Here is a 115,343-nt window from a genome sequence, read left to right as displayed (position 1 = left end):
TGATAAGCGGCTTGGCATTGGATTTTTTGCTCGGCATAAGGCAAACCGCGGAACGCTTTTGCCGCTTTATGGTTTTCCCTCAACTCGGCCTTGTTGCCCTTATAGCGATACCAAGCGGCACGACGCTCAAGGTATCTCTTGCAAGCAGGATGCAATTTGTTTTTCTTCGCTGGCTGGTGTTTATTCACATGAGGGCCATGCGGCTTGGCTGCCACCTCGGCAGAATAAGCACCCAAACCCAATACGGCAACTGCCGCCAGTGCGGAACCTAAATTTTTCAACATTAACATGATTCGCCTCCTAAATAGTTTTTCCATTATATGTTTCGCCAGGGCACCGGCAAAACGCCCATTTTTTACATGACAAAAATGTGGTTAATTACTACATCATACTACTTGCTTTGCAAAATTTAACACACCTTCCATTTAGACGAAACCTGAATATAAATTTCTTTATTTCATAAGCCTCTAGCCAATGTCTAGCCAAATGTGATGCAAACGCAAAATAATGCCAAATCGCCACAAAGCCACATAAAATCTAGTTTAAACCTCCCATCCTCTAATCCACACCCCGAAAAAAGCGCATTGTCAAGTCTAGTTAAACAAAGAAAAATACATTATATTGTGCCGTTCAAAGCAATCACATACCGTATCTTGTGTTTTTTAATGGGAAGACTGAACAATGAATGCAGCAACGAATATTAAAGTAACCAAACGCGACGGACGCTTGGAAGATATCAATTTAGACAAAATCCACCGCGTTGTTACTTGGGCGGCGGAAGGCTTACAAAACGTCTCCGTATCGCAAGTCGAGCTCAAATCACATATTCAGTTTTACAACGGTATCCGTACCGACGACATCCATGAAACCATCATCAAGGCCGCGGCCGACCTGATCTCACAAGATACGCCTGATTATCAATATCTGGCTGCCCGCCTCGCCATTTTCCATCTGCGCAAAATCGCTTATGGCGAATTCGAACCACCTCACCTCTACGATCACGTTAAAAAACTGACCGAAGCAGGCAAATACGACCGCCACATCATCGCAGATTACAGCCGCGAAGAATTCGACGAGCTGAATGCCTATATCGACCACAGCCGTGATATGACCTTCTCTTATGCTGCCGTAAAACAGCTGGAAGGCAAATATCTGGTTCAAAACCGCGTTACCCGCCAAATTTATGAAACGCCTCAGTTCTTATACATTTTGGTGGCCATGTGTCTCTTCAGCAAATATCCGAAAGAGACCCGTTTGGATTACGTCAAACGCTTTTACGATGCCGTTTCCACATTTAAAGTATCGCTGCCGACCCCGATTATGAGCGGCGTGCGCACGCCTACGCGCCAATTCTCAAGCTGCGTATTGATTGAATGCGACGATAGCCTTGACTCCATCAACGCCACCACCAGCGCGATTGTGAAATACGTTTCCCAACGAGCAGGCATCGGCATCAATGCCGGCCGTATCCGCGGCTTGGGCAGTGAAATCCGTGGCGGCGAAGCGCAACACACCGGCTGTATCCCATTCTTCAAAATGTTCCAAGCGGCCGTTAAATCCTGCTCGCAAGGCGGCGTACGCGGCGGTGCTGCAACCTTGTTCTACCCATTGTGGCACATCGAAGCCGAAAGCCTGTTGGTATTGAAAAACAACCGCGGCGTAGAAGACAACCGTATCCGCCAACTGGACTACGGCGTACAAATCAATCGCCTGCTGTACACCCGCTTGATCAAAGGCGGCAACATTACCCTGTTCTCGCCGAATGAAGTTCCGGGTTTGTATGATGCCTTCTTCGCCGATCAAGACGAATTCGAGCGCCTCTACACTCAATACGAGCAAGATCCAAACATCCGCAAACGTACTTTGCCGGCAACAGAATTGTTCTCTACCCTGATGCAGGAGCGCGCCGGTACCGGTCGTATCTACATCCAAAACGTTGACCACTGCAACACGCACAGCCCGTTTGATCCGCGTGTTGCGCCTGTTCATCAGTCCAACTTGTGCATGGAAATCGCCCTGCCGACCAAACCTTTGGACAACATCAACGATCCGAACGGCGAAATCGCCCTATGTACCTTGTCCGCCTTCAACTTGGGCGCATTGAACAACTTGGACGAACTGGAAGAGCTTGCCGATTTGACCGTACGCGCACTTGATGCCCTGTTGGATTATCAAGACTATCCGGTTGCAGCAGCGCGCACCGCAACCATGAACCGCCGCACACTCGGCATCGGCGTCATCAACTACGCCTACTATTTGGCGAAAAACGGCGTACGTTACAGCAACGACTCCGCCCTCGGCCTGACCCACCGCACCTTTGAAGCCATGCAGTATTACCTGCTCAAAGCATCGGTAAACCTTGCCAAAGAATACGGCGCATGCCCGCTCTTCAACCAAACCGTTTATTCGCAAGGCAAACTGCCCATCGACACCTACAAAAAAGACTTGGATGCCGTGTGCAACGAGCCTTTGCACTACGACTGGGAAAGCCTGCGCGCCGACATCGTCAAATACGGTCTGCGCAACTCTACCCTGACCGCACTCATGCCGTCTGAAACCAGCTCGCAAATCGCCAACGCCACCAACGGCATCGAGCCTCCACGCGGATTGGTAACGGTTAAAGCATCGAAAGACGGCATCCTGAAACAAGTCGTACCGGAGTTTGAAACCCTGAAAGACGCCTACGAAACCCTGTGGCAGCTTCCCGGCAACGAAGGCTACCTGAAACTCGTCGGCGTAATGCAAAAATTCGTCGATCAATCGATTTCCGCCAATACCGCCTACGACCCGAACAAATTTGAAGGCAGCAAAGTTTCCATGAAACAAATGCTGAAAGATCTGCTGACCGCCTATAAATACGGCGTCAAAACCCTGTACTACCATAACACCCGAGACGGCGCGGACGATACGCAGACCGATATTCAAGATGATGGCTGCGCAGGTGGGGCTTGTAAGATTTGAGCATATTAAAGATTGTTGAAGATTTGTAAGAAAATTTAATATGAGTATTATGGATACAACAGCTATAACTATTTTAACTGCAGGTGCTACAACATTATTGACAAAGGGAGCTGAGGCACCAGCTCATACATTAAATCTAGTGTGGAAACAAGTATTTGGACCTATTGATTTATGGATGGAAAAACAACAATTAAAAAGGAAAAAAGAGTTAGCTGATTTCAGTGATAGACTTAATAAAAATTTAGAAAAAATTCCTCAAGAAGAAATTCAAGAACCTAAATATAGTATTTTAGGACCTGCAATCGAGGCATCTCAATATTACCTTGAAGAAGAAGAGCTTAGGGAAATATTTGCAAAATTAGTATCTACCTCCTTTGATGCTAGAAATAATGGAAAGATCCACAATAGCTTTGTTGAAAAAGTTAAGTCTTTATCATCCCATGATGCAAAACTTCTTCAATTAATGAAAGACTTAAAAAGTATAGCAATTAGCAAATATTATATTAAAAAAAATAATGACGATGCATTAATTTTTTTTAATTTAATTGTTTGCCTTGCATTTGGAGAGCAAGACATTGAAAAAACGGCAATATCTATAGATAATTTAATCCAATTAGGTTTGGTACGTATTGATTTTGATAGATGTTTTCTAGATGATAAGCAATATGAAGATTTTTATTCTACTAGTTTACTTGAGTCTTTAAGCATATGTAATCCACTTACAGATTTAAGATTAAAAATTCAAAGTTTATTAGAAAAAAATTATTCTAAAAATGAAATTGCTTTAGATTTGAATATTTCTATTTTAGATATTGAGGATTGTTTAGAAGAAAAAAAAGTAGAGTTGAAAAAAGGTGTGTGTGAATTAACTTCATTAGGAAATATGTTTGTGAATATATGTTGTTGATTTATATAAATACGTACTCTTTAAATTTGTAAATTCTATCCCTAAGAGAAACAGCCATGTCCTGCGAACACTTAACTATGTCATACAGCACTTTTTCCAAAACCAAAAACGACGCGCTGAAAGAGCCGATGTTTTTTGGTCAACCGGTAAATGTCGCCCGTTATGACCAGCAGAAATACGAAGTATTTGAAAAACTGATCGAAAAACAATTGTCTTTCTTCTGGCGTCCCGAAGAAATCGACGTATCGCGCGACCGTATTGACTACGCCAATCTGCCCGAACACGAAAAACATATTTTCATCAGCAATCTGAAATACCAAACCCTACTCGATTCGATCCAAGGCCGCAGCCCGAATGTTGCGTTCTTACCTTTGGTGTCTATTCCTGAGCTGGAAACGTGGATTGAAACGTGGAGCTTCAGCGAAACCATCCACTCGCGCAGCTATACTCATATCATCCGTAATATCGTGAATGATCCGTCAGTCGTATTCGATGATATTGTGCAAAACAAATACATCATCGCTCGTGCCGAAGACATTGCCTGCTATTACGATGATTTGATTGAATACACCCAGTATTACAATCTGTTGGGCGAAGGTTCGCACAATATCGGTGGCAAGCTCGTTACCGTGTCTTTGCGCGAGTTGAAGAAAAAGCTCTATCTCTGCCTGATGTGCGTCAATGTATTGGAAGCCATCCGCTTCTACGTTTCATTCGCCTGCTCGTTCGCCTTTGCCGAGCGTGAATTGATGGAAGGCAACGCTAAAATCATCAAGCTGATTGCCCGCGACGAAGCCCTGCACCTGACCAGCACCCAGCATATGCTCAACCTGATGCGTGCCGGTGCCGATGATCCTGAAATGGCTGAAATTGCGAATGAATTGCAGGACGAGTGTTTCAACCTCTTCAAAAAAGCAGCCGAGCAGGAAAAAGAATGGGCGGCCTATCTGTTTAAAGACGGCTCAATGATTGGCCTGAACAAGGAAATTCTGGCTCAATACGTTGAATACATTACCAATCTGCGTATGCAGGCGGTTGGCCTTCCTGCCGGATTTGAAGGTGCGACCCAAAATCCGATTCCTTGGATCAACGCATGGCTGTCTTCTGACAATGTACAGGTTGCGCCGCAGGAAGTGGAAATTTCTTCTTACTTAATCGGTCAGATTGATTCGGAAGTCAGCGCGGACGATTTGGGCGATTTCGAGCTGTAAACCGCGTTTCAGACGGCCTTTGGGCGTAACCGGCCGTCTGAAAATCTCTTTTCAATCCTCAAGGTATAACCAAAAATGAAGATTTATGGCGACATTGCGGTAAAAGCAGCTGAATCATATTCTAAATATGAAGATATGGAACAAGCTTGGACAGAGATTGCGGCATCATTTCCCATCAAGGAGTCAATTAGAAAAAAAGGATGCCCAAAGAATGCATTTTTGGGATTGTGTCGTGCGGGGTTGGTTAAAGGAATCAACCCGGAAAAAGTCAAAACCAAACATTCCAAAAACGGAGAATATGCCGTTGCAGCGGTCAGCCTTTTAAAAAATGATCCCGAATGGGCAAATCAGAAAAAATCCGTTTTCTGGCGCGAAATTGTGGGTAATGAAAAAAAATATAACAGCCAGCTTCATGTCGTTTTGGCCTTGTGGGAAAAAGGCTTGATTATTTGAATTTATATATTTAAGGCCGTCTGAAACATTGTTCAGACGGCCTCTATGCCCTAAAACACACATGGCACTCATTAGCACACACGACAAAACCTTCCAACTCCAACAAGGCGAAACCTTATTGGAGGGCTTGGAGCGCACTGGACACGAAGTTGAATACCAATGTCGCAGCGGTTATTGCGGTTCATGCCGGGTAAAAATCTTGGATGGGAAAGTCTCTTATGATAATTTTCCACTCGCTTTTGTCGCGCCCGGAGAAATTTTGCCGTGCTGCTGCCGGGTTACTGAAGACATCAAGCTTGATTGTCGGGAGCGCATCAAAGAGCCGGATTTATTTGATGTCGATTTATTTGAAGACAAATAAAAATGCCGTCTGAACATTGTGGCCGAAATCTTTGATTTCATTTCCACCGTTCAGACGGCATTTTGTTTAAACAACCTTATTTACGTTCGCCAACCGGCAAAACAGTACGGCCGAAAGATTCGTTGATGACCTCTGCCGCTGCCAAGTAGAACGCACCAAGTGCAGTTACCAAGCCTAAGCAACCGCCGATATGGACGATGCTATGATTTTCCATGCCATCGCCAATACCCAGTGCAAAGAAAGTCAGTGTCAAGCAAAAGAAAATACCGCTCAATACTTTAGGCTTGGTCAAGGTAGCCACAAACATCATCAGCGAAAACATACCCCATGCGCAAAGATACCAGCCGATAAATGCCGGGGCTGTTTCACCTTTAAAAAAGATGGTAAACAAAGCCCATGTCCACCAGAAGGCGCCATAGCTGATAAAAGCGGTAAAACCAAACGTATTGCCTTTCTTGAACTCAAACATACCGGCAATAACTTGGGCGATACCACCAAAGGCGAGAGCCATGCCCAAAACTAAGCCGACACCCTCTTGAGCAGTAAAAAAGCCGCCGTTAATCAGACTAAGCAACCAAGTTGTCAATGCAAAGCCACACAGGCCTACTGGACCTGGATTCGCCAGGTTTTCTTTAGTAGTAGTCATTTTATTTCTCCTCTGGTTATTAAAATAGGAAGCCTATTGTTACCTATTTTATTTAAAATTAAAAGAAATAAATTTAAAAAAATCAGGCCGTCTGAAAAATATTTTTCAGACGGCCTTGAATATTAATAATTAAACTATCCCAAAATTGCCAAGATTTTCCTCAATTCATTGGCATCAATTTGACCGGGGGCCGACGTTTTTTGTGCCGCACCAAAGGTAATGGCCGAGCCGAAAGTCGAGCCAGCCAAGCGGCTGATGGCTCCGATTTTATTCATAGACATAGTAATAATCGGGCAGTTTATACTTTGTGAAACATCATATGTTGCCTGTAATAAGGTCAATACATCTTGCGGCGATTGCGGCATTACGGCAATTTTGCAGATATCCGCGCCCCACTCGGCCATTGTTTTCAGACGGCTTGTAATGTCTGCCAAAGACGGCGTGGCTTGGAAATCGTGATTGCAAAGCAAGGCGGCAGTTTGATACTCATGCGCCAAAGCTATGGCTTGTTTTACGCCGCTTTCCTCGGCAAAAAGCTCGATGTCGATAATATCAGCTTGTTTGGAACGGATGATTTTTTCCAATAATTCAAAATAATAGTCGTCAGAACAAGGCGCATTGCCACCCTCTTGCGCCCTTCTAAACGTAAACAGTAAAGGCTTGTCAGGAAAAGCCTGTCGGACAATGCCTAATTGTTCGGCAATAAAATCGGCATCAAGCGCCTCTTGGAAAAAATCCGCACGAAATTCAATAATGTCAAAAGCCGTCTCTTTCAATACGCGCAAAGCCTGCTCCAATTCCTGCGTATTGGCGGCCACCAGCGGCACGGCAATTTTAGGCAGGCCTTTGCCGATCTCGATATTCTTGATGATGACAGGTTTCATATTGTTCCTTTTTGCTGTTCAAGCCAATCAGTGCAGATGCTCATAAATGGTTTCCGCCAAGGCTTTGCTGATGCCTTCCACTTTTTCCAAGTCCTCGCGGCTGGCCGCAATCACGCCGCGCAGACCACCGAATCGAGTAAGCAATGCTTGACGGCGTTTGCTGCCGATACCGGGGATTTCGCTGAGTGAGGAAGTAACGCGTACTTTGTCGCGTTTTTTGCGATGGCCTGTAATCGCAAAGCGGTGCGATTCATCGCGTACGGTTTGCAATAAATGCAAGGCCGGGCTATTGGGTGGCAGGCGGAAGACTTCGCCGGTAAAAGGCAGTATGAGTTCTTCCATACCGGCTTTGCGCTCAGGGCCTTTGGCGATACCGACCAAAGGAATGTGCAGCCCGAGTTCTTCCCATACTGATACGGCTACGCCGATTTGCCCTTTGCCGCCGTCAATCAACACGACATCCGGCCATTTGACGCTTTCGCCGTTGGCTTCGGCTTCCTGCATTTTGCCGTAACGGCGCGTCAGGACTTCGCGCATAGCGGCGTAGTCGTCGCCAGGCTTGGCGGTCGTGATGTTGTAGCGGCGGTATTGCGAAGGCTGGATGTTTTGCTCATCGTACACAACGCAGGACGCAATAGTAGCCTCGCCTTGCGTGTGGCTGATATCGAAACACTCAAGGCGGTTGAGGCCGTCTGAATCCATGCCGAGGATTTTGGCCAGTTCATCAATACGGTGCTGCTGGCTGCTTTGTTGCAGGCGGCGTTGGGCAATCGCCATTTGTGCGTTTTGTTCCGCCATTTTCAACCAGACTTTGCGTTCGCCTATGGTCTTGGTGACAAATTGTATCTGCTTGCCGTGTTCGCCTTCCAAGGCCTCTTTCAGCGCATCGGGAACGGGAAAGTTGCTGATGATGATGTCGGGTTTGCTTTTGCCCAGATAGTGTTGGGCGACGAAGGCTTCGGCGTAATCTTGCCCGTTTGGCTCGGGATCGTTTTTGGTGTCAGGGAAAAAGCTTTTATCGCCGACATGCCGTCCGCCGCGTATGCTGACCCAGTGTACGCAGACCAGGCCGTCTGAAACGGCAAGCGCGAGCAGGTCGATATCGTTGGGATTGTTCGGATTTTTGCTGTCGATGAACTGGTTGCTCTGCATGATGCCGAGTGCTTGAATTTGATCGCGGTAACGGGCGGCTTCTTCAAATTGCAGATTAGCGGCGGCAGTTTGCATTTTGTGTTGCAAGGTGCGCGTCAATTCGTCGGTTTTGCCATTAAGGAAAGTCGCGGCTTCACGCACGCTGTCGCGATAATCTTCTTCGCTGATGTGGCCGACACAAGGCGCGGTGCAGCGTTTGATTTGGTAAAGCAGGCAAGGACGGTCGCGGTGCTCGAATACACTGTCTTCGCAGGTACGTAGCATAAAGACTTTTTGCAATACTTGAATGCTGTCACGCACGGCGTTGCTGTTGGGATACGGGCCGAAATATTGATTTGGCTTTTTCAGCGTGCCCCGGTAATACGCCATTTGCGGATATTGATGGCCGCTGAGCATCAAATAAGGATAGCTTTTGTCATCGCGGAAAAGGATATTGTATTTCGGCGACAAGGCTTTGATGAAGTTGTTTTCAAGAATCAGCGCTTCAGCTTCGGAACGTGTGATGGTGGTTTCGATGTGGTGAACCTGTTTTACCATCAATGCGATGCGCGGCGAATGATCGTTTTTTTGGAAATAGCTGGAAACGCGCCGCTTGAGATTGACCGCTTTGCCGACATACAAAACATTGTTGTCTTCGTCAAAAAAACGGTACACGCCAGGCAGGTTAGGCAGATTTTTCAGAAAAAGAGGTAAATCGAACGGTTCGGTTGCGCTCACGGGATTTTCTTTTGGAATAAGCAGGCCGTCTGAAAACTTTTCAGACGGCCTTGTTCATTGACGTTTAAGATTCTTGAGACGGAGTATCTTCAGCTTCTACCACTTGGTTTTCAGCTGCATCGCTTTCCAGAGCAGCTTCATCTTCAGCCTCTTCGGCCACGCGTTCCAAGCTGACTAAGGTTTCGCCTTCATCCAGATTAATCAGGCGGACACCTGCGGCAGCACGGCCGGTCTCGCGGATTTGCTCAACTTTGGTACGAATCAGGACGCCGCCGCTGGTAATCAGCATCAGGTCGTCGGTTTCGCTGACCAAAGTCGCGGCAACCAAATCGCCGTTGCGCTCACCGGTATTGATAGCGATATTGCCTTGGCCGCCTTTGTTTTTACGGCTGTAATCGGCAATCGGGGTGCGTTTGCCATAGCCGTTGGCGGTAGCGGTCAATACTTGCAAATCGCTTTGCTCGGCCTCGGGGGCGAAGGTAATCAGGCTGACAATCTTGCCATCGGCCGGCAGACGCATACCGCGCAAACCACCGCTACCGCGACCGGACGGACGGACACCGTGTTTGCCGCTTGGCAATGCGTTTTCGGCATTTTCATCATCTAGGCCGTCTGAATCTTCATTTTCGGTTTCAATATCTGCATCTTCTGCTTCATCGTTACCGGATTTTTCCCAATACTCGTTAAAACGGATGGCTTTGCCCAAGTTGGAGAACAACATAATGTCGTCCGCACCGCCGGTTTGCGCTGCACCGACCAAGTAGTCGCCTTCTTTAAGCGCGATGGCTTTGATGCCTTGGCTGCGGACGTTTTTAAACGCAGACAACTGGACTTTTTTCACCATGCCTTGTGCGGTGGCGAAGAAGACGTATTGGTCTTCCGGGAACTCGCGGACGGCCAAGATGGCGCTGACTTTTTCGCCTTCTTCCAATTGGATAACATTGTTAATCGGACGACCTCGGCTGTTGCGGCCGCCTTCCGGCAGTTTGTACACTTTAATCCAATGGCACTTACCAAAATTGGTGAAGCACATCAAATAATCATGCGTGTTGGCAACAAACAGAGTTTCGATAAAGTCTTCGTCTTTGGTTGCCGCTGCCTGCTTGCCGCGGCCGCCGCGACGTTGCGCCTGATAGTCGGTGGTCGGCTGGGTTTTGATGTAGCCGCCATGAGTCAGGGTAACGACCATTTCGCGTTGCGGAATCAGGTCTTCATCGGCAATATCGCCGCCAAACGGATTGATTTCGCTGCGGCGCTCATCGCCGAAGTTGGCTTTAATGTCTGCTAATTCTTCGCGGATGATTTGGGTAACGCGCTCTGGTTTGGAAAGAATATCCACGAAATCAATGATTTTGCTCATCAGATTTTTATATTCGCCGACAATTTCTTCCTGATCGAGGCCGGTCAGGTTACGCAGGCTCATGCGCAAAATGGCATCGGCTTGCAATTCGCTCAGGTAATAGCCTTGGCTGTGCAGACCCAAATTCTCTGGCAAACCTTCAGGGCGCATCATGTGCAGGTCCAAATCCGTACGGCTGAGCATGTCTTCAACCAAGCTGCTGCGCCATGGGCGGGACAGCAGTTTTTCTTTGGCTTCCGGCGCATTGGCAGATTCCTTAATCAGGCGGATAATTTCGTCGATATTAGACAAGGCAACTGCTTTACCTTCGGCAATATGGCCTTCATGACGCGCTTTTTTCAGGCGGAATAAAGTACGACGGGTAACGACTTCGCGACGGTGGCGCAGGAATTCGGACAGGATTTGTTTCAGGTTCAGCAAGCGCGGCTGGCCGTCAACCAAGGCCACCATGTTGATACCGAAGCTGTCTTGCAGCTGGGTCAGTTTGTAGAGTTGGTTCAAAACGACTTCGGCATTTTCATTGCGTTTCAATTCGATCACGACACGCATACCGGATTTATCGGACTCGTCGCGCAGGTCGGATACGCCTTCCAACGTTTTTTCGCGTACCAACTCGCCGATTTTCTCAACCAGCTTGGCTTTGTTTACTTGATATGGGATTTCATCGATAACGATGGCTTCGCGCTCGCCGTTTTTACCGATAGGCTCAATATGGGTTTTACCGCGCATCACTACACGGCCGCGGCCGGTTTTATAGCCTTCGCGCACGCCGCTCAAGCCATAAATAGTTGCGCCGGTTGGGAAATCGGGTGCTTGGATAATGTTGATCAGCTCGTCGATTTCAGTTTCAGGCTCATCCAACAAACGCAGGCAAGCATTGATGGTATCGCCCAAATTGTGCGGCGGGATATTGGTTGCCATACCGACGGCAATACCGGACGAACCGTTGACTAGCAGCGCAGGGAAACGGGTCGGCAACACCAGCGGCTCATGTTCGCTGCCGTCATAGTTGGGACCGAAATTGACGGTTTCTTCTTCGATATCTGCCAGCATTTCATGGGAAATTTTTTCCATGCGGATTTCGGTATAACGCATGGCTGCTGCGGCCAAGCCGTCAACGGAACCGAAGTTGCCCTGACCGTCGATCAGTACATAACGCATGGAGAAGTCTTGCGCCATACGGACGATGGTGTCGTAAACGGCTGTATCGCCGTGGGGGTGGTATTTACCGATAACGTCGCCGACGATACGCGCCGATTTTTTATAGGCGGAATTCCAGTTGTTTTTCAACTCGTGCATCGCGTACAACACGCGACGGTGTACCGGCTTGAGACCGTCGCGGACATCCGGCAGGGCTCGCCCCACAATCACGCTCATGGCGTAATCGAGGTAGCTCTTGCGCATTTCGTCTTCAAGGCTGACAGGCAGGGTTTCAAGTGCAAATTTATGGTCGTTGCGGATGGTTGCGTCGGTCATGATTATCTGTAATTTCGTATGGCAAATATCTTGTTGATTCTACCACAAAACAAGCGGTTTATGGCTTTTGCGTGAAGGCCGTCTGAAACAGGATTTCAGACGGCCTTCATTATTTAATAAATTCAATTTAGTTGCAGCCAGAATCTTTGTCCGCAGCCTGCAAACTCAACTCTTTGCGCTTTTTAGCCCTTTCATAACGGCAGCGTTGGCGCTGTGTATTGATTTCCAAAGGCGGTACAGGAACCGGCTTACCGTCTTCAACGGCAACCATGGTGAAGTAGCAGCTGTTGGTATGACGCACTTCGCCGGTGTGGATATTTTGCGCCTCAACCCGAATACCGACTTCCATAGAAGTGCGGCCGGTGTAGTTGATACTGGCGTAAAAGGTTACCAACTCACCAACATGAATAGGCTCTTTAAACAATACTTTATCAACAGACAGAGTAACGCAATAGGTACCGCTGTAACGGCAGGCGCAGGAATAAGCCACTTGGTCGAGCAGGCGCAGAAGATCGCCGCCGTGAACATTGCCGCTGAAGTTTGCCGTATAAGGCATCATCAGCTCGGACATGATCAGTTCATGGGAAGGTAGTTGGCGTTCCGGTTTCATCGTTTATTCTCCTTTTGATATTTATTTTAAAATTGTCTGAAAACTTCAGACTGCACGTGTGCAAAATTATTCTACCGTTTTTAAACGTTGACTTTCAACCCCTTGCCTACCCGTTTACAGCCATTTTCTACGCGAAAAGAAAATCAGCAGTCCGATGATGATGCACAGCATCACACCCAAAACCATGAAATAGCCGTAATGCCAATGCAGCTCGGGCATATTGTCGAAGTTCATGCCGTAGATGCCGGTAATGACGGTCAGCGGCATAAAGATGATGGTAATAACCGTCAATACGCGCATTTGCTGGTTCATGCGGTTGGATTGGAAGGAAAGATAAATGTCCATCATGCTCAACACCATATCACGCGAGGCATCAAGCGATTCGATAAGCTGCATATTGTGGTCGTACACATCGCGCAGATAGACGGTCGATTCGCCTTTGAAAATGGCAAAATCGCCGCGTACGGCCAGTTGGTAGAACACATCGCGCAATGGCAAAAGTGTGCGCCGCAGACGGACGGCATCGCGTTTGAGTCGGTGAATCTTACTGAGAATATCGCTGTTTTCATTTTTAAACAGCGACTTGTCTATTACTTCGACACGGTTGTTGTACGACTCCAAAACAATGAAATAGTCGTCCACAATACGGTCGAGCAGGCAATACGCCAGAAACGCTGTATTTTTGTTCAAAATATTGTGCGGATTCTCGTGCATCTGCCGGCGAAGATGGCTGAATAAGCCCAGCGGTTTTTGTTGGAAAGACAACACAAAATCTTTGCCGATAATTACATACACTTGATCGGAATAGAGCTTGCCCGTAGAGGTATAGTGGTATACCTGTGCGGCAGTAAATACATAGTTGCCGTAGTCTTCGATTTTCGGACGCTGCTTGCGGCTGAGAATATCTTCAATAACCAGCTCATGGATGCCGTAAGGCTCAAGCGCGTGTTTGAGCAAGGCAACATCATTGATGCCGACAAAATGCAGCCAGTTGATTTGACCTTCTTGCGGGCGGGCAATATCGGGCAAGTTTTTTCCGGCAAGATAATCATGCTGAACAAAGGTATCGGCGGAATATAAGGTTTGGTGGATGGCAGAACGCGGCGCATTGTCGGTATTGCTGCGCTGCATGGTTTGGTCTTGCAGATTGTCGGTTGTCTCAACTGGATTGGCTGGTTTGCTCATAAAAATAAATCATGTTTTTTTTAGTTAGAATGAATTGTACAGACAGAAAAGGCCGTCTGAAAACTAATTTTCAGACGGCCTGACAATATCGATCAACGTTTTATTAGGCTTGAGGCGCGGTTTTCTCCAGCTCCAATGCGGCAGCAAGCAAGGACAGGCGCGCCATTACGCCGTAAACGTAGAGGCGGTTGTGTTCGTTGTCCACGTCGCAGTCTTTTTCGGAGCGTGGCATGCCGAGCGAGTCCCATTGTTCAAATACGCGCTTGCAGGCTTCGGGCGCTTCTTGGGAATTGTCGCCACTGCCGGTGGGAATGCTGTTGGACAGTGGCACAAATACCATACCGCCGGCGTTGAGGTTTTCGTCTGCACCACGGCCTTCGTGTACACGGAAAAAACCACCGATTACGAAACGGTCCATCATATACACAACGGGTTCGCACACGGCACCATCCATGGTTTCGTAGGTATAAATACCTTCTTGGACAATGACTTCGCTGACTTCCAAACCTTCTTTGACTTTCGCCATTTTATTGCGGTTTTTACGGTTCAATCCGCGTACTTCATCTGCAGATTTAACGCTCATTACGCCCATGCCATAAGTACCTGCGTCGGCTTTCACAATAACGAAAGGCTGGTCGGTAATGCCCAACTCGTCGTATTTGGCTTGAATTTTCGCCAGCACACGTTCTACTGCTTCCGCTAACGCATCCTCGCCTTCACGCTCTTGGAAGTCCAAACCACTGATTTTTTCAAAATAAGGATTGATTTGCCATTCGTCGATGTCAATTAACTTGGCAAAGTCGGCTGCAACTTGGTTGTACGCGCCGAAATGTTCGGTTTTACGGCGAGTCGTCCAGCCGCCGTGCAAGGGAGGCAATACGGTTTGACTGATGTCTTTAAGGATTTTAGGAACACCCGCAGACAAGTCATTGTTCAACAAAACAACGCAAGGCGAGAAACCGTCTGCGAGATGTACACGCTCACGGGTACGCAATAAAGGCTCAAGTAAAATTTTGTCGCCTAATGCGGTTTCAAACTCGGTTGGCTCAGTCACTTCCGGATTCAGGCTGCCCAAGCGCACTTCGTATCCTGCCGAACGCAAAATCTCGCTGAGTGCGTAAACGTTTTGCAGATAGAATGTGTTGCGCGTGTGGTTTTCAGGAATAATCAATACGGATTTTGCCGTTTCACATGCGCGCTGTACCGCATCTTGCGCGGCAACCGCCGCCAGCGGGATAAAGTTGGGATTCAAATTATTGAAGCCGCCTGGAAACAGGTTCATATCGATAGATGAAATTTTGTAACCGGCATTACGGATGTCAACCGAACCATAAAATGGCGGACGGTGTTCGTTCCAATGCGAACGGAACCATGCTTCGATTTTGGCATGATTGGCAAGGACTTTTTTCTCAAATTCCCGTAATTGAGTCAGATGCTCAGGAGCCATTACCGGTAATTTCATTCTCTATACCTCTTGGTAAGTGTGGGTTGAGTGAGAATGATAGAACTTTTTAGTGCATTTCGACAAGCATTCTTTCAGATAAGATGAATCTTTTTGTCAACAATTCTACAATTTGTCTAATTTTTGACAAATGTTTTTGAAACTTTGCAACAAATTTTAAAAATTGGACAAATTTCTATTGCGCAGCCCCTATAAAAAGCCTAAAATCCGCCCATAAACGCAAACCATCATTCATACCTACCAATAGCAAAGAATACTCATCATGAGCGCACAAACCCTTTACGATAAACTTTGGAACAGCCACGTCGTCCGCGAAGAAGAAGACGGCACTGTCCTGCTTTACATCGACCGCCACCTGGTTCACGAAGTAACCAGCCCGCAAGCATTTGAAGGCTTGAAAATGGCCGGCCGCAAACTCTGGCGTATCGACAGCGTGGTCTCCACAGCCGACCACAACACCCCGACCGGCGACTGGGACAAAGGTATCCAAGACCCGATTTCCAAGCTGCAAGTCGATACTTTGGACAAAAACATTAAAGAGTTTGGCGCACTCGCCTACTTTCCGTTTATGGATAAAGGCCAAGGCATTGTGCACGTTATGGGCCCGGAGCAAGGTGCTACCCTGCCCGGCATGACCGTTGTCTGCGGCGACTCGCACACTTCTACCCACGGCGCATTCGGAGCATTGGCGCACGGTATCGGCACTTCCGAAGTCGAGCACACCATGGCGACCCAGTGTATTACCGCGAAAAAATCCAAATCCATGCTGATTGCCGTTGAAGGCCATCTGAAACCCGGTGTTACCGCTAAAGACGTAGCGCTTTATATCATCGGCCAAATCGGCACGGCAGGCGGTACGGGCTATGCTATCGAGTTTAGTGGCGAAGCCATCCGCAGCCTTTCTATGGAAGGCCGCATGACTCTGTGTAATATGGCGATCGAAGCCGGTGCGCGCTCAGGTATGGTTGCCGTCGACCAAACCACCATCGACTATGTAAAAGGCAAACCTTTCGCACCTAAAGGTGAAGCATGGGACAAAGCCGTCGAATACTGGCGCACGCTGGTGTCTGACGAAGGTGCCGTATTTGATAAAGAATACCACTTCAAAGCCGAAGACATCGAGCCTCAAGTAACTTGGGGCACCTCGCCTGAAATGGTTTTGGACATCAGCGGCAAAGTGCCTAATCCTGCCGAAGAAGCCGATCCGGTCAAACGCAGCGGCATGGAACGCGCCCTTGAATACATGGGCTTGGAAGCCGGTACGCCATTAAACGAAATTCCTGTCGATATCGTCTTTATCGGCTCTTGCACCAACAGCCGTATCGAAGACTTGCGCGAAGCCGCCGCTATCGCCAAAGGCCGTAAAAAAGCGGACAATGTACAACGCGTATTGATTGTCCCTGGCTCCGGTTTGGTTAAAGAGCAGGCAGAAAAAGAAGGCTTGCACGAAGTATTTATCGAAGCCGGTTTTGAATGGCGCGAGCCGGGCTGCTCTATGTGCCTCGCCATGAATGCCGACCGCCTGACCCCGGGACAACGTTGCGCCTCCACCTCCAACCGTAACTTTGAAGGCCGTCAAGGCAACGGTGGACGCACCCACCTCGTCAGCCCTGCCATGGCAGCTGCAGCCGCGGTTACCGGCCACTTTACCGACATCCGCACTATGGCTTAAAGTATTTTCAGACGGCCTTTATTGATCAGGCCGTCTGAAACAATACCTTGCTCAAGTAAGTTTTCCTATTGCGCAAAACGTCCGAAAACCTTCTTAATCATTGATAACTTGAAAGGAATCTAGTATGAAAAAACTGTTTGCATTAGCTGCCGCAGCCCTCATCCTGTCAGCTTGTTCCAGCACTTGGTCCGGCGCAAAAAACGATACCAACCGCAATTGGGACAAAACCAAAGAGACTGCCGAGCGCGTAGCCGATAAAACCAAAGAAACCGCGGAACACGTTGCCGAAAAAACCGGCGAAGCCGTTAAAAAAGGCGGCAATGCAGTAGGCCGCGGCATGAGCCATGTTGGAGAAAAAATCGAAGCCGCTACCGAATAATTCGGTAAATCAGGCCGTCTGAAGCTCCTGACTCCGTTTCAGACGGCCTGATACATTATTAATTTTTCAGACATTTTCACGATTCCAAGCAAAGGAAGAAACAATGAGTAATCCGTCAAGCTGGTTTGGTATTCACGCTCATGATTTGGATCGCGCCAAAGCCTTTTACGAATCCGTATTCGGTAAGCCCCTGCAAGACGTTGGCGGCAACGGATTCCGTTTCATCATTTTCCCAGCCGATTACACCCAACACGGTACGGCCGGCATGATTTGGCACGACAGCAATGCCCAGCCCGGCCACGGCGGTACAACCATTTTCTTCAATTGCCCGGATTGTGCCGAAACAGCAGAAAAAGCCGTTGCAGCAGGCGGCAAACTGTTACAAGAAAAATTCCGCATTGCCAACGGCTTTGCAGCATTTATCGAAGACACAGAAGGCAACCGAATCGGTTTGCACAGCACACGCTAACCCGAATAGCCATAAAATTTCCCATTATTACTATAAGAATCTGACATGAAAGCCTTTACCAAAATTACCGCCATCGTCGCCCCGCTCGACCGCAGCAACGTCGACACCGATGCCATCATCCCCAAACAATTTCTGAAATCCATCAAACGCAGCGGCTTCGGCCCCAATGCTTTTGATGAATGGCGTTACCTCGACCACGGCGAACCGGGCATGGACAACAGCAAACGCCCGTTGAATCCTGATTTCTCCCTGAACCAGCCACGCTATCAAGGCGCACAAATCCTGTTGACGCGTAAAAACTTCGGTTGCGGCTCTTCACGCGAACACGCCCCTTGGGCATTGGACGACTACGGCTTCCGCGCCGTCATCGCCCCCAGCTTCGCCGACATCTTCTTCAACAACTGCTACAAAAACGGCCTTTTGCCTATAGTTTTGACAGAAGAACAGGTTGACCAGCTTTTCAAAGAAGTTGAAGCCAACGAAGGCTATCAGCTCTCCATCGACCTTGCCGAGCAAACCCTGACCACCCCTAGCGGCGAAACATTCACATTCGACATTACCGAACACCGCAAACACTGCCTCTTAAACGGCTTGGACGAAATCGGCCTGACCCTGCAACACGCTGACGAAATTCACGCCTTCGAAGAAAAACGCCGCCAAAGCCAGCCTTGGCTGTTTAACGGTTGACATACAAAAGGCCGTCTGAAAAATTTAAGTGTTTCAGACGGCCTTTACTGAATGTTTTGGGATAGACCATGAGATCATTCGACGAATTAATCCAAACCCAAGACCCTGCGTGGCCATTGATTCAAGAGTGGCTTACAGAAGCGGTAAACAGCGTTGAAGTTCTGCCACGTACGCTTGAAAAGGCAAAGGAAGAACTTGTCAAAACCCAAGTAACGATACGTTCGTTTATGGGTGCTGTCGTTTATGAAACCGGCGGTATCCTTATCGATGACGGCTGGTTACGGATACTTGGTTCTAGCAGCGCGAAGCTACCTCGTGGTTTGGGAAGTTGGAATCTAAACCGTACACAATCCGAGCCAGCAGGCCCTGCTCCCTATTATCTGTTTGCCGATGATGTTGCTGGAGGCTATTTTGCGATTAATGGCGGAGGATTGAATGGCAAAGTAGGTAATGTTTTCTACCTACCACCGGATACACTGGAATGGGAAGATTGCGGTAAAGGTTATGGCGACTTCTTAAATTGGGCATTGACCGGCGATTTACAGTTGTTTTACGAAAACCTGCGTTGGGAAAATTGGCGCGAAGAAATCCATGATTTGAATGGCGACAGCGTTTACACGTTCTTTCCGTTTTTATGGGCTGAAGAAGGCAGCGATATAAACCAAGTCAGCCGCAAGCGTATTCCTATTGCTGAACATTATGCTTCCACTTTGAATCTGCAAAACACAACTCCATAAAAAGCCCTTTCAGACGGCCTTGTTGTCATAATCTCAATAAAGCGTCCTTAAAACGTATTCTTCACATCCTGAAGTTTAATTTCTACCTAACCACACCATGATTACCGACACCATAAGCAATGCCACCCGCTACGCTGCCTTGCATCCCGACTTTGCCGAAGCCTTCCATCTGTTGCAGACCCTAAATTTTGCCAAGCTGCCGGACGGCCAAGTACCATGCGAGAATCCCAATATCCGTATTTTTATCGGTAGCGAGCCGATGAGGACTAAGGGAGAAGCCCAGCCTGAAGCGCACTTAAAACATATTGATATTCAAACGCCGATTGATGGCAGCGAAACATATGGCTGGATAGACAGAGGCCGTCTGAAAAACGGTTTAGGCTACAACGAAAAGCGCGATATCGAATTTTTCGACTGCGAGCCGGAAACCTGGCTGACCTTGGAGCCAGGTGAATTTACGCTATTCTTCCCGAATGATGCGCATGCCCCATTGGTTGGCGACAGGCCGAACATACGCAAAGTCGTTTTTAAAATCCGTGTTGAAACCGAACGTCTATAATTTTTCAGACGGCCTTATCCCCTTATTCAGGACACAATATGTCTTTTTTCAGCAGGTTGTTCCGCTCCAAACCTAAATTAATGACTTGGCAGGAATTTGTCGAATACTTTGCCCGTCGCATCCAAGAAGAATTGGATCTTGAGGCGAAAATCGACTGGGGTGAAAATATTGCGTCTTCGCCCATCATTGTCCAGTTTTCCGAAGACGATGAAGCATCGTTCAGCACATATTTGAGCAACCATTACACAAGTTATCTGCAAAATCCCGAGGCCTTGGAGGCGATTGTTGCAGCCAATTTAGCAGTTATCGATAAGATTCAGGACGCTGATGCCAGTGTTTCAGCACAACAAATTCTTCCGACGATTAAAAATACGATTTATCTGGAAAATGCCAGACTGATTACAAATACGGACGAAGCCGAACCTGACGATTACCTGGTATACAAACCGATTGCCGGCGATATCATGTTGCTTTATATGGTGGATACGGAAGAATCCATGCATACGCTCAATCGTGAGCATATGAAAGAGGCCGGTATTGAAGATGAGGACGCCTTGTATCGTACCGCCATGGATAATCTGCGCCAACGAATGAATGGACGTGTTCAAATTCATCATGCCGAAGGTTGGTCATTGGCTCAAATCCATTTGGACAACGACTATGATGCTTCCCTGATTTTGCTTTTGGACGAAGTACTTAAAGACGATCCTATGCTGCCGGCCAACCCCGTTTTTGCAGTCCCGGCACGCAACGCCCTGCTCGTTTGCAGCCCGTCCGATGAAGAGGCTTTGCAGGCGATGGCAAATATTGCCCTGCAGGCATTTGAAGACTCTGCCTACGCGATTTCTACCCAGCTTTACCAGTACCATAATGGTACAATCAGCGTTTTCAGAGCAAATTGATTTAAGGCCGTCTGAAAAACAGACGACCTGCCCTTTACCTAAAACCTTCCCATAAGGAAACCCGAAATGACCAAACATATCGCTATCTTGCGCGGCGACGGCATCGGCCCTGAAATCGTTGCAGAAACCGTCCGCGTACTCGACAAACTTATCGAACAAGGTTTGGATGTCAGCTACGAATACGCGCCTTTGGGCGGCGAAGCCTATGACGAATACGGCCATCCTTATCCAGAATTCACGCAAAACCTTTGCCGTAAAGCCGATGCGGTACTGCTTGGTGCAGTCGGTTCTCCTCAATACGACAATCTCGACCGTCCATTGCGCCCTGAGCGCGGATTGTTGGCCATCCGTAAAGACTTGAATCTGTTTGCTAATTTGCGCCCTGCCATTTTGTATAAAGAGCTGGCCAATGCTTCCACTCTGAAACCGGAAATCGTAGCCGGCCTCGACATCCTTATCGTACGCGAACTGACCGGCGATATTTACTTTGGCGAGCCGCGCGGCATCCGTGTTTTGGAAAACGGCGAACGCGAAGGCTACAACACCATGAAATACAGCGAAAGCGAAATCCGCCGTATTGCCCACGTTGCCTTCCAATCCGCCCAAAAACGCAGCAAAAAAGTCTGCTCCGTAGGCAAAGCCAACGTTTTGGAAACCACCGAACTGTGGCGCGAAATCTTTGAAGAAATCGGCAAAGAATACCCTGATGTCGAGCTTTCCCATATGTACGTCGACAACGCCGCCATGCAGTTGGTACGCGCGCCCAAACAATTTGACGTGATTGCTACCGGCAACATCTTCGGCGATATCCTCTCTGACGAAGCCTCCATGCTGACCGGCTCCATCGGTATGCTGCCTTCCGCTTCTTTGGACGAAAACGGCAAAGGCCTGTACGAACCGTCTCACGGCTCTGCTCCTGACATTGCCGGTCAAAACAAAGCCAATCCGCTGGCAACCGTTTTGTCCCTCGCTATGTTGTTGCGCTACAGCCTGAACGACGAAGCACGCGCGCAACAAGTCGAAAACGCCGTACAAAAAGTACTGCAACAAGGCTTGCGTACCGGCGATATTTACGAAGAAGGTACCAAACTGGTTTCCTGCTCAGAAATGGGCGATGCCGTATTGGCTGCTTTGTAAGAGGCCGTCTGAAAAAGCGTGGGATCAATCCCGCGCTTTTTTATATGCGAAACTTGAAACCATAAAAAAGGGCGTGTTTTCACACGCCCTTATGTTTTTTCAGACGGCCTTAAGATTGAAAAAATTAACCTCTTTTATGTTTGCCGCCAAAGCTGTCGTTAGACTTGCGCTTGCCTTTAAAGCCTTCGCCGCCTTTTTTGAAACCGTCAGACTTCTTGAAACCGTCTTTCTTAAAGCCATCTTTCTTGAAACCGTCTTTTTTATGGCCTTCGCCGTGAGCTTTACCGCCGAAACCTTCTTTAGCCGGTTTCTTATCACCACGCCAGCCGCCGGATTTACGATCGCCCCAGCCGCCTTTACCTTTCGGTTTGCCACCGGCAGATTTGCGTTTACGTGTCGGCTCCATGCCTTCGATGGTCAGCTCAGGTAATTTGCGGCCGATGTATTTTTCAATTTTGTGTACTTTGACGTATTCGTTCACTTCGGCAAAAGTAATCGCAATACCGGTACGGCCAGCGCGGCCGGTACGGCCGATGCGGTGAACGTAGTCTTCAGCCTGTTTCGGCAAGTCGTAGTTGATAACGTGGGTAATGGTTGGTACGTCGATACCACGTGCGGCTACATCGGTGGCAACCAAAATTTTGCAGCGGCCTTTGCGCAAGTCCATCAGCGTACGGTTACGCCAGCCTTGCGGCATATCGCCGTGCAGGCAGTTGGCGGAAAAACCTTTTTCATACAATTCATCCGCGATGACTTCGGTCATGGCTTTGGTGGACGTGAAAATCACACATTGATCGATATTGGCATCGCGCAAGATGTGGTCGAGCAGGCGGTTTTTGTGGCGCATATCGTCGCAGTACAGCAGCTGCTCTTCGATTTTGCCTTGATCATCCACACGCTCAACTTCGATGGTTTCAGGGTCTTTGGTCAGTTTGCGCGCCAGTTTGCCCACTGCGCCGTCCCAAGTGGCAGAGAACAACAAAGTCTGACGGTCGCTCGGCGTTGCTTCAACGATGGTTTCGATGTCGTCGATAAAGCCCATGTCCAACATACGGTCGGCTTCGTCCAGAATCAGCACTTCCAAACGTTCAAAATCAACTTTGCCGCTCTGCATCAAGTCCATCAGACGACCCGGAGTAGCGACAATCAGGTCAACCGGTTTGCTCAAAGCACGGGTTTGGTAGCCGAAAGATGCGCCGCCTACAATGCTGACAGTACGGAACCAACGCATATTTTTAGCATACGCCAACGCGTTTTTTTCCACCTGAGCCGCTAGTTCGCGGGTCGGAGTCAACACCAAAGCGCGTGGGCCTTTGCCCGGTTTTTCGCTGCGCTTGGTCAGTTTTTGCAAAGTCGGCAGCAGGAAGGCTGCGGTTTTGCCTGAACCGGTTTGTGCCGAAGCCATAATGTCGCGGCCGTCCAAAGCAAACGGAATCGCTTGCGCCTGAATCGGGGTCGGGCTTTCATAACCCTCGCTGCTTACGGCAGACAAAATGTTTTTATCAAGGTTCAAATCGGCAAATTTAATAGACATATCTATCCTAAGAGACAACAACGCGCACGCCTGAACAATTTCAGACGACCTGAAGCAAAGGAAAGTAACGATACGGGAAATGTGAAGTTACAGGGTTGTCGCAAGCATCTTGCTTGTGGTTAACATCGACGACAACCTGCACAGAAAAGGCTTTGCAAATATGCAAGCAATAAAAGAAACGCGCCCGAAACGGCGGTTTAGGTTGGATGACGATGGCTTCGTATCAAAAGGCGAATGGCGGATAATATAGATTTTATGGATAACAGTCAAGCAAAAAGGCATCAAGTGCGTTAAAATCCAACCCCTTCCCAATACTTATTCAGGCCGTCTGAAACCATGACCGACATTACCCCCTTTGCCAACCGCTTAGGTAAAAACATCAAACATCTTATGAAATGGGCCAAACGCAACAATATCGAAGCCTGGCGCATTTACGACCGCGATATTCCCCAATTTCCCTTTGCCGTCGATGTTTACGGCGACCAAATCCATCTTCAGGAATACGATACCGGCTGGCTGATGCAGCCCGAAGAATACGAAGCATGGCTTGCCGATGTATTGGAAGCCATCGGTTTTGTGACCGGTTTTGCGCCCGAACAAATCCACCTCAAACGCCGAGAACGTCAAAAAGGTTTACAACAATACGAGAAAACCGGCAAAACCGGCGACGATTTCGTCATCACTGAAAACGGCCGCAAGTTTTGGGTCAACCTCGACAAATACCTCGATACCGGCCTTTTCCTCGACCACCGCAACACGCGCAAAAAAGTCGGCGAAACCGCAGCGGGTAAACGCTTCCTCAACCTGTTTTCCTACACAGGCAGCTTTACCGTCTATGCCGCAACCGGGGGCGCGGTATCCAGCGAAACCGTCGATTTATCCAACACTTATCTCGAGTGGGCAAAACGCAATTTCGAACTTAACGGCATCGACTCCGAACAACACAAAATCGTCCGCGCCGACGTGTTCCAATACCTGCAAAACGCCACCGCCGAAGGCAAACAGTTCGACCTTATCGTCATGGATCCGCCCAGCTTCTCCAACAGCAAAAAGATGCTCGACATCCTCGACATCCAGCGCGACCACAAAAAGTTGATTGACGGCGCGATGAACCTGCTCGCTTCAGACGGTCTTTTGTACTTCTCCAACAACTTGCGCAGCTTCGTCTTGGACGATTCGGTATCGGAACAATACGCCGTCAAAGACATTTCCAAACAATCCGTTCCCGACGATTTCCGCAACAAGAAAATCCATCAGTGTTGGGAAATCAAGCATAAATAAACATCAGGCCGTCTGAAAGCCAGTTTTCAGACGGCCTGATTGCCATATTGAATCTCTCAATCAATAAGCGCATAATTGAAGAAATTGTTGACAATATTAAAAGGAAAAGAACATGCAAAACTACCTGACGCCCAATTTCTCATTCGCCCCCATGATTCCGGAACGCGCGATCGGCAGCCGGGTTTGGGATACCGAAGGACGAGAGTACATTGACCTGTCAGGCGGTATTGCTGTGAACGCGCTGGGTCATTGCCATCCCGATTTGGTTGCGGCCTTGGCCGAACAATCGCAAAAACTCTGGCACATTTCTAATATCTACACCACCCAACCGGCGCAAGAATTGGCCCAAAAACTGGTCGAAAACACCTTTGCCGACAAAGTGTTTTTCTGCAACTCCGGCGCAGAAGCCAATGAAGCCGCGCTGAAACTGGCGCGCAAATACGGCCGCGATCATTTTGGCGAACACAAAACCGAAATCATCTCCTGCCTCAACAGCTTCCACGGCCGCACCCTGTTTACCGTATCCGTCGGCGGCCAGCCCAAATACAGCAAAGACTACGCACCGCTGCCGGCCGGCATTACCCACGTCCCCTTCAATGATGTTGCCGCATTGGAAGCAGCCGTCAGCGACAAAACCTGCGCCGTGATTATCGAGCCGATTCAAGGTGAAAGCGGCATTCTGCCTGCCACTCAAGAATACCTGCAAGCCGCACGCCGTTTATGTGACAAACACGGCGCCTTGCTGATTTTGGACGAAGTACAAACCGGCATGGGTCATACGGGCAAACTGTTTGCCTACGAGCATTACGGCGTAACACCCGATATTCTCAGCTCCGCCAAAGCCTTGGGCGGCGGCTTCCCGATTGGCGCGATTCTGACCACCGATAAAATCGCCCCAACCTTCGGCCCCGGAACGCATGGCTCGACCTTCGGCGGCAATCCGATGGCGTGCGCGGTCGGCAGCCGTGCGTTTGACACCATCAATGCGCCCGAAACATTGGCATACGTTCAGCAACAAGGCCAAAAACTTCAGACGGCCTTGCGTGAATTGGGCGTGAAAACCGGCGTATTTAAAGAAGTCCGCGGCATGGGCCTGCTGCTCGGCTGCGTATTGGCAGACGAATACGCAGGCAAGGCATCGGAAATTACCGCCGCCGCTTTGAAACACGGTTTGATGGTACTGGTTGCCGGCGCCAATGTCGTGCGCTTCGCCCCCAGCCTGCTGCTGAACGATGAAGACATGGCCGAAGGCTTGAAACGTTTTGAAGCGGCGTTAAAAGAGTGGACAGCCTAACCTAGCAAGATAATAAGCTAAGGTTATTGCACTTCAAATCCCAATCCGCTGACCTTTCTTATTCATAAAAGTGTTCAAACTCTTGGATTCTTGCCTGAGACCAGTATGAAAACAGGCATATAAAAGATTCAAAATAAAACTTATTATTAACTTCGAAAATATCAGCCATAATACAAAACTTATTAATTTTTCACACATTTTTTCTTTGTTTGTTATAATGTGAAATATATGCAATGTCGCATATTTTCAAAGTTAGGATTGATAAATGAAAATGAAATGGCTTGCCCTCGTAACCGCTGCTGCATTGAGTTTGACTGCTTGTGGTGATAAAAACAAACAGGCTTCCGATGAGCCTGTAAAAGCTGCTGCAGGTAATACGGCAGAAGCCCCTAAAGATGCTGAAAAACCTGCTGAAGAAGCAAAACCTGAGGTAAAACCTGTGGTTTCTTCAGGCAATTTCTTGGCGGATGCAACCGCTCTGCAAGCTGCTGAAGATGCGCTGAAAGCACTGCCGCAATTCGGTGGCAAACCACTCAATATTTTCCAAAACATCCATTTCTACGGCGGCAAACGTCCGCGCATTACCGTGGAAATTCAAGACCCTAACAAACCCGAAAATATCGACCACTACGAATTTGAAGACGGTAAATGGAGCGAGCCTCAACCTGTCCGCATTTCCGGCAACGGAAATATGAAAGACAACGTTTTCCCGTTGGATGAAATCAAATTTGCCGATATCGCGAAAATCGCTCAAACCTACGGCGAAAAAGCCAAAGAAGTAGAAGCCAAAGAAACAGACTTACCTCACGTGTATTACTCCTTGTTCGTATCGACCGGTAAGAAAGAGTGGATCACCGGTTTCCTCAAAACCGATCGTGCGGAATACGAATTTGAATTTAACAATGACGGTACTCTGAAAAGCTTCAAAAAACGTTGATAGCTTGGTCAGTTGGAAACTAATGGCCGACTGACTTTATTTGATTGAGACAGCCATGTTTGTCTTGATAGAGGTCGTCTGAAAAACATTTAGGTTTTAACTTTGTTGAAACCTTGCTTTCAGACGACCTTTTTACGTCTTTACTTTATTCTATAAAACAACATATTCCTACATTCCCTGTCATTTGATGTTTGTTAAAAATCGTGCTATCTCTTCGTGTTACGCTTGGCAAACAATTTGATTTTGCGAAGAAAAGGAGCAGGAGATGGTATCATTGGAAACCCAAATCGCTGGTTTTTCTTTTGACAACTGCCTGATGAACGCAGCAGGTGTGTCATGTATGACTGTTGAGGAATTGGAAGCAGTCAGACAGTCTTCGGCAGGCACTTTCATTACCAAGACCGCAACGCTTACCCCGCGTCAAGGCAACCCCGAGCCGCGTTATCGGGACGTGCCTATCGGCAGCATCAATTCGATGGGTTTGCCGAATCAAGGCATTGATTACTATCTGGATTACCTGCTTACCCTTCAAGAGTCTCAGCCGGAACGGACATTTTTCCTATCACTGGTCGGCCTGTCGCCCGGCGAAACACATATCCTGTTGGAAAAGGTGCAAAACAGCGGGTTTAACGGCATTACCGAACTCAACCTATCCTGTCCAAACGTCGCCGGCAAACCGCAAATCGCCTACGACTTTGAAACAACCGAGATGATTTTGGATAATGCCTTTACCTACTTCGACAAGCCCTTGGGTATCAAACTACCGCCGTATTTCGATATAGCCCATTTTGATCAAGCGGCGAAAGTGTTCAACCGCTATCCCCTAAAATTCGTCAACTGCGTCAACTCCATCGGCAACGGCATGTATATCGAAGACGAATCCGTCGTCATCCGCCCGAAAAACGGCTTCGGCGGCATAGGCGGCCAATACATCAAACCGACTGCGCTCGCCAATGTCCACGCGTTCTATCAAAGACTGGATCCATCTATCCAAGTCATCGGAACGGGCGGCGTTTATAGCGGCCGTGATGCGTTTGAACACATCTTATGCGGCGCAAGCATGGTGCAGATCGGCACGGCGCTACACCAGCAAGGCGTAGGTATTTTTGAACGGGTTTCCCTTGAATTAAAAGCCATCATGGCGCAAAAAGGCTACGAAAAACTGGAAGACTTCCAAGGCAAATTGAAATATTTTGAATAAGGTTTACTCTAAAAAACGCCCAAGGCCGTCTGAAAATTTCAGACGGCCTTGTTGTATAATTGCTCCCCACATTACCCGTCTTCCCCTTCAATGAAACTCAACCCCCAACAGCAAGCCGCAGTCAAATATCTAGGCGGCCCCCTGCTCGTCCTTGCCGGCGCAGGCAGCGGTAAAACCGGCGTGATTACGCAAAAAATCAAGCATTTGATTGTCAATGTCGGCTATCTGCCGCATACCGTCGCCGCGATTACCTTTACCAATAAAGCCGCCACGGAAATGCAGGAGCGCGTCTCCAAAATGCTGCCCAAGTCGCAAACGCGCGGGCTGACGATTTGCACCTTCCACTCTTTGGGTATGAAGATTTTGCGCGAAGAAGCCAATCAAATCAGTTACAAAAAAAACTTTTCCATCCTCGACTCTACCGACAGCGCTAAAATCATCGGCGAACTCTTGGGTGGTACGGGCAAAGAAGCCATATTCAAAGCGCAACATCAAATTTCCCTTTGGAAAAACGATTTAAAAACGCCTGAAGAGGCAGTTCAGACGGCCTCTAATGCGTGGGAACAACAAACAGCGCGCGTCTATGCGAGTTATCAGGAAACCCTGCAAAGCTATCAGGCGGTGGACTTCGACGACTTAATCCGTCTGCCTGCCGTGCTGTTGCAGCAAAATAGCGAAGTGCGCAACAAATGGCAGCGGCGGCTGCGTTATCTGCTGGTTGACGAATGTCAGGACACCAACACCTGCCAATTTACCCTGATGAAGCTCTTGACCGGCGCGGAAGGCATGTTTACCGCCGTCGGCGACGACGACCAATCCATCTACGCTTGGCGCGGCGCGAACATGGAGAACCTGCGCAAAATGCAGGAAGACTATCCGCAGATGAAGGTCATCAAGCTGGAGCAAAACTACCGCTCCACCGCGCGGATTCTTAAAATCGCCAACAAAGTGATTGAAAATAACCCCAAGCTGTTCACCAAAAAACTTTGGTCGCAGTTCGGCGAAGGCGAAATCGTCAAGGTCGTTGCCTGTCAAAGCGAGCAGCACGAAGCCGACTGGGTTGTCAGCCAAATCGTCAAGCAGAAGCTGGTCGGCGGCGACAAAACCCAATACGCCGATTTCGCCGTGTTATACCGCGGCAACCATCAGGCGCGGATTTTCGAAGAAGCCTTGCGCAGCGCGCGTGTTCCCTACCAACTCTCCGGCGGACAAAGCTTTTTCGACAAAGCCGAAATCAAAGACGTTTTGTCCTATTTGCGCCTGCTTGCCAATCCCAACGACGATCCCGCCTTCCTGCGCGCCGTCACCACGCCCAAACGCGGTATCGGCGATGTAACGTTGGGCAAACTCAACACCTACGCGCACGAACACGAATGCAGCCTGTATGAAGCCGCGCAAACCGAAGAAGCCCTTGCTTTGCTGAACAACACCAACCGCCAACACCTGCAAGCCTTCATGGATATGATTGAAAGCTACCGCGCTAAAGCCGAAACCAGCGAAGCAGGCGAGCTTATCCATAACCTGCTGAAAGAAATCGACTACGAAAACCACTTGCTGGTCAATGAGGAAGGCAAAGCAGGTGAAATCAAATGGCGTAACGTTACCGACCTGACAGGCTGGCTGGAACGCAAAGGCGAGCAAGACGGCAAAAACATCATCGAGCTTGCCCAAACCATCGCCCTGATGACACTTTTGGAAGGCAAAAGCGAAGAAGAAGTCGATGCCGTCAAACTCTCCACCCTGCACGCTTCCAAAGGTTTGGAATACCCCTACGTTTTCCTTGTCGGTTGCGAAGAGGGCATCCTGCCGCACAACGACAGCATCGAAGAAGACAATGTCGAAGAAGAACGCCGCCTGATGTACGTCGGTATTACCCGTGCCAAACGTCAACTTACGCTGACCCACTGCCTCAAACGCAAAAAGCAAGGCACATGGCAGTTCCCCGAGCCGAGCCGCTTCATAGACGAAATGCCGCAGGAAGACATCAAAATCCTAGGCCGCAAAGGCGGCGAGCCGATTGTGAGCAAGGAAGAAGGAAAAAGTAATCTGGCGGGTTTGCTGGATATGCTGGGAAATAAAAGAAAAGGCTAAGACAAGGCCGTCTGAAAGTAAGGTTTCAGACGGCCTTATTGTCAGTAAAATGTCAAAGACAACAATCAAATAATTTTTACTTTATACCTTTACGCCTATCCGTCCCCCTTCCTCCCGATTCTTCAAAAATAAACAAAAATAATCGAATAATCAGGTACAAAAATAAAAAATCAAGCGACACGATTGCTCCCATTCTCCTTCAATTTACAAGCAAAAATTGTCAACACTTGAAGTATAAATTCACAAGCAAAATTGCATTTTTCAGGTATAATAATGGATTCCCCAACTGCATTTTGTGAGCTGAATCCATGTCTGTTGTTCTGCCCTTGCGCGGTGTAACCGCCCTTTCCGATTTCCGTGTTGAAAAACTCTTCCAAAAAGCAGCCGCACTCGGCCTGCCCGAAGTCAAATTAAGCAGCGAATTTTGGTATTTTGTCGGTAGCGAAAAAGCACTTGATGCCGCGACAGTCGAAAAACTGCAAGCCTTACTGGCAGCGCAAAGCGTTGAACAAACGCCCAAAGCGCGCGAGGGCTTGCATTTATTTTTGGTAACGCCCCGTTTGGGTACGATTTCGCCGTGGGCTTCCAAGGCGACCAATATCGCCGAAAACTGCGGTTTGGAAGGCATTGAGCGTATTGAACGCGGCATGGCCGTATGGTTGGAAGGTGCGCTTACCGACGGGCAAAAACAACAATGGGCAGCCCTATTGCACGACCGCATGACCGAAAGCGTGTTGACCGACATCGATGCAGCGGCGCAACTGTTCCACCATATCCAATCGGAAACCTTCTCCAGCGTAGATGTATTGGGCGGCGGTAAAGAGGCATTGGTCAAAGCCAATACCGAAATGGGCTTGGCGCTTTCAGCCGACGAAATCGATTATCTGGTTGAAAACTATCAAGCTTTAAACCGCAATCCGACCGATGTTGAATTGATGATGTTCGCTCAGGCAAACAGCGAGCACTGCCGCCACAAAATCTTCAACGCTGACTTCATCCTCAACGGCGAAAAACAACCGAAATCCCTCTTCGGCATGATTCGCGATACACACAATGCGCATCCCGAAGGCACAGTCGTTGCCTATAAAGACAATTCGTCCGTGATTGAAGGCGCAAAAGTCGAGCGTTTCTATCCGAATGCGGCGGAAAACCAAGGCTACCGTTTCCACGAAGAAGACACCCATATCATCATGAAAGTGGAAACGCACAACCATCCGACCGCCATCGCGCCGTTTGCGGGCGCGGCAACAGGTGCGGGCGGTGAAATCCGCGATGAAGGCGCAACAGGCAAAGGCTCACGTCCGAAAGCGGGCTTAACCGGCTTTACCGTTTCCAACCTGAATATTCCAGGCTTGGAGCAGCCGTGGGAACAAGCCTACGGCAAACCCGGTCATATTGCTTCTCCACTAGACATCATGATTGAAGGCCCGATCGGCGGCGCAGCGTTCAACAACGAATTCGGCCGTCCGAACCTCTTGGGCTACTTCCGTACCTTTGAAGAAAAATTTGACGGTCAGGTCCGCGGCTACCACAAACCGATTATGATTGCCGGCGGCTTAGGCAGCATTCAGGCACAACAAACACACAAAGACGAAATCCCCGAAGGCGCATTGCTGATCCAACTGGGCGGCCCGGGCATGCTCATCGGCTTGGGCGGCGGCGCGGCTTCTTCCATGAACACCGGCACAAACGACGCATCTTTGGACTTCAACTCCGTACAACGCGGCAACCCCGAAATCGAACGCCGCGCGCAGGAAGTCATCGACCGCTGCTGGCAGCTTGGCGATAAAAACCCGATTATCTCCATCCACGACGTCGGCGCAGGCGGCTTGTCCAACGCCTTCCCTGAACTCGTCAACGATGCCGGACGCGGCGCGGTATTCAAACTGCGCGAAGTACCGCTGGAAGAACACGGCCTCAGCCCATTGCAAATTTGGTGTAACGAATCGCAAGAGCGTTATGTATTGTCGATTTTGGAAAAAGATTTGGAGACCTTCCGCGCCATCTGCGAACGCGAACGCTGCCCGTTTGCCGTAGTCGGTACGGCGACTGACGATGGTCATTTGAAAGTACGCGACGACTTATTCTCCAACAATCCCGTCGATTTGCCGTTGAACGTTTTGCTCGGCAAACCGCCCAAAACCACGCGCACCGACAAAACAGTTACGCCGTCTGAAAAACCGTTTAACGCTGGCGATATCGACATTACCGAAGCCGCCTACCGCGTTCTGCGCCTGCCTACCGTAGCGGCTAAAAACTTCCTGATTACCATCGGCGACCGCAGCGTCGGCGGCATGACCCACCGCGACCAAATGGTCGGCAAATACCAAACCCCCGTAGCTGACTGCGCCGTTACCATGATGGGTTTCAACACCTATCGCGGCGAAGCGATGTCTATGGGCGAAAAACCGACCGTCGCCCTGTTTGACGCGCCTGCTTCAGGCAGAATGTGCGTCGGCGAAGCCATCACCAACATCGCTGCGGTCAATATCGGCGACATCGGCAACATCAAGCTCTCCGCCAACTGGATGGCGGCGTGCGGCAACGAAGGCGAAGACGAAAAACTCTACCGCACCGTCGAAGCCGTTTCCAAAGCCTGTCAGGCATTGGATTTAAGCATCCCCGTGGGCAAAGACAGCCTGTCGATGAAAACCGTATGGCAGGATGGCGAAGAGAAAAAATCCGTTGTTTCGCCGTTGAGCCTGATTATCTCCGCGTTCGCGCCAGTTCAAGACGTGCGCAAAACCGTTACGCCCGTATTAAAAGACAATGCCAATTCGTTCACTATTCTGCTGATGATTGACTTAGGCAACAACAAGTGCCGTATGGGTGGGTCTGCACTGGCTCAAGTGTATAACCGAAGCGGCGGCGAAGCACCTGATATTGATGCAGGCCGTCTGAAAGCGTTTTATCAGTTAATTCAGCAACTCGTTCAAGAAGATAAGTTGCTGGCCTACCACGACCGCAGCGACGGCGGTTTGTTTGTGACTCTGGCAGAAATGGCATTTGCTTCTCGCCGTGGCATGAATCTCGACCTGCTGACAATGGTAAGTAAAAATATTAACGTTCAAAACGAGTATTACTCGTCTCAAGAATGGCAAAAATTTGTCCTAACTACCCTGTTTAACGAAGAATTAGGAGCCGTTATTGCTGTTCACGCTGCCGACCACGAATATATTTTCAATTTGTGCGAGAAACTGAATCTCACGCTGCACTATTTGGGAGAGTTTGCCGACAGCGGCCATATGGTCATCAATGCAGGAGAAGAAATTTTCAATCAATCCCTTACCGACCTGCAACGCGCATGGCAGGAAACCAGCCACGCCATTCAACGTCTGCGCGACAACCCTGCCTGCGCCGACAGTGAGTTTGCCCTGATTGACGACAACGACCGCAGCGCATTGTTTGCCGACGTGAAGTTCGACGTGAACGAAGACATCGCCGCGCCTTTCGTCAACAGCGGCGCGAAACCCAAAATCGCCATCCTGCGCGAACAGGGCGTGAACGGACAAATCGAAATGGCCGCCGCCTTCACCCGCGCCGGATTCGATGCTTACGACGTGCATATGTCCGACCTGATGGCAGGCCGCGTCCACCTTGCCGACTTCAAAATGCTGGCGGCGTGCGGCGGCTTCAGCTACGGCGACGTACTCGGCGCGGGCGAAGGCTGGGCGAAATCCATCCTGTTCCACCCCGCCTTGCGCGACCAGTTCGCCGCCTTCTTCGCCGACCCGAACACGCTGACATTGGGCGTGTGCAACGGCTGCCAAATGGTCAGCAACCTCGCCGAAATCATCCCCGGCACGGCAGGCTGGCCGAAGTTCAAACGCAACCTGAGCGAACAGTTCGAAGCGCGCCTGAGCATGGTTCATGTTCCGAAATCCGCGTCGCTGATTCTGAACGAAATGCAAGGTTCCAGCCTGCCTGTCGTGGTCAGCCACGGCGAAGGCCGCGCCGACTTCGCGCTTCACGGCGGCAACATTTCTGCTGATTTGGGCATTGCGTTGCAATATGTAGACGGTCAAAACCAAGTGACCCAAACTTATCCCCTCAACCCTAACGGCTCGCCTCAAGGTATTGCCGGTGTAACCAACGCCGATGGTCGCGTGACCATCATGATGCCGCATCCGGAACGCGTCTATCGTGCCGCACAAATGAGCTGGAAACCGGAAGACTGGACCGAACTCTCCGGCTGGTACCGCCTCTTCGCCGGAGCAAGGAAAGCTTTGGGTTAACCGGCAGGCTGATTTGATTCAGGTTTAAAGAAAAGGTCGTCTGAAAACGATTTAGCGGATTCTGTTATATCTGTTTTCAGACGACCTTTATATATTCTTTTACGTATAAGACCGAACCAATGCGTATGAAGACCGAACCAACCGCCGTCATTCCCGCGCAGGCGGGAATCCAGACCTCTGCATTTCAAAAATATTTAAAAATTACTGCAAATCCAAACTTCTGGATTCCCGCCTGCGCGGGAATGACGGCCTAGATTTTTTATCCCGAACCTATATACAAATAAACTTAATTGAATTTATAGAAAAATTTGGAGAAGCTTATGTCTAACATAGTAATTTTTAAAAACATGCCGAATGATGATGACTATATTAAATGGATTGATGAAAACCCAAATGGATTTGTATTAAATATAGATCAAACTAAAGACCCTTCTAAGATTTGGAAAGATTATCCCAAAATACATTTTGCTAATTGTAACCAACTAAATAAAAGGCCGGGGCGCACAACTGGAAAATATTTCAAAGTTTGCTCAAACTCAATTGAAGAACTTGAAAAATGGAGCCTGGATGAATACAGGAGAGAACTAACTCCATGCGGAACCTGTAAGAAAAACGGATTACCGGTAGGACGGCTCATGGGAATACCAAATTTTCAGGTAGCTTCTGCCCTGTCCTTAAAATCTGATATAGACGAACTCGAAGAATGTTTAGCCTCCGAGACTAATCCAGAAAAGCGAACCGAAATTGAAACTTTGATAAAAGCCCGTCAAGGGCAAGGCAGATTCCGGCAAAAACTACTCGAACTGTATCCGAACTGCCCGCTAACAGGTCTAGATGTTCGGTCTTTACTTATTGCCAGCCATATCAAACCTTGGAGCAAATGCAATAATGAAGAGAGGTTAGATCCCTTCAATGGACTGATGCTCGCACCCAATATTGACGCATTATTCGATAGCGGACTGATTACGTTTGATGCCGACGGTACGATAAAAATCAGTCCGAAAATCGATCTGGAAAATCAAAAGCGGCTTGGAATTTCTCCCGATATGAAATTAAAAATCGAACCTGAAAGCCAAAAATATTTCGAGTATCACCGCAACCACGTTTTCCAAAAAGAAGAATAGATAGTGTTGAACAGCCCGTTGATTTAAGGTCGTCTGAAAACGATTTAGCGAACCACGCTATATTTGTTTTCAGACGACCTTTTTGCGTCCTTTTGCGTATAAAGACCAAACCCGCCGCCATCATTCTGTATTTCCCTCTTTTAAACTATAATCGACATATTCAGACGGCCTTTCCCGACATTATGACTCGACAAGCCTTTATCCTCAGCGATTGCGAATTTTCCGAATGCGGCGAGAAGCCTTACGCCCTGTTGACCGCGAATCCGACGAAGGAACACCACTTCATCGCTCAAACCGAGCAGCGGCAGCATGCGCATAATCCGCAGGTCAGCCCGCAAAATCAAAACGTTTACCGCCTGCCCTTGTCAATGTTCCATACTGGCGAAAAAGCCCGCGGCAAAGAACAAAACCGCAGCGAAGCGATAAGCGTCAACATCATCGGCAACTTGGCGGCGAAAAACCTCTATACGCTGACCTTTGTCGAAGACTCCGCCAACCAATACAATCTGGAAAGCTGGTTCAACCGTCATGAAAGCGGCTACGAAGATGCCTGCAACCATCTACGCACCTTACCTGCAGGCTGTCTGAAAACAACTACGGCAAATGCCGATACCGTCAAAGTACCGGATGCCTTGTGGCGGATATTGCGGCTGAAATTCCTCGGTATTCTGCGCAATCCGCACAACCACAAAAACCTGTTTGCCCACCGCCTGCACCAAACACTTCGAGCGCAGCTGCCGGAAGTCGGTTTTGAATTTGTCCGCTTAATCAGCAAACGCGATCCCAAGCGCATCGAAGCCATTATGCAGGACTACCGTTTCACTTTTCTCGGCTATGTTGATTGGCTGGGCGGGCTTTACGGTATGTTGAGCGAAGGCGTGGCGCAACCGTCGTTGTTTGAACGGCTATTTTGCAATATCTTTGCCGAACCCGAAGCAGTGAAAATCGAATTGTTCCGCTATCCGGAAAACACGGGGCTGTGCCTGTTTGGCGACAGCAGTTTCTGCCTGCAAGCCTCGGCCAAACTATTCAGCGTCGGCGTTAATATCTCGCACGATATGTTTGCCATCATCCATCTGCAAACCGACCGTTGGCACGCGTTTAAAAACACCTTTCATCACGACGCGCCCAAACTGCAAGGCCAAGTGCGGATTATCGACGGCGACCAAACCCAAAGATTGCTGTTCAACCGACTGTGCATCCATCAAGCCCATGAAGCCGTGTTCGGCCAAAGCCCGAATATCAAAGATTATCTAGAGGCCGTCTGAAACCCCAAACCAGAAGAAAGCATATGAAAATCACGCCAATCCAAGCCCTAAACGACAACTACATCTGGATGATTCAAGAGGGCAACCATGCTGCCTGCGTCGATCCGTCCGATGCCACGCCCGTTTTGAAATTCCTCGTCCACAACCGCCTGATGCTGGCGCAAACATGGATTACCCATCCACACCCCGATCATACCGGCGGCGCAAAAAGCCTGTTCCACGGCTTTTTAGAATCCCCGATCTATGGCGAAAGCGACATCGACGTGGCAACGCATACCGTCACCGCAGGTACGCAGTTCCCGTTTGGCGAAGGCTTGGTTACCGTTTGGGCAACCCCCGGCCATACCGACCGCCACATCAGCTATCTGCTGGAAAATTCAGACGGCCTGCATGTTTTCTGCGGCGATACCTTGTTCTCCGCCGGTTGTGGACGCGTATTTACCGGAACAATTGAGCAGCTTTACGACAGCTTCCACCGATTCAACCAGCTACCCGAAGAAACGCTGTTTTATCCGGCACACGAATACACCGCCTCCAATCTGCGCTTTGCCCAGCATATCGAGCCAGACAATGCCGACATTCAGACAGCCTTGGCCGCAGCCGAACACACGCCGACACTGCCTGTCAGCCTGGCGCACGAACGCAAAGTCAATCCGTTTTTCCGCATACATCTGCCCCAAGTTCAGGCACGCGCCCAAGAATTGAGCGGACGAAAATTAAACAGCGAACTCGAAGTCTTCGCCGCTTTACGTGAATTGAAAAATCAATTTTAATTGGGCTTAGTCCCTAAAGAATAAAGGCCGTCTGAACAATATCTGTTCAGACGGCCTTTATTCTTTAGGGATTATTCCCATTCAATCGTGGCAGGCGGTTTGCCGCTGACATCATAAACCACGCGGTTGATGCCTTTGACTTCGTTGATGATGCGGTTGGACACGCGGCCAAGCAGCGAGTATGGCAGCTCAGCCCAGTGGGCAGTCATAAAGTCGCTGGTAATCACGGCACGCAAGGCTACGACGTAATCGTAAGTGCGGCCGTCACCCATTACGCCGACGGATTTCACAGGCAGGAATACGGCAAAGGCTTGGCTGGTCAGGTCATACCAAGATGTGCCGTTTTCATCGGTAGTATTGCGCAATTCTTGAATAAAAATATCGTCTGCCTGACGGAGCAAGTCGGCGTATTCTTTTTTCACTTCGCCCAAGATACGCACGCCCAAACCCGGGCCCGGGAACGGATGACGGTACACCATTTCGCGCGGCAGACCCAAAGCGACGCCCAGTTCGCGTACTTCGTCTTTGAACAAGTCGCGCAAAGGCTCAAGCAGCTTGAGCTTCATGTTTTCAGGCAGACCGCCGACATTGTGGTGGGATTTGATGGCGTGGGCTTTTTTGGTTTTCGCGCCTGCGGATTCGATTACGTCAGGGTAAATCGTACCTTGCGCCAACCATTTGGCGTTGGTGAGTTTTTTCTCTTCAGCGTCAAAGACTTCGATAAATTCCGCACCGATGATTTTGCGTTTTTTCTCCGGATCGGTCACGCCGGCAAGTTTCGCCAAAAACTGCTCTTCGGCATCAACGTGAATCACGCGCACACCCAAGTTGCGGGCAAACATGTCCATCACCATTTTGCCTTCATTCAAACGTAACAGACCGTGGTCAACAAACACGCAGGTCAGTTGGTCACCGATGGCGCGGTGAATCAGCGCGGCCGCTACGGAAGAGTCCACGCCGCCAGACAAACCCAAAATCACTTCGTCGCTGCCGACTTGTTCGCGGATTTTGGCAACAGCTTCTTCGATGTAGTTCGGCATGGTCCAGCTTGGTTGTGCGCCGCAAATATCCAAGACAAAGCGGTTTAACAACGCGCGGCCTTGTTTGGTGTGGGTCACTTCAGGGTGGAATTGGATGCCGTAGAATTGTTTCTCAGCGTTTTCCATCATGGCAATCGGGCAAGACGGGGTGTCGCCGATGACAGAGAAGCCGGTAGGCAGTTTGGAAACTTTATCGCCATGGCTCATCCAAACGTCGAGCGTATTAGGCGCATCGTCTTGAATGTCGCGTGTCAGCTCGCTGTCGATGGTTTTAACTTGTGCATAACCGAATTCGCGTTGGTTGCCGGGCTGTACTTCGCCGCCCAAGTGGTGCGCCATAAATTGCATACCGTAGCAGATGCCCAAAACCGGAATACCTAAATCGAAGATGCCAGTATCGGCTTGATAGTCGGATTCGTAAACGGAATTGGGGCCGCCGGAGAGGATAATACCTTTCGGATTGAAGGCTTTGATTTCGTCCAAAGGCATGTCGAAAGAATGCAGCTCGCAGTAAACATGGGCTTCGCGCACGCGGCGGGCGATCAGCTGGGTAACTTGCGAACCGAAGTCGAGGATGAGGATTTTGTCTTGGGTCATGGCGGAAACTTTGCAAAATGTAAGAAAACAGTGCGGCCGATAGGGAAAATTTCAAATTTAAACCACAATAAAAAAGGCCGTCTGAAACGGCGGATTATACCATTGTTCAGACGGCCTTTATAGGGCAAAACCCAAATCTCTCATCTTTCTATTTTGTGTGTTTTTCAGGAATCATATCGCTGCGCGAGAGCAACAGCAGGCAACCCAATACAACCATGCCGATGGCCAGCAACGGAGAGAGGTAAATCCAGTAGCTCATGTGCAGATAAATGGCTGTACCGATATAAACCAGCATCGGACCGGAAACGATGGACTGTTTGTTGATGCCGTCCATAATCAACACGGCAAAGCCCAAAATAATTAATGCGCCGGCAATCATTGTCGATGTCGCAGGCAAAATATCCGTAGCGCGCAAAAACCAAATCGCACCAAAGATAATCAAAAACAAAGGCAGAAAAAGTGAGGGGCGGGACATAACAACGCTCCGTAAAGGTTTCAGATGGCCTGTATTATTGGGTGCGTCGGCCATGCAGGCAAGATATAAAAATGCAATCTTGTGTGTAATTATGCAAAGGTTGGCACAACAAAAAGGCCGTCTGAACAACGGCAAACCGAAATCAAATATTTCAATTTTCCTCTTAACAGACGGCCTTTTAAATCATCAGGCTTTGCCGGTGCTGCCGAATCCGCCTTCGCCGCGCTCGCTGGCGGCAAACTCGTCCACAACCTTAAACGCGGCTTGGACAACCGGCACAATCACCATTTGCGCGATACGCTCCATCGGCTCGATGGTAAACGCTTCTTTACCACGGTTCCACAAAGAAACCTTCAATTCGCCTTGATAATCCGAGTCAATCAAACCAACCAAGTTACCCAAAACAATACCGTGTTTATGACCCAAGCCGGAACGCGGCAACAAAACAGCTGCATACGTGGGGTTGGCCAAATGCACCGCCAAACCGGTCGGAACGAGATATACATCGCCCGGCTGCAATACAATGGCTTCATCCAGGCAGGCACGCAAGTCCAAACCGGCAGAACCGGGCGTTGCATAAGCAGGCAGGGAATCGGCCATTTTCGGATTTAAGATTTTCAGTTCGACTTCGGTTTGCATGACAGGACTCCGTATTGTTCTATATTGGAAAGGGCTACGATTATACACAAATGCCCTTGAGGCCGTCTGAAAAAACGGAGTATGATTCAGTCAGACCTAAGGAGAAAAATCATGGATCTGCACAATATCCGCGAAGATTACAGCAAACGCGAGCTGTCGGAAGCCGAATGCCACGCCGACCCGATTGTCCAATTCGAGCAATGGCTGAACGAAGCGATTCACGCCGAAGTCAACGAGCCGACTGCGGTCAACGTTGCCGCCGTAGGCGAAGACGGCAGACCCAACAGCCGCATGGTGCTGCTGAAAGAAGTCAACCCCAAAGGCTTTGTTTTCTTTACCAATTACCACAGCCGCAAAGGCCGCTCCTATACTGCACACCCTTTTGCCGCCATGACTTTTTTCTGGCCGGAACTCGAGCGCCAAGTGCGCATTGAAGGACGCATCGAAAAACTCGACGCCGCCGCTTCGGACGAATATTTTGAAAGCCGCCCCTACACCAGCCGTATCGGCGCATGGGCAAGCGAACAAAGCGAAGTGATTTCCAGCAAAGCCGTTTTAGTGGCCAAAGCCGCAGCCGTCGGTGTCAAACATCCCCTGCATGTTCCCCGTCCTCCGCATTGGGGCGGATACCTCGTTATTCCCGACCGTATCGAATTTTGGCAAGGCCGCCCCAGCCGCCTGCACGACCGCATCCAATACCGCCTGGTTGACGGCAACTGGATACGCGAACGCCTTTCACCATAATTTTCGGATTTTCAAACAAAAAATTACTGGTTGAGTTACAATACAACCTTTCATCGGCAGGCCGTCTGAATCTGATTTTCAGACGGCCTTTTCCCCCAATCCAACCCCTGCCGCAAATGCCGCAGAAGAACCGCTTTTTCAAGCGAGTTAGGAAAAATCATGTCCAAACAGCCTTCCAGCAAACGCCAATGGCGCGACGGCGTATCATCTACCGCCAAAAAACCTTCTAAACCGGCCAAATCCTTTGCCAATAAAAAACGTCCCGACGACGAACGCAAAACATCAGGCAAACCTTACGGCCAAAAAGTTTCAGACGGCCCTAAAGCTCAAAATACCGCGCCCAAACAACGTGCTGCCAAAGCCAAAAAACTGGTTGTCCGCAACCCCAACCAAAAAATCATGGAACACGCCCGCGATTTGAAAGAACGCCGCAGCGACCTTTCACGCTTCGAACCCGAGCGACTGCAAAAAGTCCTGGCCGCTTCCGGCGTCGGCTCACGCCGCGAAATGGAAGAATGGATCAGCAACGGCTGGGTAACGGTCAACGGCCGCGTCGCCCAACTGGGCGAAAAAGTTACGCCCGACGACCACGTTACCGTCAAAGGCAGCATCATCAAACTCAAATGGGCCGACCGCCTGCCACGCATCATCCTCTACTACAAACAAGAAGGCGAAATCGTTTCCCGCGACGATCCGCAAGGCCGCGTCAGCATCTTCGACCGTCTGCCGCAAGCAGCCAGCAGCCGCTGGGTAGCCATCGGCCGATTGGACATCAATACCAGCGGCCTTTTGATCCTGACCACTTCAGGCGAACTTGTTCAACGCTTTGCCCACCCCAGCTTTGAAGTCGAACGCGAATACGCCGTGCGCGTATTGGGCGAGTTGACCACCGAACAAATGCGCGTCCTGACCGAAGAAGGCGTCATGCTCGAAGACGGTCTAGCAAAAGTGGAACGCATCTACGAACAAGGCGGCGAAGGCGCAAACAAATGGTACAACGTCGTCATCAAAGAAGGCCGCAACCGCGAAGTACGCCGCATTTTTGAAAGCCAAGGCCTCACCGTCAGCCGCCTCGTCCGCGTAGGCTTCGGCCCCATCGGCCTGCCAAACCGCCTCAAACGCGGCCAGTTCTACGAACTCAATCCGGCAGAAGTCGCCAACATCATCAAATGGGCGGACATGCTGCTGCCGGGCGAACGTCGCCGGAAGAAAAGTTAATGTAAGATAAATCGGGGCTGAGACTTTTGCAAAATCGTCTCAGCCTTATAACATCTTGCTTTAGTCATAAAAAGCAAAAGAATTAAAACACTTAATACTCAACTCTCTTAGCACAAAACATATCATTACAAATTTAATCCATTTATTTTAACTATTTGAACTATTTATATTTTTTCTACTTAATTATTAAATATAAGTAAAACCACTCCAACCTTCACAAGGCTGTACTCAATGATAGCCTATCCCTTAACCTCAACAAATCTGTATGGTCACTACTTCCCAATACATCTAAATTTCCAAATGCTTTGGCATAAATTTCTTATTTATAAGATAATGCTATTTCTTTAATCATTATAAAAAAGGGGAAACTATGTTTGATTTTATAAAGCGGAAATTTCGTGAAGCCATCATTGACCCGATTTCCGACAGTGTTCGAGAAAAACAGGAACAATTGGCAGAAACGGCTTCTGAATATGCGGCACCAAGCGTTTTCTACCTACTCTTCGCCATTACAGGAGCAGTAGCCGCCATTTTGGTTTTACTTAGCCTTTCACTCTATATAGGCCAGCTTTTGGGCAGCTACCTATACGGACTATTTATCTTTACCTCATTTTTTATCTTATTGTTTTTATTTGTATGGGCCATGCGTTCTCGTATTGAAACAGCCGTTAAAAAAACCGTATATGAGCTTTTAAAACCATCAACAGATGCCGATGTTACGATTCCTTTGGTGGAGGCGGAGGTCTTAGAAGAAACGGAAGTCAAACGTTTGGAAAAACATTAAAATTTTAAAAGGCCGTCTGGAAAACATTCAGACGGCCTTTTAATTAAACTTTTTATTTTTCCGATTTCAACACCCGCTGACGGCGGGTTTCACTCAATACCATGCCTGCGCTGACGGAAACGTTCATGCTTTCTACCGTGCCAAACATCGGAATCGATACCAGCATATCGCAATGCTCGCGCGTCAGGCGGCGCATACCTTCGCCTTCGTTGCCCATTACCCAGGCCACGCTGTCGGGCAAGTCGCAGTGGTAAAGGTCGGAGTCGCCGCCCATGTCTGTGCCGACAATCCAAATGCCGTACTCTTTCAATTCACGCAAAGTACGGGCAAGATTGGTTACGGTAATATACGGCACGGTTTCCGCCGCACCACAGGCAACTTTGCTGACGGTCGCATTCAAGCCGGCGCTTTTGTCTTTGGGTGCAATCACGGCATGCACGCCCATCGCATCGGCAGTACGCAGGCACGCGCCGAGGTTGTGCGGATCGGTAATGCCGTCCAATACCAGCAAAAACGGTGGTTCGCTCAGGTTTTCCAACACATCTTCCAAGTGAACATGGTTTTTGGAAGCATCGATAAACCCTACTACGCCCTGATGGCGAGCCCCTTTGCTGATGGCATTCAGGCGGTCGGCATCGGCAAAATGCACGCGTACGTTTTCAGAGGCCGCTTTATCCAATACATCGCGGGTGCGTGCATCGGATTTGCCCTCTTGGATATAGAGTTCGGTAATCGATTTCGGGTTTTGCCACAAACGGGCATTGACGGCGTGAAAGCCATAGATGAGTCGTTGGTTTGCCATGTTTTTGCTTTATCAAAAAATTCAGACGGCCATTATAACAAGTAAGGCCGTCTGAAAATTTTTTATTTCATCAAATAACCGAGTATGCCCGAAGTGCCAACGCCGATTAATACCGTCACCAACATCGAAAACCGGCTGGCCGCCAATACCGTCAAAGCAATGGCAATCAGCTCATGCGGTTTGTCCGACACAAAATAAGGCGCAATCACGGAAATCAACACACAGCCCGGCGCGGCCTCCATAACCACTTGCGCACGACGGCTCAAGGTACGATTGCGCAATGCAAAAAAGCCGATTAATCGGGTTGAATAAGTAACGGCCAGCATGCTTAAAAACAGCAGAAACGATTGCAGCGACAACAAATCCTTCATTTTTGCTCTCCACACAAATACGCCGCCAACAAACCCGATAACGTTCCGGCCGGAACATACCATGCGCCATCCACGGTCAAATAGGTTGCGCACGCCACAATCAGGCTGACAAACCAAGGGCGCGAAGCCGCAAAGCTCTTCCACATCCCGCGCAGCAACACCAAAAACACCGCAGGAAACGCCATGCCGAAGCCCCAAGCCGCCACATCGCCGAACATCGGACCGACTGCCGCGCCAAATGCTGCAAAACCAATCCAAGTTACATACAAAATAAAACACACGCCGGCATAAAACGGCATATTGAATGCAGGCAAACCTGCCGCCTTACGCTTTTGAATTTCAGCAAATGCCATTGCCCAGCTTTCATCACACATAAAAAACAGCGCGGGCATCGCCTTTTTCAGCGGCATATCCCTCATATACAGTGCAATCGCCGCCCCCATCAGGATATGGCGCGAATTGATCATAAACGTAACCGTTGCAATCAGCATAATCGGCAAAGGATTTGCCCACAAATTGACTGCGGCAAATTCCGAACCTCCGGCAAAGTTCATGCCCGTCATCAGCAGCATTTCCAGCCAACTCATGCCCTTTTGTCCGCCCTGCATGCCCAAAATCAGCGCCCACGGCAACAAGCCGATCAGCATGGGGGAACATTCTTTGATACCGCGCAGAAATTCCGATTGAGGAGAAGCAGTGTGATTCATTTTGATTGAAACGGTTTATTAAAAAGAAGCGGCGTATTATAAAGCAGGCCGTCTGAACAAGGGTATAATACGGAAAAATTAGATTTATTTACGGAAACCGATATGACCCACACCGTCCATCTGCAGTTTGAAGAAATTGACAATACCGTGTTGCAACGCCTGTGCGGCGCGCTCGACAGCAATCTCGAAGCCTTAGGCAAAGCCCTTGATATCCAAATCAGCCGCCGCTTTGAACATTTCACCTTCATGGGCGAACTGGCACACGCCGGCCGTCGTGCCTTGCTGTCACTGGCCGAAGCCGCAGAAAAAGGCGACTTGGACGACAACGCCATCAGCCTCGCGGCCGTTGAAGCAAAAACCGCAGATGAAAAACACGAAGAAAAACACCACGACCAACAATACTATTTCCGCACCAAACGCGGCAGCATCGGCGGCCGCACCCCGCGCCAAAACGGCTATATCCGCGCCTTGCTCAACCACGATGTCGTGTTCGGCTTAGGCCCTGCCGGTACGGGTAAAACCTATCTTGCCGTTGCTGCCGCAGTCGATGCCATGGAAAAACACCAAATCGAACGCATCGTTTTGGTGCGCCCTGCAGTCGAAGCCGGCGAAAAATTAGGCTTCCTGCCGGGCGATTTAGCGCAAAAAGTCGATCCCTACCTGCGACCGCTTTACGATGCGCTTTATGATTTGATGGGTTTCGACCGTGTAACCAAACTGATGGAAAAAGGTTTGATTGAAATTGCGCCGCTAGCCTATATGCGCGGCCGCACCTTAAATGGTGCGTATGTCATTTTGGATGAAGCGCAAAACACCACGCCCGAACAAATGAAAATGTTCCTAACCCGTATCGGCTTCGGTGCCAAAGCAGTCATTACCGGCGACATCAGCCAAATCGACCTGCCGCGCAACATCAAATCCGGCTTGAAAGATGCACGCGAAAAACTGCGCGATGTAGAAGGCCTGTATTTCCACACCTTCACCAGCGAAGACGTTGTCCGCCATCCTTTGGTGCAGAAAATTGTCGAAGCCTATGAAGCAGCAGAAGAACAAGCTGAAAAGAAAAACGGTGAATAATCTTTTCAAACACTTAAGGCCGTCTGAAAATCAAATTTCAGACGGCCTTTCTACATCATTTGCCTCATAATACTGCTATAATCCGAAAACCAAGTAAAACAACGACTTCAAAAGGAAAAATATGACCCTCAAGCCACCCGTCCGAATCGCCGTTACCGGCGCGGCAGGCCAAATCGCCTACGCCACCCTCTTCCGTATCGCCGGCGGCATTATGCTCGGACGCGACCAACCCGTTATCCTGCAGCTGCTCGACCTGCCGCAGGCACAACAGGCATTGCGCGGCGTGATCATGGAAATGCAGGATTGCGCCTTCCCGCTCCTTGCTGACATCTTCGCCACAGACGACCCCGAAGTCGCCTTCAAAGATGCCGACATCGCCCTCTTGATTGGAGCGCGCCCGCGTACGCAAGGCATGGAGCGCGCCGACTTGCTACACGCCAATGGCGAAATTTTCAAAGTACAAGGCGCGGCGTTGAACAAAGTTGCCAATCGCAACGTTAAAGTCCTCGTCGTCGGCAATCCGGCCAATACCAACGCCTACATCGCCATGAAATCCGCACCCGACATCCCGCCGGAAAATTTCACCGCCCTGATGCGTCTTGACCACCACCGCGCCGTCAGTCAAATTGCCGAAAAAATCAACCGCCCAATTACTTCCATCGAGCAAATGTGCGTCTGGGGAAACCATAGCCCGACCATGTACGCCGACTACCGCTACGCCACCAGCAACGGCGAGTCCGTTCAAGACATGATTACCGAACCCGACTGGAACACCGAAGTCTTCATGCCGAAAATCGCCGGACGCGGTGCCGCCATTATCGCCGCACGCGGCTCATCATCCGCAGCTTCCGCCGCCAATGCCGCCATCTACCACCTGCGCGACTGGTTGCTCGGCAGTAGTGGCAAATGGATAACCATGGGCGTTCCATCCGACGGCTCTTACGGCATTCCCGAAGGTTTGATTTTCGGCTTCCCCGTCATTTGCGACGAAGGCAGCTACCGCATCGTCCAAGGCTTGGATTTGTCGGACGAATTCAGCCAAAAACGTATTGCCGCCACGCTGGCCGAATTAGAAGAAGAGCGTTCAGCCATCCAAGATCTACTCTAAAACAAAGGCCGTCTGAAAACCAAATTTCAGACGGCCTAAATAATTAAATGCCCGTTCTACAATCATTTTTAAAAACTAGAATGGCACTCTTTGTCCTTGTTTATCTTTAAGATGCCATTGACCTGACGGTGTACAACCGCCGCCACTACCGCCGACAGCATAATGATCACAATTCGGGTCAAGCCGTTTCCCTTGAGAATATGAGCCATTTGTCAAATCGTCTCCATCAAAGGAACTGCATGCGCCGGTGAAAGCTACGCAAAACAAGATTAAAAATTTCTTCAACATTCACATCACCTTTTTTATAAAAATCATACCCAAAAATTGTAACCTAGATAAAGTTCCCACGCTATCGATATGAGCCACACCGTGTGAGCAAAAAGAACCAATCTCGCCTTGCCCACATTTGTGTATATAACTAATTGTGCCGCCGATATATGTGCCAAAATTTCTCTGCCATCACTCAAAGAAAAACTACTGCCAGAAATTTGGAATACACATCTAATGCAATTAAAAACATATAAAATAGTTATCAAACTAATTTTATAAACATGTGACAAATTTTTTGCAACTTTGTTTCTTATGGTTTTGCTTTTTTATAAAGCTCGTTCTAATAATATCAAAATTAACAAGTAGCTTTACTGTATTTGAAAAAGGCCGTCTGAAAACCAAATTTCAGACGGCCTTTACTGTGCAGCTTTATTCCGCTACATCAATGCACAAATATTTCAATTCCAAATACTCGTCCGCACCGTATTTACTGCCTTCACGTCCCAAACCGCTGCGTTTTACGCCGCCAAACGGTGCTACTTCATTACTGATTAAGCCCGTATTGATGCCGACCATGCCGTATTCCAAGGCTTCGCCGATGCGCCACTGACGGGCGGTATCAGCCGTATAAAGGTAAGCTGCCAGACCGTATTCCGTATTGTTCGCAGCCTCGATGACTTCGGCTTCGGTTTCAAAACGGAACACTGGACACAAAGGCCCGAAGGTTTCCTCGCGAGCTACCGCCATTTGCGCCGTAACGCCGCTTAAAACAGTCGGCTCAAAAAACGTTCCGCCCAACGCGCTGCGTTTACCGCCAGTCAGGCAGACCGCTCCTTTGGAGAGCGCGTCAGCGATGTGCTGCTCAACTTTCTCCACCGCTTTTTCCTCAATCAGCGGCCCTTGGTTCACTCCATCCTCCAAGCCGTTACCCAATTTGAGCGCAGCCACTTTTTCACTTAATTTGCGGCAAAATTCGTCGTAAATACCTGATTGAGCGTAAACGCGGTTGGTGCAGACGCAGGTCTGACCGCTATTACGGAACTTGCTAGCAAGCGCGCCTTCGACAGCTTTGTCCAAATCGGCATCGTCAAACACGATAAACGGCGCATTACCGCCCAGTTCCAAACTGAGTTTTTTAATGTCTGCCGCGCTGTCGGCAAAAATTTTCGCGCCGACTTCGGTCGAACCGGTGAAGCTGATTTTGCGCACGGTCGGGTTCGTGGCAAATTCATGGCTGATTTCCGAAGCACTACCGCTGACAACAGGCAACAAATCCTGCGGCACGCCCGCTTCATAAGCCAGCACGGCCAATGCATACGCACTCAAAGGCGTGAACGATGCAGGTTTGACTATCATCGCACAGCCCACCGCCAAAGCAGGTGCAGCCTTGCGCGCAATCATCGCAGACGGGAAGTTCCACGGCGTAATCGCAGCAGTAACGCCGACGGGCTGTTTCAACACGACCAGTTTTTGCGTCGCCTTTACGCTTGTCAGCACATCGCCGTCAATCCGCCTTGCCTCTTCGGCAAACCAGCGTACAAACGAAGCCGCATAATCAATCTCGCCGCGCGCCTCGGTCAGGCTTTTGCCCTGTTCCATCGTCATGATGCGCGCCAGTTCTTCTTTGTTTTCTTTAATCAGAAAATACCAGCGCCACAACACATCGGCCCGCTCCAACGCAGTTTTTGCAACCCACAATTTTTGTACCGCCTCTGCCTTTTGAATCAAAAGCTTCAGGCAGTCTGAATCAGTCTTACGGACAAACGCCAAAGCCTCACCTGTTGCAGGGTTATCAACTCTAATGGCATCTGGAATCGAAACAAAGGAAATATCGGGATGATTGAGCAAACGGGCAAAATCTTTCATGAGAAACGACCTTTCTAAAACCGAGGATATACGTTCATTATCATATTCATACCATGAAAGCGCAACTGAATCGCAAAATAAGCCGACAGCAAAGGCCGTCTGAATATCTTACAGCCGATCTTTGGTTTAGCGACATCATATTCATCTCAATAACGAATGAAATACGATGATTAATACTCTACCTCAAAAGGATAAGACACATGTATTACAACAATTTGCTATAATACAAAATTCATCTCGACCTTCATCCAAAATTCCATTTTCAGACGGCCTTTGTCTGTTTATAAGGCCGTCTGAAATGTTTTCCGTCCATCCTCTTCTGCCGAGCCATGATTCCATCTGATTTCATTGACGAGCTTTTGTCTAAAGTCGATATTGTCGATATTATCGACGAGCAGGTTCCTCTGAAGAAAGGCGGGGCGAACTATATGGCCTGCTGTCCGTTTCACAAGGAAAAGACGCCGTCGTTTTCAGTCAGCCCGACCAAGCAGTTTTACCATTGCTTCAGTTGCGGGGCTCATGGTTCGGCGATTGGTTTTGTGATGGAACATCAGGGGCTGTCGTTTCCGGAGGCGGTACAGTTTTTGGCTGATCGCGTCGGCATGACGGTGCCTAAAGTGCGCGGGCAGGAAGACAATCCCGAAATCCGTGCCGAACGTAAGAAAAAACAGCAGACTTTGGAAGAAACAACGACAGCGGCAGCGGATTTTTATGCGCAACAGTTGAAATTTAATCCGGCGGCGAAGGCTTATTTGGATAAGCGCGGCTTGAGTGCGGAAGTCATCGCGCATTATGGTTTGGGCTATGCACCTGACGGTTGGCAACCTTTGACGCAAGTGTTCCAACCCTATCCGAATACTGCGTTGGTGGATACGGGCATGGTCATCGACAACGAAGGCAAACATTACGACCGCTTTCGCCATCGGATTATGTTCCCTATCCGTAATCCGCGCGGGCAGGTCATCGGCTTTGGCGGTCGCGTGTTGGATGACTCAAAACCCAAATACCTAAACTCGCCCGATACTCCTTTGTTTGACAAAGGGAAAAACCTTTACGGGCTATATGAGGGACGTGCTGCCGTAAAAGAGGCAGGACGGATTTTGGTGGTCGAAGGCTACATGGACGTGGTCGCATTGGCGCAGTTCGGCGTCGGCTACGGCGTAGCGGCTTTGGGTACGGCAACTACGGCGGAACACGTCAAAATCCTGATGCGTCAGGCCGACAGTATTTATTTTTGTTTTGATGGCGACAGCGCGGGACGTAAAGCGGCTTGGCGCGCGCTGGAAAATGCGTTGCCGCAATTAAAAGACGATAAATCGCTGCATTTTCTCTTCCTGCCCGAAGAACACGACCCAGACAGCTACATCCGCGCCTACGGCAAGACTCAATTTGAAGATGCCTTGTTAAACCAAAGCAAGCCTCTATCCGAATACTTTTGGGAACATCTTTCAGACGGCCTCAACCTCAATACGCAAGAAGGCAAAGCAGAATTGGTCAAAACCAGTTCTCCGCTCTTGGCTCAGATTACCGCGCCGGCATTGGGCTATCTTCTGAAACAAAAACTCAGCGAGCTCGTAGGCATTGACCCGGACAACCTCGCCCAGTTACTCGGACAAGAAGCACCAAAGCAGCACGTCAAACAAAAAAGTTACAAACTGCCGCCTATTTCTGTCAAACAGCCAACCATGCTAACGCTGGTTCAAAGACAGATACGCAGCCTCTTGATAAATCCGGCTTGGGCTTCATATATAGACCTGCCCGATTATCTGGCTTTAAGCGGCGACTTCGCCTGCCTTGCCAATTTGGCCGAAACCATCAAGCATCACGATACGACTCCTGCAACTGCACAAGTGCTTGAATATATGCGCGGTTCGCCCTATGAGGAAACCGTCAATCAAATCTTTTTATCAACCCTTCACTCTGAAGAAATGGAAGGGGATGACGAAGAAGATTGCGAAAGTTTCCAAATCGGCATGAAAAAGTTGTTAAATGAATTAAAATACAGTCAAATCGAAACTTTAAAGCAAAAAAGTATTCAAACTGGTTTGACTGAAAATGAAAAAAGACTATTGCTGTCACTTTTGACGGCAAAGCAAAACTAACCCCTCAGGCCGTCTGAACAATCTAAACACACGCTGCGAAACATGACACGCAGAACACTCCATCTGTAATATTTTCAGACGACCTCAGAGTATTAAAGTGAAATCTGATTTCACAACAAAAAGCTCTGCTCCGCCTTCAGGTACGGCCACATCACCGTAAACCGTCGGCATCCTATCAACCTAGAGAGCAATCCATGTCTAAAAATCAAAACTACGAAGAATACCAAGACCAAGACGACAACCGTCCCTTAAGTATCGAAGAGCAACGCGCGCGTCTGCGCCAACTCATTATCATGGGTAAAGAACGCGGCTACATCACTTATTCCGAAATTAACGACGCCCTGCCCGACGATATGTCCGATGCCGAGCAAATCGACAACATCGTCAGCATGATTTCCGGCCTGGGTATCCAAGTAACCGAGCAAGCCCCCGATGCTGAAGACATCCTCTTGAGCGACAACGCCGCCGCCATGACCGACGACGATGCCGTTGAAGAAGCCGAAGCAGCACTCTCCAGTGCAGATTCAGAATTTGGCCGCACTACCGACCCTGTGCGTATGTATATGCGTGAAATGGGGCAAGTCGATCTGTTGACGCGTGAAGACGAAATCATCATCGCCAAAAAAATCGAAAATGCACTGAAAAACATGGTGCAGGCAATCTCCGCCTGCCCTGGCTCGATTGCCGAAATTCTGGCTTTGATCGAACAAGTCCGCAACGACGAAATCCGTGTTGATGAAGTGGTTGAAGCCATCATCGACCCTAATGAAGTCTTGTTGAACGAATTGGGCTTGGGTCATTTGGAAAATGCCAAACCAGATGACGAAGAAGGCGAAACCGTTAGCGATGATGAAGATGGCGACGATGAAGATGAAGACGATTCAGGTAGCGACTCTGAAGCCATATCCGCTGCCCATTTGGCCGAACTGAAGCAAAAAGTTTTGGAACACTTCGCCTTTATCGAGAGCGAATACGGCAAAATGATCAAGCAGTTGGAAAAATACGGCAGCCTGCACGCCAACTACCTGAAACACCGTGATGCCATTGCCAACAAACTGTTAGAAGTCCGTTTTGCCACACGTCAAATCGAAAACCTGAGCAGCAACCTGCGCAGCCGCGTTGAAAACATCCGTAAACTCGAACGCGAAATCCGCGACATCTGTATCGACCGCGTCCGCATGGAACGCGACTACTTCATCAAAAACTTCCTGCCCGCCATTACTGATTTGAAATGGGTAGAAGAAGAAGTAGCGAAAGGCCGTGTATGGGCAAACGCATTGGATCGTTTCCGCCACGCCATCCTCGAAAAACAAACCGAGCTGGCAAATATGGAAGCCGAAACCCGAATTTCCATCGAAGAGTTGAAAGAAATCAACAAAAACATGGTGTTAAGCGAGAAAGAAACCTCAGCAGCCAAACAGGAAATGATTCAGGCCAACTTGCGTTTGGTTATTTCCATTGCCAAAAAATACACCAACCGCGGCTTGCAGTTCCTTGATTTGATTCAAGAAGGCAATATCGGCCTGATGAAAGCGGTGGACAAATTCGAATACCGCCGCGGCTACAAGTTCTCAACTTACGCCACATGGTGGATCCGTCAAGCGATTACCCGTTCTATCGCCGACCAAGCGCGTACCATCCGTATTCCGGTTCACATGATTGAAACCATCAACAAAATGAACCGTATCTCGCGCCAATACCTGCAAGAAACCGGCGAAGAACCTGATTCTGCCAAACTGGCCGAGTTGATGGAAATGCCGGAAGACAAAATCCGCAAAATCATGAAAATCGCCAAAGAGCCGATTTCCATGGAAACACCGATTGGCGATGACGATGATTCGCACTTGGGCGACTTCATCGAAGATGCCAACAACGTTGCTCCGGCAGAAGCTGCGATGTACACCAGCCTGCACGAAGTAACTAAAGAAATCCTCGAAAGCCTGACGCCGCGTGAAGCCAAAGTTTTGCGTATGCGTTTCGGTATCGATATGAATACCGACCACACTTTGGAAGAAGTCGGCAAACAATTTGACGTAACCCGTGAACGTATCCGTCAAATCGAAGCCAAAGCACTGCGCAAGCTGCGCCACCCAACCCGTAGCGACCGCCTCCGCAGCTTCCTCGACAGCGAAGAAAACAAATCATAAAAGCAAACCGCAGGTTAAAAAGCCTGCGGTTTTTTATTGCAATACAAAAAGGCCGTCTGAAAACCAAATCCCAAAAGATTTAATCGTTTCAGACGGCCTTAAATTTATTTTGATAATTTATTCGGCCTCAGTGGTTTTCTTTTTCGGACGACGGCGGCGACGTTTGAGTTTGCCGTCAGTTGATCCACTTTGTTTCTGACGTTTGTGATCATTGGCTGCTGTCATTTGCTGGCGTGTTTCCTCATCGGCATGTTGGAAAGTTGTCCACCAAGAAGCCATCTCTTTATCAACCTCGCCAATCTCGCTACGCAAAATCAGGAAATCATAAGCAGCTCGGAAACGGGCTTGTGATAGCAGACGATATGGGCGTGCGCCGCGCATATTGTCGAATTGCGGCTGAAATTGCCAAATTTCACGCATGGTTGCAGAAAATCGTTGCGGTACGCCCCAACCTTTCTCTACCGTATCGCGCATGGTGTTCATCGCATCCATCAACGCAGGGACAGGTTTTTGACCATGGCTTTGATTGCGTTGCCAAATGGCGTTTAGTGTCGGCCACAATACCGACGCCAATACAAAACCGACGGAAACAGACTTATCCGCACGAAGGCGCTCATCGGTATTTTTCAAGGCCAACATAATCATACGGTTTTCAGTCGCTTCGGCAGTTTTCAAGGCATCTAAAAGCGGATGGATGCCTTCGGGAATACCCAACTCGTTCAACCGTTTCAAACAGGCACGTGAATGGCCGGAAAACAGGATTTTCATGATTTCGTCAAAAAGACGGGCCACCGGCTCATTTTTCAGACGGCCTGCATATTTGGCAATCGGCAAAGCGGTTTGCTCTTCCACTTCAAAGCCCAACTTGCCCGACAAACGGACGGCACGAAGAATACGGACTGGGTCTTCCTGATAGCGTTCGGCAGGATCGCCTATCATCACCAATTTTTTATCGGCAACATCAGCCACGCCCTGATGGAAGTCCCAAATCTCCTCTTTAATCGGGTCGTAATACAGCGCATTGCAAGTAAAGTCGCGACGCATGGCATCTTCTTCAATGCTGCCGTAAGTATTGTCCTTCATAATGCGGCCTTGCGCATTTTGCTGAACCTTATCACCACCGCGGAACGTCGTGACTTCAATAGTTTCAGGGCCGATCATCACATGAACGATTTGAAAGCGGCGGCCGATAATGCGGCTGCGGCGGAATATTTTACGGATTTGCTCCGGCGTGGCATCGGTTGCAATATCAAAATCTTTGGGCTCGACTCCGAGCAACAAATCCCGAACGGCACCGCCCACAACATAAGCCTGAAAACCGGCTTCATGCAGGCGTTTGGCAATTTTCTCCGCGGCAAAGCTCAACATATCCGCACGGATACCGTGTTGCTCAAACGGAATAATTTCCTTTTCGGGCAACGATTTGACGTGTTTTTTAGGCAACACTTTATGCAGCCATTTTTTTAACATAAGCAGCTCTTTTCACAATAAAAAAGGCCGTCTGAAACTTGTCTGGCTTAAGCCTTTGCACAATATTCTGCCGCAGAAGGCGCAAAACATTGAGCAAAGGCTTCAGACGGCCTAAAAAAGACGTGCCATTATACCTTATGGAAGTTCGATTAATTAGCGTATTGGCAAAAAATATCGGCTATAATGACGGTCTGACAACGATTCAGGCAGAACATCATGTACCACTACAAATCCGAAGCTACCCAATTCCTCGACAAACTCATGGAAGACAATCCCGAAATGGAAGCGCAACGCCTCGAAAACCGCCATTTGCTGTGGGATGTTACCCTCAATCCAACAGAGCAGGCCGAATTTGAAGCGGCCAAAGTCAACAAAAAACCCTACACCTACTACCAAGACTAATCCCGTATCGGCATGACGACCAACACGCACAATACCGATCCGGCATTACAACATTACCTCAACAGCATCGGTCAGCACGAACATCCCGTTTTGACCGCATTGCGCGAGCGTACCCAATCACATCGTCTGGGAAAGATGGCCATCGCCCAAGAGCAGGCGGCCATGTTGGTGTGGTTGGCCAAATTGTTGAATGCCAAAAAATATTTGGAAGTTGGCGTCTTTACCGGTTATAGCAGTACCGCCATGGCGCTTACCCTCCCCGAAGACGGCAAAATCACGGCTTGCGACATCAATGTAACCTTTACCGATATTGCCCGCGAAACATGGCAGGCAGCAGGCATAGCGCATAAAATCTCGCTTCATCTGCAACCGGCTTTGCTGACTTTGGACGATTTGATTGTGCAAGGCGAATCGGAAAGCTATGACTTGGCGCTTATCGATGCCGACAAACCGCCTACGCCGAAATATTTTGAACGCTGTTTGCAACTGGTACGGAGTGGCGGCGTAATTGCCATCGACAATATCTTATTGGGCGGGCGCGTCATGAATGAAGCTGCCGAAAACGATCCGCCCAGCTTGGATATCCTGCGCCATTTCAACCAAAATTTGCCGCACGATACACGCATTACTCCCATTACCCTCCCTATCGGCGACGGTTTGACACTGCTACTAAAAAAATAAAACGACACAATCCGATGAAAACATTATCACATTCCCTGTTTCTTTTACCGCTTACTCTATTGGCCGCATCATGTGCCGTTTCCCATCCTCCTAAACCTGCCGACAATGCCAACTTTGTCCTGCCGGATATTCCGCGCGAGCCTTTGCCTGAAAAAAATATTCCCTATCCGCGCTTGGACGAACAAACCCAGATTGACCACTTGGGCATACAAATTGCCCGACTGGAACGCACCGTTGAAGAATTAAATCAACGCCTGCACACATTGGAACAACAGCGAACCATCAAACGCCCAACCCCTTTGGCTCCCAAACCCAAAGCCCAGCGTTTGGACGACCACAAGCTGAAAATGAACTATTTGGCCAATGGCGGCGGCGTGCCGTCTGAGACAGACTCAGCTTCGCAAAACGAACTGCGCCTTTATAATCAGGCGCAAAAATACTACCAACGCAACAACTTCTCCGCCGCAGTGGCCATTTTGAAAGAGGCTGACGGCGGTAATGGCAGCGAAATTGCCCGCCGAAATATGTATCTGCTTCTGCAAAGCCAACAGCGGCTAGGCAATTGCGAATCCGTTATCGAAATCGGCAACCGCTACGCCAACCGATTTCGCAACAGCCCGCAAGCTCCTGATGCCATGTACAGTATCGGTCAGTGCCAATACAAACTGCAACAAAAAGACATCGCCCGCAGCACATGGCGCAAACTGATACAAAGCTTCCCCAACAGCGAAGCGGCAAAACGCGCTTCCATCAGCCTTAAACAAAGATAAACGTTCAGACGGCCTTGTCATCCCCTAGGCCGTCTGAACATTTTTTACCCTTAATCCATTCAAGCAAAAGGAACTCCTCATGATCCAAGTCGGCATTATTATGGGCAGCAACAGCGATTGGCCGGTGATGCAGCAGGCGGCACAATTTCTCAAAGAATTCGGCGTTGAATATGAAGCGCGTGTCGTCTCTGCACACCGTACGCCTGATTTGATGTTTGAATACGCCGAAACCGCACGCAAACGCGGCATCAAAGCCATCATTGCCGGCGCAGGCGGCGCAGCGCATTTGCCGGGCATGGTCGCCGCCAAAACCACGGTTCCCGTCTTGGGCGTTCCCGTTCCCAGCAAATATCTGCGCGGCGAAGACTCCCTTCTTTCGATTGTTCAAATGCCCAAAGGCGTTCCTGTTGCCACATTTGCCATTGGCGAAGCCGGTGCGGCCAATGCAGCGCTGTTTGCCATTTCACTTTTGGCCAACGAAAATCCTGAATTGGCTGAAAAACTGGCGGCTTTCCGTGCCAAACAAGAACAAACCGTTCTAGCCATGGAATTGCCTGAAGCATAACGGACTAAGGCCGTCTGAACGTTGTAAATGGAAACTTTGATTTCGTTTTACGATTGTTCAGACGGCCTTAGTCTTTTATCAAATTAAATTAATGCCATGAAAACACTAGCATTTATCCTACTCTCCACCATGCTTTGTGCCTGCCAAAGCCCAAGCATTCCTACTCAATCAACTGCCATTCCATCTCAGCAACAAGCCCAAGATACAACCGGCAATCTGATTATCTTCTATGATGCCCAAACCGGTTCCGCGCCATTGCTAAAAGCAGTAAAAACCTCAGGTGCAACTTTGATTTACGAATACAAAAACCTGCACGGTATTGCTATCCGTCCATCTTCCAAGACTAATATTGAAGATGCCATTGCCTATTTCAAAAAAGTAAACGGCGTATTGTCCGTCGAACAAGATAGGCTGCTGAAACTTCAATAACCGAGTTGGTTCTTTAGCCTAATAAAAAAGCCGTCCAAAACGTATTACAACGTTTTCAGACGGCCTTTTACTTGTTCAAAGCATTAAATCATGCCTCTGCCTTGCGCTTTTGGCTTGGCTTGGCCGAATTCCAATTTACTCAGCGCAGACAAATAGGCTTTGGCAGTTGCCACCAATACGTCGGTATCCGCACCTTGGCCGTTGACCACACGGTCGCCACGTTGCAGACGGACGGAAGTTTCGCCTTGGCTTTCTGTACCTTGAGTTACCGCATTGACAGAGTAAATCTGCAAGGTCGCGCCACTTTGTGCTACGCTTTCAATGGCTTTGAAGATGGCATCAACAGGGCCTGAGCCGCTAGCGGAAGCGTGTTTTTCTTCACCGCGAATACTGAACACAATATCGGCGCGCGGTTCTTCGCCGGTTTCAGTGCTGATTTTTTGGGAAATGAATTTGTAGCTTTCGGTATTCATATTGCCCATTTCGTCAGACACCAAAGCGTGCAAGTCTTCATCAAATATTTCGCGTTTCTTATCCGCCAGCTCTTTGAAGCGTGCAAATGCTGCATTCAACGCCTCTTCGCTTTCCAACTCAATACCCAAATCTGCCAGCTTGGTTTTGAAAGCATTACGGCCGGAGAGTTTACCCAAAGTCAGGCGGTTGGTTGACCAGCCAACTGATTCGGCAGTCATGATTTCATAGGTTTCAGGGTGTTTCAACACGCCGTCCTGATGAATGCCTGATTCGTGTGCAAAGGCATTTGCACCAACTACTGCTTTATTTGGCTGAATCGGATAGCCGGTAATGGTGGACACCAGTTTGGATACCGGCACGATTTGCGTGGTATCGATGCCGGTTTCCAAGCCAAACAAATCATGACGCACTTTCAACGCCATCACGATTTCTTCAAGGCTGGCATTGCCCGCGCGTTCGCCCAAGCCGTTGATGGTACATTCCACCTGACGCACACCTGCCTGAACAGCGGCCAGCGAGTTGGCAACCGCCATACCCAAGTCGTTGTGGCAGTGGGTCGACCAGACTACTTTGTCGCCGTTGGGCACGCTTTTGATGATGTTGCTGATACGCTCGTACCATACGGAAGGTATGGAGTAGCCGACAGTATCGGGAATGTTGATAGTAGTCGCCCCCGCTTCGATAACCGCCGTAAAGATTTTGGCAAGGAAGTCCAAATCCGAACGCACTGCGTCTTCGGCAGAAAATTCCACATCATCAGTGTATTCTTTGGCAATTTTCACCGCTTTGACCGCCGCATCAATGACCTGCTGCGGCTTCATTTTCAGTTTGTGCTCCATGTGGATGGGGCTGGTGGCGATAAAAGTGTGAATACGTTTTTTCGGAGCAGGGGAAACAGCTTCGCCTGCTTTACGCACATCGTTTTCAACGGCACGAGCTAATGAGCAAACTGTAGATTTGGTAATGATTTTGGCAATCGCATTAACCGACTCGAAATCGCCCGGGCTGGCGGCGGCAAAACCCGCCTCAATCACATCCACTCCCATTTTCTCCAACTGGCGGGCAATGCGGATTTTCTCCTCTTTGGTCATGGATGCACCAGGCGACTGCTCGCCGTCGCGCATGGTGGTATCGAAAATGATAACGCGGTTGGTTTGTGTCATTTCTGTTCTCTCCAGAGATTCGTTTTTTTGTAAAAAAGCATTCAAATCAAGCGGTCTACCTTGCGCTTCCGCCAAAGCGGTCAGTTTTTGCAACTGAGCCAAAGGCAGGGAACCGCGTGTACGCCATTTGTAGATAGCCGCTGTGGTCGCAGCATTTTCCGGGTCGTGCTGTTTCAGGGCTTCGGCCAGCGCGTTTACGCCACCAAAATAGGCAACCAAACGGTCAATGTCTAATTGCATGATGTTCCTTGTCCAAATCTGATTAAGATTATTGTGTTCTGGTTTTGCATTATACTCATTTTAGACAAAACGACAATCTATTTTTATCAAAATATTGGTGTAAATTTTAAAAATAGAGAAATTTTTATACATTTTGTCTAATTTAGACTATTAACAGCCCCTCTCAAACCGAACACATCCTAAATATAGTAAACTAATCCCCTATTTCCCCGATTTGAAACACATTATGCCCCATACCATCCCTACCAACCGCTCCGACATCGAATGGCGCAACGAAAGCACACAAAAGCCACCCAAGCAGGCGGTTTACATCCAAGAAGCAGCCACAGCAGAAATTTTAAAAAATGCCCACGCGCAAACTGCAACTGTCTGGACTGGCGATTTTCACAATGCTAAGCAAGTCTTGGCCGCAATGAAAAAGCGTATCCGCAGGCCGTCTGAAAAAAAGAAAGGCGCACCCGCCGATATTCAGACGGCCTTCCACGCCCACCGTATGAAACAGGCTCAGCAAAGCCGTTTGCTCAATATGCTTGCCGTTGAAATCCAACCGAATTTTCAACTGGACAATGCACGCGCACCCGACATCTACGCCGCCCTGTACGATGTTTACGACACACCAAACGACAAACCGTTTCTCTTACCGCTAAATCAATTACTGGGCTTTATCGGTGCGCACGAATGGCACAAAAAAGGCATAGACATTCCGCAGCTTAATAGAAAAATCCATGTTCCTTTCGGCGTATTCTCTCCACTGCGTGGCGAATATTTGGATTTAATCGCCCAAGCACCACTCGCTCCCAATATTCAGACGGCCTTTGACATCGGCACCGGCTCAGGTGTTATTGCCGCAATTTTGGCCAAGCGAGGCATACCCGACATCATTGCCACAGACACCAACTCAAAAGCAATAGCCTGCGCCACAGCAAACCTCGAACGCCTAGGCTTAGATAAAGCTGTCAGCATTCAATCGATTGATTTATTTCCCGAAAGCTGCGCCGACCTTATCGTCTGCAATCCACCTTGGCTGCCGGCAAAACCGACCTCCGCCATTGAAACTGCACTTTACGACCCAAACAATGCCATGCTGACTGCGTTCATCAACGGCGTACGTCATCACTTAAATCCAAACGGCGAAGCTTGGCTGATTATTTCCGACTTAGCAGAACACTTGCATTTGCGCGATAAAGACTTTTTACAACAATGCTTTCAGACGGCCTCACTCAATGTAGTTGATATTCTGAAAACCAAACCGCAACACAAAAAAGCAATAGATGAATCCGATCCTTTGGCGTTTGCCAGAAACAAGGAAACTACTTATCTATACCGTTTGAAAGCGATATAAAATCAAGGCCGTCTGAACATTCAGACGGCCTTTAAGCATTTCCATAAAAGAAAACGGCATATCCGTAAAGATATGCCGTTGATGGGAGCAGGGACTGCTATATTTGGCAGTGGTTTGTGTTTTAGTCCTCTTGCGCCGCTGTTTGCAGGTAGTTTGGCAAACCAACTTTGCCAATCAATTCCTGCTGAGTTTCAAGCCAGTCAATGTGTTCTTCGTTGATGTCTTTTTGTTTTTCTAACAAATCACGGCTGACGTAGTCTTGCTGCTCTTCTGCAAGAGCGATGGCTGCAACCAGAGCATCATGTTTTTCATACTCTTTTTTCAGATCGCAGGCAATGATTTCTTCGGTAGATTCACCGATCAACAGTTTACCCAATTCTTGCAGATTAGGCAGGCCTTCCAAGAACAAAATACGCTCGATCAAATCGTCTGCGGATTTCATTTCGCGGATGGACTGTTTGAAGAAATGTTCACCTAATTCTTCAAAGCCCCAGTTTTTCAAAATGCGGGCATGCAGGAAGTATTGGTTAATGGTAATCAGCAACAAACCTAAGTTTTTGTTCAGCTCGCGAATAACTAAGCGATCGCCTTTCATATTCAGCTCCTTATACGTTATACGCTAAATTACAGTTGGCTTTGGTAGTAGTTGCCTTCGCCGACCAATTCGATCAGACGCAGTTGTTGTTCCAACCAGTGAGCGTGATCTTCTTCAGTGTCTTTCAGTTGGGCAACCATCAAATCGCGAGTAACATAGTCTTGAGCTTCTTCGCACAATTTGATGCCTTTTTTCAGCGCATCGCGTACTTCGTATTCGGTGTTCAAGTCCGCTTTCAGGCAGGAAACCACGTCGGTACCGATGTTCAGTTCGGCACGGGTCATTTTAGGAGTACCGCCCAACATCAGGATACGACGGATGAAGTCTTCGGCGTGAGTGGTTTCTTCTTCCATCTCGTGGTTCAAACGTTCGAACAGTTTGGTGTAACCCCATTCAGAGTACATGCGAGAGTGGATAAAATATTGGTCGCGAGCAGCCAACTCGCCAGACAATAATTCGTTCATGTAATCAATAACTGCTTGGTTGCCTTGCATAATTCTTTCTCTTTCTTTTAAAAGTTGACGATCACGAAATGAAGATTCGTGTGTTGTTACGGAATGACGTAATTGTATGCACAAGCAGCACTTTTGACAAATTTTCTATTTAAAATACAAACAATTATCAAAAAATTTAACCCGCCTAAAAGGCCGTCTGAAAAATTAACCCCCTGTTTTTAATAACAATTTTTTGAGATTAGTATTAAGAATCCATTGCATCATTCAAAAACATTTACATTCGTTAACCATAAATAAAAGCAAATAATCCAACAAAATCAATCAAATTTAATTATGAATTATTCTCAACTGCTTTTGCCTCATTTTTTTGAATCTTCTACTCGGTCAATACTTAGGAATCGTGCTATAATTACCAGTTATCTTTATTTAAGCACCTAGCTGAAACACATAAATTATCATGAAACAAATCCGCAATATTGCCATCATCGCCCACGTCGACCATGGCAAAACCACATTAGTTGACCAATTGCTGCGTCAGTCCGGTACATTCCGTTCCAACCAGCAAGTAGAAGAGCGCGTAATGGACAGCAACGATCTTGAAAAAGAACGCGGCATTACCATTCTCGCTAAAAATACCGCTATTGAATACGAAGGCTACCACATCAACATCGTAGATACCCCGGGACACGCCGATTTTGGTGGCGAAGTGGAACGTGTATTGGGCATGGTTGACTGCGTCGTACTGTTGGTTGACGCACAAGAAGGCCCTATGCCGCAAACCCGTTTCGTGACCAAAAAAGCCTTGGCTTTGGGTCTGAAACCTATCGTTGTCATCAACAAAATCGACAAACCGTCTGCCCGTCCAAGCTGGGTTATCGACCAAACATTCGAATTGTTCGACAACTTGGGCGCAACCGACGAACAATTGGACTTCCCTATCGTCTATGCTTCCGGCCTGTCCGGCTTTGCCAAATTGGATGAAAACGACGAGAGCAGCGATATGCGCCCTCTGTTCGAGACCATTTTGAAACACACGCCTCCTCCAAGCGGTAACGCAGACGCAACGCTGCAACTCCAAATTTCCCAACTGGACTACGACAACTACACCGGCCGCCTTGGTATCGGCCGCATCCTGAACGGCCGCATAAAACCCGGCCAAGTCGTTGCCGTCATGAACCATGAAGAACAAGTTGCCCAAGGCCGTATCAACCAACTGTTGGGTTTCCAAGGCTTGGAACGCGTACCGTTGGAAGAAGCTGAAGCCGGCGACATCGTGATTATTTCCGGTATCGAAGACATCGGTATCGGCGTAACCATTACTGACAAAGACAATCCCAAAGGCTTACCTATGTTGAGCGTGGACGAGCCGACCCTGACCATGGACTTTATGGTCAACACTTCTCCTTTGGCCGGTACTGAAGGCAAATTCGTGACTTCCCGCCAAATCCGCGACCGTCTGCAAAAAGAATTGCTGACCAACGTTGCCCTACGTGTTGAAGATACTGCCGACGCTGATGTATTCCGCGTTTCCGGCCGTGGCGAATTGCACCTAACCATTTTGTTGGAAAACATGCGCCGCGAAGGCTTTGAATTGGCAGTCGGCAAACCGCGCGTGGTATTCCGTGAAATCAATGGCCAAAAATGCGAACCTTACGAAAACCTGACCGTGGACGTACCTGATGACAACCAAGGCGCCGTTATGGAAGAGCTTGGTCGCCGCCGTGGCGAATTGACCAATATGGAAAGCGACGGTAATGGCCGTACCCGCTTGGAATACCACATTCCAGCACGAGGCCTGATCGGTTTCCAAGGCGAATTCCTGACCTTGACCCGCGGTACCGGCTTGATGAGCCACGTTTTTGACGACTACGCACCGGTTAAGCCCGATATGCCCGGCCGTCACAACGGCGTACTGGTTTCTCAAGAGCAAGGTGAAGCCGTTGCTTACGCCCTGTGGAACTTGGAAGACCGAGGCCGTATGTTCGTTTCTCCAAACGACAAAGTCTACGAAGGCATGATTATCGGTATTCACAGCCGCGACAACGACTTGGTGGTAAACCCTCTGAAAGGTAAAAAACTGACCAACGTCCGTGCCAGCGGTACAGATGAAGCCGTGCGCCTGACTACGCCAATCAAATTAACTTTGGAAGGTGCAGTTGAGTTCATCGACGATGACGAACTGGTTGAAATCACGCCACAATCCATCCGCCTGCGTAAACGCTACCTGAGCGAATTGGAACGTCGCCGTCATTTCAAAAAACTGGACTAATCCCGTCTGATTGACGCATTTTAAAATCAAGGCCGTCTGAAAAGTGTTTTAGAAATCCTAGATTTCATTTTTACACTTTCAGACGGCCTTTTATCATCTGTTCAAATAAAATAAATCGGCATTTCTTCCGCTTGTACTGCTGCTTCATCAGCGCGATCACTTTTACGATATTGCCCCGGCGATATCCCATATTGCTTTTTAAATGCCTTGCCAAAATGCGTTTCTGATTGAAAACCGACCGAAAGCGCAACCGATAAAACCGAATCCGCCGTCTGTTTCAACAATAATGCCCCCTGCTGTAAGCGGATACTGTTTACAAAGGCATGCGGGCTTGTTCCCGTCTGCTGCTTGAATACTCGCATTAACTGGGCGCGAGACAAGTTAGCAATCGCGGTCATTTTCTCGATATTCCATTCTTCTTCCGGCTTATCCACTACTGCCTGAAGCAGATTCCGCAGGCGTTTGTCCTGCCAACCATTCAGCAAACCGCTTAATTGCGCTTCCCCATTTTTTTCCAAGCTGGCTCGAAGTAGAAATACCAGCAACACCGAAGCCAATGCGTTCACAACCGCTACCGAACCGGACAAGGCTTGACCGCTCTCATACTGTAACAATGCCACCAAATACTGCAAAGAAGGATGGTTGATATTCAGCAAAACCGTGTCAGGCAGCCCTGCCATAATATCTGCCTGCGCTTCATATTCAAACCGTGCGCAGAAAAGATGCAAAGCCGCATCGCCTCCTGCATGACTTTGCTTGACTTTAAATGCGCCTTTTTCAGTCGTCAGCACGCCAACACCGAGATTTTCACAACTGCTGTCGCTGCTCAAAGTATGCCCTACGCTGCGTGGGAAAAAGATGATATCCCCCGCACTCAGCAGCTTGGCTTCTTGCTCCCCATCAATTCGGATATAACCCGAACCGGCAGTGACGATATGCACCAAACCATGCGCACGCTTTGGCTCATGCCGCACATACCACTCCCCCCGAAAAAGACATTGAACATCCACGCTGCCTTTTACCTGCGCCAATTCGACCAGCCTATCCAAAATATCCATAGTGTTTTTTACCAATAAATGAGATGTTTTGACGATTTAAATCTTCAAATTATTGCAATAATACACACACTAAACACAAACGGATAGGATTTTTTATCTTATCCACTCACATTAAGAAAGGACATATCATGTTTAAAGACTGGCCTGAACACACAGCCTTGGTAAAAAAAGCATTCGGCGAACTGGGTAAAAACCATCCTAAAATGCTGCAAGCCTACGGCGCACTGGATCAAGCAGCCGCTGCCGAAGCATTGGATGCCAAAACTCGCGAACTAATCGCCATCGCCGTTGCCATTACCACACGTTGCGAAAGCTGCATCAGCGTGCATGCCGCAGCAGCAGCCAAAGCAGGTGCAACCGAAAGCGAAATCGCCGGAGCATTGGCCACCGCTATCGCGCTGAACGCAGGTGCCGCTTATACCTACGCTTTGCGCGCTTTGGAAGCAGTAGAAACCCAACGCTAATTGGTTTGTAAAATCAGGCCGTCTGAAAGCCAACTCCCCTTTCAGACGGCCTGATGAAATGCTAAACTGATAAAGTTATCATATTGTTTTCTGTCTAATAGGAGATTGAACCATGAAGAAACTGCTGACCGCCGTACTTTTTGCTGCCGCTATTGCCACTCCTTTGGCCGCTTCCGCAGCCTCTATGCCTAAGGTTGAAAAAAGCGTGGCACAGCCTGCAAAAGCAAAAGGCGTTTGGATTGATGTCCGCTCTGCCGAAGAATTTAAAGAAGGCCACTTGCAAGGTGCGCTCAATATCCCTCATGACCAAATCGTTGACCGCATCAAATCCGTCAGCCCGGATAAAAACGCACCGGTAAACCTCTACTGCCGCAGCGGCCGCCGTGCAGAAGCCGCGCTGACTGAGCTGAAAAAAGCCGGCTACACCAACGTAACCAACCATGGCGGTTATGAAGACTTGGTGAAAAAAGGTTTGAAATAAACCTAGTTGATTTTAAAAAGGCCGTCTGAAACTTTTCAGACGGCCTTTATTGCCATTACAGACAGCAACTTCCAAATCTAAAACGTTTGCTGAGACCGGTTTCGTGAATCAATTGTTTGATAACCAAAATATTGGTGTTATCGGCCAAGGCGCGAATGCTGTGTGCTTCCATCGGCTCAAGACGGATAACTTGTAAGCCTTCGGTTTGCAAAACTTCGTCCACCGTTTTGATTTCAGCTTTGCCGTTTAAAACCAAAAGCAAAATAATCGCATCCGCCTCATATGCCGGAATTTCATTATTCTTCTGCAGTGAAAGCTGAACAATCTCCTGATTGCCGTCTGAAGCAATCACGCCGCCCAATAAAGCTTTGGGGTCTAACTCATAATGTTTCATTATTATCCTTTCCGCCCAAACGTTGCCGATTCGTGGACAATCGCTCAAGCAAACCAGTACAATACCGTCCATCTTACCGATAGACACAATATTGTCACATGAACATATTAATCTCAAACGACGATGGTTATCTTGCGCCCGGTTTGGCTATTTTGGCAAGAGTGTGCGCAGAATTTGCCAATGTTAGAGTGGTTGCGCCCGAACGCGATCGTAGCGGCGTCAGCAATTCTCTGACTTTAGACCGTCCTTTACAACTGAAACAGGCGGAAAATGGGTTTTACTATGTGAACGGCACGCCTACCGACTGTATTCATGTCGGTCAATACGCCCTTGCCGATTTCAAACCCGACTTAGTTTTGTCCGGCATTAACAACGGCGCAAACATGGGCGACGATACACTTTATTCCGGTACGGTTGCCGCCGCGACGGAAGCCTACCTGATGGGTATTCCCGCCATTGCTTTCTCGCTTGCCGACTCCAGCGGCCGTTATTGGGAAACCGCAGAAAAAGCCGCTTGGATCCTGCTTTCCTACTTTCTCAAACGCCCTATTTCCGAACCCATCTTATGGAACATCAATATCCCTGCCGTCGCACCTGAGGATATCCAAGGCATAAAAATTACACGGCTCGGTCGTCGCCATCATGAACAAAGCATTGTTCCCATGTATAATCCACGTGGCGAACAAATTTATTGGATTGGGCCGGTCGGCGATGTTTCCGACAGCGAAGAAGGTACCGACTTTGGCGAATGCGCGTCCGGCTTCATCACGATTACCCCCCTGCAAGTCGATTTGACTGCCTACGGACAAATGGAGCAAACCGCTTCCTTTTGGTCAGAAATCCCTGCGCCTTAACAGTCCCTAACAGCCGAACACTTGAGAAACAAGCATATTTTTATTATGATATGCTCCGACGAGAACAATTACCCGAATACGAAAGTCATTAACATGTTGAAAAAAAGTGTATCTTATGCCGGATCGGCAGCTTTGGTTTTATTACTTGCAGCCTGTGCCAGCCAACAACCGGCTCCTGTAGTCGTCGGCACACAAAGCGGTGGTTCAACAACAGGCTCTACCGCTGACAATCCTTACGGTGCAGCGCCTTACAATACCAACACCAGCCCAGCGGCAGATGCTCCATACACTCCGCCGGCAAGTACACCTGCCCCAACATACAACAGCGGCAGCACCGGCACTTACACGCCTTCTTACGCGCCTGTTGATATCAATGCAGCGACACATACTGTTGTTCGTGGTGATACCGTTTACAACATCTCCAAACGCTACAACATTACCCAAGACAATCTGCGTGCATGGAATAACCTGGCCGACAACACCATCAGCATTGGTCAAACCCTGCGCGTGAAACCTGAAGGCTACGTTGCACCTGCAGCTTCTGCAAGCAAACCTTCTACTCCAACAACGACAACCACTGCTCCGGCTCCAAGCACACCTGCCAATACACCAACCGTGTCTACCGGCAGTAGCCGCAACGTCAGCGGCATCACATGGCAGCGTCCGACTACAGGTAACGTTATCGCCAACTTCGGCGGCAGCAACAAAGGTGTAGATATCGCCGGTACACAAGGTCAGCCTGTTGTTGCAGCGGCAGACGGTAAAGTCGTTTACGCAGGCTCAGGCTTGCGCGGTTACGGCAACTTGGTCATCATCCAACACAACTCCTCATTCTTGAGCGCATACGGCCACAACCAACGCCTGCTGGTTAATGAAAACCAAACCGTTAAACGCGGTCAAACCATTGCGCACATGGGTAACACCGATGCATCTCGTACCCAGTTGCACTTTGAGATCCGTCAAAACGGCAAACCGGTCAATCCGGCAAATTATGTTGCCTTCTAAGCTGATTCAAGCAACCTAATTTCAATTCAATCCCTTCCTAAATGTCATTTAGGTAGGGATTGTTTGTACCGGTTTCACATGAAATTTCATCTTCCCTTTCTTTATACCCTGCTATTGGGCGGTTGCGCTGCGTTTTTGCCATCATTGGACGAACGCACCCAAAGCAGTTATCTTGACATACCTGCAACGCCGCGGCTGGACAGCGCATTAGGCATTCCTTCTACATCCTCCAAGACTGATGTTTCCCATATCTATCTGCTGAACGATGCCCATGAAGCCTTTGTCGCCCGTGCCGCCCTGATTGAATCCGCCGACCATACCCTCGATTTACAATACTATATCTGGCACAATGACATCTCCGGCAAGCTTCTATTCAACCTGATTCATCGCGCGGCCGAACGCGGCGTCCGTGTGCGTTTATTACTGGACGACAACAACACCAACGGTATGGATGATCTCCTGTTGGCACTCGACAATCATCCCAATATCGAAGTCCGTCTGTTTAACCCCTTTATTTTCAGAAAATGGCGTGCACTCGGCTACGTTGCCGATTTTCCTCGTCTCAACCGCCGAATGCACAATAAATCGTTTACCGCCGACAACCGTGCCACCATTTTGGGCGGACGCAATATCGGCGACGAATATTTTAAGGTTAACGACGATACCATCTTTGCCGACCTCGATATCCTCGCCACAGGCCGCGTAGTAACCGAAGTTTCCCAAGACTTCGACCGCTATTGGGCAAGCCACTCCGCCTACAACGCGACCAGCATCATCAAACGGGGAAACCTGCAAAAAGGATTGGCAGAGCTCGATTACACCGACCAAGATAAAAATCAAACGCTCATCCGCTACCGTCAAAGCATCGAACACTCCAACCTCTATCAAAAAATGCAGAGCAACCTTATGGAATGGCAAAGCGTCAGCACACGTTTAATCAGCGACGATCCGGCCAAAGGCTTAGACCGAGACCGACATAAACCGCCTATTTCCGAACGCCTGCAAGACGCCCTCAAGCAACCCGAAAAAAGCGTTTACCTTGTCTCCCCCTATTTTGTGCCCACAAAATCGGGCGTTAAGGCCATAGAAAAGCTGATTCACAACGGCGTGGACGTTACCGTTTTGACCAATTCGCTCCAAGCAACCGACGTTGCCGCCGTCCATTCCAGCTACGTCAAATACCGCAAGCCCTTGCTTAAAGCTGGGGTCAAACTCTATGAGCTCCAGCCCAACCACGCCGTTCCGACCTCCAAAGACCGCGGCTTAACCGGTAGCTCAGCTACCAGCTTGCACGCCAAAACATTCATCGTGGACGAGAAACGCATTTTCATCGGCTCCTTCAACCTCGACCCACGCTCCGCACGCCTCAATACCGAAATGGGCGTCGTCATCGAAAGCCCCGAAATCGCAGGCCAAATGCAGCGCACCCTCGTAACGACCACTCCAAGCTACGCCTATCAGGTAACGCTTGGCAATTACAACAAACTATACTGGTATGACCCAAGCGAAAAACGAACTTACGCACACGAACCCGAAGCCAAGTTCTGGAAACGGGTTACTTCAAAAATCCTGTCCATCCTGCCCATAGAAGGATTATTATAGAGGCCGTCTGAAAACATAAATCATGCGGCCGGAGGAATTCACCATGTCTCGACTCATCTGCAAAACCCTATTTGTTTGTACCACCAGCCTATTGTTGGCCTCCTGCGGCACCACCAGCAAACACAAATCCCACAAGCCGCAAACAACCGCCAGAAAAGTCCAACCTGTCCGCATTTCCCATATCGACCGCACCCAAGGTTCGCAGGAATTGATGCTTCACGGCCTAGGCCTGATCGGCACGCCCTACAAATGGGGCGGCAGCACGACATCCACAGGCTTTGACTGCAGCGGCATGATCCAATTCGTCTATAAAAACGCCCTCAACGTCAATCTGCCACGCACCGCGCGCGATATGGCCGCAGCCAGCCGAAAAATTCCCGACGGCAAATTAAAAGCCGGCGATCTTGTCTTTTTCAACACCGGCGGCGCACACAAATATTCCCATGTCGGCCTCTACATCGGCAACGGCGAATTTATCCACGCACCCAGCAGCGGCAAAACCATCAAAACCGAAAAACTTTCCACTCCGTTCTACGCCAAAAACTATTTGGGCGCACATACTTTTTTTACTGAATAAATCAAGGCCGTCTGAAAGGTATCGCAATATCATCGATACCTTTCAATCTATTGCTGATGAGTAAAGCTTGATTGCAAGATAGGCCCATGCAAAAATTTACCCATAACAAAGCAATAGAAAGATAACACACAGTTTCAACAACTTAAATCATCTTCCGCCCTGTCATTTTGTAAGTACAAACCATCAAGGATATATCATGCACACAGAATCCGTTCTAACCCTTCTCAAAACCCTGCAAAACCAAATCTGCGCCGCGCTGGAGCAAGAAGATGGCGAAGCCAAATTTGTGCATGAAGCATGGACGGGGAAACTGGGTATCGGCGAAACCCGCGTATTGAAAAACGGCGCAGTATTCGAGCAGGCAGGTGTGAATTTCTCGCATGTAAAGGGAACCCAAATGCCGGCTTCTGCTACGGCCCATCGTCCTGAATTAGCAGGCGCGGCGTTTGAAGCCATGGGCGTGTCGCTGGTCATTCATCCGAAAAATCCTTATGTCCCGACCAGCCATGCCAATGTGCGCTTTTTTATTGCCTACCCTGAAAATGCCGAGCCGGTTTGGTGGTTTGGCGGCGGCTTTGATTTGACGCCCTTTTATCCTTTTGAAGAAGATATCGTGCATTGGCACACAGTGGCTCGGGACGTATGCGTGCCATTTGGCGAATCGGTTTATCCTGAATTCAAACAATGGTGTGACGAATATTTCTATTTGAAACACCGTAACGAAACACGCGGCGTGGGCGGCCTGTTTTTTGACGATTTAAACCGCTGGGATTTCGATACCTGCTTGAATTTTATTAAGGCAGTCGGGGAAGGCTATATCGCATCGTATCTGCCGATTGTGGTAAAACGCAAAAATACGCCTTATGGAGAACGTGAACGCGATTTCCAACTCTACCGTCGCGGACGCTATGTGGAATTTAACTTGGTTTGGGACAGAGGCACACTGTTCGGTCTGCAAAGCGGCGGCCGTACAGAAAGCATTTTAATGTCTATGCCGCCTTTGGTTCGCTTTGAGTATCAATATGCACCGGAAGAAGGTTCACCCGAAGCACGTCTCAATCAATTCCTTATACCGCGCAACTGGCTGGAAGAAGCCGGCAGATAGTTTTACCTATAAGAGGCCATCTGAAAAGCGATTCTCACTGGTTGAGACTACCTTTTCAGACGGCCTTTGCTTCAATTGCTTTGAATTTGCATACCTTTGCCTATCATGCTGTTTCATCTCTATAGAGTTTTTGAGACAATGCGCCCATATAAAAATTACCTCACAAACCACACTAAAAAGGAATAATCGGTGAAACGCATTTTCTTATTTATCGCAACCAATATCGCAGTTCTGGTTGTCATCCGTGTTATTTTGGCCATCTTGGGCATCAACAGCACCGACCAAGTCAGCAGCCTGTTGGCTTATTCCGCAGTCGTCGGCTTCAGCGGCTCGATTGTCTCCCTGCTGATGTCGAAAACCATCGCCAAACATTCGGTCGGCGCCGTCGTTATCGACCAGCCCCAAAGCGAAGAAGAAGCTTGGCTGTTGGCAACTGTTGAAGCACAAGCCCGCCAATGGAATCTGAAAACGCCGGAAGTAGCCATTTACGACTCTCCAGAGCCTAATGCCTTTGCAACCGGCGCGACCAAAAACAGCTCGCTCGTCGCTGTCAGCACCGGCCTGCTCGACCACATGACCCGCGATGAAGTCGAAGCCGTTTTGGCGCATGAAATGGCACACGTCGGCAACGGCGATATGGTAACGCTGACGCTGATTCAAGGTATTGTGAATACTTTTGTTGTCTTCTTGGCGCGTATTGTTTCCAGCATGGCGGCGCGCAACAATGACGGCAGTACGTCGCAAGGTACATATTTCATGGTCAGCATGGTATTGCAGATCGTATTCGGCTTCCTCGCCAGCATCATCGTGATGTGGTTTAGCCGCCAACGCGAATACCGCGCCGATGCGGGCGCTGCAAAACTGGTGGGCGCGCCAAAAATGATTGCCGCCCTGCAACGTTTAAAAGGCAGTACCAGCGACCTGCCGCAAACCATGACGGCAATGGGCATTGCCAGTGAAGCCAAAGATTCTTGGTTCAGCACCCATCCTTCTTTGGACAACCGCATCAACCGTTTGAAAAACCGCTAATCGAAAACATCAAGGCCGTCTGAAACATCAAGTTCAGACGGCCTTTTTTTATTTCTTCATCAAAGCCCGTTTGATGATAATCATCCAGTCTTTCTTATCCAACAGCGGGCGCTGGTTAAACACGTCATATTTGCAACCGTCCAGCTTTTGCAAAATCAACTGGCCGCCGACAATAATCATGCGCAGCTCAAAACCGATTCGCCCTTTGAGGGTTTTGCCCAACGGCGAGCCTGCCTTCAGCATTTGAAAAGCACGTTGACACTCATGCGCCATCAGTCGTTGAAAAGCAAAGTCGGCTTTACCGACCGCAATCTGCCCTTCGCTGACTTTGAACTTCTGCAAATCTTCCTGAGGGATGTACACGCGCCCTTTCTGCCAATCTACCGCCACGTCCTGCCAGAAATTAATCAGCTGCAAAGCTGTGCAAATGCCGTCGCTTTGCGCCATGCTCACTTCATCGGTTTGCCCGTACAAATGCAGCATAATGCGCCCTACAGGATTGGCGGACAAGCGGCAATAGGCAATCAATTCGCCAAAGTTTTCATAACGGGTTTTGACTACATCCTGACTGAACGCCGCCAGCAAATCATAAAACGGTTGCAAAGGTAATTGAAACGGCTTAATCGCTTCGTTGTACAAACGCTGCATCAAAGCCGTTTGCGTTTTCCCGCCTTGTGCAATGCGGTCTAACTCTGCCTTCAGTTCGTCCAGTTGGCGCAGGCGTTCGGCTGCTTCGGCATTGCCTTCGTCGGCAATATCGTCCGCCGTCCGTGCAAAAGCGTAAACGGCATGAACCGGCTTGCGCAAACGGCGCGGCAGCACAATGGAGCCGACTGGGAAGTTTTCGTAATGATTGACTGACATGGGAAATCCGAAAATTTAAAATAAAGTGTTTTTGCTGACAGGCCGTCTGAAATTCAGACGGCCTTACGTTTGGCCGCAAAGAAATCCTGCAATACGCTTTGGCATTCGTCTGCCAATATGCCGCCCAAAATTGCGGTATGCTTGTTCAGACGTTTGTCGGCAAACAAATCGACCACGCTACCTGCCGCGCCGGTTTTAACTTCGGCTGCACCATAAATCACGCGCCCGACCCGTGCCTGTATCAAGGCAGATGCGCACATAGAGCAAGGCTCTAATGTGATGTATACGTCGCAATCTTTCAAACGGTAGTTTTGCAAGGCCTTACCAGCGGCGGCAAGTGCGTTGATTTCGGCATGATGGCTGACATTGTGGTCGCCAATGCAGGTATTGTGTGCCGCTGCAATTACCTCGCCTTGATATACGATGACTGCGCCAACGGGCACTTCGCCCAATGTCGCCGATTGTCTGGCCTGTTCTATCGCCAGCCGCATAAAGGCTTCCATATCGTTTTGAGAAGGAAAAACAGCAACAGGCGGATGGTTTTTCAAGGCCTCGCCCAGCTCCGTCTTTCTCTCCTCGGAAATATGCCGGACATCCACACCCGAAACCAACGTGTCCAGTTGCCATAAGGTGCTTTTGGTTACGGTCAAACCCGACGCTTTCAGCAATAGAAACGTGCGGACTGCGCCGATTTCCTGTAAATCTTCCAGTGTACGAATACCCAATTCTTTTAATGCTGCCAATGTTTTAGGCGCAAGTGGTGGCGTAGTTAGCATGGATTATTCCTGAAAATGCTGACGTGCCAAGGCTAAGGCCGTCTGAACATAATCGCTGTCTGCGTAAGGATCTAACGTGTGCACCAAAGGAATTTTCCGCAACCAGGTCAACTGGCGTTTGGCAAGCTGGCGCGTGGCGACAATGCCTTTTTCGACAAAGGTGTCATAATCGGTTTCGCCTTCGAGATAATCCCAAGCCTGACGGTAGCCCACGCAGCGCATAGACGGCATATCGGCATGCAGCTGCGGATAATCGCGGCGCAAGGCGTGCATTTCATCGAGGAAACCGTGTTCCAGCATACTTAAAAAGCGTTTTTCGATTTGCTGGTGTAACAAATGACGGTCTTCGGGAATCAGGGCAACCGTGCATAAATCCAATAAAGGCGCAGCCTGCTTCTGCTCTGTGAAATGTTCGCTCAAAGGCTTGTCGGTCAGAAGATAGACTTCCAAAGCGCGTTCAATACGCTGGCTGTCATTGGCTTTCAGACGGCCTGCCGTAATCGGGTCAACCTCCTGCAAACGGCGATACAGGCCTGCCAGACCGCGTTCGTTTTTTTCCGCCTGAAGCTGTGCGCGCACCTCCGCATCCGCGCCGGGCAAATCGTTCAAACCTTCCGTCAGCGCATGGAAATACATCATCGTGCCGCCGACAATCAGCGGATAGCGACCGCGCGCATGTATTTCGTTCACCAAGCGTACGCAGTCGCCGACAAAATCCGCCGCGCTGTAACTTTCCAGCGGCGAGATAATATCAATCAAATGATGCGGTACGGCGGCAAGCTCTTCAACAGTCGGCTTGGCCGTACCGATGTCCATACCGCGATACACTAGCGCGGAATCCAAACTGATGATTTCCACCGGCAACGATTGGGCAATATTTAAGGCCAGTGCGGTTTTACCGCCGGCGGTCGGGCCGAGTACGGCGAAGGCTTTGGGCGCGTTCATAAGAAAACGGAAAAATTAAAAATGCGATTATAGCAAACCCGGGCAGACCATATTTCAGGCCGTCTGAAACATTTGCTCTACATTATCAAAAGCGTTACACTTGCTGCGCCGTTACAGACGGCCTTTTATATTGATTTCAAACCTGCTGCTGCCGTCATTGCGCCGGCAGTCAAGCCGTCAGCGACACTGCGTCGCTGTAAACACGAAAGAACACACTATGACCGTATCTCCCGTAGCCTTGCGCCGTCAAACCGAGCGCAAGCCGCATCCGACTGCGCGTTATTGGAAAAAATGCGATGTCGAGGCTTTGTTTGGACTGCCTTTCCTCGACCTCGTTTTCCAAGCCGCCGAAATCCATCGCCAAAACTTCAACCCGCGCGAAATCCAGCTTTCCACCCTGCTCTCCATCAAAACCGGCGGCTGCCCCGAAGACTGCGCCTACTGCCCGCAATCGGCACACCACAACACCAATCTGGGCAAAGAGCAGATGATGGATGTGGACGAAATCGTCGAAAAAGCCAAAATTGCCCAATCGCGCGGTGCCAGCCGTTTCTGCATGGGCGCGGCATGGCGCGGCCCCAAACCCAAAGACGTAGCTGTCGTTTCCGAAATCATCAGCGCGGTGAAAGGCTTAGGCATGGAAGTGTGCGGCACCTTCGGCATGCTCGAAGACGGCATGGCTGAAGACTTCAAAAAAGCCGGTCTGGACTACTACAACCACAACCTCGACACCGACCCCGAACGCTACAACGACATCATCCACACCCGCAAACACGAAGACCGCATGGATACTTTGGGCAAAGTCCGCAATGCCGGTTTGAAAGTCTGCTGTGGCGGCATTGTCGGCATGAACGAAACTCGCGCCGAACGCGCAGGCCTGATTGCCAGCCTTGCCAACCTAGACCCTCAGCCCGAAAGCGTGCCGATTAACCAGTTGGTTAAAGTAGAAGGCACGCCGCTGGCCGATGCCGAAGATTTGGACTGGACTGAATTTGTCCGCACCATCGCCGTCGCACGCATTACCATGCCGCACAGTTACGTCCGCCTGTCCGCTGGCCGCAGCAATATGCCGGAATCCATGCAGGCCATGTGTTTCATGGCTGGTGCAAACTCGATTTTCTACGGCGACAAGCTGCTGACTACGGGCAATCCGGACGAAGACGGCGACCGCCTGCTGATGGAAAAATTGAATTTGTATCCGCTGCGCTTTGAATTGGAAGAAGAATACAAAGCCGCGCAGGAAACACCCAAAATCAAAGTCGACTATTAACCGCCATCATAATGCCGTCTGAAAGGACAGGCTTTCAGACGGCATACGGCACTCCGGCACGCGGCGCAACATCAGGCGCGGCGCGTGCCGCCCCGTCCGAAGCCTGATAAACAAACCGATAAGGAAATACGATGAAACACATACTCCCCCTGATTGCCGCATCCGCACTCTGCATTTCAACCGCTTCGGCACATCCTACCGGCGAACCGTCCACCCAAAACGAAACCGCTATGACCACGCATACCCTCACCTCAAAATACAGCTTTGACGAAACCGTCAGCCGCCTTGAAACCGCCATAAAAAGCAAAGGAATGGACATTTTTGCCGTCATTGACCATCAGGAAGCCGCCCGCCGAAACGGCTTAACGATGCAGCCGGCAAAAGTCATCGTCTTCGGCACGCCCAAAGCCGGCACGCCGCTGATGGTCAAAGACCCCGCCTTCGCCCTGCAACTGCCCCTGCGCGTCCTCGTTACCGAAACGGACGGCAAAGTACGCGCCGCCTATACCGATACGCGCGCCCTCATCGCCGGCAGCCGCATCGGTTTTGACGAAGTGGCAAACACTTTGGCAAACGCCGAAAAACTGATACAAAAAACCGTAGGCGAATAAGCCCGTCGCCGACATAAAAGGCCGTCTAAAACTTTTTCAGACGGCCTTTTATCGTTATTCAGCATCAAAACCTTCAATCTTCCGTATCCACTCTTCCTTTTCCTCCTCGCTCAAAAACGAAGCGCGGAACGAATTGGTGCACAAGGTTTTGATTTCTTCCGCACTCAAATCTAAAGCCTCGGCAAGCGCTTCAAAATTGCGGTTCATATAGCCGCCGAAATATGCCGGATCATCGGAATTGACGGTTACCAACACGCCGCGTTGCAACATACGGCGCAAATTGTGTTTCGCCATCTCCGGAAATACTTTTAATTTCAAATTGCTCAACGGGCAAACGGTCAACGGCATTTGTTCTTTAATCAAACGCGCCATCAACGCCCCATCTTCTTCCGCCCGTACGCCATGATCGATACGGCGGATATGCAGTAAGTCCAAAGCCTCATAAACATATTCCGGCGGGCCTTCTTCTCCGGCATGCGCCACCGTCAACAAACCCTCCGCCCGCGCCTGCGCAAACACGCGCTCAAACTTAGACGGCGGATGCCCCAGTTCGCTCGAATCCAAGCCTACGCCGATGATGTGTTCTTTATAAGGCAAAGCCTGATTTAAGGTTTCAAATGCGCTTTCTTCCGACAAATGCCGCAGGAAACACATAATCAAACGCGTGCTTATGCCCCATTGCTGCCCGGCTTCATGACAGGCGCGGACAATGCCGTTAATCACGGTTTCAAACGTCACGCCCCGCGCAGTATGGGTTTGCGGATCAAAAAATATTTCCGTATGCACGACATTGTCTTCATGGCAACGCTCAAGATACGCGCGGGTCAAATCGTAAAAATCCGCCTCGTGCAACAATACGCCGGCACCGGCATAATAAATATCCAAAAACGACTGCAAATTGTGAAAATCATAAGCCTGCCGTACCGCATCGACATTTTCATAAGGAATCGCTATGTGGTTGCGCTTGGCGATTTCAAACATCAACTCCGGCTCGAACGTCCCTTCGATGTGGACGTGCAACTCTGCTTTGGGCAGGGCTTGGATAATTTGTTTGATATTCATATTTTCTCTAATTTTCGGTTTATATTTAATATTGAAGGCCGTCTGAAACTTTCAGACGGCCTTTGAACATTTACCTGTTAAAAACCATTTTCCATCATGATTTCGCCGGGGATGCGGTTGCGGTGCATAGCGTAGCCCAAATCCATCAGGGCTTGGAAAGTGTCTTTGACCATTGCCGGATTGCCGCAAACCATAAAGCGCGTATCGGCTTTGGTAAACTTAAAGCCGACTTTTTCTTCCAAGCCGCCATTCTTCAGCAATTCGGGAATCCGTTTGCCGCTCAATGCGCCTTCCGTTTCCTCACGCGTAGTGACCGGAACAAAAGTGAATTTATGGAAATATTCCTCAATCAGCGGATGCTCTTTCAAATCAGCAAGACGTTGGTTGAAAATCAACTCGTCAGCATAAGAGACGGAATGCGCCAAAACCAAACGGTCAAAACGCTGCCAAATTTCAGGCTGCTCGATAATGGAGAGGAAAGGCGCAATGCCGGAACCCGTGCAGAGCATAACCAAATCTTTGCCGTCGGGGAAACGCTCGGGCAAGAGGAAACCGGTAGCCGTTTTATCCAGCAAAATAGTATCGCCCTCTTTCATCGCAGCAAAACGCGCCGACATCGGGCCGCCTTCGATTAATACCGCGAAATACTCAAGCGTATCGGCGTATTCGGCAGACACGACAGAATACGCGCGCCAAATAAAGCCCTCGCCGTCACGGAAACCAAGGCGCGAAAACTGCCCTGCCGAAAAACGGTAGGACTCGGGACGGCTGATGGCAAAAGTCATCAGCTTAGGCGTATGGTGTTTGATCCACAAGACTTTTTCTTCGGTAAACTTGGCTTCTGGAGAAGCTGCCATAATAGGTTTCCTTGATATTCGGTATCAGTTTCAAATAGGGCTTATTATAAAGATTCAAAAGGCCGTCTGAAATATTTATTTTCAGACGACCTTTAAGATTATTCACGACGCAAACGGATACTGATGCCTTTTTGTTCCAAAATCAAATCGTTACCATCAAAACGATAGTTCCACACGCTTTGTTTGCGCAAAAACGCATCTTCCAGCTTCATATCTTCACACAGCATCATGCTTACCGCAATATGTCCAAAATCAATTTTGTCCGAACCAATCGTATTGGCTTGGAACATCATACCGTTACACCCCATCTTGCCATACGCCTTAGGCATCTCGCTCAAATCCAGATAGGCATCAGTACCGGCCAAATCTTTTTCGGTGAATTTATTGAAAGAAACCACACGCCATTTGGCGGCTAGAGTAGGTTGCGCCGTTTGTTGAGTTTGTACCTGCGCTTTAGAGGCTTGTTCAGGCTGAGATACTGAAGGAGATGTACAAGCTGCCAAAACTACCACACTCATTAATGCACCGAATAATGTTTTCATATCTATTCCTTGTTTATTGCTAAAGGCCGTCTGAAAACTATCCACCTTCAGACGGCCTTTAAGCCTTATTTACAAAGTTGTATCCAATGCTTTGGAAATATCGTTCCAAATATCGTCAACGTCTTCAATACCGACAGAGAAACGCAGCAGGCCGACTTTGATGCCCATTTCCATTTTCACATCATGCGGTACGCCGCTGTGGGATTGGGAATAGCAATGGTTGACCAAACTTTCCACGCCGCCTAGGCTGGAAGCCATTTTGACCAGTTTCATGTTTTTAATCACGCTATTGGCCGCTTCACGCGTGTCGTTTTTGAGATAAACCGTAACCACGCCGCCGATGCCTTTGGGCATTTGTGCTTGGGCGAGTTCGTAATGTTCGTGAGATGGCAGGCCGGGATAGAACACTTTTTCAATGGCAGGATGAGCTTCCAGACGGCGCGCGATTTCGAGTGCGTTTTGGCAATGGGCGTTCATGCGCAAGGCCAATGTTTTGATACCGCGCAACACCAGCCAGCAGTCCATCGGGCCTGCAATCGCGCCGGTATGCACCATCATGTCGTGCAAAGGCTGAGCCAGCTCTTTGGTTTTTGCAACGACTACGCCCATCAGTACGTCCGAATGGCCGCATAAATATTTGGTAGCGGAATGGAACACAAAATCGCAACCCATATCCAACGGCTGTTGCAGATACGGCGTGGCAAAGGTGTTGTCGATGCCGACCAGCGCACCGGCCGCTTTGGCTTTCGCGGCAAGCACTTTGATGTCTACCAAGCGCAAAAGCGGATTGGACGGCGTTTCCAGCCAGACCAGTTTGACATTGTGCGCTTTGAGCAGCTCGTCCAAATTATCCGGATTGCCCAAATCGGCAAAAACAACGTTCACACCCCATTTTTGATAAACATCGACCAATAAATCATAAGCACCGCCGTAAATATCGGCGACGGCGACAATGGTATCGCCCGGGCGCAGGAAAGTACGCCATACGGCATCAATCCCCGCCATACCGCTGGAAAATGCAAAGCCGGCCGCACCGTGCTCCAAATCGGCAACGGTATCTTCCAAGACCTGGCGGGTCGGGTTGCTCAGACGTGAATAGCGGTAAGGAACCTGCTCGCCGATTTCGTGCAGCGCGAACATACTGTTTTGATAAATCGGCGGCATCAGCGCACGGTTGTGTTCGTCGCAATCGTAGCTGGAATGAATGGCTTTCGTGGCGAATTTCATTTGGTCTCTGCCTATATAGATGTGAATAATCGAAGATTTTATCACTATCTGAAAAATAGAAACAATCAATGCAGGCGGATAAAGCAAGTGATATAATCTCGCATTTGCAAATCGGCCGACACGAGCCGATTCCCTCCACACGCATCTCAACAATCCTATCATGAAGGACATACCACGCATGAACGCCATTGCAGACGTGCAATCTAGCCGCGATTTACGCAACCTGCCGATTAATCAGGTCGGCATCAAAGACCTGCGCTTTCCAATCTCCCTCAAAAGCAAAGAAGGCGAACAATCCACCGTCGCCCGCCTGACCATGACGGTTTTCCTGCCTGCCGACCAAAAAGGCACGCATATGTCGCGCTTTGTCGCCCTGATGGAAAAACAAACCGATGCTTTGGATTTCGATACGCTGCACAAGCTGACCGCCGATATGGTTGCCCTGCTGGATTCGCATTCCGGCAAAATCAGCGTTTCCTTCCCGTTTTTCCGCAAGAAAAGCGCGCCGGTCTCCGGCATCCAATCGCTGCTCGACTATGATGTTACCCTGACCGGCGAAATCAAAAACGGTACATACAGCCACAATCTGAAAGTGATGGTTCCGGTTACTTCCTTGTGTCCGTGTTCCAAAGAAATTTCCCAATACGGCGCGCACAACCAACGTTCGCATGTGACCGTCAGCCTGATTGCAAACGCGGATGTAGCCATCGAAGAAATCATCGATTACGTCGAAGCACAGGCAAGCTGCCAGCTCTACGGTTTGCTCAAACGCCCTGACGAGAAGTATGTAACGGAGAAAGCATACGAAAATCCGAAGTTTGTCGAAGACATGGTTCGCGATGTGGCCACTGCGCTGATTGCCGATAAACGCATTGAATCGTTTGTTGTCGAAAGTGAAAACTTCGAATCGATACACAACCATTCCGCTTACGCTTATATCGCTTATCCTTAAAAGCCGAGCCGAATAGAAACAAAGGCTGTCTGAAAGTTTCAGACGGCCTTTGGCATAGATTGAACGATAACATAAGACTATCGGTCATATATGGGCAACCCTATTTCGATATAATTCAAAAGCATTAGATTTCTCTCGCAATATTTAACATAAATTAAGCCGATTGTTTTTTCCATCATTTATAATAACGGTTCCTCAACGGCATCTCCGGAGATACTATGAAAAAATTCCTTTATTTCCTCATTGCATTTTTAGGCTTGAGCAGCTTCGCATTCGCAGTAGATGCCAATGATTTGCTGCCTCCAGAGCAAGCCTTTGTACCTCAAGTCAATGTAACCGATCAAGGCATCAGTGTGCAGTTCAAAATCGCTGACGGCTACTATATGTACCAGTCCAAAATCGTTGCAGCGACCAATCCTGACAAAGTCTTGGGTGAACCCAAATTCAGCAAAGGCGAAGAAAAAGAAGACGAATTCTTCGGCAAACAAACGGTTTACCACCATACCGCACAGGTTGACCTGCCTTACAAACAAGCCGCACCGCAATACAAACTGACGCTGACTTATCAAGGCTGTGCCGAAGTGGGTGTGTGTTATCCGCCTGTGGACACCGAGTTTGACGTAAAAGGCAATGGAGTTTACCAACCGCAAAGCGATGAGCCGGTTTCTGCCAAAGACCGCTTTTTGCAACCATCCGCCTCTTCAGACGGCCAAATGCCCACGCAACCCAGTACAAACAATCCCGACAGCAGCCGCTTCAAGCTCTCTTGGGATACTTTAAACGCCAACCTGTTGGCGTTTTTTGTCGCAGGTTTGGGCTTAAGCTTTACCGCTTGTATGTATCCGCTCCTGCCGATTGTTTCCAGTATTGTCGTGGGCGATAAAAAAGCCGGTAAAGGCCGCGCGTTTACCTTGTCTATGGTGTATGTACAAGGCTTGGCACTGACCTATACCTTGGTCGGCGTGATTGCCGGTTTGACCGGCGCGCTGTTGACCGTATGGCTGCAACAGCCTTGGGTTGTGCTTGCCGCAGCCGCGTTGATGGTGATACTGGCGCTGTCCATGTTCGGCCTCTTCAATATCCAGCTGCCAAACTCTGTCCAATCCTATTTCCAAAACCAAAGCAACAAACTCTCCGGCGGCAAAATCATTTCCGTCTTTATCATGGGTATTTTGTCCGCCCTGATTGTCGGCCCTTGCGTTGCGCCTCCGCTTGCATTTGCTTTGGGCTATATCGGCCAGACCGGTGATGCCGTGTTGGGCGGCCTCGCGCTTTATGTTTTGGCACTCGGCACCGGCGTACCGCTCATCATCATCGGCACATTCGGCGGCCATATCCTGCCTAAAGCAGGCGACTGGATGAACGGTATCAAATACGCATTCGGCTTCATTTTGCTGGCCGTTGCCGTATACCTTGCCACACCGCATCTGCCTTATTTTGCAGTAGTCGGCCTCTACACCTTGCTGATGATTGTCCCCGCCCTTATGCTTTTGGCGAAATCCGGCAAACAAAAAGGCCGTCTGAAAACAGTTGCCGCCGTATTGGGCTTTTTACTGCTGATTGGCGGCTCATGGTTTGGCTGGCAAAGCTTTAATAAACAAACCACCGCCCTGCACCACTTCTTAACGCTGGTTCCGCCATCCGAAGCCGGACAAGAAACCGACCACGGCAAAATGTTTACCGATGTCGGCGAACTCAAAGCCGCTATGGATGCCGCCTTGAAAGCCGATCCAAGCAAGCCCGTGCTGATTGATTTCTACGCCGACTGGTGCGTATCCTGCAAAGAAATGGCCGCCTACACGCTCAACCAACCGCAGGTACACGAAGCAGTCGATATGCAGCGCTTCTTCCAAATCGACGTGACCGCCAACACTCCCGATCATCAGGCCTTACTGAAAGAATACGGCCTCTTCGGCCCTCCGGGCGTGTTTGTTGTCCGCGCCGACGGCAGTCATAGCGAAGCCTTATTAGGCTTTGTCAAACCCGATGCATTCATTGAATGGTATCGCAAAAACGAGAAATAGCCGCCTATAAAAAGGCCGTATGAAAACAGATTTTCAGACGGCCTTTTCCTATGTTCAAAAATTAAAATTCATCTTGAGCCCAACGCGTAGAACGCAAAATGCTGGAATCCACATCTTGAATATTGCGATGACCGGTAAACGCCATGGAAATATCCATTTCTTTATACAGGATTTCCAGCGCGCGGGTGACACCTTCTTCACCATACGCACCCAAACCATACAGGAACGCCCGACCTATCATCGTGCCTTTCGCACCCAAAGCCCAAGCCTTCAAAATATCCTGACCGCTGCGGATGCCGCTATCCATCCAAACCTCGATGTCGCTGCCCACCGCACTGACCACATCAGGCAAAGCTTTGATGGCAGACACAGTATCGTCAAGCTGACGGCCGCCATGATTGGAAACGACCAATGCATCCGCGCCGCTTTTCGCTGCTTTTTCCGCGTCTTCAGGTTCCATAATGCCTTTAATAATCAACTTGCCGCCCCACAAATCCTTAATGCGCGCTACATCGTCCCAGCTCAGACGCGGGTCGAATTGTTCGGAAGTCCACGAAGACAGTGAAGACAAATCGCCTACGTTTTTCGCATGACCGACGATATTGCGGAAGGTGCGGCGTTCCGTGTTCAGCATTTTCATACACCATTCCGGTTTGGTCGCCAAATTGATTAAATTGGCGATGGTCGGTTTCGGTGGCGCAGACAGGCCGTTTTTGATGTCTTTGTGGCGCTGACCCAAAACCTGCAAATCAGCGGTCAATACCAAAGCCGAACATTTGGCATCCTTCGCACGCTTAATCAGGTTTTCCATAAACTCGCGGTCGCGCATCACATAAAGCTGAAACCAAAACGGCGAGCTGGTGTTTTCAGCCACATCTTCAATCGAACAAATAGACATGGTCGACAGCGTAAACGGAATACCAAATTTTTCCGCCGCCCGCGCCGCCAAGATTTCGCCGTCGGCGTGCGCCATACCCGTGAAACCTGTTGGCGCAATCGCTACCGGCATTTTCACATCCTGCCCGATCATTTTGGTCTCAAGACTACGCCCCTCCATATTAACCAATACTTTTTGGCGGAAACGGATGTCTTTAAAATCCGAAGTATTTTCACGATAAGTGGTTTCCGTCCAAGAGCCTGAGTCAATATAGTCATAAAACATACGCGGCATTTTACGTTTGGCAACAAGGCGCAAGTCTTCGATACAGGTTATTTTGCTTAAATCACATTTCATTGTCGATTGCCTCTGTTAAGGTAAAGATGGATAGTCAAGGCCGTCTGAACATTTCAAACACCTCATTATTTTACTCCATCAAAACAACTAAATTTTAAGAATAATTTTGATAATCTATATCACTATCAATATTAAATCAAAACATTTTAACCCTGCCATTTGTAGGGTTGATAGCCTTTTTTCAGACGGCCTCAAGTCCAAATTACAGAAAAATAAAGAAAATATTTTCCGATTTAAAAATCAACCCATGCCACCATTTAAACAAACAATCAAACCGAACCGCCACATACTTGACTGAAACACTCAGATATTAGACAATTCCCCCCACTAATAAAAACGCCCCACACAGGCAACCACACCATGAGACTGACTACCAAAGGGCGATTTGCAGTAACCGCCATGATAGATTTGGCGATGAACGCGCAAACCGGCGCTGTCAAACTCAGTGCCATCAGCGAACGACAAAGCATATCGCTTTCCTACCTCGAACAATTATTCAGCAAGCTGCGCCGTGCCGGATTGGTTGAAAGCCTACGCGGCCCAGGCGGAGGCTATATCCTTGCCGCACCCGCCGAGCAAATCAATATTGCACAAATCATCTCCGCAGCCGAAGACCGCCTGGATGCCACACAATGCGGCAGCAAAGCAAACTGCCACCACGGCGCCCCCTGTCTGACCCATGACCTTTGGGAAAACTTAAACAAAACCATCAATGATTACCTCAGCGGCGTTACGCTGCAAAGCATCATTGAACAAAAAAACTGCAGCGACAGCAGTCATGTCGTTACCTTTACACACATTCATTAAACCGACTTGCGGCAAAGACCGCAGGCAGATGACCAAACGAAAGAGCAAACCATGACCGTTAAAACCCCCGTATACCTCGACTACGCCGCCACCACTCCCGTTGACCGCCGCGTTGCCAAAAAAATGATTCCCTACCTGTCCGATATTTTCGGCAACCCAGCCTCCAACAGCCACAGCTTCGGTTGGGAAGCAGAAGAAGCGGTAGAAAAAGCACGTGCAGACATCGCAGCCCTGATTAACGCCGACTCCAAAGAAATCGTTTTTACCAGCGGCGCGACCGAGTCCAACAACCTCGCCATCAAAGGCGCAGCACACTTCTACAAATCTAAAGGCAACCACCTCATCACCGTAAAAACCGAGCACAAAGCCGTGCTTGACACCATGCGCGAACTCGAACGCCAAGGTTACGAAGTGACTTACCTGGACGTACAAGAAAACGGTTTGGTTGATTTAGACGTACTGAAAGCCGCCATCCGCGAAGACACCATCCTCATTTCCGTCATGTGGGTAAACAACGAAATCGGCGTAGTGCAAGACATTCCCGCCATCGGCGAAATCTGCCGCGAACGCAAAATTATTTTCCACGTTGACGCAGCACAAGCATGCGGCAAAGTGCCTGTCGACGTTGAAGCCGCCAAAGTTGATTTGCTGTCTATGTCCGGCCACAAAGTATACGGCCCTAAAGGCATTGGCGCCCTGTATGTACGCCGTAAACCACGCGTCCGCCTCGAAGCCCAAATGCACGGCGGCGGCCACGAACGTGGTTTCCGTTCCGGCACATTGCCGACTCACCAAATCGTCGGCATGGGCGAAGCCTTCCGCATCGCCAAAGAAGAATTGGCACAAGACACTGCGCACTACCTGAAACTGCGCGATATCTTCCTCAAAGGTATCGAAGGCATCGAAGAAGTCTACATCAACGGCGACCTCGAGCACCGCGCTCCAAACAACCTAAACGTCAGCTTCAACTTCGTCGAAGGTGAAAGCCTGATTATGGCGGTTAAAGAACTCGCCGTATCCAGCGGCTCCGCCTGTACTTCCGCAAGCCTTGAGCCAAGCTACGTTCTGCGCGCACTTGGCCGCAACGACGAATTGGCGCACTCATCCCTGCGCATCACCTTCGGCCGCATGACCACTGAAGAAGAAGTCCAATTCGCAGCAGAACTGATTAAATCCAAAATCGGCAAACTGCGCGAACTGTCTCCGCTGTGGGAAATGTTTAAAGAGGGTATCGATTTGAACTCGATTGAATGGGCAGCGCATTAACCAAGAGAAAAGGTCGTCTGAAAATAAGGGAGGACTTTTCAGATGGCCTATATGCAAGCTTTATATATTTACGCTAGACTAGATACAAAGCTATGTGTAGGTCGAAGACTAACAGTTTAATCAAGTTAGCAGAAAAATTGTAATTAATAAACAATATAACCTACATTACTTTTTTCTTTCATAGGAAAGATCACTATAATGGAAGACGAAAATTTATATCCAAAAATTTTTTTGTATATCAAAGAGCGGCATATACATAAAAAGATATTTAATTGGCTTAAGAAGGATAAGTTAATTACAAATCTAGAAGAATATACAAAGACGAAAATAATGGAATTAAAAAAATTTGTAGTAAAGTAAAGTAATAAAAAATCCATTATTTAAAGAGCATCCTGAATTATCTATAATTCGAAAGGTTGAATTTAGACGTGCCGATAATCTTACAGATGAGCTGAATAGAATTGATGATGAAAATTTAGATCAGTTGGTTATCAATCAAATAGTTTTTCAAAGTGAAGAATCAGAGTTCTTTCCATTAAAATGTCATGAAACTAATGATTTATTCTTACAAGAAGTTAGGCGATACGTTATAGAGTTTATGCAGGCTATTAAGCAATCGTAAATTAGGTTGAAACCTAAAAATTTCATCAAACTAGACGAAACGTTATATTTAAATATCCCAATCTATCCATACTATATCAAAAATAAAAAGGTCGTCTGAAAACCATAAAGGCCTTTTCAGACGACCTAAAAGCCACCACATTAAAATCAAGGATACAAAACCATGAACGAACAAGATTTAGATTTGGACAATCTTGACAACCTGCTCGAAGATTTTGACGGCGTTACCGTAGAAGGCGGCGTTGATTCAGAGAATGATGACGGCTGCGAAGGCGGCGCGTGCAAAATCTAAACTTCAAGCCGTCTGAATATTCGTAAACAAACCATTTACACCACTAAAAACACAAAGGAAACCACATCATGGCATACAGCGATAAAGTAATCGACCACTACGAAAATCCCCGCAACGTCGGTACTTTCGACAAAAACGACGAATCTGTCGGTACCGGCATGGTCGGCGCACCGGCCTGCGGTGACGTAATGCGTCTGCAAATCAAAGTAAACGATGAGGGTATTATCGAAGATGCAAAATTCAAAACTTACGGTTGCGGTTCTGCCATCGCTTCTTCCAGCCTGATCACCGAGTGGGTTAAAGGCAAAAGCCTTGACGATGCACTGGCAATCAAAAACAGCGAAATTGCCGAAGAGTTGGAATTGCCTCCAGTTAAAATCCACTGCTCCATCTTAGCTGAAGATGCGGTAAAAGCAGCCGTTGCCGACTATCGCAAACGTCAGGAAAACAAATAACCGGATTCAGCAAACCCTTGTCGGCAAGTGCTCCCAAGATTTCTGGCGAGTCTTCGAGAAAAGCAAATCTGGTAGTTTATTCCCCTCTTCTTTTGCAGGAAAAACCCATTATGCATAAACTTGATCGTTTTGAAGTTACTACCAAGTTTAGGACTACCTGCCGACCTTAACCCTCTCCCCGCAGGAGAGGGTTAAGGAGAGGGCAATAAACCGCAGCTTATATTGAATTTAGGCGTTATACCTGCAAAATCAAAGAAGACGATATGCCTTTTACCGATGAAGAAATCCAATCCCTGCTTGCCGTCAAAGGCATAGGTAAAACCGTATTGCAGCGTTTGCGGCAAATAGGTTTGGATGATGTCGCCACGCTGGCGGCAGCGGATTTGGACGATATTTTGGAACAGAGCGCACAATTGACCGGCTCGACCTGTTGGAAAAATAGTCCGCAAGCTAAAGCTGCTATTGCCGCCGCAATAGAGTGGGCAAAACAGCGTTTTCAGACGGCCTGATAGTTCAAGAGGCCGTCTGGAATAAAAAAGCAGGCAAAACAGAAAATGATTGCGAAATGAGGAAAAAAGCATGATTACCATCACAGAAAACGCAGCCAAATACATCAATAACTACCTGACCAAACGCGGCAAAGGATTGGGCGTGCGCTTGGGCGTGAAAACCAGTGGCTGCTCAGGCATGGCATACAACCTTGAATTTGTCGATGAAGCGAACGAGGATGACCTGATTTTTGAAGAACACGGCGCGCGCGTTTATATCGATCCGAAAAGCTTGGTTTATCTAGATGGCACGCAAGTTGATTACACAAAAGAAGGTTTGCAGGAAGGTTTCAAATTTGAAAATCCGAATGTCAAAGACTCTTGCGGCTGTGGTGAGAGCTTCCACGTTTAAAATATAAAAAATGGCGGGAAAGTATCAAAACCATCCCGCCATTTTTTGGCTTCTTGCCTATTATAGCTACCCTTGCCTTTTCTTTTCCGTTCTACTTTGTGTCGGAACAAATCAGATTTGACTAAGGCTTTTAAGGCATTATCTCGTATCTTGCCTTTATTGTGTTGTACCTTACCGGTCATATTGTTTTCCTTTCGTATAAACAGTTTTTGGATTATATCGTAAAATAATCCTCTTCTTTAGATTTTTTCCTTTAATATCATGTCTCAATATTTCAACCTCTTCCAGCTTGAGCCATCTTTCAATATTGATACCGAAGCACTCGAACAGACTTATCGAGCTTTAGCTGCCCGTTTCCATCCCGATAGATTTGCTTCTGCTTCTGCTTTTGAGCAGAAACAAGCCGTTATGATGTCTTCTACAATTAATGATGCCTACCGCACATTAAAAAGCCCTATTGATCGGGCTGCTTATCTCTTGAAAAGCCAAAATATCGATGCTGATGCACCTGAACACACTTCGTTCTCACCAGAATTCCTCATGCAGCAGATGGAATGGCGGGAAACATTGATGGATGCACAAATGGAACAAAACCATGATGCCATCCGAGCGCTGGATCAAGAAATTCAAGAAGTTCAAAGCAACCTATATCAAGATTTGCAACAAGCATTTGAACAACAGGATTATGAATCAGCCGCACAATGGGTACGGCATGGACGCTTTCTTAATAAACTTCGCAATGAAATTGCTTCAATCTTATAAGGTACATATGCTGTTACGTTTACCCAAGTTTTATAGCAAATGATTTTATATACAAAACAAAAACCGTATCAGATAAATCTGATACGGTTTTCTTATATTGACTACCGATTAGCGTTTTTTACCGGTAACAGTAGCAACAGCCAGGTTTTCGTTACGTTTCAGAGAAACGCTTTCAACACCTTCTGGCAATTTGATGTCTGACAAGTGCAGAATGTCGCCGGCAACTACTGATGCACAATCCAGCTCCAAGAAAGCAGGAATGTTTGCAGGCAAAGCAACTACTTCAACAGAAGTGTTCAACAGAGATACGCGGCCACCTTGCAATTTAACAGCTTGAGAGTTTTCAGCGTTAACAATGTGCAGAGGAACGCGGATACGTACAGGTTGATCAGCTTTTACAGCTTGGAAGTCGATGTGTTGAACTTCGCGACGGAATGGGTGCATTTGGAAGTCACGCACGATAACGTCTTTAGTTTCAGCGTTCAAAGACAGTTTAATCAAAGCAGTATGGAAAGATTCTTTTTCTAATGCGTAGAATACAGTTTTGTGGTCTACAGCGATAGCAACAGGCTCTTGACCTTCACCGTACAGAATGCCAGGGATTTGGCCTTCGCGACGCAGGCGGCGGCTCGCACCAGTGCCTTGGGCTTCGCGAACAGAGGCTTGAATTTCGTAAGTCATGTTTAATACTCCAATTTAGATAAAATCGTCGTCATCGGCCGCGACCAGCTTAAGACGACATCGGGTTATGGCAGCAACATGCCGCCAGTCATCACATCCTCATTGAAAAGATATGAGACGGATTCTTCATTGCTGATACGGCGTACCGTTTCAGCCAGCAAACCGGCAATGGTAACTTGACGGATGCGTTCACATTTTTTAGCTGCTTCAGACAACGGAATCGTATCTGTCACAACTACTTGGTCAATTTCGGAAGAAGCAATTCTATTCACTGCTTCGCCAGAGAATACTGCATGGCTGGCGTATGCCAGTACACGATCCGCACCGCGCTCTTTCAGGGCAACAGCCGCTTTACACAAAGTATTTGCCGTATCGATCATATCATCTACGATTAAGCAAGTACGGCCTTGAATATCACCAATAATATTCATCACTTCAGCCACGTTGGCTTTAGGACGACGCTTGTCGATAATAGCCAAATCAGCATTTAAAGATTTAGCAACAGCACGTGCACGTACAACACCACCGATATCAGGGCTGACAACAGTCAGATTGTCGATACGTTGTTGTTTAATATCGTTCAATAAAATCGGGGTAGCATAAATATTATCTACCGGAATATCGAAGAAACCTTGAATTTGATCGGCATGCAAGTCAACAGTCAATACGCGGTCGATACCTGCTGAGTACAACATATTCGCTACCAATTTAGCAGAAATCGGTACACGAACAGAGCGAGGACGGCGATCCTGACGCGCATAGCCAAAGTAAGGAATCGCGGCAGTAATACGACCGGCAGAAGCACGTTTGAGTGCATCGGCCATAGTCAAAATTTCCATCAGGTTGTCATTGGTTGGCGCACAGGTAGGTTGCAAAATAAACACATCGCGACCACGCACATTTTCCAACAGTTCAATGGCTACTTCGCCATCAGAGAATTTGGAAACGGTGGCTTCACCGAGTGAAATATCCAAATGTTTGACAACGCGTTGCGCCAATTCCGGATTTGCATTACCGGTAAACACCATTAAACTGTCATAAGCAGCCATATCTACACCTGATTCTAGATTTGATTTACGCTCAGAAAACATTACGCTTCCCTCTGCCCCATGTCTAAGACACTAATTACGCGATTATACGCGTAAAGACGGGTAAAAAAAAGTTTTTCAGCGTTATTTCGTTCTTAGCGTAAAAAAGCGTGTAAGAGAACTTACACGCTTTTATTTGGCTGGGGAGGAAGGATTCGAACCTTCGCATGCTGGAATCAAAATCCAGTGTCTTAACCGCTTGACGACTCCCCAATAAAGGGTGTTGGCTGGGGAGGAAGGATTCGAACCTTCGCATGCTGGAATCAAAATCCAGTGTCTTAACCGCTTGACGACTCCCCAACAAAGGGTTTGGCTGGGGAGGAAGGATTCGAACCTTCGCATGCTGGAATCAAAATCCAGTGTCTTAACCGCTTGACGACTCCCCAACTTACTAAATCATATGAAACAGCGGATGAATATCTAATCCTTCCACACAATAAGCTTCATATAATTGAGAAACCTGTTGGTAAATTGTATTTGCTTCTTGATGAGATGCACTTGCTATAAACAAACAAGCTCCAGAACCGGTCATTAATGTATAACCATATTGGGATAACTCAACATAAGCCTTCCAAACTTCAGGATATTCCTGAAACACAACCGCCTGCATATCATTTTGAAACGGCTGTAATGATTGGAAAGTCGGCATTATGCTGGGTTTGGAATCACGTGTCAAGCCTTCATGTGCAAAAATTTTAGCTGTTGCCACATGGACGGGGGGCTTAACGATAACATACCATTGTTTAGGGACATCTATTTCAGCCAGCTTCTCGCCTACGCCTTTGGCAAAAGCACTTCTGCCAAAAATAAAAAAAGGAACATCCGCACCAAGACTTACACCTAAATCAATCAGTTGCTGCCTGCTCAAACCACATTGCCACCATCGGTTTAAAACCATTAAGACTGTGGCCGCATCAGAGCTTCCACCGCCCAATCCGCCTCCGGTCGGAATCACTTTATCCAACCAAATTTCAATGCCGTGCGGCACACTTGCATATGGCAGCAATAATTTAGCCGCCCGATAAGTCAAGTCCTGTTCGGGCTCAAGCCCTTCAATCGGCGTATGCAGAATAATCTGCCCATCAGTACGCATTTTCAGATGAACGGTATCGTATAAGCCGATCAAACAGAAAATACTTTCCAAATTATGATAACCATCGCTCCTGCGGCCGGTAATCCTCAAATCCAAATTTAATTTGGCCGGCGCAGGAAAGGCTTGAATTCCCTCTGAAACAGACATGGCATCCTCTATTTGCGTGCTGCGCATCGGGTTTGTCCATTCTTATCCAAAGAGTGATTTACTGTATCGAACACCAAGCGGATATTAAACTTGGCATTCTCAAGTTGAAGCGTTTTCGGCTGTCCTGAACTATTTAAAGTGCGCAATATTGTCCAGTCAAACTGCTTCAGACGGCCATCAGGCAGGATTTTGTATGGCGCATTGGCAACGCGTTTACCATCCGCCCAAATATGCAGATATTGAACCGGCAAAGCAAAGCCTAAAAGCTGTCTGCTCAATTCCTCAGCCGTTTCCGCCTGATAGACCTTACCCTTACTGTCTACTGCCAATACGCCTTCACTGTCTTGACACAGCTGACCTACGGTATTGCCCAACGGTGTATTCACATCAATGGTTTGAACCGCGTTCTGATAAGTCCAGTCGAAATTGGCATAAGAGCCTTTGCCTTCCACTTTGACAGCCAATCGACCGTCTGCGCTAAAATCCTGCACCTGCTCTGCTGCTTGCCAACTGTTTTGTTGAGGTAAGTTTGGCTGCGCACAGGCAGCCAAAAGCAATAAGGCTGCAACCGATGATAATTGTTTTAAATTCATGGATATTCCTTCATAGGCCGTCTGAAATCAAACGCTTTTCAGACGGCCTTTTGGTTTTATTTATGTTTTTGAGTATGCGGTTTACTGGACGTTATACCAAATTTGGACATTGTCTCTTTTAATACTCGGAGATTACTTCCGCGTTTCAAACCATCATTCCAAATTTCTTTGGCCTTGTCTTGATCGTCAAGTGTCCATAGGACTTCGCCCAAATGCGCGGCGACTTCGGCTTCAGGTTCTTTTTCGTAGGCATATTGGATATATGGAAGCGCCATTTGCGCATCGCCTTTAAGATAATAAGCCCAGCCTACACTGTCATTAATTGCTGCGCTTTCCGGATCCATTTGATAGGCCGTCTGAACCATTTTAAACGCTTCCTCCAAATCCTTGCCGTTGGACAACAAGGTATAGCCCAAAGCATTCCAACCGTGCGGATTATCCGGATACAGCTCTACCACACGGCGCAAATCGGCAATCGCCTTGCCTGGCTGATTCAGCTTCTCATACACCATCGAGCGCTGATACAACACATTGGCAAGCAGCTCGGGAGAAGCTTGGGTTTTCAAGGATTTTTCGGTGAAATTTACCAAGCTATTTAAAGCATTCAACGATTCTTGAAGATTAGTATTTTTAGACAATACAAACAAAGCCGTATTCAGCAAATCACTGGCTTCAAAATAACGTCCTCTTTGCTCGGGCATTTTTTGGGCACGTTGCACCAAAGCCCAAGCCTCTTTATGGTTGCCCTGTTTGGCTTCGATGGAAGCAGCCAAAATGGTTTTATCAAACGTATAAGCCGTTGCCGTTACCTTGTCCAGCCATTGTTTGGCTTTGGCAAATTCTTCAGCATCATTATAAGAAACCGCACCAATCAACGCCGCACGGCTGCGCTGCTCCTCCGTACCGGCTTTATAAGCCTTTTCCAGATAGCTGTTTACCGCAGAAATATTTTCCGTCTTGCTGGCTGACAATAAGGCGGCCTGAATATACAAATCAGGGTTGGGATTTTCTTCCAACAAAGTCTGTAAACGCTTAAAAGCCTTATCATTTTGACCATGAGCGATCAAATTGGCGATGTCCAACTCCTGCCAAATCGGAGATAAGGTTTTGGTGTCTGTCTCTTTGAAGAAGCCGTCCAGAATATCAGGATGCCGTTGCGCCATCAGCCGCAGGGTAACAAAAGTAGGCGGCAGAATTTCGTTATCCAACTTGGCCAAGCGCTGTAATGCCGCAATGGCGTATTTCTTTTGACCGTCTTTTGCACTAAAAATTGCATCCGCAATCGCCGCTTCTGGAAAGTCTTTATAATTCAGTGCCGTTTTATGCACCTGTTTGACCGCATCGCTGGTCAGATTCGGCTGTTGGGCTGCGGTTTGTGCCAAAAGCAGGAACACGCGCTTTTGCTCATCTTCACTACCGCCGGCAATCACCTTGTCCAATCCGCTTAAATTCTTATCGGCTTTGCCCAGCAGCAAATTGCGCAACCAAGTCATACGCTTTTGTGTTTCACCAGGCTCCGGCTCGATTTCGCGCCATTTTTGGTAAATAGCTTCAGCCTGTTCAAATGCGTTTAAAGAAACCGCCATCTCCAAAGCCCGCTCGGCCACTTCGGGAGATTTGGTGCGATGCAACGTTAAAATATAAGTAAACAGCGCAGAAGCCGCATCACCCTTTTGCAAGGCCAGTTCTGAATTTAACAAAGTAAAAACCTGCGAAGTGCGGTTTTGTATACCCAACAGACGTATCCGTTCCTGCTCGCGCTCTTCGGGAGAAAAACGGTCAGCACGGCTTTTCTTTTTGATAATCTTAGCCGATTCAAAAACTGTTTTTGAATCGTTGGGCGCGGCAAAAGTTTGTGTAGCAAACAACATCATGACAGCCGCAGCTGCTACTCGAATACGGGATGGGGAAAACAACATAACTATCCTTTTTGAGAACCTGCCGGCATTTTCAGACGGCCTAAGCACTTGCAAAACAGACGCAAAGCTTTATTTATCATTCAGGCATAACTGTAACACACGCACCCTATTTTGTTGACACGGTAACCGTAAACCTTGTGTAATCCTCATCTGCATAAAACGATCAGCGCCAAAAATGAATACCGACCAACTTATCCATTTCCTAACTCAAGCTTCACACTTCAGCAGCCGTATGCAAGCAGAGCGCAATCAATTAGTTACTCCAAAAATGGTTAAAGAAGCAGCCGTTTTGGTCGGCATTGTCTTGCATGAAGGAGCGTGGCAAATTTTACTAACCAAAAGGGCCGAGACCTTAAGGCAGCACACCGGACAAATCGCCTTTGCCGGCGGCCGCAAAGATGCCCAAGACGACAGCCTAACGGCAACGGCGTTAAGAGAAGCTTATGAAGAAACCGCCATTCCGATTACCGCATGGCAGACTTTTGCGCCACTACCCTTTTATGACACGCCTTCCGGCTACCGTGTTACGCCTGTTCCGGTAGTTTGCACACAGCCCATTACCCCAAAAGCCAACCCCGATGAAGTAGCTGAAATTTTTTATCTGCCTTTGGATTTTGCCTTAAACCTGCAAAACTACACATTCCGTCAGCTTCATCACAACAATCAAACCCTCGCCCTCCCAGCCCTGCCTTTCCGACACTACGACATTTGGGGGCTGACAGCAATCATCCTATATGGACTGGCAGAACGTTATCAGCAATATTGCCAAGCTTTTAAATAAGGCAAGGCCGTCTGAAAACCAATATTCAGACGGCCTTATTTGATCAATCCTCTTTACGCTGCTTCTTCATAGCATTCTACAAATTCTCCAAACCATTTCATCTCATCGCGCAGGGCAACCACTTCGCCAATCACCATTAAAGCCGGACGCTCTGCTTCGGCAGCTAACACGCCCAAATCTTTCAGACGGCCTGTCCGCACGGTCTGATTCGGTAAAGTCCCATTGGAAATCACGGCAACGGGCGTAGAAGGCTGCCTACCATAAGTCATCAGCCTTTCCGCAATTTCAGCCGCTTTAAGCGTGCCCATATAGATCACCAGCGTTTGACGGCTTAAAGCCAAAGTCTGCCAATCTGGTTGACTGCCCTCGTGTTTGCTGTGGCCGGTCACAAATAAAGTACTTTGGGCGCAATCGCGATGGGTTAACGGAATACCGGCATAAGCAGTAGCACCAAGTGCAGCAGTAATGCCTGGCACAATGCGGTAGGCAATCCCGGCCTGATGCAGGGTTTGCACTTCCTCCCCGCCGCGCCCGAATACAAAAGGATCGCCGCCTTTCAACCTCACTACGCGCTCGCCTTTTTGAGCGTGCTCAACCAATAGACGGTTGGTTTCTTCCTGCTGAACATGGTGCGCACCGGCGCGTTTGCCCACACTGATTTTCACCGCATCTTTACGCACCATCGCCAAAATCTTATCCGACACCAAAGCATCGTAAAACACCGTATCCGCAGCCTGTATCGCCTGCAAAGCATGTATGGTCAGCAAGCCCGGATCGCCCGGCCCTGCGCCCACCAAAACCACTTCGCCGCCAAACGGCGTTTCCCGGTTTAACTGCGTTATCAATTCACGCTCTGCCGCTTCGATATTGTTTTGAGCCGCAAAAATACTGAAACGGCTGTCGAACAACTTTTCCCAAAAATAACGGCGGCGTTCGACATGATGAATAGTCTGTTTAACCTTTTCGCGCCATTTTCCGGCAATACGCGCCATCGTGCCTGTATGCAGCGGAATCAATGTTTCAATAATCTGCCGCCATTTCCGCGCCAATACAGGCGCATTACCGCCGCTGGATATGGCTATCTTCAACGGCCCCCTATCCACCACGGCAGGCACGATAAACGAACACAAATCCGCCGTATCCACCGTATTGCATAATTTCGTCCGTCGCTCCGCCGCTTCAAAAACACGGCGGTTAAACCCATCATCATCCGTCGCCGCAATAACGAAATACACCTCGTCCAGCATGGCTTCTTCAAACAAGCCGCCCAGCCAAACTATTTTCCCTTCAGCCACCCATTGCTGAAACTGCGGATTCAGAGTTTCCGCAACAACGCGCACGCGCGCTCCGGCAGATAACAGGCTTTCCGCCTTGCGCTCGGCAATCTTGCCCGCGCCTACCAGTAAAACAGGACGGTTTCTCAAATCGGCAAACAAAGGATAATGGCTCATGGTCGTGCTCTTGCTTTATCAATGATTATCCACCGATATTAAAGGCCGTCTGAAAAAATAGGAAAGAATGGTTTCTGATTTTCTTATGGTGTTTGGTTATATACCTGCCACAACAAAATAAGTTATAACGGCAAATACAAAACAGGAGCAGAAAACTTCAAAATAAATGATTGGAAAATTGTGTAACGATATAAAAATTCATTTTTTCACAAATAAATTGCGCCCTCTTCATTTTTCAGACGGCCTTTGCCTGCGTATAATATCGGTCTAATTTACAATTCAAACGAGCTTAGTCCAGACATGACCGAATCCATCCGCCTGCCCGCTTCCACACTCAAGCCTTCTACTGTTGCCCTGCCCGGTTCCAAAAGCATCAGCAACCGTACGCTGCTCTTGGCCGCACTCTCCGACAACGTTTGCGAAATCCATTCTTTGCTCAAATCTGACGATACCGACCGAATGCTTGAAGCACTCGACAAACTCGGCGTGCAAATTGAATCTTTACCTGAAGGCCGTCTGAAAGTTCATGGCACCGGCGGCCGCTTTCCCAACCAAACCGCCGATTTGTTTTTAGGCAACGCCGGTACGGCATTCCGCCCCTTGACTGCCGCGCTTGCCGTTTTGGGTGGCGACTATCATCTGCATGGCGTGCCGCGTATGCACGAACGCCCCATCGGCGATTTGGTGGATGCGCTACGCATTGCAGGTGCAGACGTACAATATCTGGGCAATGAAAACTATCCGCCGCTTCAGATCGGCAAACACCAAGACAACGGCGAGCGCGTTATTCCGATTAAAGGCAATGTTTCCAGCCAATTCCTGACCGCCCTGCTGATGGCTTTGCCCTTGACCGGACAAGCATTTGAAATCCACATGGTAGGCGAGTTGATTTCAAAACCTTATATCGACATCACGCTCAAGCTGATGGCGCAGTTCGGTGTGGACATCATCAATGAAGACTACCGTGTATTTAAAATCCCGGCCGGTGCCCAGTATCATGCGCCCGAACATTTATATGTAGAAGGCGATGCCTCCAGCGCATCTTATTTCTTGGGCGCAGGCCTGATTGCGGGTACACCCATCCGCGTGACCGGCATCGGTGCACATAGCATCCAGGGCGACGTTGCCTTTGCGCGTGAATTGGAAAAAATCGGTGCGGATGTTATTTGGGGCGAAGATTTTGTTGAGATTTCCCGTCCTGCCGAACGCAAGATTCAGGCTTTTGATTTGGATGCCAACCATATTCCAGACGCGGCCATGACCTTGGCCATCGTCGCACTGGCCACCAAACAGCCCTGCACCCTGCGCAATATCGGCTCATGGCGCGTCAAAGAAACCGACCGTATCGCCGCCATGGCAACTGAACTGCGCAAACTGGGTGCAGAAGTTATCGAAGAAGCCGAAGCTATTCATATTACGCCGCCCGAAACACTTACCCCTGATGCCGTCATCGATACTTACGACGACCACCGCATGGCCATGTGTTTCTCGCTGGCTTCACTTTTGGGCGTCCCCGTCATCATCAACGACCCGAAATGTACGCATAAAACTTTCCCCGACTATTTCCAAGTTTTTGCATCATTAACCAACTGATTGATTATTTAATGTTTCAGACGGCCTGTTGCATACAAAAAACACAGGCCGTCTGAAAAATAAAAATAAAACTATACTTTTTCTTAATTTATGCGATAATAGCTAAATAAATTCTTAGCGATTCATATTTCCTTTCGGAGAGAAAACATGTCAGACGAAAAAAGCAAAGCCTTAGCCGCCGCCCTTGCCCAAATCGAAAAAAACTTCGGCAAAGGCTCCATCATGAAAATGGACGGCAGCCAACAGGAAGAAAACCTTGATGTTATTTCCACCGGCTCCCTCGGCGTGGACTTGGCACTCGGCGTTGGCGGTCTGCCCCGCGGCCGCGTGGTTGAAATTTTCGGCCCGGAATCCTCCGGTAAAACCACACTCTGTCTCGAAGCCATTGCCCAATGCCAAAAAAATGGCGGCATCTGCGCATTCATCGATGCCGAGCATGCTTTTGACCCGATTTACGCCCGCAAACTCGGCGTAAAAGTCGAAGAACTCTATCTCTCCCAACCGGATACCGGCGAGCAGGCATTGGAAATCTGCGATACCTTGGTACGCTCAGGCGGTATCGATATGGTCGTTGTCGACTCCGTAGCCGCACTTGTGCCTAAAGCCGAGATCGAAGGCGAAATGGGCGACAGCCACGTCGGCCTGCAAGCCCGCCTGATGAGCCAAGCCCTGCGCAAACTGACCGGCCACATCAAACGCACCAATACATTGGTTGTTTTCATTAACCAAATCCGTATGAAAATCGGCGTGATGTTCGGCAGCCCTGAAACCACGACCGGCGGTAACGCGCTCAAATTCTACGCCTCCGTCCGCCTCGACATCCGCCGTACCGGTCAGATTAAAAAAGGCGATGACGTTATTGGTAACGAAACCAAAGTCAAAGTTATCAAAAACAAAGTTGCACCTCCATTCCGTCAAGCCGAATTTGATATTCTTTACGGCGAAGGCATCAGCTGGGAAGGCGAATTGATCGACTTGGGCGTCAAACATGACATCATTGAAAAATCCGGTGCATGGTACAGCTACAACGGCGCAAAAATCGGCCAAGGTAAAGACAATGTACGCGTTTGGCTGAAAGAAAATCCTGATATCGCCAACGAAATTGATGCCAAAATCCGTGCGGCAGTCGGTATCAATATGGATATTACCGAAGGCAAATTGGACGATACCGACGGCGAACGTCCTGAGGAATAAGTCTGTTTGAAATAAAAGGTTAAAAAGACCAAATAAAGGCCGTCTGAAATTCGTTCATTAATCGGATTTCAGACGGCCTTTTATTCAATACTGCTTAAAGCCCCAATGCTTGGGCGTGAAACTCGATATGCGAATCGATAAAGCTGGCAATAAAGAAATAGTCATGCCCATAGCCCGGACGTACTTTATATTGGATATTGAAACCTTTTTCGCGTGCTGAGCGGACAAATCCTTCCGGTTGCAGAACTTCAGGATACAAAGCAACTTCACTGCCGACATCAATCAAAACAGGCAATTTATGCGAGGCGGTCTGAAGCAGCTCTATACTGTCATAGCGTTTCCATGTTTCCATGTTTTGGCCCAAATAAGCTGACAACGCCTGTCTGCCACCTTCCGTATCGATAGGATGACATAAAGGTGCAAAAGCGGAAACCGCAGCATATCGGCCGGGATGCTTCAAAGCCAACTGCAGCGCGCCATGCCCGCCCATGCTGAAACCCGCAATGCTGCGCTCTTTCGTTACCGGGAAATTATGCTCGATCAAATCAGGCAATTCTTGGCTGATATAGTTTTCCATTTGATAATGCTGAGCCCAAGGTGCTTCAGTTGCGTTAACATAAAATCCGGCACCCTGTCCAAGATAATGTTCCTCACTGTCGGCAACGTGCTGACCGCGTGGCGAGGTATCCGGAAAAACCACAATAATATTCCATTGCGCCGCAAAACGTTGAATTCCGCTTTGCCGAACCAATTCAAAACCATCACTATTTAAGCCGGAAAGAAAATATAAAACAGGCGCAGGATAGCCTTTTAAGACTTGTGGCGGCAGATAGGCATCAAATACCATATCCGTCCGGCAGGTTTGAGAAAAATGACGGTAGCGTTCCTGATACCCGTTAAACATCTTTCTACGTTCCAGCAAATGCAATTCTGAATTTTTCATTTTATTCCTTGTAAGGAAACAGCAATAAGCAAAATGTTAGCGCAAAACCTGTCCATCGTGTTGTTGCCCCATCTTTTTAAGGCAACCAAATCTGCTTTAAACAAGGCTTGCCAATCATGCGAAATCATTACGCCGACGGCATTTAAAATCTATACACAATCTCTGTGGATAAATCTGTTGATAAGCTTTGGGTAATCGTAAAATTTTCTTTAGGAACAAACTAAGTCTTAAATTGACTAAAATTTAATCAAATAAAACACAATAAAATCAAATAGTTATATTTATAAGATTTTACTATAATCATACAGTGAAAATTTATAGGTAAAACAAGGTTATGCGGCTTTGTGCATAAATTAGGGTTGACATCCCTAAAAATCGCCCCGAATCAAAAGCTCTGTAAAACAACGGCCGATTTCATCAGATGCCATTCAAAAGACACGCGGCCACACATTTTGCGTTACAATACGCACTTATTTTTAAGAAAGAAAAATACGCCATGAAAGCCTCCCAGTTCTTCATTTCTACCCTTAAAGAAGCCCCTGCCGAAGCCGCACTTGCCAGCCACAAGCTGATGATTCGTGCCGGCCTGATCAAAGCCAATGCATCCGGTCTTTATACTTGGATGCCGATGGGTCTGCGCGTATTGCGCAAAGTTGAAAATATCGTGCGCGAAGAAATGGCCCGCGCGGGTAGCGTGGAGCTGCTGATGCCGGTGGTACAACCTGCCGAACTGTGGCAGGAATCCGGCCGCTGGGAGTTTTACGGTAAAGAACTGCTGCGCCTGAAAGACCGTCATGACCGCGATTTCTGCATGGGCCCGACTTGTGAAGAAGTCATTGCCGACATCGTGCGCAAAGAAGTCAACAGCTACAAACAACTGCCGAAAAACTTTTATCACATCCAAACCAAATTCCGCGATGAAGTGCGTCCGCGCTTCGGTGTGATGCGCGCGCGCGAGTTCGTCATGAAAGACGCTTATTCCTTCCATGCCGACTATGCCTCGCTTCAGACGACCTATCAGGATATGTACGACGCTTACTGCCGTATCTTTACCCGTCTGGGCTTGGAATTCCGCCCCGTCGCCGCAGACACCGGCAGCATCGGTGGTACCGGCTCTCACGAATTCCAAGTATTGGCTGAAAGCGGCGAAGACGTTATCGCATACAGCGATACTTCCGATTACGCCGCCAATATCGAATTGGCACCCACCTTGCCGCTCAAAGGCGAACGCGCCGCTGCTCAGGCCGAGTTGACCAAAGTACATACACCAAATGTCAAAACCATTGAGTCTTTGGTTGAATTCCTCAATATTCCGGTTGAACAAACCCTCAAATCCATCGTGGTTGAAGGCGAAAACGAAGGCGAACTCGTCCTGCTGCTGTTGCGTGGCGACCATGAGTTTAACGACATCAAGGCAGAAAAACTGGCCGGCGTGAAATCGCCACTGACCATGGCAAGCCCTGCCGCGATTATTGAACAGTTCGGCGCAAACGGCGGCTCTCTCGGCCCTGTCAACTTCAAAGGCAAAGTCTATGCCGATTTCGCCACCGAAAAAGGCGCAGACTGGGTTATCGGCGCGAACGAAGACGAATACCACTATACCGGCTTCAACTTCGGCCGAGATGCTGCTGAGCCTGAATTTGTCGATTTGCGCAATGTCATCGAAGGCGACATCAGCCCTGACGAACAAGGCCGTCTGAAACTGGCGCGCGGGATTGAAGTCGGCCACGTTTTCCAATTACGCGACAAATATACCCAAGCCATGAATGTCAGCTTCTTGGACAATAACGGCAAATCCCAAATCATGGAAATGGGCTGCTACGGTATCGGTATTACCCGCGTTGTTGCTGCCGCCATCGAACAAAACAACGACGAAAAAGGCATTGTTTGGACCAAAGCAATGGCGCCGTTTGAAGTCGTTATCGTACCGATGAACTACAAAAAATCTGAAGCCGTACGCGAAGCCGCCGACAAAATCTATGCCGAGCTTCTAGCTGTCGGTGCGGATGTATTGCTGGATGACCGCGACGAACGTGCGGGCGTATTGCTGAATGACTCCGAGCTGTTGGGTATTCCTCACCGCATCGTAATCGGCGATCGCGCCTTAAAAGAAGGCAATGTCGAATATGCCGAACGCCGTGACAATCAGGCCCAAGCCGTTGCAGTATCAGAAGTTGTTGCCAAGGTTCTGGCCGCATTGAACGCTTAAGTTTTTTTCAATCATGAAAAGGCCGTCTGAAACTGATTATTTCGTTTCAGACGGCCTTTTTCTATTTTCTGTTTTAATAAATAATGTTTTTTCCGTAGCTCTCTAATATTTCTTTGATTTTCAAGATGGTTTCTTTAGGCGGCGGATGTACGCCTTTTAACTTGTATTCGTCGCCGCACAAAGCCCATTTATGTGCGCCCAATTCGTGATACGGCAAAAGCTCTACCATTTCTACATTATCCATATCACCGATAAACTCGCCCAATAAATGCGCTGACCGCTCATCATCGGTATAACCGGGAACAACCACATAGCGCACCCGCGTCGGCTGATTGCGTTCGGCAAGATAGCGCGCAAATTTCAGCGTTTTGGTATTTGGAATACCGACAAGCACTTTATGAATTTCAGGATCGATTTGTTTTAAGTCGAGCATGACCAAATTGGTATGATCTAGCAAATCATCCAAAATCGAATCATAGTGCAAAGCATAGCCATTACTGTCGAGACAGGTATGGATATCGTGTTCCCAGCAGGCCGTAAACCAATCGCGTACAAACTCATATTGCAATAACGGCTCGCCGCCGGTTGCTGTTACACCTCCGCCTGTCGCACGCAGATAATGACGATAGGTCATGACCTGCTTCATCACGGTTGCCACATCCAATTCCTGCGCCTGCTCGGTATGCAAATCCCAAGTATCGCGATTATGGCAATACAGGCAGCGCATCAGGCAACCTTGCAAAAAAAGCACGTAGCGCAAACCCGGACCATCGACAGCGCCGCAAGATTCAATCGAATGAATAATGCCTTTGCCGTTATAGTGACGGTGGCCAAGGTCTTTCAGTTCCGGCTCGGGGGTAATGGCAAAAGTCGTGGACATAGTGTTCGGCTCAAAAATGTTTTTGCTTATATAGATTGTACGATAATAAAGGCCGTCTGAACATTTCAGACGGCCTCGGAGCTTTGTTTCAAAACAAACCAAACGCAAATTTAGCTTCTGGTTCGTTTCGCCACCCGATTACATGGTTTCTGTGAACGTACGGGTAATCACATCAAGCTGTTGTTCGCGGGTCAGCGAGTTGAAGCGAACCGCATAACCGGACACACGAATGGTCAACTGCGGATATTTCTCCGGATTGTGCATTGCATCTTCCAAAGTCTCGCGATTCAATACGTTGACGTTCAAGTGTTGACCGCCTTCCAAAATACCATCTTCATGGTGGAAATAACCGTCCATCAAACCGGCAAGGTTGCGTTCGCGAGAATGCTCGTCTTTACCCAACGCGCCAGGAATAATGGAGAAGGTATAAGAAATACCGTCTTTAGCAAACTCAAATGGCAGTTTGGCTACGGAAGTCAATGAAGCGACTGCACCGTTGACGTCACGGCCGTGCATTGGGTTTGCACCCGGACCAAACGGAGCACCTGCACGGCGACCGTCTGGAGTATTACCGGTTTTCTTACCGTAAACAACGTTGGAAGTAATGGTCAGTACGGACTGAGTCGGAGTGGCGTTGCGGTAAGTTTTGTGGGTTGCCACTTTTTTCATGAAGCGTTCAACCAAATCGCAGGCGATATCGTCAACGCGGTCATCGTTGTTACCAAATTGTGGGTATTCGCCTTCGATTTCAAAGTCAACAGCAATACCGTTTTCATCGCGAATCGGTTTCACTTTGGCGTACTTAATGGCGGACAATGAGTCGGCAGCCACAGACAAACCGGCAATACCGCAAGCCATCGTACGTTTCACGTCACGGTCATGCAACGCCATCAACGCAGCTTCGTAGCTGTATTTATCGTGCATGTAGTGAATGATGTTCAAGGCAGTAACGTATTGGGTTGCCAACCAATCCATGAATTTGTCCATGCGCGCAAAGACAGTGTCGTAGTCCAAGACTTCGTCCATAATCGGCTCGGTTTTCGGACCAACTTGCTCTTTAGATTTTTCATCCACGCCGCCGTTGATTGCGTATAGTAGAGTTTTAGCCAAGTTAGCACGTGCGCCGAAGAACTGCATTTGTTTGCCAACCACCATCGGGCTGACGCAGCAGGCAATGGCGTAGTCATCGCTGTTGAAGTCAGGACGCATCAAATCGTCGTTTTCATATTGGATGGACGAAGTATCAATGGATACTTTGGCGCAGAATTCTTTAAAGCCTTGCGGCAGTTGTTCTGACCACAATACAGTGATGTTTGGCTCAGGAGACGGGCCCATGTTGTACAGGGTGTGCAACACGCGGAAGTTGGTGCGTGTTACCAAGGTACGACCGTCCAAGCCCATACCACCGATAGATTCGGTTGCCCAAATCGGGTCGCCGGAGAAGAGTTGATCGTATTCCGGAGTGCGCAGGAAACGAACCATACGCAGTTTCATCACCAAGTGGTCAATGAATTCTTGCGCTTGGGTTTCGGTAATCACACCGTTTTTCAGGTCACGGTCGATATAAATATCCAAGAACGAAGACACACGGCCGAAGGACATCGCTGCGCCGTTTTGAGATTTAACGGCGGCAAGGTAGGCAAAGTAAGTCCATTGGATGGCTTCTTGTGCATTTTTTGCAGGGCCGGAAATGTCGTAGCCGTAAGAAGCCGCCATTTCTTTCATTTGACCCAAGGCTTTGTATTGTTCGTTGATTTCTTCGCGACGGCGGATGACTTCTTCCAAGTCCACACCGTTTTCCAAATCGGCTTGCAGTGAGTTGAACTGGTTGAGTTTGTCTTTCATCAAGAAGTCGATACCGTACAATGCCACGCGGCGGTAGTCGCCGATAATACGGCCGCGACCATAAGCATCCGGCAGGCCGGTAATCACACCTGATTTACGGCAGCGGCGGATGTCGGGCGTATAAACGTCAAATACGCCTTGGTTGTGGGTTTTGCGGTATTTGGTGAAAATTTCGCTGACTTCGGGATTCAATTCAACGTTGTACACTTTGCACGCGTCTTGCACCATTTTCAAACCGCCAAACGGCATGATAGAGCGTTTCAAAGGCTCGTCTGTTTGCAGGCCGACGATGGTTTCCAAATTTTTGTCGATATAGCCCGGAGCATGGCTGGTAATACCGGAGACGATTTGCGCGTCGATTTTATACGGCTCGTGCGTACGGTTTTCAACCTTGATGCCTTCCATCACTTCCGCCCACAGCTTGGTTGTGGCTTCGGTTGCTGGTGCCAAGAAAGAGGCATCACCTTCATATGGCGTGTAGTTTTTTTGAATAAAATCGCGGACATCTACGTTGGTTTCCCAGTTACCACCGACAAAACCTTCCCAAGCGGCAGGACGTTGCTGAACATCATTTGACATATCAAGCTCCTAATTTTATTGAAAATATAGACTGTAAATTTTCTGAAAGGATAGCACTAATACCCATTTATTTACAGGGATTTTCTTGAAATAAAATTACAGACTAGCCTTTTCTTGATTTACGTCAATGAGAATAATTGTTACTTGGTACTACATCTCACTTTCCAAACATTTGTACTTCAAAACGGCGTAAAATACAAAATTCAGCCCTGAAGACAGACGTCTTTCAGGGCTGATTTTTTATTGCATTGCATATATAAAGGCCGTCTGAAACATTCAGACAGCCTTTATTCACTTCTTCAATTAAGCAAACGGATGATGCAAAACGATGGTTTCTTCACGGTCAGGACCGGTTGAAACAATGGCCACAGGCGCACCGCACACTTCTTCAATACGTTTCAGGTAAGCTTTAGCGTTTTCAGGCAGCTTATCGTACTCTTTCACGCCGAAAGTCGACTCGCTCCAACCCGGCATGGTTTCGTAAATCGGTTTGCAGGTTTCTACCGCATCAGAGCCGCAAGGCAGAATGTCGGTTTTGCTGCCATCAGGCAATTCATAACCTACGCAGATATTGATGTTTTCAATACCGTCCATCACATCCAGCTTGGTGATGCACATGCCGGAAATGCCGTTAACTTGAATAGAGCGTTTCAGAGCAGCCGCATCAAACCAGCCACAACGACGCGCACGACCGGTTACGGAGCCGAATTCATGGCCGCGTTCAGCCAAACCTGCGCCCACTTCGTCAAACAATTCAGTCGGGAATGGACCGGAACCTACGCGGGTAGTATAGGCTTTAACGATACCCAAAACATAATCCAGCATTTGCGGACCTACGCCTGCACCGGCAGAAGCGGCACCAGCCAAGCAGTTGGAGGAAGTGACAAACGGATAAGTACCGTAGTCGATGTCCAGCAACGTACCTTGCGCGCCTTCAAACAACAGGCTTTCGCCTTTGCGGTTTTTCTCGTTCAAAACACGGGAAACATCGGTAATCATCGGCGTAATGCGCGGTGCAACTTTTTCAATGACCGCCATCACGTCTTCAACTTTTACCGGCTCGGCATTGTGCAGGTGTTGCAACTGGACATTGTAATAAGCCAAAACAGCTTCCAGTTTCTCAACCAGTTTTTCAGGGTGCAACAAGTCCACCACGCGAATCGCGCGACGGGCAACTTTATCTTCATAGGCTGGGCCGATGCCGCGACCGGTTGTACCAATTTTGCTTTTACCGCGGGAAGCTTCGCGTGCTTGGTCAAGCGCAATGTGGTAAGGCAGAATCAATGGGCAGGTCGGCGCAATTTTCAGACGGCCTTCAACGTTTTTCACACCGGCAGCATTCAATTCGTCGATTTCACCCAACAATGCTTCAGGAGAAACTACAACACCTGAGCCGATGAAGCAGTCCAAAGTCTCATGCAAAATGCCGCTTGGAATCAGGCGCAAAATGGTTTTTTTACCACCGACGACCAATGTATGGCCGGCATTGTGGCCGCCTTGGAAACGTACAACACCGCTGGTTTCTTCTGCCAGCCAGTCAACAATCTTACCTTTGCCTTCATCACCCCATTGGGCACCGATTACGACAACATTTTTAGCCATAGCTATCTAACCTTATTTCAGATACAAAATTTCAAAATAAAACTCAATCGTTCAAATCGATTACTTTCCAAACGCCGTCCACTTGTTTCAGACGGCCTGTAACCTCTTCCGAACCGTTATAGCCGATACCGTAATCGATAACGACACATTGTCCTTGTTCGCGCAAAGCATCTACCGCTTCTTGAGCTGCAGGCATGTCTTTTACATCGACAGCCACCACGGATTCCCGTCCGATAGCAGGAAGGCGGCCGATGAAGCTGCGCAAATCAAAACTGAATCCGGCTGCAGGACGCGCTCGTCCGAAGTATCCGCCCAATCCGTCATAACGGCCGCCGCGTGCCACGGCATCATGACGGTTTGAACCATAAGCCGCGTAAAGCAAACCGGTATGGTAATTGTCAACGCGCAGTTCCGACAAATCGATATGCACTTTTTGATTTGGGAACGCATCGCATACTGCCTGCAATTCATCCAAGGCCGCACTGACTGCGGACAATTCCGGTAATTTCTCTCTAGCCACAGTCAGCACTTCACGACCACCGTACAGTCGGGGCAACAATGAAAACGCTTTTGCCCACATGCCATCAAGTTTCCACTCTTTGACCAACTGGCTGACGGCTTCGGCATCCTTGTCCTGCATCGATGACAGCAGGATTGCCGATTGCTGCTCATCTAAATGCGCGGCATTTGCTAAAGCACGGAATACGCCGATATGGCCCAACGAAAGCAAAACTTCGCCCATGTCGGCAATCTTCATGCTTTTCAGCATCAAATCAATCAATTCAATATCCGCTTCAATGCCTTCCAAGCCATACATTTCCGCACCGGCCTGCAAAGGCTCGCGCATATTGAGCAATCCGTCAGGCCGCGCATGAAGCACCGAACCGGCATAGCATAAACGGTTGATGCCTTGATTGGCAGAAAGCAAGTGGGCATCAATACGCGCCACCTGCGGCGTAATATCCGCACGGATACCGAGCTGACGGCCGCTGAGCTGATCAACGACCAAAATGGTTTTCAAAGACAAACCGGCATCGATATGCGTCAATAAGGAATGGCTGTATTCCATCAATGGCGGTTGCACTAATTCATAACCATGCACGCGGAACAAAGCCAACAGCCGCTCACGGGCGCTTTCCAGTTGTCGGGCATTGGTCGGTAACACGTCGGCAACGTGTTCAGGAAGCTGCCAAGACTTCATGAGAATCTACCTCTGTTTTTTTTGTAAACATAAAGGGCTGCTTAAATTTAAAACCAAATCAGCCTGACGACTGAAATTTTCCTGAATGCATCAACGGCAAATCCGATGCGGCTTCAACAAAACTGATTTTAAATTTAAACAGCCCCTGAGTAACGGCTTCAAACCGTCGAGTTATTAAAATCAGACTTTACCATATTAAAACGAATTTTGCACCCTGTTTACAGAGAGCGTAAAAAAACATTAAAAACAAAGGCCGTCTGAAAACCAAATGCATAGCTGCATCATTTTCAGACGGCCTTAATTCATGTCTGAACAACCCGACGCTTAGCGCCAGTAACGCCACCAAGGCATATCGTCAGATCGCCATTCGTGTTGCAAGAACGGGCTTTGCGGGAAGTTGGTTTCCAAAACACGGCGTGTATCGGCAGCAAGTTGCGGCTTGTCCAGTTTTTTGTATGCCAATTCCATCATCGCCAAAGCTTCTTCGACGTAACGGGTATTTTGGTAACGGCTGACGATTTTTTGCGCACGGTTGGCCGCTGCGACATAAGCACCGCGTTTCATGTAATAACGTGCCACAGATATCTCGTTACCACCCAAAGCGTCCACCAGCTTGGCCATACGCTCGGTTGCATCGGCAGCGTATTTGCTGTTTGGATAACGTTGAACCAACTCGGCAAACGCCTGATAAGCATCGCGGTTGGCTTTCGGGTCGCGGTCGGACCAGTCTTGGGAAGCCAGCTTGTTCAAGAAAGACTGGTCTTCGTTAAACAGGACCAAACCTTTCAAGTACAGCGCGTAGTCCATATTCGGATGTTGCGGATGATGGCGTTGGAAGCGCGCAATGGCAGCCAAGGCTTTTTCCGGCTCATCGTCTTTATAATAGGCATACGCCGTATCCAACTGGGACTGCTGGGCATAGCGGCCGTTTGGAAAACGGGACTCTAAAATTTCGTATAACTTGACAGCTCGCGTATAATTGTTGCTGTTCAATTCGTCTTGCGCTTCGGCATAAAGCTTTTCCACACTCCAATCTTGAGTAATTTGGGCGTCTTTATCGATTGTGCCTTTATTTGCGCAGGCACTCAGTGCCAAACCTAAAGAAACTACTAAAAGAATTTTTTTCATGCAGAATACTTCCTTTGATAACGAAGCCGATTATAGCGATGATTTAGACTTTCCGTCATCCCCTGAAACAGAAAGTTGTGTTAATTTGACCGTTCCGCTCGAAATGGCGGGCGGAAGGCTGGATGCCGTATTGGCCAAACTCATGCCCGACTACTCGCGCAGCCGCCTGAGTTCGTGGATTAAAGAGGGTGCGGTCATTGTAAACGATAAGCCCGCACAACCCAAAGATAAAATGATAGGCGGTGAATTGATTGCCGTTACGGTACGTCCGAGCGAAGAAAACCTCGCATTCACGCCCGAACCGATAGATTTGGACATTATTTATGAAGACGATACCGTCATCGTCATCAACAAACCGGCCGGGTTAGTCGTCCATCCTGCCGCAGGCAACTGGAGCGGCACCCTGCTCAACGGCCTGTTGGCACACTGTCCTGAATTAAGCCAAGTGCCGCGTGCGGGCATCGTACACCGTTTGGACAAAGAAACCAGCGGCCTGATGGTGGTCGCCAAGACCTTGCCAGCTCAAAACTCACTGGTTCAACAGCTGCAAGAGCGCACAGTCAAACGCATTTACCGCGCAGTCGCCAACGGCATTGTTCCTTTTGACGGCAAAATCGAAACCAAAATCGGCCGCGACCCACACAACCGCCTGAAAATGGCAGTCGTCAAATTCGGCGGCAAACCCGCCGTTACCCACGTCAAAGTGTTGGAACGTTATCTGGCACACAGCTACATCGAATGCTCGCTCGAAACCGGCCGCACGCACCAAATCCGCGTTCATATGCGCGAAGCCAACCATCCGCTGGCCGCCGATCCTGTTTACGGCAACCTGCGCCATCCATGCAGCGATGCGGTTAAAGAAGCCATCAAAGCCCTTGGTGCGCGCCAAGCCCTGCACGCCTACCGCTTGAGCTTTGTACACCCGAAAACCGGCGAAACCGTTTCCTTTGAAGCGCCTATACCTGACGATATGTACCACCTGCTCTCCGTCCTACGTCTGGAAGCCGGTTTGGATTCGTCCCTAAGCAACGAGGAAGAATGGCAAGAGAAATTCGGCATGGACGATGACAATGATTGGAATGAAGACGACTACGATGTCGAAGTCGTTTATGTAAGGGATTAAACCCATTTTTCAGACGGCCTAAAATATTATTTCAGGTCGTCTGAAATCAATCCGTTCCAATATTTCAGCGATTTAAAGATTATGAAAACCATCACAGATACCCTAAACCTCGCTCCACAAGGCAAGAATTTTTTGACTGCCGACTGGCCTGCCCCTGCCAATGTTAAAACGCTTATTACCACGCGCAACGGCGGTGTCAGCAAAGGTGTGTACCGCAGCCTGAATGTTGGTTCGCACGTCGGCGACAATTTGGAAGCCGTGCTCCACAACCGCGAAATCGTACAGGAACAAGTCGGCCTGCCCGTTGCTTACCTTAATCAAATCCACAGCACCATTGTTGTGAACGCAGCCGAAGCGTTAGACAATACGCCCGACGCCGATGCCTCGGTGGATACAACGGGCACGATCGCCTGCGCTTCGATGACTGCCGATTGCCTGCCTGTCTTGTTTTGCGACAAAGCAGGGACCGTTGTTGCGGCGGCTCATGCAGGTTGGCGCGGTTTGGCCGGTGGCGTTTTGCAAAACACCATTGCAGCAATGAATGTCGAGCCGCTGGAAATCATGGCCTATCTCGCCCCTGCCATCGGCCCTGATGCGTTTGAGGTAGGGCAAGATGTATTTGATGCGTTTTGCACCCTTATGCCGGAAGCTGTCGATGCGTTTGAAGACATCGGTGGCGGCAAATACCTTGCCGACATTTACGCTTTGGCGCGCATGGTTCTGCACCGCGAAGGCGTGAATATGATTTATGGTGGCACCCATTGCACCGTCTTGGAACGCGATACTTTCTTCTCCTACCGCCGCGACGGACAAACCGGCCGCATGGTCAGCCTGATTTGGTTGGGAAAATAAGATTTTCGCCATCAAAGACAAGGCCGTCTGAAATACTTTCCGTTTACGGTTTCAGACGGCCTAAACATTATTCGTTATAATCCGACGATACCGTAACCGGTTTCAACGAAGGAATATCCAATGAAAAAAATCCTATTGCCTGCACTCGCCCTATTGCTTGCCTCTTGCGGTTTCCACCCAAAAGGCACGGGCGTGACTTCTCAGCCGCTGCCTTATCAAAACTGGCATGTAGAAGGCGGAGCCGTTATGCAAAAAGCGCTGGAAAATGCCTTACGCCGTGCCGACGGCCATCCGGTTAGCGAAGCCGAATCACAAATCACCCTGCGCGTTGTCGACTTTCAAAAACGCCGCGACATCTACACCATCACCCGCGCCGCCGCAATCAACGAATACCTGCTAGCCATGACTGTCAAAGCCCAAGCCTTCCGCAACGGCGAGCCGGTTGGCGAACCGATGGAAGTCAAGGTTCACCGCACCATGGACTACGCCGACAGCGAAGTTTTGGGCAAACAGGAAGAGGAAGAAACCATTTGGTCTGAAATGCGCATCGACGCCGCAGATCAAATCGTCCGCCGCCTGACTTTCTTAAAGGCGCAATAATGGCTGCCGCGCCCATTGAGAGCCTGCGCCCCGATACGCCGCTCAAACCGTTGTATATCATCCACGGTGAAGAGGATTTGTTGCGCATCGAAGCTTTGGATACGCTGCGCGCAGCCGCAAAAAAACAAGGCTATCTCAACCGCGAAGTCTATACCGCCGAAAACAATTTTGACTGGAACGAGCTGTTGCAAAGTGCCGGCAGCGCAGGTTTGTTTGCCGATTTGAAACTGCTGGAAATCCACATTCCTAACGGCAAACCCGGCAAAAACGGAGGCGAGGCCCTGCAAGCCTTCGCTGAACGCCTGCCCGAAGATACGGTTACGCTCATCCTCCTGCCCAAGCTTGAAAAAGCGCAAATCCAGTCCAAATGGTTTTCCGCATTGGCAGGCAAAGGCATCGTCTTAGAAGCAAAAGCCGTTGCACCACATGCTTTGCCGCAATGGATACAGGGCCGTCTGAAACAGCAAGGTTTGGATATCGAGCCTGAAGCACTCGCCCTTTTTGCCGAGCGCGTCGAAGGCAATCTTTTGGCCGCCCGTCAGGAAATCGAAAAACTTGCCCTGCTCCATCCTCAAGGCCATTTAATCAATATTGCCGACGCAGAAGCCGCAGTTGCCACCGTCGCCCGCTTCGACGTATTCCAACTGGCAGGCGCATGGATGAAAGGCGATGCCCTGCGCGTTTCCCGTTTGCTGGACGGTTTGGAAGAAGAAGGCGAAGAGCCGGTTTTGCTGTTGTGGGCGGTTGCCGAAGACATCCGCACCCTAATCCGCCTGACTGCCGCACTCAAGCAAGGCCAAAACATCCAAAGCCTGCGCAACAGCCTGCGCTTATGGGGCGACAAGCAGACCCTTGCACCGATGGCGGCCAAACGCATTTCCATCAACCGCCTGCTCGACGCGCTCAAAACCTGCGCCAAAATCGACCGCATCATCAAAGGCGCGGAAGAAGGCGATGCATGGACCGAGTTCAAACAGCTCGTCACTTCGCTGGCCGCCTGAAAACCGTTTCCACGCATCAAGAAACTTGCACGCAATACGCCCCAAAAACAGAAAATACTGTAAAATAGCGTAAACTCAAATTCAGGCCGTCTGAACCTCGCATTTCAGATGGCCTCTTCCAGCAAAAAACAAGGAAACACCAACCATATGGATAATAAAACCAAACTTCGCATCGGCGGCCTGGCCCTGCTGACCACTGCCGTATTAAGCCTCATCATCGTTCTGATCGTCGATTCATGGCCGCTGGCCATCCTGTTGGCCGTCATCATCGTGGCCGCTGCCGCAGGCGGTTTCGTTTGGACTTCACGCCGTCAGCAACGCCAATTCCTCGAGCGCC

107 protein-coding genes, 3 tRNA genes and 1 pseudogene (2 of these 111 running past the window's edge) are annotated in these 115,343 nt (G+C 48.8%); 65 read left to right on the top strand and 46 right to left on the bottom strand.

Annotated elements, in window-relative coordinates; all coding sequences use genetic code 11:
- Positions 1–290: the 5' portion of a stress response protein gene (locus tag HMPREF2560_RS05335; protein WP_070608983.1), read on the bottom strand. The gene continues 43 nt to the left of window position 1, outside the view; 290 of the gene's 333 nt are visible here — the first part of the coding sequence; its start codon is at positions 288–290; its stop codon lies off the left edge, out of view.
- 391 nt (positions 291–681) lie between these two features.
- Here HMPREF2560_RS05335 and nrdA point away from each other — a divergent pair, with 391 nt between their 5' ends.
- The 5 genes from nrdA (at position 682) to yfaE (ending at position 5,893) form a co-directional block, all read left to right on the top strand.
- Complete coding sequence (gene nrdA, locus HMPREF2560_RS05330) at positions 682–2,961, top strand: class 1a ribonucleoside-diphosphate reductase subunit alpha (RefSeq protein WP_070608980.1); 2,280 nt, start codon at positions 682–684, stop codon at positions 2,959–2,961.
- A 40-nt stretch (positions 2,962–3,001) separates the two neighbouring features.
- Positions 3,002–3,868, top strand: coding sequence for a DUF4393 domain-containing protein (locus tag HMPREF2560_RS05325; protein ID WP_070608978.1), 867 nt, complete (start codon positions 3,002–3,004; stop codon positions 3,866–3,868).
- A gap of 77 nt (positions 3,869–3,945) precedes the next feature.
- Positions 3,946–5,079, top strand: coding sequence for a class Ia ribonucleoside-diphosphate reductase subunit beta (gene nrdB / locus HMPREF2560_RS05320; RefSeq protein ID WP_049331034.1), 1,134 nt, complete (start codon positions 3,946–3,948; stop codon positions 5,077–5,079).
- A gap of 75 nt (positions 5,080–5,154) precedes the next feature.
- On the top strand, positions 5,155–5,532 hold the full coding sequence (locus HMPREF2560_RS05315) for a DUF6979 family protein (RefSeq protein ID WP_009427512.1): 378 nt from the start codon (positions 5,155–5,157) through the stop codon (positions 5,530–5,532).
- A 61-nt stretch (positions 5,533–5,593) separates the two neighbouring features.
- Complete coding sequence (yfaE, locus tag HMPREF2560_RS05310; RefSeq protein WP_003686421.1) at positions 5,594–5,893, top strand: class I ribonucleotide reductase maintenance protein YfaE; 300 nt, start codon at positions 5,594–5,596, stop codon at positions 5,891–5,893.
- Positions 5,894–5,969: 76 nt separating this feature from the next.
- Here yfaE and HMPREF2560_RS05305 read toward each other — a convergent pair whose 3' ends face one another.
- From HMPREF2560_RS05305 to gshA, 7 genes are all read right to left on the bottom strand, one after another.
- Positions 5,970–6,539 carry an acetate uptake transporter gene (locus HMPREF2560_RS05305; RefSeq protein ID WP_063067856.1) on the bottom strand — a complete coding sequence of 190 codons (570 nt, stop codon included), beginning with the start codon at positions 6,537–6,539 and terminating at the stop codon, positions 5,970–5,972.
- A 134-nt stretch (positions 6,540–6,673) separates the two neighbouring features.
- Positions 6,674–7,423, bottom strand: coding sequence for a type I 3-dehydroquinate dehydratase (gene aroD / locus HMPREF2560_RS05300; protein WP_070608976.1), 750 nt, complete (start codon positions 7,421–7,423; stop codon positions 6,674–6,676).
- Positions 7,424–7,450: 27 nt separating this feature from the next.
- Entirely contained in the window at positions 7,451–9,292 is a 1,842-nt protein-coding gene (gene uvrC, locus HMPREF2560_RS05295; RefSeq protein WP_070873759.1) for an excinuclease ABC subunit UvrC, read from the bottom strand.
- 64 nt (positions 9,293–9,356) lie between these two features.
- On the bottom strand, positions 9,357–12,128 hold the full coding sequence (gene gyrA, locus HMPREF2560_RS05290) for a DNA gyrase subunit A (protein ID WP_063067853.1): 2,772 nt from the start codon (positions 12,126–12,128) through the stop codon (positions 9,357–9,359).
- A gap of 127 nt (positions 12,129–12,255) precedes the next feature.
- Positions 12,256–12,738, bottom strand: a complete 483-nt coding sequence (locus HMPREF2560_RS05285; protein ID WP_070608970.1) for an acyl-CoA thioesterase — start codon at positions 12,736–12,738, stop codon at positions 12,256–12,258.
- A 114-nt stretch (positions 12,739–12,852) separates the two neighbouring features.
- On the bottom strand, positions 12,853–13,923 hold the full coding sequence (gene corA / locus HMPREF2560_RS05280; protein WP_070608967.1) for a magnesium/cobalt transporter CorA: 1,071 nt from the start codon (positions 13,921–13,923) through the stop codon (positions 12,853–12,855).
- A gap of 103 nt (positions 13,924–14,026) precedes the next feature.
- Entirely contained in the window at positions 14,027–15,385 is a 1,359-nt protein-coding gene (gshA, locus tag HMPREF2560_RS05275) for a glutamate--cysteine ligase (RefSeq protein WP_070608966.1), read from the bottom strand.
- A 262-nt stretch (positions 15,386–15,647) separates the two neighbouring features.
- Here gshA and leuC point away from each other — a divergent pair, with 262 nt between their 5' ends.
- The 8 genes from leuC (at position 15,648) to leuB (ending at position 21,927) form a co-directional block, all read left to right on the top strand.
- Positions 15,648–17,057 (top strand): 3-isopropylmalate dehydratase large subunit, encoded by a 1,410-nt coding sequence (gene leuC / locus HMPREF2560_RS05270; RefSeq protein WP_070608964.1) that lies wholly within the window; start codon positions 15,648–15,650, stop codon positions 17,055–17,057.
- A gap of 124 nt (positions 17,058–17,181) precedes the next feature.
- Positions 17,182–17,436: a hypothetical protein gene (locus HMPREF2560_RS05265; protein WP_070608961.1), complete on the top strand. Its 255-nt coding sequence runs from the start codon at positions 17,182–17,184 to the stop codon at positions 17,434–17,436.
- Positions 17,437–17,539: 103 nt separating this feature from the next.
- The gene (locus HMPREF2560_RS05260; RefSeq protein WP_049331002.1) at positions 17,540–17,905 is read left to right on the top strand and encodes a VOC family protein; all 366 of its coding nucleotides are present in this window, start codon (positions 17,540–17,542) and stop codon (positions 17,903–17,905) included.
- A gap of 45 nt (positions 17,906–17,950) precedes the next feature.
- A complete protein-coding gene (gene leuD, locus HMPREF2560_RS05255) occupies positions 17,951–18,592 on the top strand; it encodes a 3-isopropylmalate dehydratase small subunit (protein ID WP_003677355.1) in 642 nt (213 codons plus the stop codon).
- A gap of 68 nt (positions 18,593–18,660) precedes the next feature.
- Positions 18,661–19,329 carry a DUF2625 domain-containing protein gene (locus HMPREF2560_RS05250; RefSeq protein WP_049335224.1) on the top strand — a complete coding sequence of 223 codons (669 nt, stop codon included), beginning with the start codon at positions 18,661–18,663 and terminating at the stop codon, positions 19,327–19,329.
- Positions 19,330–19,426: 97 nt separating this feature from the next.
- Positions 19,427–19,888, top strand: a complete 462-nt coding sequence (locus tag HMPREF2560_RS05245) for a NanQ anomerase/TabA/YiaL family protein (protein WP_049335225.1) — start codon at positions 19,427–19,429, stop codon at positions 19,886–19,888.
- A gap of 38 nt (positions 19,889–19,926) precedes the next feature.
- Positions 19,927–20,790 (top strand): DUF1444 family protein, encoded by an 864-nt coding sequence (locus tag HMPREF2560_RS05240; RefSeq protein ID WP_070461875.1) that lies wholly within the window; start codon positions 19,927–19,929, stop codon positions 20,788–20,790.
- 66 nt (positions 20,791–20,856) lie between these two features.
- Entirely contained in the window at positions 20,857–21,927 is a 1,071-nt protein-coding gene (gene leuB, locus HMPREF2560_RS05235) for a 3-isopropylmalate dehydrogenase (protein WP_004520344.1), read from the top strand.
- Between the two features lie 124 nt (positions 21,928–22,051).
- Here leuB and HMPREF2560_RS05230 read toward each other — a convergent pair whose 3' ends face one another.
- On the bottom strand, positions 22,052–23,461 hold the full coding sequence (locus HMPREF2560_RS05230; RefSeq protein ID WP_070461873.1) for a DEAD/DEAH box helicase: 1,410 nt from the start codon (positions 23,459–23,461) through the stop codon (positions 22,052–22,054).
- A gap of 336 nt (positions 23,462–23,797) precedes the next feature.
- Between HMPREF2560_RS05230 and HMPREF2560_RS05225 the strand changes: the two genes are divergently transcribed.
- The 10 genes from HMPREF2560_RS05225 (at position 23,798) to gloB (ending at position 37,665) form a co-directional block, all read left to right on the top strand.
- On the top strand, positions 23,798–24,742 hold the full coding sequence (locus HMPREF2560_RS05225; protein ID WP_070461871.1) for a class I SAM-dependent methyltransferase: 945 nt from the start codon (positions 23,798–23,800) through the stop codon (positions 24,740–24,742).
- A 112-nt stretch (positions 24,743–24,854) separates the two neighbouring features.
- On the top strand, positions 24,855–26,036 hold the full coding sequence (locus HMPREF2560_RS05220; RefSeq protein ID WP_070873758.1) for an aspartate aminotransferase family protein: 1,182 nt from the start codon (positions 24,855–24,857) through the stop codon (positions 26,034–26,036).
- Between the two features lie 265 nt (positions 26,037–26,301).
- On the top strand, positions 26,302–26,973 hold the full coding sequence (locus tag HMPREF2560_RS05215; RefSeq protein WP_070608949.1) for a hypothetical protein: 672 nt from the start codon (positions 26,302–26,304) through the stop codon (positions 26,971–26,973).
- Between the two features lie 265 nt (positions 26,974–27,238).
- Positions 27,239–28,174: a dihydroorotate oxidase gene (locus HMPREF2560_RS05210; RefSeq protein WP_070608947.1), complete on the top strand. Its 936-nt coding sequence runs from the start codon at positions 27,239–27,241 to the stop codon at positions 28,172–28,174.
- A 90-nt stretch (positions 28,175–28,264) separates the two neighbouring features.
- Positions 28,265–30,265 (top strand): DNA helicase Rep, encoded by a 2,001-nt coding sequence (rep, locus tag HMPREF2560_RS05205; RefSeq protein WP_070608945.1) that lies wholly within the window; start codon positions 28,265–28,267, stop codon positions 30,263–30,265.
- 308 nt (positions 30,266–30,573) lie between these two features.
- On the top strand, positions 30,574–34,500 hold the full coding sequence (purL, locus tag HMPREF2560_RS05200) for a phosphoribosylformylglycinamidine synthase (protein WP_070608943.1): 3,927 nt from the start codon (positions 30,574–30,576) through the stop codon (positions 34,498–34,500).
- Between the two features lie 125 nt (positions 34,501–34,625).
- Positions 34,626–34,754 carry a hypothetical protein gene (locus tag HMPREF2560_RS11425; RefSeq protein ID WP_283116703.1) on the top strand — a complete coding sequence of 43 codons (129 nt, stop codon included), beginning with the start codon at positions 34,626–34,628 and terminating at the stop codon, positions 34,752–34,754.
- A 66-nt stretch (positions 34,755–34,820) separates the two neighbouring features.
- Positions 34,821–35,624, top strand: coding sequence for an HNH endonuclease (locus HMPREF2560_RS05195; RefSeq protein ID WP_070602964.1), 804 nt, complete (start codon positions 34,821–34,823; stop codon positions 35,622–35,624).
- A gap of 182 nt (positions 35,625–35,806) precedes the next feature.
- On the top strand, positions 35,807–36,892 hold the full coding sequence (locus HMPREF2560_RS05190; protein ID WP_070608941.1) for a hypothetical protein: 1,086 nt from the start codon (positions 35,807–35,809) through the stop codon (positions 36,890–36,892).
- A 23-nt stretch (positions 36,893–36,915) separates the two neighbouring features.
- Positions 36,916–37,665: a hydroxyacylglutathione hydrolase gene (gene gloB, locus HMPREF2560_RS05185; protein WP_070608939.1), complete on the top strand. Its 750-nt coding sequence runs from the start codon at positions 36,916–36,918 to the stop codon at positions 37,663–37,665.
- A 71-nt stretch (positions 37,666–37,736) separates the two neighbouring features.
- Here gloB and guaA read toward each other — a convergent pair whose 3' ends face one another.
- The 3 genes from guaA to dut all read right to left on the bottom strand — a co-directional run bounded on the left by guaA (position 37,737) and on the right by dut (position 40,416).
- The gene (guaA, locus tag HMPREF2560_RS05180) at positions 37,737–39,302 is read right to left on the bottom strand and encodes a glutamine-hydrolyzing GMP synthase (RefSeq protein WP_070608937.1); all 1,566 of its coding nucleotides are present in this window, start codon (positions 39,300–39,302) and stop codon (positions 37,737–37,739) included.
- Positions 39,303–39,450: 148 nt separating this feature from the next.
- A complete protein-coding gene (locus HMPREF2560_RS05175) occupies positions 39,451–39,777 on the bottom strand; it encodes a hypothetical protein (protein ID WP_039862324.1) in 327 nt (108 codons plus the stop codon).
- Positions 39,778–39,963: 186 nt separating this feature from the next.
- Entirely contained in the window at positions 39,964–40,416 is a 453-nt protein-coding gene (gene dut, locus HMPREF2560_RS05170) for a dUTP diphosphatase (RefSeq protein WP_070873757.1), read from the bottom strand.
- A gap of 111 nt (positions 40,417–40,527) precedes the next feature.
- On the opposite strand from dut, the gene pdxH reads away from it, so the two are divergent.
- The 3 genes from pdxH (at position 40,528) to HMPREF2560_RS05155 (ending at position 43,162) form a co-directional block, all read left to right on the top strand.
- Positions 40,528–41,160 carry a pyridoxamine 5'-phosphate oxidase gene (gene pdxH, locus HMPREF2560_RS05165; protein ID WP_049335246.1) on the top strand — a complete coding sequence of 211 codons (633 nt, stop codon included), beginning with the start codon at positions 40,528–40,530 and terminating at the stop codon, positions 41,158–41,160.
- A 159-nt stretch (positions 41,161–41,319) separates the two neighbouring features.
- The gene (locus HMPREF2560_RS05160) at positions 41,320–42,378 is read left to right on the top strand and encodes a pseudouridine synthase (protein ID WP_003686367.1); all 1,059 of its coding nucleotides are present in this window, start codon (positions 41,320–41,322) and stop codon (positions 42,376–42,378) included.
- 370 nt (positions 42,379–42,748) lie between these two features.
- Positions 42,749–43,162 (top strand): hypothetical protein, encoded by a 414-nt coding sequence (locus HMPREF2560_RS05155; protein WP_070608929.1) that lies wholly within the window; start codon positions 42,749–42,751, stop codon positions 43,160–43,162.
- 52 nt (positions 43,163–43,214) lie between these two features.
- Here the strand turns inward: HMPREF2560_RS05155 and rlmB are convergent, their stop codons facing one another.
- The 3 genes from rlmB to HMPREF2560_RS05140 all read right to left on the bottom strand — a co-directional run bounded on the left by rlmB (position 43,215) and on the right by HMPREF2560_RS05140 (position 45,042).
- The gene (gene rlmB, locus HMPREF2560_RS05150) at positions 43,215–43,964 is read right to left on the bottom strand and encodes a 23S rRNA (guanosine(2251)-2'-O)-methyltransferase RlmB (protein WP_004520319.1); all 750 of its coding nucleotides are present in this window, start codon (positions 43,962–43,964) and stop codon (positions 43,215–43,217) included.
- 62 nt (positions 43,965–44,026) lie between these two features.
- Positions 44,027–44,335 carry an AzlD family protein gene (locus HMPREF2560_RS05145; RefSeq protein WP_003680717.1) on the bottom strand — a complete coding sequence of 103 codons (309 nt, stop codon included), beginning with the start codon at positions 44,333–44,335 and terminating at the stop codon, positions 44,027–44,029.
- The gene (locus HMPREF2560_RS05140; protein ID WP_070608925.1) at positions 44,332–45,042 is read right to left on the bottom strand and encodes an AzlC family ABC transporter permease; all 711 of its coding nucleotides are present in this window, start codon (positions 45,040–45,042) and stop codon (positions 44,332–44,334) included. The genes HMPREF2560_RS05145 and HMPREF2560_RS05140 overlap by 4 nt, the downstream gene beginning before the upstream one ends.
- Before the next feature lie 102 nt (positions 45,043–45,144).
- Between HMPREF2560_RS05140 and HMPREF2560_RS05135 the strand changes: the two genes are divergently transcribed.
- A complete protein-coding gene (locus HMPREF2560_RS05135; protein ID WP_004520317.1) occupies positions 45,145–46,119 on the top strand; it encodes a PhoH family protein in 975 nt (324 codons plus the stop codon).
- A 121-nt stretch (positions 46,120–46,240) separates the two neighbouring features.
- Positions 46,241–47,227: a malate dehydrogenase gene (locus HMPREF2560_RS05130; RefSeq protein ID WP_003680720.1), complete on the top strand. Its 987-nt coding sequence runs from the start codon at positions 46,241–46,243 to the stop codon at positions 47,225–47,227.
- A gap of 699 nt (positions 47,228–47,926) precedes the next feature.
- Here the strand turns inward: HMPREF2560_RS05130 and HMPREF2560_RS05125 are convergent.
- Positions 47,927–49,363: an NAD-dependent succinate-semialdehyde dehydrogenase gene (locus HMPREF2560_RS05125; RefSeq protein WP_070608923.1), complete on the bottom strand. Its 1,437-nt coding sequence runs from the start codon at positions 49,361–49,363 to the stop codon at positions 47,927–47,929.
- Positions 49,364–49,692: 329 nt separating this feature from the next.
- On the opposite strand from HMPREF2560_RS05125, the gene dnaG reads away from it, so the two are divergent.
- Together dnaG and rpoD are read left to right on the top strand one after the other, a co-directional pair.
- Positions 49,693–51,465: a DNA primase gene (gene dnaG / locus HMPREF2560_RS05120; RefSeq protein ID WP_070608920.1), complete on the top strand. Its 1,773-nt coding sequence runs from the start codon at positions 49,693–49,695 to the stop codon at positions 51,463–51,465.
- A gap of 194 nt (positions 51,466–51,659) precedes the next feature.
- Positions 51,660–53,612, top strand: a complete 1,953-nt coding sequence (gene rpoD, locus HMPREF2560_RS05115; protein WP_070608919.1) for an RNA polymerase sigma factor RpoD — start codon at positions 51,660–51,662, stop codon at positions 53,610–53,612.
- 117 nt (positions 53,613–53,729) lie between these two features.
- Here rpoD and HMPREF2560_RS05110 read toward each other — a convergent pair whose 3' ends face one another.
- A complete protein-coding gene (locus HMPREF2560_RS05110) occupies positions 53,730–55,082 on the bottom strand; it encodes a polynucleotide adenylyltransferase PcnB (protein ID WP_070608918.1) in 1,353 nt (450 codons plus the stop codon).
- Positions 55,083–55,298: 216 nt separating this feature from the next.
- Here HMPREF2560_RS05110 and HMPREF2560_RS05105 point away from each other — a divergent pair, with 216 nt between their 5' ends.
- The 5 genes from HMPREF2560_RS05105 to HMPREF2560_RS05085 all read left to right on the top strand — a co-directional run bounded on the left by HMPREF2560_RS05105 (position 55,299) and on the right by HMPREF2560_RS05085 (position 57,929).
- Positions 55,299–55,484: a DUF3460 family protein gene (locus HMPREF2560_RS05105; RefSeq protein ID WP_003680728.1), complete on the top strand. Its 186-nt coding sequence runs from the start codon at positions 55,299–55,301 to the stop codon at positions 55,482–55,484.
- Positions 55,485–55,496: 12 nt separating this feature from the next.
- Positions 55,497–56,165: a class I SAM-dependent methyltransferase gene (locus tag HMPREF2560_RS05100; protein ID WP_070608917.1), complete on the top strand. Its 669-nt coding sequence runs from the start codon at positions 55,497–55,499 to the stop codon at positions 56,163–56,165.
- A gap of 14 nt (positions 56,166–56,179) precedes the next feature.
- Entirely contained in the window at positions 56,180–56,935 is a 756-nt protein-coding gene (locus tag HMPREF2560_RS05095) for a tetratricopeptide repeat protein (protein ID WP_070608916.1), read from the top strand.
- A gap of 79 nt (positions 56,936–57,014) precedes the next feature.
- Entirely contained in the window at positions 57,015–57,500 is a 486-nt protein-coding gene (gene purE / locus HMPREF2560_RS05090; protein WP_070608914.1) for a 5-(carboxyamino)imidazole ribonucleotide mutase, read from the top strand.
- A gap of 96 nt (positions 57,501–57,596) precedes the next feature.
- The gene (locus tag HMPREF2560_RS05085) at positions 57,597–57,929 is read left to right on the top strand and encodes a hypothetical protein (RefSeq protein ID WP_070608912.1); all 333 of its coding nucleotides are present in this window, start codon (positions 57,597–57,599) and stop codon (positions 57,927–57,929) included.
- An 83-nt stretch (positions 57,930–58,012) separates the two neighbouring features.
- On the opposite strand, the gene HMPREF2560_RS05080 is transcribed toward HMPREF2560_RS05085, so the two are convergent.
- Positions 58,013–59,806: a 2-isopropylmalate synthase gene (locus HMPREF2560_RS05080; RefSeq protein WP_049330811.1), complete on the bottom strand. Its 1,794-nt coding sequence runs from the start codon at positions 59,804–59,806 to the stop codon at positions 58,013–58,015.
- A gap of 226 nt (positions 59,807–60,032) precedes the next feature.
- Here HMPREF2560_RS05080 and HMPREF2560_RS05075 point away from each other — a divergent pair, with 226 nt between their 5' ends.
- The gene (locus HMPREF2560_RS05075) at positions 60,033–61,148 is read left to right on the top strand and encodes a methyltransferase (RefSeq protein WP_070608910.1); all 1,116 of its coding nucleotides are present in this window, start codon (positions 60,033–60,035) and stop codon (positions 61,146–61,148) included.
- Between the two features lie 121 nt (positions 61,149–61,269).
- On the opposite strand, the gene bfr (HMPREF2560_RS05070) is transcribed toward HMPREF2560_RS05075, so the two are convergent.
- The gene (gene bfr, locus HMPREF2560_RS05070; RefSeq protein WP_003680736.1) at positions 61,270–61,743 is read right to left on the bottom strand and encodes a bacterioferritin; all 474 of its coding nucleotides are present in this window, start codon (positions 61,741–61,743) and stop codon (positions 61,270–61,272) included.
- A gap of 29 nt (positions 61,744–61,772) precedes the next feature.
- Entirely contained in the window at positions 61,773–62,237 is a 465-nt protein-coding gene (gene bfr / locus HMPREF2560_RS05065; RefSeq protein ID WP_063075816.1) for a bacterioferritin, read from the bottom strand.
- Between the two features lie 418 nt (positions 62,238–62,655).
- Here bfr (HMPREF2560_RS05065) and typA point away from each other — a divergent pair, with 418 nt between their 5' ends.
- Entirely contained in the window at positions 62,656–64,467 is a 1,812-nt protein-coding gene (gene typA / locus HMPREF2560_RS05060) for a translational GTPase TypA (protein WP_070608909.1), read from the top strand.
- Positions 64,468–64,568: 101 nt separating this feature from the next.
- On the opposite strand, the gene HMPREF2560_RS05055 is transcribed toward typA, so the two are convergent.
- Positions 64,569–65,525: an AraC family transcriptional regulator gene (locus HMPREF2560_RS05055; RefSeq protein ID WP_070608907.1), complete on the bottom strand. Its 957-nt coding sequence runs from the start codon at positions 65,523–65,525 to the stop codon at positions 64,569–64,571.
- A gap of 128 nt (positions 65,526–65,653) precedes the next feature.
- On the opposite strand from HMPREF2560_RS05055, the gene HMPREF2560_RS05050 reads away from it, so the two are divergent.
- Together HMPREF2560_RS05050 and HMPREF2560_RS05045 are read left to right on the top strand one after the other, a co-directional pair.
- Positions 65,654–65,989, top strand: a complete 336-nt coding sequence (locus tag HMPREF2560_RS05050) for a carboxymuconolactone decarboxylase family protein (protein WP_003686488.1) — start codon at positions 65,654–65,656, stop codon at positions 65,987–65,989.
- 112 nt (positions 65,990–66,101) lie between these two features.
- On the top strand, positions 66,102–66,470 hold the full coding sequence (locus HMPREF2560_RS05045; RefSeq protein WP_070608906.1) for a rhodanese-like domain-containing protein: 369 nt from the start codon (positions 66,102–66,104) through the stop codon (positions 66,468–66,470).
- Between the two features lie 55 nt (positions 66,471–66,525).
- Here the strand turns inward: HMPREF2560_RS05045 and HMPREF2560_RS05040 are convergent, their stop codons facing one another.
- Positions 66,526–66,864, bottom strand: a complete 339-nt coding sequence (locus HMPREF2560_RS05040) for a cupin domain-containing protein (RefSeq protein WP_070608904.1) — start codon at positions 66,862–66,864, stop codon at positions 66,526–66,528.
- Between the two features lie 98 nt (positions 66,865–66,962).
- Here HMPREF2560_RS05040 and surE point away from each other — a divergent pair, with 98 nt between their 5' ends.
- The 6 genes from surE to htpX all read left to right on the top strand — a co-directional run bounded on the left by surE (position 66,963) and on the right by htpX (position 73,036).
- Complete coding sequence (gene surE, locus HMPREF2560_RS05035; protein WP_070608902.1) at positions 66,963–67,718, top strand: 5'/3'-nucleotidase SurE; 756 nt, start codon at positions 66,963–66,965, stop codon at positions 67,716–67,718.
- A 93-nt stretch (positions 67,719–67,811) separates the two neighbouring features.
- On the top strand, positions 67,812–68,723 hold the full coding sequence (locus HMPREF2560_RS05030; protein ID WP_070608900.1) for a peptidoglycan DD-metalloendopeptidase family protein: 912 nt from the start codon (positions 67,812–67,814) through the stop codon (positions 68,721–68,723).
- 78 nt (positions 68,724–68,801) lie between these two features.
- The gene (locus tag HMPREF2560_RS05025; RefSeq protein WP_070608899.1) at positions 68,802–70,325 is read left to right on the top strand and encodes a phospholipase D family protein; all 1,524 of its coding nucleotides are present in this window, start codon (positions 68,802–68,804) and stop codon (positions 70,323–70,325) included.
- Positions 70,326–70,368: 43 nt separating this feature from the next.
- Positions 70,369–70,902, top strand: coding sequence for a C40 family peptidase (locus tag HMPREF2560_RS05020; RefSeq protein WP_070609029.1), 534 nt, complete (start codon positions 70,369–70,371; stop codon positions 70,900–70,902).
- 196 nt (positions 70,903–71,098) lie between these two features.
- Positions 71,099–72,007, top strand: a complete 909-nt coding sequence (gene hemF / locus HMPREF2560_RS05015; protein WP_070608897.1) for an oxygen-dependent coproporphyrinogen oxidase — start codon at positions 71,099–71,101, stop codon at positions 72,005–72,007.
- 189 nt (positions 72,008–72,196) lie between these two features.
- On the top strand, positions 72,197–73,036 hold the full coding sequence (htpX, locus tag HMPREF2560_RS05010) for a protease HtpX (protein WP_070608895.1): 840 nt from the start codon (positions 72,197–72,199) through the stop codon (positions 73,034–73,036).
- 48 nt (positions 73,037–73,084) lie between these two features.
- Here htpX and hpnC read toward each other — a convergent pair whose 3' ends face one another.
- Genes hpnC through miaA form a run of 3 tightly spaced genes read right to left on the bottom strand, consistent with a single transcriptional unit; the run spans position 73,085 to position 75,621 of the window.
- Positions 73,085–73,900 carry a squalene synthase HpnC gene (gene hpnC, locus HMPREF2560_RS05005; protein WP_070608893.1) on the bottom strand — a complete coding sequence of 272 codons (816 nt, stop codon included), beginning with the start codon at positions 73,898–73,900 and terminating at the stop codon, positions 73,085–73,087.
- 53 nt (positions 73,901–73,953) lie between these two features.
- A complete protein-coding gene (gene tadA, locus HMPREF2560_RS05000) occupies positions 73,954–74,676 on the bottom strand; it encodes a tRNA adenosine(34) deaminase TadA (protein ID WP_070608891.1) in 723 nt (240 codons plus the stop codon).
- 3 nt (positions 74,677–74,679) lie between these two features.
- Entirely contained in the window at positions 74,680–75,621 is a 942-nt protein-coding gene (gene miaA / locus HMPREF2560_RS04995; protein ID WP_070608889.1) for a tRNA (adenosine(37)-N6)-dimethylallyltransferase MiaA, read from the bottom strand.
- A gap of 217 nt (positions 75,622–75,838) precedes the next feature.
- Between miaA and bioB the strand changes: the two genes are divergently transcribed.
- Together bioB and HMPREF2560_RS04985 are read left to right on the top strand one after the other, a co-directional pair.
- Positions 75,839–76,891, top strand: coding sequence for a biotin synthase BioB (gene bioB, locus HMPREF2560_RS04990; protein ID WP_004519884.1), 1,053 nt, complete (start codon positions 75,839–75,841; stop codon positions 76,889–76,891).
- A 131-nt stretch (positions 76,892–77,022) separates the two neighbouring features.
- Complete coding sequence (locus tag HMPREF2560_RS04985) at positions 77,023–77,502, top strand: DUF302 domain-containing protein (protein ID WP_003680761.1); 480 nt, start codon at positions 77,023–77,025, stop codon at positions 77,500–77,502.
- A gap of 54 nt (positions 77,503–77,556) precedes the next feature.
- On the opposite strand, the gene HMPREF2560_RS04980 is transcribed toward HMPREF2560_RS04985, so the two are convergent.
- The 4 genes from HMPREF2560_RS04980 to HMPREF2560_RS04965 form a co-directional block, all read right to left on the bottom strand.
- Entirely contained in the window at positions 77,557–78,564 is a 1,008-nt protein-coding gene (locus HMPREF2560_RS04980; RefSeq protein ID WP_070608887.1) for an adenosine deaminase, read from the bottom strand.
- A gap of 77 nt (positions 78,565–78,641) precedes the next feature.
- The gene (locus HMPREF2560_RS04975; protein ID WP_070608885.1) at positions 78,642–79,421 is read right to left on the bottom strand and encodes a ferredoxin--NADP reductase; all 780 of its coding nucleotides are present in this window, start codon (positions 79,419–79,421) and stop codon (positions 78,642–78,644) included.
- A gap of 98 nt (positions 79,422–79,519) precedes the next feature.
- On the bottom strand, positions 79,520–79,963 hold the full coding sequence (locus HMPREF2560_RS04970; RefSeq protein ID WP_070608884.1) for an META domain-containing protein: 444 nt from the start codon (positions 79,961–79,963) through the stop codon (positions 79,520–79,522).
- Positions 79,964–80,032: 69 nt separating this feature from the next.
- Entirely contained in the window at positions 80,033–81,190 is a 1,158-nt protein-coding gene (locus tag HMPREF2560_RS04965) for a trans-sulfuration enzyme family protein (protein WP_070608881.1), read from the bottom strand.
- Between the two features lie 178 nt (positions 81,191–81,368).
- Between HMPREF2560_RS04965 and folE2 the strand changes: the two genes are divergently transcribed.
- Positions 81,369–82,142: a GTP cyclohydrolase FolE2 gene (gene folE2, locus HMPREF2560_RS04960; protein ID WP_070608880.1), complete on the top strand. Its 774-nt coding sequence runs from the start codon at positions 81,369–81,371 to the stop codon at positions 82,140–82,142.
- A gap of 218 nt (positions 82,143–82,360) precedes the next feature.
- Positions 82,361–84,166 carry a protein-disulfide reductase DsbD gene (locus HMPREF2560_RS04955; RefSeq protein ID WP_070608877.1) on the top strand — a complete coding sequence of 602 codons (1,806 nt, stop codon included), beginning with the start codon at positions 82,361–82,363 and terminating at the stop codon, positions 84,164–84,166.
- Between the two features lie 61 nt (positions 84,167–84,227).
- Here HMPREF2560_RS04955 and HMPREF2560_RS04950 read toward each other — a convergent pair whose 3' ends face one another.
- A complete protein-coding gene (locus HMPREF2560_RS04950; RefSeq protein ID WP_070608875.1) occupies positions 84,228–85,400 on the bottom strand; it encodes an alpha-hydroxy acid oxidase in 1,173 nt (390 codons plus the stop codon).
- Positions 85,401–85,760: 360 nt separating this feature from the next.
- On the opposite strand from HMPREF2560_RS04950, the gene iscR reads away from it, so the two are divergent.
- The 6 genes from iscR to iscA all read left to right on the top strand — a co-directional run bounded on the left by iscR (position 85,761) and on the right by iscA (position 89,741).
- A complete protein-coding gene (gene iscR, locus HMPREF2560_RS04945) occupies positions 85,761–86,207 on the top strand; it encodes a Fe-S cluster assembly transcriptional regulator IscR (protein WP_003746476.1) in 447 nt (148 codons plus the stop codon).
- 51 nt (positions 86,208–86,258) lie between these two features.
- Complete coding sequence (locus HMPREF2560_RS04940) at positions 86,259–87,473, top strand: IscS subfamily cysteine desulfurase (protein ID WP_070873756.1); 1,215 nt, start codon at positions 86,259–86,261, stop codon at positions 87,471–87,473.
- Between the two features lie 784 nt (positions 87,474–88,257).
- Positions 88,258–88,386: a hypothetical protein gene (locus HMPREF2560_RS11420; RefSeq protein WP_002234986.1), complete on the top strand. Its 129-nt coding sequence runs from the start codon at positions 88,258–88,260 to the stop codon at positions 88,384–88,386.
- Between the two features lie 68 nt (positions 88,387–88,454).
- Positions 88,455–88,841 (top strand): Fe-S cluster assembly scaffold IscU, encoded by a 387-nt coding sequence (iscU, locus tag HMPREF2560_RS04935; protein ID WP_003674559.1) that lies wholly within the window; start codon positions 88,455–88,457, stop codon positions 88,839–88,841.
- Positions 88,842–89,104: 263 nt separating this feature from the next.
- Positions 89,105–89,350 (top strand): recombinase RecA, encoded by a 246-nt coding sequence (locus HMPREF2560_RS04930; protein WP_070608867.1) that lies wholly within the window; start codon positions 89,105–89,107, stop codon positions 89,348–89,350.
- Between the two features lie 70 nt (positions 89,351–89,420).
- Entirely contained in the window at positions 89,421–89,741 is a 321-nt protein-coding gene (gene iscA / locus HMPREF2560_RS04925) for an iron-sulfur cluster assembly protein IscA (RefSeq protein WP_070608865.1), read from the top strand.
- On the opposite strand, the pseudogene HMPREF2560_RS04920 reads toward iscA, so the two are convergent.
- Positions 89,701–89,923, bottom strand: a pseudogene (locus HMPREF2560_RS04920) (alternative ribosome-rescue factor A). The gene iscA and the pseudogene HMPREF2560_RS04920 sit on opposite strands and share 41 nt — an antisense overlap.
- A gap of 79 nt (positions 89,924–90,002) precedes the next feature.
- Between HMPREF2560_RS04920 and hscB the strand changes: the two are divergent.
- Positions 90,003–90,503: a Fe-S protein assembly co-chaperone HscB gene (hscB, locus tag HMPREF2560_RS04915; RefSeq protein ID WP_070873755.1), complete on the top strand. Its 501-nt coding sequence runs from the start codon at positions 90,003–90,005 to the stop codon at positions 90,501–90,503.
- A gap of 108 nt (positions 90,504–90,611) precedes the next feature.
- On the opposite strand, the gene HMPREF2560_RS04910 is transcribed toward hscB, so the two are convergent.
- The 8 genes from HMPREF2560_RS04910 to HMPREF2560_RS04875 form a co-directional block, all read right to left on the bottom strand.
- Positions 90,612–91,184, bottom strand: a complete 573-nt coding sequence (locus HMPREF2560_RS04910; protein WP_070873754.1) for a 50S ribosomal protein L25/general stress protein Ctc — start codon at positions 91,182–91,184, stop codon at positions 90,612–90,614.
- 65 nt (positions 91,185–91,249) lie between these two features.
- Positions 91,250–92,233, bottom strand: a complete 984-nt coding sequence (locus tag HMPREF2560_RS04905; RefSeq protein ID WP_101755247.1) for a ribose-phosphate pyrophosphokinase — start codon at positions 92,231–92,233, stop codon at positions 91,250–91,252.
- 176 nt (positions 92,234–92,409) lie between these two features.
- A tRNA-Gln gene (locus HMPREF2560_RS04900) sits at positions 92,410–92,485 on the bottom strand.
- Between the two features lie 11 nt (positions 92,486–92,496).
- A tRNA-Gln gene (locus HMPREF2560_RS04895) sits at positions 92,497–92,572 on the bottom strand.
- A gap of 10 nt (positions 92,573–92,582) precedes the next feature.
- Positions 92,583–92,658: transfer RNA gene (locus HMPREF2560_RS04890), tRNA-Gln, on the bottom strand.
- 5 nt (positions 92,659–92,663) lie between these two features.
- Positions 92,664–93,512 carry a 4-(cytidine 5'-diphospho)-2-C-methyl-D-erythritol kinase gene (gene ispE / locus HMPREF2560_RS04885; RefSeq protein ID WP_070873761.1) on the bottom strand — a complete coding sequence of 283 codons (849 nt, stop codon included), beginning with the start codon at positions 93,510–93,512 and terminating at the stop codon, positions 92,664–92,666.
- A gap of 8 nt (positions 93,513–93,520) precedes the next feature.
- Positions 93,521–94,105 (bottom strand): lipoprotein insertase outer membrane protein LolB, encoded by a 585-nt coding sequence (lolB, locus tag HMPREF2560_RS04880; RefSeq protein ID WP_070873753.1) that lies wholly within the window; start codon positions 94,103–94,105, stop codon positions 93,521–93,523.
- Between the two features lie 56 nt (positions 94,106–94,161).
- The gene (locus HMPREF2560_RS04875; protein WP_070873752.1) at positions 94,162–96,024 is read right to left on the bottom strand and encodes a tetratricopeptide repeat protein; all 1,863 of its coding nucleotides are present in this window, start codon (positions 96,022–96,024) and stop codon (positions 94,162–94,164) included.
- Positions 96,025–96,199: 175 nt separating this feature from the next.
- On the opposite strand from HMPREF2560_RS04875, the gene HMPREF2560_RS04870 reads away from it, so the two are divergent.
- Positions 96,200–96,805 (top strand): CoA pyrophosphatase, encoded by a 606-nt coding sequence (locus tag HMPREF2560_RS04870; RefSeq protein WP_070873751.1) that lies wholly within the window; start codon positions 96,200–96,202, stop codon positions 96,803–96,805.
- Positions 96,806–96,858: 53 nt separating this feature from the next.
- On the opposite strand, the gene cysG is transcribed toward HMPREF2560_RS04870, so the two are convergent.
- The gene (cysG, locus tag HMPREF2560_RS04865) at positions 96,859–98,256 is read right to left on the bottom strand and encodes a siroheme synthase CysG (protein WP_070873750.1); all 1,398 of its coding nucleotides are present in this window, start codon (positions 98,254–98,256) and stop codon (positions 96,859–96,861) included.
- A 300-nt stretch (positions 98,257–98,556) separates the two neighbouring features.
- Between cysG and aroA the strand changes: the two genes are divergently transcribed.
- Both aroA and recA read left to right on the top strand, forming a co-directional pair.
- Positions 98,557–99,849, top strand: coding sequence for a 3-phosphoshikimate 1-carboxyvinyltransferase (gene aroA / locus HMPREF2560_RS04860; RefSeq protein ID WP_070873749.1), 1,293 nt, complete (start codon positions 98,557–98,559; stop codon positions 99,847–99,849).
- Positions 99,850–99,996: 147 nt separating this feature from the next.
- A complete protein-coding gene (recA, locus tag HMPREF2560_RS04855) occupies positions 99,997–101,043 on the top strand; it encodes a recombinase RecA (protein ID WP_070873748.1) in 1,047 nt (348 codons plus the stop codon).
- A 94-nt stretch (positions 101,044–101,137) separates the two neighbouring features.
- On the opposite strand, the gene fghA is transcribed toward recA, so the two are convergent.
- Complete coding sequence (gene fghA / locus HMPREF2560_RS04850; protein WP_070873747.1) at positions 101,138–101,986, bottom strand: S-formylglutathione hydrolase; 849 nt, start codon at positions 101,984–101,986, stop codon at positions 101,138–101,140.
- Positions 101,987–102,482: 496 nt separating this feature from the next.
- Between fghA and HMPREF2560_RS04845 the strand changes: the two genes are divergently transcribed.
- Complete coding sequence (locus HMPREF2560_RS04845; RefSeq protein ID WP_070609024.1) at positions 102,483–104,195, top strand: proline--tRNA ligase; 1,713 nt, start codon at positions 102,483–102,485, stop codon at positions 104,193–104,195.
- A gap of 73 nt (positions 104,196–104,268) precedes the next feature.
- Here HMPREF2560_RS04845 and pflA read toward each other — a convergent pair whose 3' ends face one another.
- The 5 genes from pflA to HMPREF2560_RS04820 form a co-directional block, all read right to left on the bottom strand.
- Complete coding sequence (pflA, locus tag HMPREF2560_RS04840) at positions 104,269–105,075, bottom strand: pyruvate formate lyase 1-activating protein (RefSeq protein WP_070608843.1); 807 nt, start codon at positions 105,073–105,075, stop codon at positions 104,269–104,271.
- 138 nt (positions 105,076–105,213) lie between these two features.
- Positions 105,214–107,499, bottom strand: coding sequence for a formate C-acetyltransferase (gene pflB, locus HMPREF2560_RS04835; protein ID WP_070608841.1), 2,286 nt, complete (start codon positions 107,497–107,499; stop codon positions 105,214–105,216).
- A gap of 303 nt (positions 107,500–107,802) precedes the next feature.
- Entirely contained in the window at positions 107,803–109,101 is a 1,299-nt protein-coding gene (locus HMPREF2560_RS04830; protein WP_070585699.1) for an adenylosuccinate synthase, read from the bottom strand.
- A 43-nt stretch (positions 109,102–109,144) separates the two neighbouring features.
- Positions 109,145–110,302 (bottom strand): ATP phosphoribosyltransferase regulatory subunit, encoded by a 1,158-nt coding sequence (locus HMPREF2560_RS04825; RefSeq protein WP_070608839.1) that lies wholly within the window; start codon positions 110,300–110,302, stop codon positions 109,145–109,147.
- A 324-nt stretch (positions 110,303–110,626) separates the two neighbouring features.
- Entirely contained in the window at positions 110,627–111,430 is an 804-nt protein-coding gene (locus tag HMPREF2560_RS04820) for an outer membrane protein assembly factor BamD (RefSeq protein ID WP_003680807.1), read from the bottom strand.
- On the opposite strand from HMPREF2560_RS04820, the gene rluD reads away from it, so the two are divergent.
- From rluD to HMPREF2560_RS04795, 5 genes are all read left to right on the top strand, one after another.
- Positions 111,429–112,553, top strand: a complete 1,125-nt coding sequence (rluD, locus tag HMPREF2560_RS04815; RefSeq protein ID WP_070608837.1) for a 23S rRNA pseudouridine(1911/1915/1917) synthase RluD — start codon at positions 111,429–111,431, stop codon at positions 112,551–112,553. The genes HMPREF2560_RS04820 and rluD overlap by 2 nt on opposite strands.
- An 81-nt stretch (positions 112,554–112,634) precedes the next feature.
- Positions 112,635–113,405, top strand: a complete 771-nt coding sequence (pgeF, locus tag HMPREF2560_RS04810) for a peptidoglycan editing factor PgeF (protein ID WP_070608835.1) — start codon at positions 112,635–112,637, stop codon at positions 113,403–113,405.
- A 120-nt stretch (positions 113,406–113,525) separates the two neighbouring features.
- Entirely contained in the window at positions 113,526–114,005 is a 480-nt protein-coding gene (gene lptE / locus HMPREF2560_RS04805) for an LPS-assembly lipoprotein LptE (protein ID WP_070608833.1), read from the top strand.
- Positions 114,005–115,006: a DNA polymerase III subunit delta gene (holA, locus tag HMPREF2560_RS04800; protein WP_070608832.1), complete on the top strand. Its 1,002-nt coding sequence runs from the start codon at positions 114,005–114,007 to the stop codon at positions 115,004–115,006. Before lptE ends, holA begins: the two co-directional genes overlap by 1 nt.
- A gap of 147 nt (positions 115,007–115,153) precedes the next feature.
- Positions 115,154–115,343 carry the 5' portion of a hypothetical protein gene (locus HMPREF2560_RS04795; protein WP_003746427.1) on the top strand. It continues 230 nt past the right edge of the window, so the window shows 190 of its 420 coding nt (coding positions 1–190); it begins with the start codon at positions 115,154–115,156; its stop codon lies beyond the right edge, outside the window.

This window comes from Neisseria sp. HMSC078H04 (genome assembly GCF_001838135.1).
Classification (GTDB): Bacteria; Pseudomonadota; Gammaproteobacteria; order Burkholderiales; family Neisseriaceae; genus Neisseria.
The sequence above is the reverse complement of the archived record's forward strand: the minus strand, read 5'-3'. Positions and strand labels throughout refer to the sequence as shown.

What these genes read in the sequence shown, in the direction of transcription:
- HMPREF2560_RS04830 (WP_070585699.1), bottom strand. Translation starts at nt 109,101, where the DNA reads ATGGCTAAAAATGTTGTCGTAATCGGTGCCCAATGGGGTGATGAAGGC.
- HMPREF2560_RS05135 (WP_004520317.1), top strand. Translation starts at nt 45,145, where the DNA reads ATGACCCACACCGTCCATCTGCAGTTTGAAGAAATTGACAATACCGTG.
- HMPREF2560_RS05145 (WP_003680717.1), bottom strand. Translation starts at nt 44,335, where the DNA reads ATGAAGGATTTGTTGTCGCTGCAATCGTTTCTGCTGTTTTTAAGCATG.
- HMPREF2560_RS05085 (WP_070608912.1), top strand. Translation starts at nt 57,597, where the DNA reads ATGAAAACACTAGCATTTATCCTACTCTCCACCATGCTTTGTGCCTGC.
- rlmB (WP_004520319.1), bottom strand. Translation starts at nt 43,964, where the DNA reads ATGGCAAACCAACGACTCATCTATGGCTTTCACGCCGTCAATGCCCGT.
- gyrA (WP_063067853.1), bottom strand. Translation starts at nt 12,128, where the DNA reads ATGACCGACGCAACCATCCGCAACGACCATAAATTTGCACTTGAAACC.
- pflA (WP_070608843.1), bottom strand. Translation starts at nt 105,075, where the DNA reads ATGTCCACGACTTTTGCCATTACCCCCGAGCCGGAACTGAAAGACCTT.
- fghA (WP_070873747.1), bottom strand. Translation starts at nt 101,986, where the DNA reads ATGAAAAATTCAGAATTGCATTTGCTGGAACGTAGAAAGATGTTTAAC.
- nrdA (WP_070608980.1), top strand. Translation starts at nt 682, where the DNA reads ATGAATGCAGCAACGAATATTAAAGTAACCAAACGCGACGGACGCTTG.
- bioB (WP_004519884.1), top strand. Translation starts at nt 75,839, where the DNA reads ATGACCGTATCTCCCGTAGCCTTGCGCCGTCAAACCGAGCGCAAGCCG.
- miaA (WP_070608889.1), bottom strand. Translation starts at nt 75,621, where the DNA reads ATGAACGCGCCCAAAGCCTTCGCCGTACTCGGCCCGACCGCCGGCGGT.
- HMPREF2560_RS05220 (WP_070873758.1), top strand. Translation starts at nt 24,855, where the DNA reads ATGCAAAACTACCTGACGCCCAATTTCTCATTCGCCCCCATGATTCCG.
- HMPREF2560_RS05240 (WP_070461875.1), top strand. Translation starts at nt 19,927, where the DNA reads ATGTCTTTTTTCAGCAGGTTGTTCCGCTCCAAACCTAAATTAATGACT.
- HMPREF2560_RS05175 (WP_039862324.1), bottom strand. Translation starts at nt 39,777, where the DNA reads ATGTCCCGCCCCTCACTTTTTCTGCCTTTGTTTTTGATTATCTTTGGT.
- purE (WP_070608914.1), top strand. Translation starts at nt 57,015, where the DNA reads ATGATCCAAGTCGGCATTATTATGGGCAGCAACAGCGATTGGCCGGTG.
- HMPREF2560_RS05195 (WP_070602964.1), top strand. Translation starts at nt 34,821, where the DNA reads ATGTCTAACATAGTAATTTTTAAAAACATGCCGAATGATGATGACTAT.
- HMPREF2560_RS05125 (WP_070608923.1), bottom strand. Translation starts at nt 49,363, where the DNA reads ATGAAAGATTTTGCCCGTTTGCTCAATCATCCCGATATTTCCTTTGTT.
- HMPREF2560_RS11425 (WP_283116703.1), top strand. Translation starts at nt 34,626, where the DNA reads ATGAAGACCGAACCAACCGCCGTCATTCCCGCGCAGGCGGGAATCCAG.
- HMPREF2560_RS04875 (WP_070873752.1), bottom strand. Translation starts at nt 96,024, where the DNA reads ATGTTGTTTTCCCCATCCCGTATTCGAGTAGCAGCTGCGGCTGTCATG.
- HMPREF2560_RS04910 (WP_070873754.1), bottom strand. Translation starts at nt 91,184, where the DNA reads ATGACTTACGAAATTCAAGCCTCTGTTCGCGAAGCCCAAGGCACTGGT.
- HMPREF2560_RS05025 (WP_070608899.1), top strand. Translation starts at nt 68,802, where the DNA reads ATGAAATTTCATCTTCCCTTTCTTTATACCCTGCTATTGGGCGGTTGC.
- gshA (WP_070608966.1), bottom strand. Translation starts at nt 15,385, where the DNA reads ATGAAATTACCGGTAATGGCTCCTGAGCATCTGACTCAATTACGGGAA.
- pdxH (WP_049335246.1), top strand. Translation starts at nt 40,528, where the DNA reads ATGGATCTGCACAATATCCGCGAAGATTACAGCAAACGCGAGCTGTCG.
- pgeF (WP_070608835.1), top strand. Translation starts at nt 112,635, where the DNA reads ATGAAAACCATCACAGATACCCTAAACCTCGCTCCACAAGGCAAGAAT.
- HMPREF2560_RS05055 (WP_070608907.1), bottom strand. Translation starts at nt 65,525, where the DNA reads ATGGATATTTTGGATAGGCTGGTCGAATTGGCGCAGGTAAAAGGCAGC.
- leuB (WP_004520344.1), top strand. Translation starts at nt 20,857, where the DNA reads ATGACCAAACATATCGCTATCTTGCGCGGCGACGGCATCGGCCCTGAA.
- HMPREF2560_RS05100 (WP_070608917.1), top strand. Translation starts at nt 55,497, where the DNA reads ATGACGACCAACACGCACAATACCGATCCGGCATTACAACATTACCTC.
- typA (WP_070608909.1), top strand. Translation starts at nt 62,656, where the DNA reads ATGAAACAAATCCGCAATATTGCCATCATCGCCCACGTCGACCATGGC.
- HMPREF2560_RS04870 (WP_070873751.1), top strand. Translation starts at nt 96,200, where the DNA reads ATGAATACCGACCAACTTATCCATTTCCTAACTCAAGCTTCACACTTC.
- HMPREF2560_RS05225 (WP_070461871.1), top strand. Translation starts at nt 23,798, where the DNA reads ATGACCGACATTACCCCCTTTGCCAACCGCTTAGGTAAAAACATCAAA.
- lptE (WP_070608833.1), top strand. Translation starts at nt 113,526, where the DNA reads ATGAAAAAAATCCTATTGCCTGCACTCGCCCTATTGCTTGCCTCTTGC.
- HMPREF2560_RS05020 (WP_070609029.1), top strand. Translation starts at nt 70,369, where the DNA reads ATGTCTCGACTCATCTGCAAAACCCTATTTGTTTGTACCACCAGCCTA.
- bfr (WP_003680736.1), bottom strand. Translation starts at nt 61,743, where the DNA reads ATGAAAGGCGATCGCTTAGTTATTCGCGAGCTGAACAAAAACTTAGGT.
- HMPREF2560_RS05260 (WP_049331002.1), top strand. Translation starts at nt 17,540, where the DNA reads ATGAGTAATCCGTCAAGCTGGTTTGGTATTCACGCTCATGATTTGGAT.
- HMPREF2560_RS05210 (WP_070608947.1), top strand. Translation starts at nt 27,239, where the DNA reads ATGGTATCATTGGAAACCCAAATCGCTGGTTTTTCTTTTGACAACTGC.
- HMPREF2560_RS05250 (WP_049335224.1), top strand. Translation starts at nt 18,661, where the DNA reads ATGAGATCATTCGACGAATTAATCCAAACCCAAGACCCTGCGTGGCCA.
- HMPREF2560_RS04965 (WP_070608881.1), bottom strand. Translation starts at nt 81,190, where the DNA reads ATGAAATTCGCCACGAAAGCCATTCATTCCAGCTACGATTGCGACGAA.
- yfaE (WP_003686421.1), top strand. Translation starts at nt 5,594, where the DNA reads ATGGCACTCATTAGCACACACGACAAAACCTTCCAACTCCAACAAGGC.
- HMPREF2560_RS05265 (WP_070608961.1), top strand. Translation starts at nt 17,182, where the DNA reads ATGAAAAAACTGTTTGCATTAGCTGCCGCAGCCCTCATCCTGTCAGCT.
- iscR (WP_003746476.1), top strand. Translation starts at nt 85,761, where the DNA reads ATGAGACTGACTACCAAAGGGCGATTTGCAGTAACCGCCATGATAGAT.
- HMPREF2560_RS05215 (WP_070608949.1), top strand. Translation starts at nt 26,302, where the DNA reads ATGAAAATGAAATGGCTTGCCCTCGTAACCGCTGCTGCATTGAGTTTG.
- HMPREF2560_RS04820 (WP_003680807.1), bottom strand. Translation starts at nt 111,430, where the DNA reads ATGAAAAAAATTCTTTTAGTAGTTTCTTTAGGTTTGGCACTGAGTGCC.
- HMPREF2560_RS05160 (WP_003686367.1), top strand. Translation starts at nt 41,320, where the DNA reads ATGTCCAAACAGCCTTCCAGCAAACGCCAATGGCGCGACGGCGTATCA.
- HMPREF2560_RS04940 (WP_070873756.1), top strand. Translation starts at nt 86,259, where the DNA reads ATGACCGTTAAAACCCCCGTATACCTCGACTACGCCGCCACCACTCCC.
- HMPREF2560_RS05190 (WP_070608941.1), top strand. Translation starts at nt 35,807, where the DNA reads ATGACTCGACAAGCCTTTATCCTCAGCGATTGCGAATTTTCCGAATGC.
- aroD (WP_070608976.1), bottom strand. Translation starts at nt 7,423, where the DNA reads ATGAAACCTGTCATCATCAAGAATATCGAGATCGGCAAAGGCCTGCCT.
- HMPREF2560_RS05140 (WP_070608925.1), bottom strand. Translation starts at nt 45,042, where the DNA reads ATGAATCACACTGCTTCTCCTCAATCGGAATTTCTGCGCGGTATCAAA.
- purL (WP_070608943.1), top strand. Translation starts at nt 30,574, where the DNA reads ATGTCTGTTGTTCTGCCCTTGCGCGGTGTAACCGCCCTTTCCGATTTC.
- iscU (WP_003674559.1), top strand. Translation starts at nt 88,455, where the DNA reads ATGGCATACAGCGATAAAGTAATCGACCACTACGAAAATCCCCGCAAC.
- dut (WP_070873757.1), bottom strand. Translation starts at nt 40,416, where the DNA reads ATGCAAACCGAAGTCGAACTGAAAATCTTAAATCCGAAAATGGCCGAT.
- HMPREF2560_RS04955 (WP_070608877.1), top strand. Translation starts at nt 82,361, where the DNA reads ATGAAAAAATTCCTTTATTTCCTCATTGCATTTTTAGGCTTGAGCAGC.
- nrdB (WP_049331034.1), top strand. Translation starts at nt 3,946, where the DNA reads ATGTCATACAGCACTTTTTCCAAAACCAAAAACGACGCGCTGAAAGAG.
- lolB (WP_070873753.1), bottom strand. Translation starts at nt 94,105, where the DNA reads ATGAATTTAAAACAATTATCATCGGTTGCAGCCTTATTGCTTTTGGCT.
- hscB (WP_070873755.1), top strand. Translation starts at nt 90,003, where the DNA reads ATGTCTCAATATTTCAACCTCTTCCAGCTTGAGCCATCTTTCAATATT.
- HMPREF2560_RS05105 (WP_003680728.1), top strand. Translation starts at nt 55,299, where the DNA reads ATGTACCACTACAAATCCGAAGCTACCCAATTCCTCGACAAACTCATG.
- folE2 (WP_070608880.1), top strand. Translation starts at nt 81,369, where the DNA reads ATGAACGCCATTGCAGACGTGCAATCTAGCCGCGATTTACGCAACCTG.
- HMPREF2560_RS05305 (WP_063067856.1), bottom strand. Translation starts at nt 6,539, where the DNA reads ATGACTACTACTAAAGAAAACCTGGCGAATCCAGGTCCAGTAGGCCTG.
- HMPREF2560_RS04985 (WP_003680761.1), top strand. Translation starts at nt 77,023, where the DNA reads ATGAAACACATACTCCCCCTGATTGCCGCATCCGCACTCTGCATTTCA.
- gloB (WP_070608939.1), top strand. Translation starts at nt 36,916, where the DNA reads ATGAAAATCACGCCAATCCAAGCCCTAAACGACAACTACATCTGGATG.
- leuC (WP_070608964.1), top strand. Translation starts at nt 15,648, where the DNA reads ATGAGCGCACAAACCCTTTACGATAAACTTTGGAACAGCCACGTCGTC.
- HMPREF2560_RS05045 (WP_070608906.1), top strand. Translation starts at nt 66,102, where the DNA reads ATGAAGAAACTGCTGACCGCCGTACTTTTTGCTGCCGCTATTGCCACT.
- HMPREF2560_RS04905 (WP_101755247.1), bottom strand. Translation starts at nt 92,233, where the DNA reads ATGGCTGCTTATGACAGTTTAATGGTGTTTACCGGTAATGCAAATCCG.
- HMPREF2560_RS05325 (WP_070608978.1), top strand. Translation starts at nt 3,002, where the DNA reads ATGAGTATTATGGATACAACAGCTATAACTATTTTAACTGCAGGTGCT.
- rpoD (WP_070608919.1), top strand. Translation starts at nt 51,660, where the DNA reads ATGTCTAAAAATCAAAACTACGAAGAATACCAAGACCAAGACGACAAC.
- HMPREF2560_RS04825 (WP_070608839.1), bottom strand. Translation starts at nt 110,302, where the DNA reads ATGAAGTCTTGGCAGCTTCCTGAACACGTTGCCGACGTGTTACCGACC.
- HMPREF2560_RS05155 (WP_070608929.1), top strand. Translation starts at nt 42,749, where the DNA reads ATGTTTGATTTTATAAAGCGGAAATTTCGTGAAGCCATCATTGACCCG.
- HMPREF2560_RS05230 (WP_070461873.1), bottom strand. Translation starts at nt 23,461, where the DNA reads ATGTCTATTAAATTTGCCGATTTGAACCTTGATAAAAACATTTTGTCT.
- guaA (WP_070608937.1), bottom strand. Translation starts at nt 39,302, where the DNA reads ATGACCCAAGACAAAATCCTCATCCTCGACTTCGGTTCGCAAGTTACC.
- HMPREF2560_RS04950 (WP_070608875.1), bottom strand. Translation starts at nt 85,400, where the DNA reads ATGAAATGTGATTTAAGCAAAATAACCTGTATCGAAGACTTGCGCCTT.
- HMPREF2560_RS05130 (WP_003680720.1), top strand. Translation starts at nt 46,241, where the DNA reads ATGACCCTCAAGCCACCCGTCCGAATCGCCGTTACCGGCGCGGCAGGC.
- bfr (WP_063075816.1), bottom strand. Translation starts at nt 62,237, where the DNA reads ATGCAAGGCAACCAAGCAGTTATTGATTACATGAACGAATTATTGTCT.
- ispE (WP_070873761.1), bottom strand. Translation starts at nt 93,512, where the DNA reads ATGTCTGTTTCAGAGGGAATTCAAGCCTTTCCTGCGCCGGCCAAATTA.
- HMPREF2560_RS05030 (WP_070608900.1), top strand. Translation starts at nt 67,812, where the DNA reads ATGTTGAAAAAAAGTGTATCTTATGCCGGATCGGCAGCTTTGGTTTTA.
- rep (WP_070608945.1), top strand. Translation starts at nt 28,265, where the DNA reads ATGAAACTCAACCCCCAACAGCAAGCCGCAGTCAAATATCTAGGCGGC.
- HMPREF2560_RS05040 (WP_070608904.1), bottom strand. Translation starts at nt 66,864, where the DNA reads ATGAAACATTATGAGTTAGACCCCAAAGCTTTATTGGGCGGCGTGATT.
- aroA (WP_070873749.1), top strand. Translation starts at nt 98,557, where the DNA reads ATGACCGAATCCATCCGCCTGCCCGCTTCCACACTCAAGCCTTCTACT.
- holA (WP_070608832.1), top strand. Translation starts at nt 114,005, where the DNA reads ATGGCTGCCGCGCCCATTGAGAGCCTGCGCCCCGATACGCCGCTCAAA.
- HMPREF2560_RS05080 (WP_049330811.1), bottom strand. Translation starts at nt 59,806, where the DNA reads ATGCAATTAGACATTGACCGTTTGGTTGCCTATTTTGGTGGCGTAAAC.
- cysG (WP_070873750.1), bottom strand. Translation starts at nt 98,256, where the DNA reads ATGAGCCATTATCCTTTGTTTGCCGATTTGAGAAACCGTCCTGTTTTA.
- iscA (WP_070608865.1), top strand. Translation starts at nt 89,421, where the DNA reads ATGATTACCATCACAGAAAACGCAGCCAAATACATCAATAACTACCTG.
- hpnC (WP_070608893.1), bottom strand. Translation starts at nt 73,900, where the DNA reads ATGTCAGTCAATCATTACGAAAACTTCCCAGTCGGCTCCATTGTGCTG.
- tadA (WP_070608891.1), bottom strand. Translation starts at nt 74,676, where the DNA reads ATGCTAACTACGCCACCACTTGCGCCTAAAACATTGGCAGCATTAAAA.
- HMPREF2560_RS05245 (WP_049335225.1), top strand. Translation starts at nt 19,427, where the DNA reads ATGATTACCGACACCATAAGCAATGCCACCCGCTACGCTGCCTTGCAT.
- surE (WP_070608902.1), top strand. Translation starts at nt 66,963, where the DNA reads ATGAACATATTAATCTCAAACGACGATGGTTATCTTGCGCCCGGTTTG.
- HMPREF2560_RS05285 (WP_070608970.1), bottom strand. Translation starts at nt 12,738, where the DNA reads ATGAAACCGGAACGCCAACTACCTTCCCATGAACTGATCATGTCCGAG.
- HMPREF2560_RS04930 (WP_070608867.1), top strand. Translation starts at nt 89,105, where the DNA reads ATGCCTTTTACCGATGAAGAAATCCAATCCCTGCTTGCCGTCAAAGGC.
- rluD (WP_070608837.1), top strand. Translation starts at nt 111,429, where the DNA reads ATGCAGAATACTTCCTTTGATAACGAAGCCGATTATAGCGATGATTTA.
- HMPREF2560_RS05315 (WP_009427512.1), top strand. Translation starts at nt 5,155, where the DNA reads ATGAAGATTTATGGCGACATTGCGGTAAAAGCAGCTGAATCATATTCT.
- HMPREF2560_RS04970 (WP_070608884.1), bottom strand. Translation starts at nt 79,963, where the DNA reads ATGAAAACATTATTCGGTGCATTAATGAGTGTGGTAGTTTTGGCAGCT.
- pflB (WP_070608841.1), bottom strand. Translation starts at nt 107,499, where the DNA reads ATGTCAAATGATGTTCAGCAACGTCCTGCCGCTTGGGAAGGTTTTGTC.
- HMPREF2560_RS04975 (WP_070608885.1), bottom strand. Translation starts at nt 79,421, where the DNA reads ATGGCAGCTTCTCCAGAAGCCAAGTTTACCGAAGAAAAAGTCTTGTGG.
- hemF (WP_070608897.1), top strand. Translation starts at nt 71,099, where the DNA reads ATGCACACAGAATCCGTTCTAACCCTTCTCAAAACCCTGCAAAACCAA.
- recA (WP_070873748.1), top strand. Translation starts at nt 99,997, where the DNA reads ATGTCAGACGAAAAAAGCAAAGCCTTAGCCGCCGCCCTTGCCCAAATC.
- HMPREF2560_RS05075 (WP_070608910.1), top strand. Translation starts at nt 60,033, where the DNA reads ATGCCCCATACCATCCCTACCAACCGCTCCGACATCGAATGGCGCAAC.
- HMPREF2560_RS11420 (WP_002234986.1), top strand. Translation starts at nt 88,258, where the DNA reads ATGAACGAACAAGATTTAGATTTGGACAATCTTGACAACCTGCTCGAA.
- HMPREF2560_RS05095 (WP_070608916.1), top strand. Translation starts at nt 56,180, where the DNA reads ATGAAAACATTATCACATTCCCTGTTTCTTTTACCGCTTACTCTATTG.
- HMPREF2560_RS05050 (WP_003686488.1), top strand. Translation starts at nt 65,654, where the DNA reads ATGTTTAAAGACTGGCCTGAACACACAGCCTTGGTAAAAAAAGCATTC.
- corA (WP_070608967.1), bottom strand. Translation starts at nt 13,923, where the DNA reads ATGAGCAAACCAGCCAATCCAGTTGAGACAACCGACAATCTGCAAGAC.
- HMPREF2560_RS04845 (WP_070609024.1), top strand. Translation starts at nt 102,483, where the DNA reads ATGAAAGCCTCCCAGTTCTTCATTTCTACCCTTAAAGAAGCCCCTGCC.
- dnaG (WP_070608920.1), top strand. Translation starts at nt 49,693, where the DNA reads ATGATTCCATCTGATTTCATTGACGAGCTTTTGTCTAAAGTCGATATT.
- HMPREF2560_RS05110 (WP_070608918.1), bottom strand. Translation starts at nt 55,082, where the DNA reads ATGTTAAAAAAATGGCTGCATAAAGTGTTGCCTAAAAAACACGTCAAA.
- leuD (WP_003677355.1), top strand. Translation starts at nt 17,951, where the DNA reads ATGAAAGCCTTTACCAAAATTACCGCCATCGTCGCCCCGCTCGACCGC.
- HMPREF2560_RS04980 (WP_070608887.1), bottom strand. Translation starts at nt 78,564, where the DNA reads ATGAATATCAAACAAATTATCCAAGCCCTGCCCAAAGCAGAGTTGCAC.